The 114,706-nt window shown below is 71.6% G+C and carries 97 protein-coding genes, 1 pseudogene and 1 riboswitch (1 of these 99 cut by a window edge); of the genes and pseudogenes, 53 read left to right on the top strand and 45 right to left on the bottom strand.

Annotated features, from left to right (window positions below):
- Positions 1-127: 127 nt before the first annotated feature.
- Positions 128-1,447: an amidohydrolase gene (locus ABZ939_RS20090; RefSeq protein WP_361856593.1), complete on the top strand. Its 1,320-nt coding sequence runs from the start codon at positions 128-130 to the stop codon at positions 1,445-1,447.
- 4 nt (positions 1,448-1,451) lie between these two features.
- On the opposite strand, the gene ABZ939_RS20085 is transcribed toward ABZ939_RS20090, so the two are convergent.
- Together ABZ939_RS20085 and ABZ939_RS20080 are read right to left on the bottom strand one after the other, a co-directional pair.
- A complete protein-coding gene (locus ABZ939_RS20085) occupies positions 1,452-2,327 on the bottom strand; it encodes a DMT family transporter (RefSeq protein ID WP_361856590.1) in 876 nt (291 codons plus the stop codon).
- 63 nt (positions 2,328-2,390) lie between these two features.
- Complete coding sequence (locus ABZ939_RS20080; protein ID WP_361856588.1) at positions 2,391-3,275, bottom strand: LysR substrate-binding domain-containing protein; 885 nt, start codon at positions 3,273-3,275, stop codon at positions 2,391-2,393.
- Between the two features lie 89 nt (positions 3,276-3,364).
- On the opposite strand from ABZ939_RS20080, the gene ABZ939_RS20075 reads away from it, so the two are divergent.
- The 3 genes from ABZ939_RS20075 (at position 3,365) to ABZ939_RS20065 (ending at position 6,871) form a co-directional block, all read left to right on the top strand.
- Complete coding sequence (locus tag ABZ939_RS20075; RefSeq protein ID WP_361856585.1) at positions 3,365-4,660, top strand: MFS transporter; 1,296 nt, start codon at positions 3,365-3,367, stop codon at positions 4,658-4,660.
- Positions 4,653-4,970, top strand: a complete 318-nt coding sequence (locus ABZ939_RS20070; protein WP_361856582.1) for a cupin — start codon at positions 4,653-4,655, stop codon at positions 4,968-4,970. The genes ABZ939_RS20075 and ABZ939_RS20070 overlap by 8 nt, the downstream gene beginning before the upstream one ends.
- 110 nt (positions 4,971-5,080) lie before the next feature.
- Positions 5,081-6,871, top strand: a complete 1,791-nt coding sequence (locus tag ABZ939_RS20065) for a hypothetical protein (protein WP_361856579.1) — start codon at positions 5,081-5,083, stop codon at positions 6,869-6,871.
- A 42-nt stretch (positions 6,872-6,913) separates the two neighbouring features.
- On the opposite strand, the gene ABZ939_RS20060 is transcribed toward ABZ939_RS20065, so the two are convergent.
- Positions 6,914-7,477 carry a tetratricopeptide repeat protein gene (locus ABZ939_RS20060; RefSeq protein WP_361856577.1) on the bottom strand — a complete coding sequence of 188 codons (564 nt, stop codon included), beginning with the start codon at positions 7,475-7,477 and terminating at the stop codon, positions 6,914-6,916.
- A gap of 169 nt (positions 7,478-7,646) precedes the next feature.
- Here ABZ939_RS20060 and ABZ939_RS20055 point away from each other — a divergent pair, with 169 nt between their 5' ends.
- Positions 7,647-9,263, top strand: a complete 1,617-nt coding sequence (locus ABZ939_RS20055) for a PHB depolymerase family esterase (RefSeq protein WP_361856574.1) — start codon at positions 7,647-7,649, stop codon at positions 9,261-9,263.
- Positions 9,264-9,502: 239 nt separating this feature from the next.
- On the top strand, positions 9,503-11,986 hold the full coding sequence (locus ABZ939_RS20050) for an ATP-dependent Clp protease ATP-binding subunit (protein WP_361856571.1): 2,484 nt from the start codon (positions 9,503-9,505) through the stop codon (positions 11,984-11,986).
- A 103-nt stretch (positions 11,987-12,089) separates the two neighbouring features.
- On the opposite strand, the gene ABZ939_RS20045 is transcribed toward ABZ939_RS20050, so the two are convergent.
- Positions 12,090-14,441, bottom strand: coding sequence for an FtsX-like permease family protein (locus ABZ939_RS20045; protein WP_361856568.1), 2,352 nt, complete (start codon positions 14,439-14,441; stop codon positions 12,090-12,092).
- The gene (locus ABZ939_RS20040; protein ID WP_361856565.1) at positions 14,438-15,160 is read right to left on the bottom strand and encodes an ABC transporter ATP-binding protein; all 723 of its coding nucleotides are present in this window, start codon (positions 15,158-15,160) and stop codon (positions 14,438-14,440) included. Before ABZ939_RS20040 ends, ABZ939_RS20045 begins: the two co-directional genes overlap by 4 nt.
- A gap of 137 nt (positions 15,161-15,297) precedes the next feature.
- Between ABZ939_RS20040 and ABZ939_RS20035 the strand changes: the two genes are divergently transcribed.
- Both ABZ939_RS20035 and ABZ939_RS20030 read left to right on the top strand, forming a co-directional pair.
- Positions 15,298-16,149: a histidine kinase gene (locus ABZ939_RS20035; protein WP_361856562.1), complete on the top strand. Its 852-nt coding sequence runs from the start codon at positions 15,298-15,300 to the stop codon at positions 16,147-16,149.
- A complete protein-coding gene (locus ABZ939_RS20030; protein WP_361856560.1) occupies positions 16,146-16,862 on the top strand; it encodes a response regulator transcription factor in 717 nt (238 codons plus the stop codon). Before ABZ939_RS20035 ends, ABZ939_RS20030 begins: the two co-directional genes overlap by 4 nt.
- 171 nt (positions 16,863-17,033) lie before the next feature.
- Here the strand turns inward: ABZ939_RS20030 and ABZ939_RS20025 are convergent, their stop codons facing one another.
- The 3 genes from ABZ939_RS20025 to ABZ939_RS20015 form a co-directional block, all read right to left on the bottom strand.
- Positions 17,034-17,597 (bottom strand): MBL fold metallo-hydrolase, encoded by a 564-nt coding sequence (locus tag ABZ939_RS20025; protein WP_361856557.1) that lies wholly within the window; start codon positions 17,595-17,597, stop codon positions 17,034-17,036.
- Between the two features lie 176 nt (positions 17,598-17,773).
- Positions 17,774-18,568 (bottom strand): metalloregulator ArsR/SmtB family transcription factor, encoded by a 795-nt coding sequence (locus ABZ939_RS20020; RefSeq protein WP_361856554.1) that lies wholly within the window; start codon positions 18,566-18,568, stop codon positions 17,774-17,776.
- 62 nt (positions 18,569-18,630) lie between these two features.
- Entirely contained in the window at positions 18,631-19,209 is a 579-nt protein-coding gene (locus ABZ939_RS20015) for a TetR family transcriptional regulator C-terminal domain-containing protein (protein ID WP_361856551.1), read from the bottom strand.
- A gap of 97 nt (positions 19,210-19,306) precedes the next feature.
- Here ABZ939_RS20015 and ABZ939_RS20010 point away from each other — a divergent pair, with 97 nt between their 5' ends.
- The 7 genes from ABZ939_RS20010 to ABZ939_RS19980 all read left to right on the top strand — a co-directional run bounded on the left by ABZ939_RS20010 (position 19,307) and on the right by ABZ939_RS19980 (position 25,280).
- Positions 19,307-20,602 carry an FAD-dependent monooxygenase gene (locus ABZ939_RS20010; protein ID WP_361856548.1) on the top strand — a complete coding sequence of 432 codons (1,296 nt, stop codon included), beginning with the start codon at positions 19,307-19,309 and terminating at the stop codon, positions 20,600-20,602.
- Positions 20,603-20,643: 41 nt separating this feature from the next.
- Positions 20,644-21,213, top strand: a complete 570-nt coding sequence (locus ABZ939_RS20005; protein WP_361856545.1) for a PadR family transcriptional regulator — start codon at positions 20,644-20,646, stop codon at positions 21,211-21,213.
- A 154-nt stretch (positions 21,214-21,367) separates the two neighbouring features.
- Positions 21,368-21,823 (top strand): peroxiredoxin, encoded by a 456-nt coding sequence (locus ABZ939_RS20000; RefSeq protein ID WP_361856542.1) that lies wholly within the window; start codon positions 21,368-21,370, stop codon positions 21,821-21,823.
- A 146-nt stretch (positions 21,824-21,969) separates the two neighbouring features.
- Positions 21,970-22,374 carry an SHOCT domain-containing protein gene (locus tag ABZ939_RS19995; RefSeq protein ID WP_361856540.1) on the top strand — a complete coding sequence of 135 codons (405 nt, stop codon included), beginning with the start codon at positions 21,970-21,972 and terminating at the stop codon, positions 22,372-22,374.
- 281 nt (positions 22,375-22,655) lie between these two features.
- Positions 22,656-23,513, top strand: a complete 858-nt coding sequence (locus ABZ939_RS19990) for a hypothetical protein (protein ID WP_361856537.1) — start codon at positions 22,656-22,658, stop codon at positions 23,511-23,513.
- Positions 23,514-23,549: 36 nt separating this feature from the next.
- Positions 23,550-24,002 carry an Rrf2 family transcriptional regulator gene (locus tag ABZ939_RS19985; protein ID WP_361856534.1) on the top strand — a complete coding sequence of 151 codons (453 nt, stop codon included), beginning with the start codon at positions 23,550-23,552 and terminating at the stop codon, positions 24,000-24,002.
- Positions 24,003-24,089: 87 nt separating this feature from the next.
- A complete protein-coding gene (locus tag ABZ939_RS19980) occupies positions 24,090-25,280 on the top strand; it encodes a globin domain-containing protein (protein ID WP_361856531.1) in 1,191 nt (396 codons plus the stop codon).
- A gap of 144 nt (positions 25,281-25,424) precedes the next feature.
- Here the strand turns inward: ABZ939_RS19980 and ABZ939_RS19975 are convergent, their stop codons facing one another.
- From ABZ939_RS19975 to ABZ939_RS19960, 4 genes are all read right to left on the bottom strand, one after another.
- Positions 25,425-25,796: a peptidase inhibitor family I36 protein gene (locus ABZ939_RS19975; RefSeq protein WP_361856529.1), complete on the bottom strand. Its 372-nt coding sequence runs from the start codon at positions 25,794-25,796 to the stop codon at positions 25,425-25,427.
- Positions 25,796-26,494, bottom strand: coding sequence for a hypothetical protein (locus ABZ939_RS19970; protein ID WP_361856526.1), 699 nt, complete (start codon positions 26,492-26,494; stop codon positions 25,796-25,798). Before ABZ939_RS19970 ends, ABZ939_RS19975 begins: the two co-directional genes overlap by 1 nt.
- 388 nt (positions 26,495-26,882) lie before the next feature.
- Complete coding sequence (locus ABZ939_RS19965; RefSeq protein ID WP_361856523.1) at positions 26,883-27,677, bottom strand: polysaccharide deacetylase family protein; 795 nt, start codon at positions 27,675-27,677, stop codon at positions 26,883-26,885.
- Between the two features lie 233 nt (positions 27,678-27,910).
- Positions 27,911-28,288, bottom strand: a complete 378-nt coding sequence (locus ABZ939_RS19960; protein ID WP_361856520.1) for a hypothetical protein — start codon at positions 28,286-28,288, stop codon at positions 27,911-27,913.
- 188 nt (positions 28,289-28,476) lie between these two features.
- Between ABZ939_RS19960 and ABZ939_RS19955 the strand changes: the two genes are divergently transcribed.
- Positions 28,477-29,022 (top strand): DUF6328 family protein, encoded by a 546-nt coding sequence (locus ABZ939_RS19955; protein ID WP_361856517.1) that lies wholly within the window; start codon positions 28,477-28,479, stop codon positions 29,020-29,022.
- A 10-nt stretch (positions 29,023-29,032) separates the two neighbouring features.
- Here ABZ939_RS19955 and ABZ939_RS19950 read toward each other — a convergent pair whose 3' ends face one another.
- The 3 genes from ABZ939_RS19950 to ABZ939_RS19940 form a co-directional block, all read right to left on the bottom strand.
- The gene (locus ABZ939_RS19950; RefSeq protein WP_361856514.1) at positions 29,033-30,580 is read right to left on the bottom strand and encodes an ATP-dependent DNA ligase; all 1,548 of its coding nucleotides are present in this window, start codon (positions 30,578-30,580) and stop codon (positions 29,033-29,035) included.
- Positions 30,581-30,663: 83 nt separating this feature from the next.
- A complete protein-coding gene (locus ABZ939_RS19945; protein WP_361856511.1) occupies positions 30,664-31,626 on the bottom strand; it encodes a DUF6397 family protein in 963 nt (320 codons plus the stop codon).
- Positions 31,627-31,756: 130 nt separating this feature from the next.
- Positions 31,757-32,170, bottom strand: coding sequence for a roadblock/LC7 domain-containing protein (locus ABZ939_RS19940; RefSeq protein ID WP_361856508.1), 414 nt, complete (start codon positions 32,168-32,170; stop codon positions 31,757-31,759).
- A gap of 137 nt (positions 32,171-32,307) precedes the next feature.
- Between ABZ939_RS19940 and ABZ939_RS19935 the strand changes: the two genes are divergently transcribed.
- Positions 32,308-32,733, top strand: coding sequence for a PPOX class F420-dependent oxidoreductase (locus ABZ939_RS19935; RefSeq protein ID WP_361856505.1), 426 nt, complete (start codon positions 32,308-32,310; stop codon positions 32,731-32,733).
- A 20-nt stretch (positions 32,734-32,753) separates the two neighbouring features.
- Here the strand turns inward: ABZ939_RS19935 and ABZ939_RS19930 are convergent, their stop codons facing one another.
- The 5 genes from ABZ939_RS19930 to ABZ939_RS19910 all read right to left on the bottom strand — a co-directional run bounded on the left by ABZ939_RS19930 (position 32,754) and on the right by ABZ939_RS19910 (position 38,033).
- The gene (locus ABZ939_RS19930; protein ID WP_361856502.1) at positions 32,754-33,374 is read right to left on the bottom strand and encodes an ATP/GTP-binding protein; all 621 of its coding nucleotides are present in this window, start codon (positions 33,372-33,374) and stop codon (positions 32,754-32,756) included.
- The gene (locus ABZ939_RS19925; protein WP_361856500.1) at positions 33,355-33,771 is read right to left on the bottom strand and encodes a DUF742 domain-containing protein; all 417 of its coding nucleotides are present in this window, start codon (positions 33,769-33,771) and stop codon (positions 33,355-33,357) included. The genes ABZ939_RS19930 and ABZ939_RS19925 overlap by 20 nt, the downstream gene beginning before the upstream one ends.
- A 21-nt stretch (positions 33,772-33,792) precedes the next feature.
- On the bottom strand, positions 33,793-34,227 hold the full coding sequence (locus ABZ939_RS19920; protein WP_361856498.1) for a roadblock/LC7 domain-containing protein: 435 nt from the start codon (positions 34,225-34,227) through the stop codon (positions 33,793-33,795).
- On the bottom strand, positions 34,224-37,013 hold the full coding sequence (locus tag ABZ939_RS19915) for a nitrate- and nitrite sensing domain-containing protein (RefSeq protein ID WP_361856495.1): 2,790 nt from the start codon (positions 37,011-37,013) through the stop codon (positions 34,224-34,226). Before ABZ939_RS19915 ends, ABZ939_RS19920 begins: the two co-directional genes overlap by 4 nt.
- Positions 37,014-37,142: 129 nt before the next feature.
- Positions 37,143-38,033 carry an MHYT domain-containing protein gene (locus tag ABZ939_RS19910; protein ID WP_361856492.1) on the bottom strand — a complete coding sequence of 297 codons (891 nt, stop codon included), beginning with the start codon at positions 38,031-38,033 and terminating at the stop codon, positions 37,143-37,145.
- 151 nt (positions 38,034-38,184) lie between these two features.
- Between ABZ939_RS19910 and ABZ939_RS19905 the strand changes: the two genes are divergently transcribed.
- From ABZ939_RS19905 to ABZ939_RS19890, 4 genes are all read left to right on the top strand, one after another.
- Positions 38,185-38,787 (top strand): methyltransferase domain-containing protein, encoded by a 603-nt coding sequence (locus ABZ939_RS19905; protein WP_361856490.1) that lies wholly within the window; start codon positions 38,185-38,187, stop codon positions 38,785-38,787.
- Positions 38,788-38,897: 110 nt separating this feature from the next.
- The gene (locus ABZ939_RS19900; protein WP_361856487.1) at positions 38,898-39,194 is read left to right on the top strand and encodes a hypothetical protein; all 297 of its coding nucleotides are present in this window, start codon (positions 38,898-38,900) and stop codon (positions 39,192-39,194) included.
- A gap of 99 nt (positions 39,195-39,293) precedes the next feature.
- Positions 39,294-40,220 (top strand): hypothetical protein, encoded by a 927-nt coding sequence (locus ABZ939_RS19895; RefSeq protein WP_361856484.1) that lies wholly within the window; start codon positions 39,294-39,296, stop codon positions 40,218-40,220.
- Positions 40,221-40,376: 156 nt separating this feature from the next.
- Positions 40,377-41,756, top strand: a complete 1,380-nt coding sequence (locus ABZ939_RS19890; RefSeq protein WP_361856481.1) for a tannase/feruloyl esterase family alpha/beta hydrolase — start codon at positions 40,377-40,379, stop codon at positions 41,754-41,756.
- A gap of 9 nt (positions 41,757-41,765) precedes the next feature.
- On the opposite strand, the gene ABZ939_RS19885 is transcribed toward ABZ939_RS19890, so the two are convergent.
- The 3 genes from ABZ939_RS19885 to ABZ939_RS19875 all read right to left on the bottom strand — a co-directional run bounded on the left by ABZ939_RS19885 (position 41,766) and on the right by ABZ939_RS19875 (position 43,720).
- The gene (locus ABZ939_RS19885; RefSeq protein WP_361856479.1) at positions 41,766-42,311 is read right to left on the bottom strand and encodes an MOSC domain-containing protein; all 546 of its coding nucleotides are present in this window, start codon (positions 42,309-42,311) and stop codon (positions 41,766-41,768) included.
- A 130-nt stretch (positions 42,312-42,441) separates the two neighbouring features.
- Positions 42,442-42,624 (bottom strand): hypothetical protein, encoded by a 183-nt coding sequence (locus ABZ939_RS19880; protein WP_361856476.1) that lies wholly within the window; start codon positions 42,622-42,624, stop codon positions 42,442-42,444.
- Positions 42,625-42,640: 16 nt separating this feature from the next.
- Complete coding sequence (locus ABZ939_RS19875) at positions 42,641-43,720, bottom strand: acyl-CoA desaturase (RefSeq protein ID WP_361856474.1); 1,080 nt, start codon at positions 43,718-43,720, stop codon at positions 42,641-42,643.
- 279 nt (positions 43,721-43,999) lie between these two features.
- On the opposite strand from ABZ939_RS19875, the gene ABZ939_RS19870 reads away from it, so the two are divergent.
- Positions 44,000-46,963: a DEAD/DEAH box helicase gene (locus ABZ939_RS19870; protein ID WP_361856471.1), complete on the top strand. Its 2,964-nt coding sequence runs from the start codon at positions 44,000-44,002 to the stop codon at positions 46,961-46,963.
- Entirely contained in the window at positions 46,960-48,246 is a 1,287-nt protein-coding gene (locus ABZ939_RS19865; RefSeq protein ID WP_361856469.1) for an SWF or SNF family helicase, read from the top strand. Before ABZ939_RS19870 ends, ABZ939_RS19865 begins: the two co-directional genes overlap by 4 nt.
- A gap of 4 nt (positions 48,247-48,250) precedes the next feature.
- Here ABZ939_RS19865 and ABZ939_RS19860 read toward each other — a convergent pair whose 3' ends face one another.
- Both ABZ939_RS19860 and ABZ939_RS19855 read right to left on the bottom strand, forming a co-directional pair.
- A complete protein-coding gene (locus tag ABZ939_RS19860; RefSeq protein WP_361856466.1) occupies positions 48,251-48,901 on the bottom strand; it encodes a hypothetical protein in 651 nt (216 codons plus the stop codon).
- A 122-nt stretch (positions 48,902-49,023) separates the two neighbouring features.
- Complete coding sequence (locus ABZ939_RS19855; protein WP_361856463.1) at positions 49,024-49,878, bottom strand: tetrahydrofolate dehydrogenase/cyclohydrolase catalytic domain-containing protein; 855 nt, start codon at positions 49,876-49,878, stop codon at positions 49,024-49,026.
- A gap of 28 nt (positions 49,879-49,906) precedes the next feature.
- Positions 49,907-50,013: riboswitch (ZMP/ZTP riboswitch) on the bottom strand.
- A 92-nt stretch (positions 50,014-50,105) separates the two neighbouring features.
- Here ABZ939_RS19855 and ABZ939_RS19850 point away from each other — a divergent pair.
- Positions 50,106-51,428: a GAF domain-containing protein gene (locus ABZ939_RS19850; protein ID WP_361856654.1), complete on the top strand. Its 1,323-nt coding sequence runs from the start codon at positions 50,106-50,108 to the stop codon at positions 51,426-51,428.
- A gap of 44 nt (positions 51,429-51,472) precedes the next feature.
- The gene (locus ABZ939_RS19845) at positions 51,473-52,996 is read left to right on the top strand and encodes an aldehyde dehydrogenase family protein (protein WP_361856652.1); all 1,524 of its coding nucleotides are present in this window, start codon (positions 51,473-51,475) and stop codon (positions 52,994-52,996) included.
- A 212-nt stretch (positions 52,997-53,208) separates the two neighbouring features.
- Here ABZ939_RS19845 and ABZ939_RS19840 read toward each other — a convergent pair whose 3' ends face one another.
- The 5 genes from ABZ939_RS19840 to ABZ939_RS19820 all read right to left on the bottom strand — a co-directional run bounded on the left by ABZ939_RS19840 (position 53,209) and on the right by ABZ939_RS19820 (position 59,175).
- On the bottom strand, positions 53,209-54,735 hold the full coding sequence (locus ABZ939_RS19840) for an ATP-binding cassette domain-containing protein (RefSeq protein WP_361856460.1): 1,527 nt from the start codon (positions 54,733-54,735) through the stop codon (positions 53,209-53,211).
- Positions 54,732-55,517 (bottom strand): ABC transporter permease subunit, encoded by a 786-nt coding sequence (locus ABZ939_RS19835; RefSeq protein WP_361856458.1) that lies wholly within the window; start codon positions 55,515-55,517, stop codon positions 54,732-54,734. Before ABZ939_RS19835 ends, ABZ939_RS19840 begins: the two co-directional genes overlap by 4 nt.
- On the bottom strand, positions 55,514-56,467 hold the full coding sequence (locus ABZ939_RS19830) for an ABC transporter permease (RefSeq protein ID WP_361856456.1): 954 nt from the start codon (positions 56,465-56,467) through the stop codon (positions 55,514-55,516). The genes ABZ939_RS19835 and ABZ939_RS19830 overlap by 4 nt, the downstream gene beginning before the upstream one ends.
- Positions 56,464-58,071: an ABC transporter substrate-binding protein gene (locus ABZ939_RS19825; protein WP_361856453.1), complete on the bottom strand. Its 1,608-nt coding sequence runs from the start codon at positions 58,069-58,071 to the stop codon at positions 56,464-56,466. Before ABZ939_RS19825 ends, ABZ939_RS19830 begins: the two co-directional genes overlap by 4 nt.
- 180 nt (positions 58,072-58,251) lie before the next feature.
- Entirely contained in the window at positions 58,252-59,175 is a 924-nt protein-coding gene (locus ABZ939_RS19820) for an MFS transporter (RefSeq protein ID WP_361856451.1), read from the bottom strand.
- 253 nt (positions 59,176-59,428) lie between these two features.
- Between ABZ939_RS19820 and ABZ939_RS19815 the strand changes: the two genes are divergently transcribed.
- The 12 genes from ABZ939_RS19815 (at position 59,429) to ABZ939_RS19760 (ending at position 74,452) form a co-directional block, all read left to right on the top strand.
- Positions 59,429-60,031: a GNAT family N-acetyltransferase gene (locus tag ABZ939_RS19815; RefSeq protein WP_361856448.1), complete on the top strand. Its 603-nt coding sequence runs from the start codon at positions 59,429-59,431 to the stop codon at positions 60,029-60,031.
- Positions 60,032-60,110: 79 nt separating this feature from the next.
- On the top strand, positions 60,111-61,796 hold the full coding sequence (locus tag ABZ939_RS19810; RefSeq protein WP_361856445.1) for an ABC transporter family substrate-binding protein: 1,686 nt from the start codon (positions 60,111-60,113) through the stop codon (positions 61,794-61,796).
- Entirely contained in the window at positions 61,793-62,806 is a 1,014-nt protein-coding gene (locus ABZ939_RS19805) for an ABC transporter permease (RefSeq protein WP_361856442.1), read from the top strand. The genes ABZ939_RS19810 and ABZ939_RS19805 overlap by 4 nt, the downstream gene beginning before the upstream one ends.
- The gene (locus ABZ939_RS19800) at positions 62,803-63,663 is read left to right on the top strand and encodes an ABC transporter permease (RefSeq protein ID WP_361856439.1); all 861 of its coding nucleotides are present in this window, start codon (positions 62,803-62,805) and stop codon (positions 63,661-63,663) included. Before ABZ939_RS19805 ends, ABZ939_RS19800 begins: the two co-directional genes overlap by 4 nt.
- A complete protein-coding gene (locus tag ABZ939_RS19795) occupies positions 63,653-65,557 on the top strand; it encodes an ABC transporter ATP-binding protein (protein ID WP_361856436.1) in 1,905 nt (634 codons plus the stop codon). The genes ABZ939_RS19800 and ABZ939_RS19795 overlap by 11 nt, the downstream gene beginning before the upstream one ends.
- A gap of 101 nt (positions 65,558-65,658) precedes the next feature.
- Positions 65,659-67,149: an alanine racemase gene (locus tag ABZ939_RS19790; protein WP_361856434.1), complete on the top strand. Its 1,491-nt coding sequence runs from the start codon at positions 65,659-65,661 to the stop codon at positions 67,147-67,149.
- Positions 67,146-68,483 carry a pyridoxal-phosphate dependent enzyme gene (locus tag ABZ939_RS19785; RefSeq protein WP_361856431.1) on the top strand — a complete coding sequence of 446 codons (1,338 nt, stop codon included), beginning with the start codon at positions 67,146-67,148 and terminating at the stop codon, positions 68,481-68,483. The genes ABZ939_RS19790 and ABZ939_RS19785 overlap by 4 nt, the downstream gene beginning before the upstream one ends.
- Positions 68,484-68,486: 3 nt before the next feature.
- Positions 68,487-69,713: an aminotransferase class V-fold PLP-dependent enzyme gene (locus ABZ939_RS19780; RefSeq protein ID WP_361856429.1), complete on the top strand. Its 1,227-nt coding sequence runs from the start codon at positions 68,487-68,489 to the stop codon at positions 69,711-69,713.
- A gap of 5 nt (positions 69,714-69,718) precedes the next feature.
- Positions 69,719-71,029 (top strand): ATP-grasp domain-containing protein, encoded by a 1,311-nt coding sequence (locus ABZ939_RS19775; RefSeq protein ID WP_361856427.1) that lies wholly within the window; start codon positions 69,719-69,721, stop codon positions 71,027-71,029.
- Positions 71,026-72,276, top strand: a complete 1,251-nt coding sequence (locus tag ABZ939_RS19770; protein WP_361856424.1) for an ATP-grasp domain-containing protein — start codon at positions 71,026-71,028, stop codon at positions 72,274-72,276. Before ABZ939_RS19775 ends, ABZ939_RS19770 begins: the two co-directional genes overlap by 4 nt.
- Complete coding sequence (locus ABZ939_RS19765) at positions 72,273-73,568, top strand: MFS transporter (RefSeq protein ID WP_361856421.1); 1,296 nt, start codon at positions 72,273-72,275, stop codon at positions 73,566-73,568. Before ABZ939_RS19770 ends, ABZ939_RS19765 begins: the two co-directional genes overlap by 4 nt.
- Positions 73,569-73,663: 95 nt before the next feature.
- Positions 73,664-74,452, top strand: a complete 789-nt coding sequence (locus ABZ939_RS19760) for a class I SAM-dependent methyltransferase (protein WP_361856418.1) — start codon at positions 73,664-73,666, stop codon at positions 74,450-74,452.
- 107 nt (positions 74,453-74,559) lie between these two features.
- Here ABZ939_RS19760 and ABZ939_RS19755 read toward each other — a convergent pair whose 3' ends face one another.
- From ABZ939_RS19755 to ABZ939_RS19720, 8 genes and pseudogenes are all read right to left on the bottom strand, one after another.
- Positions 74,560-75,381 (bottom strand): TIGR03943 family protein, encoded by an 822-nt coding sequence (locus ABZ939_RS19755; protein ID WP_361856415.1) that lies wholly within the window; start codon positions 75,379-75,381, stop codon positions 74,560-74,562.
- Positions 75,378-76,322, bottom strand: a complete 945-nt coding sequence (locus tag ABZ939_RS19750) for a permease (RefSeq protein ID WP_361856650.1) — start codon at positions 76,320-76,322, stop codon at positions 75,378-75,380. Before ABZ939_RS19750 ends, ABZ939_RS19755 begins: the two co-directional genes overlap by 4 nt.
- A gap of 222 nt (positions 76,323-76,544) precedes the next feature.
- Positions 76,545-76,883: pseudogene (locus ABZ939_RS19745) on the bottom strand (metal ABC transporter permease); the annotation flags it as partial.
- Positions 76,884-77,074: 191 nt separating this feature from the next.
- On the bottom strand, positions 77,075-79,264 hold the full coding sequence (locus ABZ939_RS19740) for a cation-translocating P-type ATPase (protein ID WP_361856413.1): 2,190 nt from the start codon (positions 79,262-79,264) through the stop codon (positions 77,075-77,077).
- Positions 79,265-79,266: 2 nt separating this feature from the next.
- The gene (locus tag ABZ939_RS19735; protein WP_361856410.1) at positions 79,267-79,566 is read right to left on the bottom strand and encodes a DUF1490 family protein; all 300 of its coding nucleotides are present in this window, start codon (positions 79,564-79,566) and stop codon (positions 79,267-79,269) included.
- A gap of 101 nt (positions 79,567-79,667) precedes the next feature.
- Entirely contained in the window at positions 79,668-80,585 is a 918-nt protein-coding gene (locus tag ABZ939_RS19730) for a metal ABC transporter permease (protein ID WP_361856408.1), read from the bottom strand.
- A complete protein-coding gene (locus ABZ939_RS19725; RefSeq protein ID WP_361856405.1) occupies positions 80,582-81,463 on the bottom strand; it encodes an ATP-binding cassette domain-containing protein in 882 nt (293 codons plus the stop codon). The genes ABZ939_RS19730 and ABZ939_RS19725 overlap by 4 nt, the downstream gene beginning before the upstream one ends.
- Positions 81,463-82,350: a zinc ABC transporter substrate-binding protein gene (locus ABZ939_RS19720; RefSeq protein WP_361856402.1), complete on the bottom strand. Its 888-nt coding sequence runs from the start codon at positions 82,348-82,350 to the stop codon at positions 81,463-81,465. The genes ABZ939_RS19725 and ABZ939_RS19720 overlap by 1 nt, the downstream gene beginning before the upstream one ends.
- 295 nt (positions 82,351-82,645) lie before the next feature.
- Here ABZ939_RS19720 and rpmF point away from each other — a divergent pair, with 295 nt between their 5' ends.
- Positions 82,646-82,816, top strand: coding sequence for a 50S ribosomal protein L32 (gene rpmF, locus ABZ939_RS19715; protein WP_361856399.1), 171 nt, complete (start codon positions 82,646-82,648; stop codon positions 82,814-82,816).
- A 7-nt stretch (positions 82,817-82,823) separates the two neighbouring features.
- Entirely contained in the window at positions 82,824-83,996 is a 1,173-nt protein-coding gene (locus ABZ939_RS19710; RefSeq protein WP_361856397.1) for a GTP-binding protein, read from the top strand.
- Between the two features lie 472 nt (positions 83,997-84,468).
- Here ABZ939_RS19710 and ABZ939_RS19705 read toward each other — a convergent pair whose 3' ends face one another.
- A complete protein-coding gene (locus ABZ939_RS19705) occupies positions 84,469-84,882 on the bottom strand; it encodes a VOC family protein (protein ID WP_361856394.1) in 414 nt (137 codons plus the stop codon).
- A 264-nt stretch (positions 84,883-85,146) separates the two neighbouring features.
- On the opposite strand from ABZ939_RS19705, the gene puuE reads away from it, so the two are divergent.
- From puuE to ABZ939_RS19690, 3 genes are all read left to right on the top strand, one after another.
- Positions 85,147-86,055: an allantoinase PuuE gene (gene puuE / locus ABZ939_RS19700; RefSeq protein ID WP_361856391.1), complete on the top strand. Its 909-nt coding sequence runs from the start codon at positions 85,147-85,149 to the stop codon at positions 86,053-86,055.
- Between the two features lie 320 nt (positions 86,056-86,375).
- Positions 86,376-87,185, top strand: a complete 810-nt coding sequence (locus ABZ939_RS19695; RefSeq protein ID WP_361856388.1) for an alpha/beta hydrolase — start codon at positions 86,376-86,378, stop codon at positions 87,183-87,185.
- Positions 87,186-88,454, top strand: coding sequence for a SpoIIE family protein phosphatase (locus tag ABZ939_RS19690; protein WP_361856385.1), 1,269 nt, complete (start codon positions 87,186-87,188; stop codon positions 88,452-88,454).
- Between the two features lie 27 nt (positions 88,455-88,481).
- On the opposite strand, the gene ABZ939_RS19685 is transcribed toward ABZ939_RS19690, so the two are convergent.
- Positions 88,482-89,366: an SDR family oxidoreductase gene (locus ABZ939_RS19685; protein ID WP_361856648.1), complete on the bottom strand. Its 885-nt coding sequence runs from the start codon at positions 89,364-89,366 to the stop codon at positions 88,482-88,484.
- 369 nt (positions 89,367-89,735) lie between these two features.
- On the opposite strand from ABZ939_RS19685, the gene ABZ939_RS19680 reads away from it, so the two are divergent.
- Positions 89,736-90,188, top strand: a complete 453-nt coding sequence (locus tag ABZ939_RS19680; RefSeq protein WP_361856382.1) for an SRPBCC family protein — start codon at positions 89,736-89,738, stop codon at positions 90,186-90,188.
- Positions 90,181-91,770 (top strand): NAD(P)/FAD-dependent oxidoreductase, encoded by a 1,590-nt coding sequence (locus ABZ939_RS19675; protein ID WP_361856379.1) that lies wholly within the window; start codon positions 90,181-90,183, stop codon positions 91,768-91,770. Before ABZ939_RS19680 ends, ABZ939_RS19675 begins: the two co-directional genes overlap by 8 nt.
- A 21-nt stretch (positions 91,771-91,791) precedes the next feature.
- Here the strand turns inward: ABZ939_RS19675 and ABZ939_RS19670 are convergent, their stop codons facing one another.
- The 3 genes from ABZ939_RS19670 to ABZ939_RS19660 form a co-directional block, all read right to left on the bottom strand.
- Positions 91,792-92,790, bottom strand: coding sequence for a helix-turn-helix domain-containing protein (locus ABZ939_RS19670; RefSeq protein ID WP_361856376.1), 999 nt, complete (start codon positions 92,788-92,790; stop codon positions 91,792-91,794).
- A gap of 137 nt (positions 92,791-92,927) precedes the next feature.
- Positions 92,928-96,662, bottom strand: coding sequence for a S8 family serine peptidase (locus tag ABZ939_RS19665; protein ID WP_361856373.1), 3,735 nt, complete (start codon positions 96,660-96,662; stop codon positions 92,928-92,930).
- 167 nt (positions 96,663-96,829) lie between these two features.
- Positions 96,830-98,248, bottom strand: coding sequence for a DUF2252 domain-containing protein (locus ABZ939_RS19660; RefSeq protein WP_361856370.1), 1,419 nt, complete (start codon positions 98,246-98,248; stop codon positions 96,830-96,832).
- A gap of 451 nt (positions 98,249-98,699) precedes the next feature.
- Here ABZ939_RS19660 and ABZ939_RS19655 point away from each other — a divergent pair, with 451 nt between their 5' ends.
- The 7 genes from ABZ939_RS19655 to ABZ939_RS19625 all read left to right on the top strand — a co-directional run bounded on the left by ABZ939_RS19655 (position 98,700) and on the right by ABZ939_RS19625 (position 108,352).
- Positions 98,700-100,271, top strand: coding sequence for a gluconokinase, GntK/IdnK-type (locus ABZ939_RS19655; RefSeq protein ID WP_361856367.1), 1,572 nt, complete (start codon positions 98,700-98,702; stop codon positions 100,269-100,271).
- 23 nt (positions 100,272-100,294) lie between these two features.
- Complete coding sequence (locus ABZ939_RS19650; protein ID WP_361856365.1) at positions 100,295-101,212, top strand: cyclase family protein; 918 nt, start codon at positions 100,295-100,297, stop codon at positions 101,210-101,212.
- A gap of 123 nt (positions 101,213-101,335) precedes the next feature.
- Positions 101,336-102,940, top strand: coding sequence for a GMC family oxidoreductase (locus ABZ939_RS19645; protein WP_361856362.1), 1,605 nt, complete (start codon positions 101,336-101,338; stop codon positions 102,938-102,940).
- 162 nt (positions 102,941-103,102) lie between these two features.
- Positions 103,103-103,942, top strand: coding sequence for an SDR family oxidoreductase (locus tag ABZ939_RS19640; protein WP_361856360.1), 840 nt, complete (start codon positions 103,103-103,105; stop codon positions 103,940-103,942).
- A 35-nt stretch (positions 103,943-103,977) separates the two neighbouring features.
- The gene (locus ABZ939_RS19635) at positions 103,978-105,462 is read left to right on the top strand and encodes a cytochrome ubiquinol oxidase subunit I (protein WP_361856357.1); all 1,485 of its coding nucleotides are present in this window, start codon (positions 103,978-103,980) and stop codon (positions 105,460-105,462) included.
- A complete protein-coding gene (locus tag ABZ939_RS19630) occupies positions 105,459-106,517 on the top strand; it encodes a cytochrome d ubiquinol oxidase subunit II (protein ID WP_361856354.1) in 1,059 nt (352 codons plus the stop codon). The genes ABZ939_RS19635 and ABZ939_RS19630 overlap by 4 nt, the downstream gene beginning before the upstream one ends.
- 59 nt (positions 106,518-106,576) lie before the next feature.
- The gene (locus tag ABZ939_RS19625) at positions 106,577-108,352 is read left to right on the top strand and encodes a cation:proton antiporter (RefSeq protein ID WP_361856351.1); all 1,776 of its coding nucleotides are present in this window, start codon (positions 106,577-106,579) and stop codon (positions 108,350-108,352) included.
- 24 nt (positions 108,353-108,376) lie between these two features.
- Here ABZ939_RS19625 and ABZ939_RS19620 read toward each other — a convergent pair whose 3' ends face one another.
- Positions 108,377-110,224 carry a glycoside hydrolase family 15 protein gene (locus ABZ939_RS19620; RefSeq protein WP_361856348.1) on the bottom strand — a complete coding sequence of 616 codons (1,848 nt, stop codon included), beginning with the start codon at positions 110,222-110,224 and terminating at the stop codon, positions 108,377-108,379.
- A 264-nt stretch (positions 110,225-110,488) separates the two neighbouring features.
- Between ABZ939_RS19620 and ABZ939_RS19615 the strand changes: the two genes are divergently transcribed.
- Together ABZ939_RS19615 and ABZ939_RS19610 are read left to right on the top strand one after the other, a co-directional pair.
- Positions 110,489-111,775: a DUF2254 domain-containing protein gene (locus tag ABZ939_RS19615; protein WP_361856345.1), complete on the top strand. Its 1,287-nt coding sequence runs from the start codon at positions 110,489-110,491 to the stop codon at positions 111,773-111,775.
- Between the two features lie 115 nt (positions 111,776-111,890).
- The gene (locus ABZ939_RS19610; protein WP_361856343.1) at positions 111,891-114,017 is read left to right on the top strand and encodes a SpoIIE family protein phosphatase; all 2,127 of its coding nucleotides are present in this window, start codon (positions 111,891-111,893) and stop codon (positions 114,015-114,017) included.
- A 36-nt stretch (positions 114,018-114,053) separates the two neighbouring features.
- Here ABZ939_RS19610 and ABZ939_RS19605 read toward each other — a convergent pair whose 3' ends face one another.
- Positions 114,054-114,706, bottom strand: partial view of a SpvB/TcaC N-terminal domain-containing protein gene (locus tag ABZ939_RS19605; RefSeq protein ID WP_361856340.1) — the 3' portion only. Its footprint extends 7,993 nt past the window's final position; only the last 653 of its 8,646 coding nucleotides appear in the window; its start codon lies off the right edge, out of view; the stop codon is at positions 114,054-114,056.

Below are 114,706 nucleotides of genomic sequence, written 5' to 3'. Positions count from 1 at the left end.
GGCCAGTGGGCGTCGCGGATGCCCCCGGGCGGCACCGAGCGGGACCGTCGTGCGCCGTTTCGGCGAGCGCGGCGGGGACGGAGTGCCACTCTGGAGGGACGGTCCGGAACCGACAGGGAGTGGCCCCTTGAGCACCGATGCGATGCACGCGGAACTGGACCGGCGCGCCGAGCAGGTGTCCGCCCGGGTGGTCGCCTGGCGGCGGCACCTGCACCGGCACCCCGAGCTGTCCAACCGCGAGGTGGAGACGGCCCGCCTCGTCGCGGACCATCTGCGGTCCCTGGAGCTGGACGAGGTCCGCACCGGGATCGCCGGGCACGGTGTCGTCGGCGTCCTGCGGGGCGGCGGGGGCAGCAACCGTGGCACGGGCGGGGGCGGCACCCCCGGCGGACGGGTGGTGGCGCTGCGGGCGGACACGGACGCGCTGCCCGTCGAGGACCTGTGCGGCCAGGACTTCGCCTCGCGGGTCGTGGACACCGACTACCCCGGCCCCTTCCCCGTCTCGCACGCCTGCGGCCACGACTGCCACACCGCCATGCTCATGGGCGCGGCCACCGTGCTCTCCGGGGTGCGCGAACAGCTGCCGGGGACCGTGCTGTTCGTCTTCCAGCCCGCCGAGGAGGGGCCGCCGGTCACCGAGAAGGGCGGGGCCAGAGCCATGCTCGACGAGGGCGCGTTCGAGGACCCGGTGCCGACGATGGCGTTCGGGATGCATGTCACGCCCTACCCCAAGGGGTACGTGGGGTACCGGGTCGGCAACCAGTACGGCGCCTCCACCCTGGTGAAGATCGTGGTCACCGGCAAGCAGGTCCACGGGTCCACGCCCTGGCAGGGCATCGATCCGATGCCGGCCGTGGGCGCGGTCCTGACCGGCATCGGGCAGCTCTACCGGCAGGTCTCCGCGTTCGACCCGGTCACGGTGTCCATCGGGCATGTCGAGGATGTCGGGCGGTTCAACATCATCGGTCAGACCGTCACGCTGTGGGGCACCGTCCGCTGTGCGGTCGAGTCGGACATGGCCGAGGTCCAGCGGCGGCTGACCACGCTCGCCGAGCACTCGGCGGCCGCGTACAACGCCACGGCCACGGTCACGTACCTGCAGCCCGTTCCGCCGGTGCACAACAGCGCGGAGTGGGTCGCGGCCGGCCTGCCGACGATCCGTCGGGTGGTGGGCGAGGAACGGACGGTGGAGGCCGGCGCGACGCTCGGGTACGACGACGTCTCCGAGTTCGTGAACCGTTTCGGCGGGCTGTACGTGATGCTCGGCGTCCAGGACGCCGCGCTGGACGCGGAGGGTCACCCGGTCCCGCTGCCGGACGGGCGCGGTCTGGTCACCAACCACAATCCGCACTTCTACGCCGACGACGACACGCTCGTCACCGGCGTCCGGTTGCACGCGCACATCGCCTACGACCATCTCGCGGGCGCGCTGGTGGCTCGGCCGTGACGCCTCAGGCGGGCCGCTTCCGCAGGGCTCCCAGGTAGACCCCGATCAGGATGAGCGGGGTGCCGATGAGCAGCGAGGCCGTGAGGGGTTCGTCGTCCAGCCACGCCGACAGCACGATCGTGACGACCGGGACGATGACGAAGATGTACGCCGCCCTCGACGCGTCCCAGCGCTGGACCACGAACAGATAGAGGATGAAGGTGAGCACGGAGCCGACCACCACCAGGTAGCCCAGCGCCCACCAGGTCGCGGCGCGGTCCGGCAGCCGCCAGGTGTCGCCTGCCGCGAGCGACCCCGCGAAGAGCAGGACGGAGGCCGCCGTCATGCCCACCGCGTTCATCGTCACCGGATGCACCTTCGGCAGCCGCCGCACCAGTACGAGAGCCTGCGCGAACGCCAGCATGCTGCCCAGGATCGCCAGGAAGGACAGCACGGGCACGTCGCCCCCCAGCGGGTCGCGCGAGATGACGGCGACCCCGGCCGTGGCGAACACCGTGCCGACGGCCGCCATCAGCCGGAACCGTTCGAGCCCTTGTGCCACCGCGAGCAGGAGCGTCGCGAGCGGGACCAGGGAGAGGATGGTCTGGCCGAGCCCCGCGTGGATGCGGACCAGCGCGTAGTACGCGAGCGCGAACGTCACACCGAAGTTGAGGACCCCGAAGAGGATCGACCCGCCGAGCGCCCTGCCGCGCGGGAACTCCATTCTGCGCACGGTCATCACGGCCAGCAGAAGCAGCGAGGCGGCGCCGAACCTCAGTGCCGCGCCCCACAGCGGATCGAGTTCACGGTTGCTGAAGCGGACGCCGACCGCGTTCCCGCCCGCGAGGGCCGCGGCGGTGAGGAACGCGGCGAGCGTCGCGCGGTCTGCGGCAGGCTGCACCGATTCACCGTAGCCGCGGCGCTTCCCCGCCCCGTACGGGACACACCGCCCCCCGGGGGTCCGTCAGTGCTGCGCCGCGACGGCCTCGGCGAATGCTCTGATCAGCGCGTTCTCGGCGGCCGTCGGCCAGACGAGGCCGTACTCGACGGGAGGTGCGTCGCGCAGGGGTACGTAGGTGACGCCCGGGCGCGGGTGGTAGCGGGCACCGCGTGCGGCTCCCGGCGAGACTCCGCGGCCAGCGCTCACATGGGAGAGGACCTCCTGCCAGGAGGCGGCCACCGGGCCGCGGGGGATGATCGCGCCGGAGGGAGTACGGGCGGGGTAGTGGGCGTCCAGCCAGTAGCGGGGGTTGGCACCCTCCGTGGTGACCATCGGGACACCCGCGAGGTCGTCGAGCGCGAGGGATTCCCGGCGCGCCAGGGGGTGGGCGGACGGGACGAGGAGCACTCGGGGTTCCGCGGCCAGGACGGGTCCGGTCGTGAGCCCGGGTTCGCGGGCCGGGAAGGCCGTGAGCAGAAGGTCGAGTTCGGCTTCCTGGAGCGGCCGGAGGCCGCCGTCGAGCGGCACCTCCCGGATGGAGATCTCGCAGCCGGGGTGGCGCGCGAGGAAGGCGTCGGCGGCCGCGGTGAGCCGTTCGGCGCTCCAGGGGGCGGCGAAGCCGGCCCGCAGGGTGCCGTGCACGCCCCGGCCGGCCGCCGTGGCCCGCTCCAGGGCGGCGAGGATCTGCCGGTGGGCGGGGCGCAGGTCGTTCTGGAGGCGGCGGCCGACCGGGGTGAGGCGGACGCTGCGGCTGGTGCGCTCGAACAGGGGCGTGCCGACGCGGCGCTCCAGCTTCTTGACGGTCTGGCTGATGCGTCCGGTGGAGACGCCCAGGCGTTCGGCCGTGCGGCCGAAGTGCAGCTCTTCGGCGAGCGTCAGGAACGCCTCCAGTTCGTGCCGTTCGAGCATCTCCGCCTCCCCGATCGTTGAGTCTCGCTCAACGCCGCTTGCATTGTTGCACCTTGATCGGCCGGGTGGGCGGGCAGAAGTCTGGTTCCATGAATCCGCTGACCGACGCGGCGCCCCAGGCCGCCGCCGCCCGCCCGGGGACCCGCCCCGCCATCCGGCCGAACGTCCTGGTCATGGCGGTGGCCGGGGCGGTCACCGTCGCCAACATCTACTTCCCCCAGCCGCTGCTCGACGCCATCGCCCGGGGCCTGGGCGTCTCCCAGCACACCGCCGGTCTCGTCTCCTCGGCCGCCCAGCTCGGGTACGCGCTCGGCATCCTGTTCATCGTCCCGCTCGCGGACACCGCCCGGCTCCGCCGCCTCACCACGATTCTGCTCGCGCTGACCAGCGGCGGGCTGCTCGTGGCGGCGGCCGCGCCGAACGTCCTGACGCTCACGGTCGCGACCCTCGCGGTCTCCACGACCACCGTCCTGCCGCAGGTCCTCACCCCCGTGGCGGCCGCGCTCGCCGGGCCCGGGGACCGTGGCCGGGTCGTGGGGCTCATCGGCCTCGGGCTCACCCTGGGCTCGACCGTCTCCCGCACCGTCTCGGGCGCGGCCTCGGACGCCGGCGGGAGCTGGCGCACCGCCTATCTGCTGGCCGCGGCGGCGACGGCCGCCCTGCTGTTCGTCGTGCCCCGTGGCCTGCCGGAGCGCGCCGGGCCCGTCGGCGACCGTCTGCCGTACCCGCGTCTCCTTGCCAGCCTGCCCCGGCTCTTCGCCGAGCACCGGGAGGTACGGATCTCGGCGCTGACCGGCGCCGCGGTCTTCGCCTCGTACAGCGTCTTCTGGGCGACGCTCGCCTTCCATCTGGCGGCGCCGCCGCTGGGCCTCGGGCCGGGGGTGGCCGGGCTCTTCGGGCTCCTGAGCCTGCCAGGAGCGCTGCTCTCGGCGTACGCGGGACGGCTCACCGACCGGTACGGAGCGGGGGCGGTGAACGCCTGGTCGCTGCTCTGCGTGGCGGTCTCCCTCGCCGTCGTCGGCCTCGGGGCGCTCTCCCCCGTGGCGCTGGTGATCGGGGCGAATCTGCTGATCCTGGGGACCAGCGCCTCTCAGGTGGCGAACCAGGCGCGGATCTTCGACCTCGGCACCCGGGTCGCGGCCCGTGTCAACACCGTCTTCATGCTGTCCACCTTCGGTGGCGGCGCGATCGGCTCGCTCACGGCGGTGTGGCTGTACGGGGCGTACGGCTGGACGGCGACGATCGTGGCCGCGGCCGGATTCACGGCGCTGGGCATGCTCCTGGTCGCGGTGACGCGCCGTACCGCCCCGAGTTGCGCCCCGGGCGACAGGCGCGAGGCTGGGACTCACCACCCGCGCAGCCCCGCAGGGAGAGACGATGCATGACCTCGCGGCCCTCGCCGACGAACATCTGGCCAACGCACGCACCGCCCCGCACGGCCGGAGCGCCCATGTGGTGGTCCACGACGGGGTGCTCCGGCAGAGCGTGATCGCAATGGTGTCCGGCACCGCACTCGACGAGCACAACGCGCCTCCGGCCGCGAGTCTGCAGGTGCTGCGGGGGCGGGTGAGCCTGACGGCGGCGGGATGGTCCGAGGAACTGTCGGCGGGGGAACTCCAGATGATCCCGAAGGAGCGGCACGGCCTCACCGCCCTGGAGGACGCGGTCGTCCTGCTGACCGCCGTCAACGACTAGGGCCTGTCCTCGAACTGTCGCCGTCCGCCCGCAGGGCGGGGTCCGCGGCGTCCGGTGCTGCCTGACTCCTCGTGGCCTTCCGAGCGGATCCGTGTCGTAGGGTCACGCGCATGCTGGACGGGATCGACGACATCGACTGGGCTGCCCTGAGGCACGCGTACGGGCCGGCGGACGACGTGCCCGGCCTGCTGCGGGCGGCCGACTCGGTGGACGCGCGGGCCAGGGACGAGGCGTTGTGCGAGCTGGTCTCGTCGCTCTGCCACCAGGGGACGATCTACCCGGCGACGGCCGTGGCCGTGCCGTTCGTCGCCCGGCTCGCACTGGACGGGCCCGGTGACCGGCTGTCACTCCTGTGGCTGCTGCACAGCGCTGCCACCGGGAACGGCCGCGAGTACCGGGAGGTGCGCCGGGCGGTGGCCACCGCGCTTCCGGTCCTGCTGGGCCTGGCGGCGGACGAGGACCCGTGCGTTCGGCGCGCGATGGTGTGGCTCGTCGCCGCCTGCGAGGAGGCTTCCATGCCTCTGCTCCCCCTGCTGCGGGCACGACTCGAGTCGGAGGACGACGCCGACGTACGCGCGGATCTCGTCACCGCGCTCGGTCTTCTCGATGTGTCGCATGACGTCAGAGAGGCGCGCAACCAGGCACTGCTGTCCGCACCGGAGCCGGTGGTGCGCCGGGCCGCGGTGACGGATCTGCTGCGCACGGCCCCGCTGCCGCTGCCGGCCGCTCTGGTGGAGTCGGCGCTCGACGCACACGAGGCGGCCCCCGCCGACGAGACGGACCACCCGTGGCCCGAGCCCTATCTGCCGCTCACGGAGCGGCTGATGGACGACCCGGACGCGGTGCTGCGAGCGGTGGAGCGGGGGCTGCCGCTGGCCTGGGAGCTCACCGAGACATGGCGCGACCGCGAGCGGGACGTCCTGCCCTGGCTCGCTTCGGCAGCCGAGGACGCGGAGGACCTGTGCCGAGTGGCGCGGGTGGGCGCCGCGCTGGAGGGCGGTGAACCCACGCCGTGGCTGGCTCCGCACCTGCGGTCGGACGACCCCGCCGTTCGGGTGGCGGCGACACATGCCGCGGTGCGGCTGCGCGTGCCTGGTGCGCTCGGCCTCGTCCTGCGGCTGATGGACGGCATGCCGGAGGAGGCGGCAAGTCTGCAGCTGACGCCGTTCACCGCGCCCGGCACGGTGGTGTCCGCGGCGGTGGAGGTGTTCGGCACGGCTGCCGAGCCGGTGGCGCGGCGGGTGGCGGCTCGGCCGCGTGCCGAGTGGCTGGACGTGCTGCAGCACTTCCCCGCACTCGCGGCCGACCGCGTGGACGAACTGATCCGTCTTCTGCCCGCCTCGGCCGGGGCGCTGGCCGCGCTCGGTCCGTCGGCGGGACCCAGGGTCGCGCAGGCACTGCGCGCACGGGCGGGGGCGGGCGACCTGACGGCAGCGGTCGCGCTGGCGCGGGTCACGGGCGACGCGGGACCCGCGGTGGAACTGGTGCGGGCGGAGTCGGACTCCGTGGGACGACGTACGGAGGCCGTCCGGGTGGCGGCCGAACTCGGCCCGCCCGCGGTGGCGCTCCTGCCCCTCCTTGAGGAACGGCTGCACGCGCCGGCCCGCGAGAGCCGGGCGGACGCGGCCGCCGCGATCTGGCGCGTCACCGGCAGCTTGCACGACACGGTGCCGGTGATCGCGGACCAGCTCGCCCGCCACGGCGATCTGCACGAGCCGTACGTCGGCGCACTGCGCGCGCTGACGGCGATGCGCGTACTCCCGGCGTCGGCCCGCCCCGCGGTCGAGCGCGTCGCCGCCTCCCGGCGCCGCGTCGTGTCCGGCTTTCCGTGCGACGGAACACCGCACCCGGACCTGGAGGCGAGGAGTCTGGCACGGCGGCTGCTGGCTCTGACCGGCTGACGACGTCACGGCCGGCTCGTGCGGGACGGCAGTGGCGTGCACTCACACGGTCTCGTCCAGATCCCCCGCGTAGTACTCGATGGCCTTCCGGTACCGGATCACGTACGGGTCCTCGCTGGTGGCCGCGACCAGGCGCAGGAGCAGCTGCGCCGACTCGTGGTGCTCGCCCGTGTTGAACAGGGCCATCGCCAGGAAGGTCCGCAGCGCGCCGTCCTCCGGGAACTCCTCGACCGCGCCGCGCAGGGTGGCGACGGCCTCCTCGTACCGGCCGAGGACGCGGAAGGTGCTGCCGAGCCCGAGGAGCGCGCCCCTGCGGTCCTTCTCGGTGAGTTCGCCGGGCGTCTTCAGCGCCCGCTCGTAGAAGGGCACGGCCTCGGCCTCCAGGCCGAGGACGTCGTGGGCCCAGGCGGTCTGGTACGCCACCTCGGCGTCGTCGGGGTACCGCGCGGAGAGCTCCACCAGGCGGTCCCGCGCCTCTACCGGACGGCCCTGTTCACGCAGTCCGACCGCGTCGGCCAGCAGTCCGTCCCGCTCGTCGGCGTACGCGGTGTGATCGGCGTTCTCGGCGTTCTCGGCGTTCTCGGCGTTCTCGGTGGCATCGTCCATGGGGGAATCGTCGCAGGTCGCCCCTGAGTGCCGTACGACGGTTGCCAGATGACGGAGCGCCATACTCCGCCCCGATGGTTGTGGCGGCCGGGCCCATAGGAGGCCCGTGCGGCCCGCGCCTAACCTCCCGGCCAGCACCCTGACATGACCGAGCCGCCCGGGAGACCCCATGCGTCCATTCCGTTCCCCCCGTCCGCTCCGCCCCCGCGGGCCGCGCCGGCTGACGGCGCTGCTGCTGTTCGCCGCCGCGGCCCTGTTCCCGGTCGCGACCCCGGCGGCGGCCGCCGCCCCCGCCCCCGTGCCGGGCACCCTCCAGCCGTACACCATCGATGCCGTCCACAGCGCCGGGATCTCGTCGGGCGGCTATATGGCCACCCAGCTCCATGTGGCGTACTCCGGTACGTTCAGCGGCTCCGCCGTGTTCGCCTCCGGCCCGTACAACTGCGCCCAGAACACGCTCTCCACCGCCCTCAACGCCTGTATGAACACCACGCAGGACCTTCAGCTCGCAAAGCTGGAGCAGACCACACGGGACTGGTCGACGCAGGGGCTCGTCGACCCGGTGGCGAACCTCGCCGGCGACCCCGTGTACGTCTTCAGCGGCTCGGGCGACACGACCGTGAAGCGGCCGGTGGCCGATGCGCTGGCCGACTACTACGGCCGGTTCGGCGCGCGGGTGCAGTACAACCGGAGCACGGCGGCCGGGCACGCCTGGATCAGCCCGCTCGGCCCCAACTCCTGCACAGTGACGCAGAGTCCGTGGATCAACAACTGCGGCATCGACGCCGAGCGCGATCTGCTCGGTCATCTGCTGGGCTCCGTCACGGCGCCCAGCTCGTCCCCCGGCGGGACCCTGATCCAGTTCGACCAGAACACGTACGTGCCGGGCGGCGCGGCGGCGCCCCTGTCGCTGGACGACAAGGGATTCGTCTACGTGCCGACGTCATGCGCCGGCGGGGCCTCCTGCAGCCTGATGGTGGCGCTGCACGGCTGCAAGCAGGGGTACGGGTACCAGGGCTTCGGGACCCGGTTCATCGACAACGCGTACCTCAACGAGTACGCCGACACCAACGACATGATCGTCCTGTACCCGCAGGCCGTCGCGACGGCCACACTGGAGAACCCCAACGGCTGCTGGAACTGGTGGGGTTACCTCGGTGACTCCTCCTACGCACGGCACGGCGGCAAGCAGATCGAGGCGATCATGGGGATGGTCCGGGCGCTGCGCGGCGCCACTCCCCCGCCCGTGACCGGCCAGGTGACGCTGCCGAGCGTGGACGCGCAGGACGGCTATGTGAAGGCCGCCGCCGACGGATCGGGGCCGGCGGTGGGCACCCTGGAGGACACGTACGGTCTGGCGCTCGGCCGTGGCACCGACGCCAAGGTGAACCGGACGCTGCTCTCCTTCGACACCTCGAAGATCCCGGCGGGCAAGGAGATCACCCGCGCCTATCTGACGGTGAACCGCAGCAGCGGTTCGGGCGATCCCTGGGCGTCTCCGGCGGGCAACCGGCTTCTCGCGGACGTCACCACGGGCTGCTTCGGCGCGTGTGCCGTCGAGCCCTCGGACTGGTCGGCCGCGGCGAGCGTCGCGGGAGGGGCGCAGATCGCCTCGTTCTCCTCGGGCTCCGCCTCCTCCACGGATCTCTCGGCGCCTGCACTCGCGGCCCTCGACCGCGCCGGCACGACACAGGTGCGGCTCCGATTCGAGTCCGCCCCGGCCTCTACGGCGTATCTCTTCGTCAACCAAGCCACTCCGGTGACACTGACGGTCGAGTACCGCTGACCCCGACTCGCCGGACGGGTGGCCCGCCAGTCCTGCGTCCGGCGACGCCGCTCACCCGTCCGGAGGACAGGACGGCGGGGACTTCGTACGGGACGGGAACGGCCGAGCACCGCGTGACCGCGCGGGCGGCGTCCGTCACGGCGACGGTCCGTCACCGCGCTCCGCCGGGTGGGAAGCGGTCCCCGCTGTTCCAGTGGAGGGAGCACTGGCAGGAAGTCGACGCACCTGGACGGCACCACATGACGATGTCCTCCTTCGGTTCCTTCGGTGGACCGGACCCCTTCAACGAGCTGCTCAACCGCTTCTTCGGCATGTCTCCCGCGGCCTCTCCGCCTGCCGTCCAGCGGGTGCCGATCGGCAGGCTGCTGACGGACTCCGCGCGCCAGCTGCTCGACCGGGCCACCACCCGCGCCGCCGACGACGGCAGCGCCGACCTGGACACCGAGCACCTGCTCTGGGCCTGCACCCAGATCGACCCCACCCGCACCCAGCTCACCCAGTCGGGGGCCGACCCCGACGAGCTGGCCAAGGCGATGGCGGAGGTCCTGCCGGGTGAGAGCACCGTCCCGTCCGCGGAGCCGGGGCTCACCCCGGCGGCCAAGCGGGTCCTGTTGCGGGCGTACGAGCGCTCACAGGCGTCGGCGGTCTCGTACATCGGCCCCGAGCACATTCTCGGCGCGCTCCTCGACGACCCCGGCGGTGCGGCGGCGAAGCTGCTGAGCACGTACGGGACCGATGTCGACGGTCTGCGCTCCGCCCCCGACCGGACCGCGCGGGCGGAGGGTGCCCCGACGGCCAGGCCGGAGAGCAGGACGCCCACGCTCGACGAGTACGGCCGGGATCTGACCGAGGAGGCGCGGGCCGGCAAGCTCGACCCGGTGGTGGGGCGGGCCGAGGAGATCGAGCAGACCGTCGAGATCCTCTCCCGCCGTACGAAGAACAACCCGGTCCTCATCGGTGAGCCGGGTGTGGGCAAGACGGCGATCGTGGAGGGGTTCGCCCAGCGGATCGTGGCGGGTGAGGTGCCGAAGACGCTGGAGGGCAAGCGGGTCATCGCCCTCGACCTGTCCGGGCTCGTCGCCGGCGCGCAGTACCGCGGCCAGTTCGAGGAGCGGCTGAAGAACGTCATCGACGAGGTGAAGGCGGACGCGGACTCGACGGTGCTGTTCATCGACGAGCTGCACACGGTGGTGGGCGCCGGCGCGGCCGGAGAGGGCGCGATGGACGCGGGCAACATGCTCAAGCCGGCGCTGGCCCGCGGCGAGCTGCACGTGGTGGGCGCGACCACGATCGACGAGTACCGGCGGTACGTGGAGAAGGACGCCGCGCTGGAGCGGCGCTTCCAGCCCGTGATGATCCCCGAGCCCTCGGTGGAGGAGACGATCCTGATCCTGGAGGGGCTGCGGGACTCCTACGAGGCCCATCACCAGGTCCGCTACAGCGACGCCGCGCTGGTGGCGGCCGCCGAGCTCTCCGACCGCTATGTCTCCGACCGTTTCCTGCCCGACAAGGCCATCGACCTGCTGGACCAGACGGGCGCCCGCGTGCGGCTGCGCTCACTGGGCAAGTCGACCGAGGTGGTCGGCCGCGAGGACCGGCTGGCGAAGCTGCGCCGTGAGAAGGACGAGGCCGTCGCGGCCGAGGACTTCGAGAAGGCGAACGAGCTCAAGCAGGAGATCTCCCGTCTGGAGTGGGAGCTGGCGGGGATCGCGGAGCGGCGCGAGGGCGTGATGGAGGTGACGTCCGACGACGTCGCGGAGGTGCTGTCGCGGCGTACCGGCATCCCTGTCTCTCAGATGACGCAGAGCGAGAAGGACAAGCTCCTCAAGCTGGAGGACGCCCTGCACAGCCGGGTGGTGGGCCAGGACGAGGCGGTCACCGCCATCGCCCAGGCCGTGCGCCGCAACCGGGCCGGCATGGGAGACCCGAACCGTCCGGTGGGCTCCTTCCTCTTCCTCGGCCCGACCGGTGTCGGCAAGACCGAACTGGCCAAGACCCTCGCGGAGTTGCTGTTCGGCGACGAGAGCCGCATGGTCCGCTTCGACATGAGCGAGTTCCAGGAGAAGCACACGGTCTCCCGGCTCGTCGGCGCCCCGCCCGGATACGTGGGTCACGAGGAGGCGGGCCAGCTCACGGAGAAGGTGCGCCGGCTGCCGTACAGCGTCCTGCTCTTCGACGAGGTGGAGAAGGCGCACCCCGATGTCTTCAACACCCTGCTCCAGGTACTGGACGACGGCCGTCTGACGGACGCCCAGGGCCGGACCGTCGACTTCCGCAACTGCGTGGTCATCATGACGTCGAACATCGGCGCCCAGCGGATCCTGGCCCACCACGGCGACGTCTCGGAGATCCGCGACGACCTGAAGCAGGATCTGCGCGGCTACTTCGCGCCCGAGTTCCTCAACCGTATCGACGAGACGATCATCTTCCACGGTCTCGCCGAGGACGATCTCGGCCGGATCCTCGATCTGCTGCTGCGGCGGAGCGAGCACCGGGTCCGGGCGCAGGGTCTGGAGCTCGAGGTGACGGAGGCGGCGAAGAAGCTGCTCGTCGCCCACGGTCACCAGCCGGAGTTCGGCGCCCGGCCGCTGCGCCGCACGATCCAGGCGGAGCTGGACAACCGGATCGCGGACCTGCTCCTCGGCGGTGAGGCCGATCCAGGCGACTCGATCGTGGCGGACGTCCAGAACGACGCGCTGGTCTGCCGGGTGAAGAAGCCGTAGGCCGGCTCGCCCACGGTGTCCTCGGAGTGACACCCCTCAAGCCCGCGGGGCACGGAAGTGCCGTCTCCCCTTCCGGCCCCGCGGACCCATCCCGTCGCCGTGCTCACTCGCTGCGCAGCGCCTCCGAGATCGTCAGACGCGCGGCCCTCCGGGCGGGGAGCAGGGCGCCGAGGACGGCGAGCGTGACACCGGCCAGGGCGAGCAGGGCGAGCGTGGGGGCGGCCCAGACGTCGAGTACCGACCTCGGGAGCGTCACCAGCGCGGCCTCGGCCACCAGCGGTACGACCACCCGGTGCGCGACCATCCCGAGCGGTACGCCGATCAGACCGCCGATCGCCCCGAGCGCCGCCATCGAGGTCACCACCATGGCGATCACCTGACGTGGGGTCATCCCGATCGACTTGAGCATCCCCATGTCCCTGCGGCGCTCCCTGGTGTTGAGGACGACGGTGTTGAAGACGCCGAGCGCCGCGACCGTGCCGAGCATCAGGGACAGGGCGGTGGAGAGGCTGACGACGGCCACTGTGAAGGACGCGGTCGACCCATGGATGGGGTGGAGGCCAGGGCCGGCCGCACGGTCCACCGCCGCCGCGTACTGCTCCGGCGAGGTGTTCGCGTCGAGCTTGACGTGGTAGCGGTACTGGTGGGTCTCCGGCCGGTACGCCGGGTCGAGCCGGGTCAGCGTCCGCCGGTCGAACATCAGCCGGTCCGGTTCACCGGTCATCGTGGCGCCGACGACGGTCACCTCGGTCCGCTTCCCGGCCAGGTCCACGGTCAGGTGGTCGCCCACCTTCGTTCCGGTCCGGTTCAGGAACTCCGAGGCCACGACGGTCTCCCCGGCTCCCTCGAGCCAACGCCCCTCGACGAGCTGCTTCTCGTGTCCGAGCGCCGCGTGGTCGCCGCGCAGGAAGAACCCGTCGATGTCGTCCGCCCGACCGACGAGGGAGAGGCCGACGATGAGGTCCGAGGTCACCTCGACCGCGCCGGGCACGGACCGCAGCAGCGCCTCCATCTCGGCATCGCTGCGCTCCTTCGCCGTCGGCTCCCGGAAGAACGGGTTCGCCGGCCGCATGGTGACGTCGGTGTCCTCCTCGGAGGCCTCGGTCACCTTCACGACCGTGTCGGCGAGGCCGGTCGCGAACGTCACCGTCAGCACGCCGAGCACGATCGCAGAGAGGGTCAGGGCGGTACGGCCGGGCCGGGCCAACGGCATGCCGAGGCCCAGACTGACCGCTCGCGGCAGCCGCGTCCCGCTGAGCCGGCGCTGCATCCGCGCTCCGCGGCCGCTCCCGCGCGGTGCGATGCCCGCGCTGATCGCCTCGGTCGCCGAGAGCCCACGGGCCCGCAGGGCGGGGACGAGTGCCGCGAGGAGCACCACGAGCGGCATCCCGATCAGCGCGGCGAGTTCCACCCGGAGGCTGATCCCCTCGATGCGCAGGCCGCTCCCCTGGAAGGCGCCGGACAGCAGCGGGCGGGCGGCCAGGTCACCGAGGGCGGTGCCGATCACGCAGCCCACGACGGCCGGGACGGTCACCATCAGGAGGTAGACGGCCGTGACCTGACCGGGTGTGAAGCCCAGGGCCTTGAGCACCCCGATGTGCCGGAAGCCGGAGACCACGGCGCCGCTGACGACGTTCGCCACGATCAGGACGGCGACCGCGAGGCCCAGGAGGCCGAAGACCACGAGGAAGGGCACGTAGGAGCCGGGGCCGGAGGCCACGTCCCGCTTGATGGTGAGGTACGACTGCGAGGCGAGCAGGGAGTCGGACGGGAGCTCGGCGCCGACGGCCGCGAGCCCGGCCGCCACGTCGGCGTCCGTGGCGTGGTCGTCGAAGCGGTAGAGCATCTGCGTCATGGTCGGCCGGAGCGCGTCGATCTGGGTCGGAGAGACCCAGCCGTCGGCACTGTTGCTCAGACTGTGGGCGTAGCCGACGACGGTGAGGGTCGGCAGACCGGGCACCTTGATCGTGTCGCCGAGGGGAAAGCCGGGGCTCTCCGCCTGGAAGGGCAGCAGGGCGACCGCGGACCGCGGGTCGTTGATGACGATCTCACCTGGGGCGGTCGCCCAGCGCCCCTTCCACAGATCGACCCGGTCCACGTCCCCGTCCGGACCGGAGCGGCCGACCACGTGGAGGGGGCCGACGAACGGCGGCGGATTGCCCTCGGGGACGTTCAGGACCGCCAGCGGATACGGCCCCGCGGCCGCCGCCACGCCGCGCGTTCCGGCAGCCCCGGCCAGCTGATCGTCCGAGACCTTGGCCGCGTCGTAGGCGGCGACGGTGTGCGCCCCGCGCTGCTGGGCGAAGCCCTTGTCGAAGGGCCCGGAGGCCGCCTCCAGGAGGCCGAGGGCCACCACGGTGGTGGCGGTGGAGAAGAACACGACGAGGCCGATGACGAAGGTCTGGAGCCGGCGGCGTCGGACGGCCGCGCGCGAGGCGCGCCACACCGCGCTCATGCCGTGCGCTCCACGCTGCGCTCGCCGGCCACACGGCCGTCGAGCATGTCGACGATCCGGCCGGCGCAGCGCGCCGCCATCCGCTCGTCGTGGGTGACCAGGAGCAGGGTCTGCCCTATCTGGTTGAGGTCGAGGAGCAGGTCCATGATCTGTTCGCCTGCCCGGGTGTCGACGGCCCCGGTCGGCTCGTCGGCGAGGAGCAGCGCCGGGCGGTTCATCAGGGCGCGGGCGACCGCGACCCGTTGGCGCTCGCCGCCGCTGAGCACGGCCGGGTAGGCGTGACGGCGGTCGGCGATGCCGAGTTCGTCGAGGAGTTCCAGGGCGCGGCGGCGGGCCTGCGCGGCCGGGGTGCCGGTGAGCTGCGCGGCGAGGGCGACGTTGTCGAGCGCCGGCAGGTCGTCCAGCAGGTTGAAGAACTGGAAGACCATGCCGACGCGGCGCCGCCGGAAGAGGGCCAACTCCCTCTCGTTCATGCCGGTGAGCTCGTCGCCGTGGACGAGCACGCTCCCGGAGGTGGGCCGGTCGAGTCCGGCGACCATGTTCAGCAGGGTGGACTTGCCGCATCCGGAGGGTCCCATGACGGCAACGGCCTCGCCGCTGCGGATCTCCAGCGAGACCCCGTCCAGGGCGGTCGTCTCCCCGAACTCCTTGCGTATGCCGTCGAGGCGGACGACGATCTGGTCCGTCCGGTCCGTGGCCGTGTCGATTTCCGTGGTCATGGCAGGAACCTACGGAGCGGGCGCGGGTGGAGCATCACTCCACCGAGGTATTCGCCGGGCCGGGTCATCCCGGGGATGTATGCGGCTGCATCCCGGTGATGATGCGGATGACCTGGTGTTCTGCGAGGGTGAGCCCCGTGGGTGGATCGTGGGTGGGGTGGGTCGGGGCTCTGGTGGTGCTCGGAGCGGTGGCCGGATGGCTGGCGGTGGCGCTGGTACGGGCCCGGCGGCTGCAGCGCAGGACGCTGGAGGACCGGCGCCGGCTGCTCGAACGGGAGCGGGAGGGCGCGGCCCGGATCGCGGTCGAGGAGGAACGCGCCCGGATCGCCCGCGAGTTGCACGACATCGTCAGCCACAACGTGGCGCTGATGGTGGTGCAGGCCGGGGCGGCCCGTGAGGTGCTCGCCACGCTGCCGGAGGAGGCGGCGAAGGCCATCGAGGCCGTCGAGTCGGCGGGCCGGGACACGATGACCGAGCTGCGTCATCTGCTCGGACTGCTCGCGCCCTCGCCGAGCGGCGAGGACGAACCGTACAGCGAGCCGCACGCGGGGGAGCTCTCGTCGCTCGCCCCGCAGCCCGGTCTGGGCCGGCTCGGTCCGCTGGTCGACCGCATCGCCTTCGCAGGGCTTCCGGTGGAGGTACGGATCTCGGGCGAGCCGCGGTCGCTGCCGACCGGGGTGGACGTGACGGCGTACCGGATCGTGCAGGAGGCGCTGACGAACGCGCTCAGGCACGGCGACGGGGTGAAGGCGGAGGTGTCGGTGCGGTACGGGGAACGGTACGTGCGGGTGGAGGTGCTCAACAGCGGTCCGAGCGTGTTGTCCGGCGACGCCGCGCCGAGGCTGTCGCTCCGGGACCACGCGGGTGCGGGCCGCGGGTTGATCGGGCTGCGCGAGAGGGTCGCGGTGTACGGCGGGGAGTTGGACGCGCGACGGCGCCTCGGCGGCGGCTACCGCGTCCGGGCCCGGATCCCGCTGGACGGCGCATGACGGGCGCGGGGGCGGAGGATGTGGCCGCGCCGGCGCCTCGGGTGCTCATCGCCGACGACCAGGCTCTGATCCGTACGGGATTCCGGCTGATCCTGACCACGCGCGGCATCGAGGTCGTCGGGGAGGCGTGCGACGGGGCCGAGGCGGTCGCGGCGGTCCGGCGGCTGCGACCGGACGTGGTCCTGATGGACATCCGGATGCCGGGGATGGACGGCCTGGAGGCCGCCCGGAGGATTCTGGCCGAGGCGCCGCGGTGCAAGGTCCTGATGCTGACGACCTTCGACCTGGACCGCTATGTGTACGCGGCGCTGGCCCTGGGCGCGAGCGGCTTTCTGCTGAAGGACGTGACGCCGGAGCATCTGGCCGCGTCCGTACGGCTGGTGGACACGGGGGACGCGCTGCTGGCCCCGTCGATCACACGCCGTCTGGTGGAGCGCTTCGCGGGTGGCGACCGTGCTCCGGGTACGGGCGGCGACGCGCCGGCGGTCCACCGTGATCTGGCGGTGCTGACGCCTCGGGAGCGGGAGGTGCTCACCCTGATGGGACGCGGGCTCTCCAACACGGAACTGGCCGAGGTCCTGACGTTGAGCGAGGCGACCGTGAAGACCCATGTGGCCCGGATCTTCGCGAAGCTGGCGCTGCGCGACCGGGCGCAGGCGGTGGTGCTCGCGTACGAGACGGGTCTGGTCACGCCGGGCGGGGACGCCGGCTGACGGACGTCGGGGGTGGTCAGAGTGTGGGCAGGAGCGCTCCCGAGGCGTGGCGGGGGCGGCGTGCAGGTACTCGCCGCTCCAGGGGACCGGGTCGCCCACTGGACCTTGATGTCGAAGAAGTCCTTGCTGCCGCGGGCGATGCCGATGGTGGCGCCGCGCATCCGGGCGGCGCTATCGAGGGGTGTCGGCGGTGGGGACGAAGGCCTCGCCATGGCCGGGGACCACCAGGGCGGGGGCCAGGTCGAGGATCGCGCGGCGCGAGGCGTGCAGTGCGGCGGGGTCGGTGGCGTAGGGGTCCTCGACGGGACCGTCCGCCGACCACCACAGGTGGGTGAGCACGACCAGGCCGTCCGCGGTGTCGGCGAGGGTGCTGATGTCCTCCGGGGTGTGTCCCGGTGTGGCCGCGAGACGTATGGAGGGCGAGATCACGAAGCCGTCGGCGGGGCGGTCGATCCAGAGGTCGTCCTCGTAGATGGCCCAGTGGTCGTGGTAACGGGCAGCGGGGAAGAGCGCCGCGTTGAGGGTGTGGTCCGGGTGGTGGTGACTGAACACCACGTCGGTGACCTGCTCGGGCGCCACACCCGCGTCGGCCAGCGGGCCGAGGATCAGCTTGCGGTCGGCGACCATGCCCGGGTCGACGACGACCACGGTGTCCCCGTCACGGAGCAGGCTGACGGTGGACGCGGTGCGCGGGCCGACATAGCCCGCGGTCAGAATGGTCAAGGTGGCGGTCATGGGCGCACGTTAGCGTGACAGATCGCGCATGACGCACTGTTTCCGGCCAGGGCCGGGGGCCCTTTCTCGCCAGAGTTCGGGGACGCGGATGCCGGGCCCGCCCGGACGCGCCGGACGAGAGCAATCGGCGCGCGGCGCACGCCCGGGATCGCCCCCGCACCGCGCCCCCGGCCGAGTCACCGTGGCGGCTCGGGCAGCTCCTCGCCCGTCTCCAGAAGGGATTTGAGGCTGGAGATCAGGGCCGGCCACCCCTCGGCGATCATGCCGCGCATCGTGCTGTCGGGCTCCAGGTCGTCGTGCACGACGGTGAGCTTGACCATGTCCCCGGCCGGCTCGATCTCGAAGGTCACCTTGGAGCGGCGCTCCTTCGCGAGCTTCGCGTACACCTCGTCCCCGATGCCGACCGCCTCGGCCCAGGCCGGCGTGAAGGAGTGCCAGGTGTACGAGAGTCGTCGGCCGGGCTCGGCCGCGAGGACCACCTGTTCGGGGTCGCTGGTCTTGCGACCGCCCTCGTCCCAGACCATCGGCGAGCCGGCGGTCCACGTGGACTCGAAGGCGACACCCCAGTAGCGGCGGGTGAAGGTCGGGTCGGTGAGGGCCTGCCACAGCTCGTCGGGGGTGGTGCGGATGTAGGTGGTGTAGACGAACGCGTTGCTGTCCATCGGGCTCTGCTCCAATGCTGACTTCAGGTCGGCGAGCGCACGGACGCGCTCGCGGGCGTACTGGCTGATCCAGCGATCCGCGATGGCGTGGATCGGAGCGGCGTTCAGATAGTGCAGCTTCTCCCGTCCCCGCCGCACCGTGACCACCAGCCCCGCCGCCTCCAGAAGCGCCAGATGCTTGCTGACGGACTGCCGTGCCATGTCCAGACCCGCGCAGAGTTCACGCAGGGTCTGGCCGTTGCGGGCGTTCAGGCTGTCGAGCAGCCGTCGCCGGCTCGCATCCGCCAGTGCCTTGAACACCTCGTCCATCGCCCCACCTCAACATGCAGCCTTTTAGCTGCCTCTACGATAGGCAGCCGCCTGGTTGCATGTCAACGACCCTCCACCCCGGCGGGCCGGAGCGCAGCCGCCACCAGCCCTTCGACCTCCTCGACGGCGACGCTCCCGCCCGTCACGACCCGGTCGAACACGAGACCGTCCACACAGGCGAGCAACGTCAGTGTGCGCCCCTCGGGGTCCTCGACCCCCTGGGCGGCGAGGAAGTCGCGGACCGTGTCGCGCCCCGGGTTCTCGCGCGGGATCAGGATTTCGCGCAGCTCGGGGTCGCGCACGCTCTCGACGGCGCAGGCATAGCGGGCGAGTGAGCGCCGGCGCCCTTCGCCGGTGAGGCGCGCGGCGACGAGCGCGTCGATGGCGTGGGCGAGTTCGGCCGCCGAGCGCGGCCCGGGAGTGCGCTCCGCCGCCGCGGTCAGCTCGGCCTGGTCGAGCTCGACGAGGCGGCGCACCAGCGCGGTGAGCAGGGCCGAGCGCGTGCGGTAGTACGCCGAGGTGGTACCGGCCGGGAGCTTCGCGGCGGCGTCGACCGCTCGATGGGTCAGCCCGCGCATCCCGGCGTCGGCGAGGACACCGAGCGCGGCGTCGGCGAGGAGGGTACGTCGATCGGAGGTCACCCCCTCTTTCTACACCTGTAGAGATCGCGCGCTACGCTTTCTACAGATGTAGAAGAATGTGGGACATGGGTCGGTTCGACAGAGGGGCTGGGTCGTCATGGGGAACATCGCTGTCGTCGTCGGCGCGGGCATCGGTGGGCTCGCCGCCGCCATCGGGCTGCGGCACGTCGGCTGGGAGGTGCGGATCGTGGAGCGCGCACCCGTGCTCGACGATGCCGGAGCGGGGATCTCGCTCGCCGCCAACGGCATCCGCGCCCTCGACGCACTCGGTGTGGGCGCGGCCGTGCGGGCGGCGGCGCGCGGCCAGTACACGGGCGGCACCCGCACGCCGGACGGAGCCTGGCTCGCCCGGATGGACGGCGCCGCCCTCGAACGCGCCCTCGGCACACCCATCGTCGGCATCCCGCGCGCCACTCTGCACCGCCTGCTGCGTGCCGCGCTGCCGCCCGAGAGCGTGAGCGTCGGTGTGGAGGTGACCGGTGTCGACCAGTCCGCGCCGGACCGCGTCCGCGTCCGGACGCGACCCGTCGGCTCCCCGGACTCCCCGGCCTCTCCGTACTCCCCTGCCGCTCCGGCCTCTCCCGCCTCCCCGTCGTCCTCGACTCCCGGCGCGGAACCCGCCGCCGGCCTCGACGCCTACCTCGACGCCGACCTGGTCGTGGCCGCCGACGGCGTCAACAGCCGTACCCGGGCCGCCCTCTTCCCCGACCACCCGGGCCCGGCGTACAGCGGCTCGACCGTGCTCCGCGCCCTCACGGAACGGCCGCTGGACCTGCCCACGGACTTCGAGATCACCTGGGGGCACGGGGTCGAGTTCGGGCACATCGCGTTCGACGACGGCCGTGCGGAGTGGCACGCCGTCCTCAACTCCCCCGCCGGGGTGCGCCACGCCGATCCGCTCGGCGAGGTCCGCAGGCGGTTCGCCGGCTGGCACGACCCCGTCCCGCGACTGCTCGACGCGACCCGTCCCGAGGCCGTCCTCCACCACGACATCCACGAACTGGCCACCCCGCTCCCGTCCTTCCTGTCCGGGCGGGTCGCCCTGCTCGGCGACGCGGCCCACGCGATGACCCCGAACCTCGGCCAGGGCGCCTGTCAGGCGCTGGAGGACGCCGTCGTGCTCGCCGCCGCCCTCGCGCACGGCCCCGACACCACCGCGGCGCTCGCCGCCTACGACGCCGAGCGCCGCCCACGGGCCCAGTCGGTCACCGTCGCCGCCCGCAAGGCCGGCCGCATGGGGCAGCAGCTCTCCGGCCCGGCGACCGTCGCCCTGCGCAACGCGGCCCTGCGGCTGGCCCCCTCCGGCATGGCGGTACGCATGATCCTGCGGCACGCCGACTGGACCGCGCCCCGGCTCCCCGGAGCGCCCGCGGGAGCGCCCCTCGTTGAATAGGTGCGGACAAAACTACTCAACGAGGCTGCTAGCTTGTCCGGATGTCTCTCAAGCACGCGGTCCTGGCAGCCCTCCTGGAGGGCGAGGCATCCGGATACGACCTGGCCAAGATTTTCGACGTGTCCGTGGCCAACTTCTGGGCCGCCACGCCGCAGCAGCTCTACCGGGAGCTGGACCGGCTCTCCGACGACGGTCTGATCGCCGCCCGCGTCGTGCAACAGGAACGCCGCCCGAACAAGCGGATGTTCTCGCTCACCGACGCGGGACGCCAGGACCTCATGGCGTACACGGCCCGGCCGCCGCGTCCGACCGCCATCCGTGACGAGCTGATGGTCCAGGTCCAGGCATGCGACGAGGGCGACACCGACGCGGTGCGCGGTTTCGTCGAGGAGCGGATGGAGTGGGCGCGGGGCAAGCTGGCGCGGTGGGAGCGGCTGCGGGAGTGGATGCTCGCAGGCCGGGACGAGGCCACGTACCTCCGCGAGGCGGAGCGGATCGGCCCCTACCTCACGCTGATGCGGGGCCGCTCCCTCGAGGAGGAGAACCTGCGCTGGGGCGAGCAGGTGCTCGCGATCCTGGATCAGCGCCGAGCCGTACGGCAGCAGGCCTGAGGCACCGCCCGGCCGGCCCGACCGGCGACCCCTCCACCTGCCTGTACGACCGTCTGCCGGCCGTCGCCCGCGACTGGTGACGCACCTTCTTACCCTGCGGTAACGTCACGGGTCGTCGACCGGAGGTGCCGGTCGCGGACAAGGGGCGGACCGGATGAACGTCGGTGACATCGTCGAGGACTTCACTCTTCCGGACGAGACGGGGACACCTCGCTCGCTGGTCGACCTCCTCACGGACGGGCCGGTGGTGCTGTTCTTCTACCCGGCGGCCCTCACACCCGGCTGCACCGCCGAGGCCTGCCACTTCCGCGATCTGGCCGGCGAGTTCCGGGCGGCGGGAGCACTCCCGGTCGGCATCAGCTCCGACGTGGTGGAGCGCCAGCAGGAGTTCGCCGACCGCCACTCGCTCGGCTACCCGCTGCTGTCCGATCCGGAGGGAGCGATACGCGACCGGTTCGGGGTGACGCGCGGCTTCTCGCTCGCACCGACGAAGCGGGTCACGTTCGTCATCGACCAGGACCGCCGGATCCTGGAGGTGGTCCGCAGCGAGCTGCGGATGAGCGCGCACGCCGACCGCGCACTGGCGGCGCTGCGGAAGCGCACGGTCTGACGGTCACCTGCCGAGAAGCATCGCCTTGAGGGACCGCATGTGGGGTCCAGGGCGGGTCGGCCCCGACATGCGGGCGGACCGGGGTTGGGCAAAACTCACTCGTACGCGCGGTCCGACAGCGGCCGCGGCCGGAACGGAGTGCAGGAATGGACGACTACCCCCTCCTCAACGTCTTCTGGACCATGCTCTGGTTCTTCCTCTGGATCATGTGGCTGTTCCTCCTGTTCAAGGTGATCACGGACATCTTCCGCGACCACGAGATGAACGGCTGGGCCAAGGCAGGATGGCTGATCTTCTGCATCCTGCTCCCGTACCTCGGCGTGCTGGTCTATGTGATCGCTCGCGGCAAGGGCATGACCCGCCGGGATCTCGATCAGGCCAGGGAGAACGAGGCCGCGTTCCAGTCGTACATCCGCAAGGCGGCCGGAACGGCCCCCGGCGAGGGCAAGGGCAGCAGCGTCGACGAGCTGGCCCGGCTGGCCGAACTCAAGGACAAGGGCGCCATCACGAACGAGGAGTTCGAGAGGGCGAAGGCCAAGGTCCTGTCCTGACGAACCCGGACGCGGACTCGAACGCCGACGCCGACGCCGACGCGGCCTCGGGCTCGGGCTCGGGCTCGGGCTCGGGCTCGGGCTCGGGCTCGGGCTCGGGCTCGGGCTCGGGCTCGGGCTCGGGCTCGGGCTCGGGCTCGGGCTCAGGCTCGAACGCGGGCGGCGCCGCCGCCGAGGACGCGGACGCGCCGGCCGCCGAGCTCTCCCGCTCACTGCTGCGGGAGGCCCGGGCCGCACCGGGCCTGCTGCCGGAGCTGCTCGCGGAGTTCGCCCTTCGGCACATGGGCCCGGCGGCGGGCCGAAACGCACGGCGGCTGCGCGAGCAGCATCCGGAAGCGGCCCCCGCCGAGCTCCGTGCCAGGGTCGCGGCACGGGGCCGCCGCGCGGTCACCGCCGAAGGGGCGTTCGTGGGCGGTCCGTTCATGGTGCTCATTCCGTTCGCCTTCTGCGGTGCGCTGCTGCTGCAGGCACGGACCGTGCTCGAACTGGCCGGTATCGAGGGCCGCGACACCACCGCCCCCGAGCGCGCCGCCGAGCTGCTCGTTCTGCAAGGGGTGTACGAGGACACGGAGGCGGCCCGGGCCGTTCTGCGTGCCCGCACCGCGCCCGCACCCACCCCCACTGACAGGTCCCGGCCCGGCTCCGGCCGGATCGCCACGCTCTGGGCCCTGATCCTGCGGATGGCCCGTCTTCTCGGCATCCTCACGCCCGACGACGACAGCCGGAGCAAGCTCTCCCAGCTCGGCCAGTGGTCTCTCCTCGCCCTGGTCTTCCTGACCGGGCTCGTGGCACCGCTGGTCTGGCTCCCATACCTGGCCGTGTCGTACCACCGGGCCACCACCCGGCTGATGGAGCGGGCGACGCTCCACTACGTCGGCAGCCGCGACACACCTCCACCACGGGCCGCCCGCCTCCGGCCGGACATGGTGCCGGCCGCGCTGCGCGCACTGGCTTCGATCCTGGTACCGGTCTCAGGTGTGGCTCTGGTCGTCTTCACCGACCTGGAGCTCGCCGGCGCGCGGTGGCCACTGATCGCCCTGATCGTGGTCATCGCCCCCCTGGTCACGGGCGGCCTGTGGCTCTGGCGCCGCCACGCCGGTCGCTCCCGCCGACCTTCGCACCCCTCCCCAGGCCCTTAATAGGTGTCCAAAATACTTGTTTGATACGGCCACGACGTGCGGTTGACGAAATTCACCGACCTGGCGCTGCGTGCCGTGATGCGCCTGGCGGTCCCCGAAGCCCCCGGGCAGGACCCCTCCGCCACCACGCGCGAGGTGGCGGAGGTGATGGCCGTGCCCTACGCCCATATGGCGAAGGTGGTCACCCGACTCCAGCATCTCGGCGTCGTGGAGGCGCGGCGCGGTCGCGGCGGCGGCCTCGCCCTCACCGAGACAGGGCGGCGCGCCTCGGTGGGCTGGCTCGTACGGACGCTCGAGGGCGAGGAGGAGGTCGTCGCCTGCGAGGGCGACACCCCCTGTCCGCTGCGCGCGGCCTGTCGGCTGCGCGGAGCTCTCCGCGAGGCGCAGGAGGCTTTCTACCGCACACTCGATCCGCTCACCGTCGCGGATCTGGTCGAGTCCCCCACCGGGCCGGTGCTCGTCTCGCTGAGCGCGCGCCACGACGACTGAAACCCCTTCCCCTGCCACGCCCACCGGCCGTCGGCAGGTCACACCCCTCTTTAAATACGTAGATCATCTACCAGAATTGGAGTCTCGATGCTGTCCGAGCAGGCCGTCCCGGTCGTCCGAGCCACTCTTCCCGTCGTCGGAGCCGCGCTCGGCGACATCACCGATCGCTTCTACGCCGGGATGTTCGCGGCCCGCCCCGAGCTGCTGCGGGATCTGTTCAACCGCGGCAACCAGGCCAACGGCGACCAGCGGCGCGCACTCGCCGGCTCGATAGCCGCGTTCGCCGGGGCGCTCCTCGACAGCCCGGACGCCCGGCCGGACGTCATGCTTTCCCGGATCGCGCACAAGCACGCCTCCCTCGGCGTCACGTCGGAGCAGTACAAGGTCGTCCACGAGCACCTCTTCGCGGCGATCGCCGACGTGCTCGGCGAGGCCGTCACACCCGAGGTCGCACAGGCGTGGGACGAGGTCTACTGGCTGATGGCCAACGCCCTCATCGCGCTGGAGGCCCGCCTTTACCAGGAGACGGGCGTCGCGGAGGGCGAGGTCCGCCGCCCGATGGAGATCGTCGAGCGCCACCAGGAGACGGCCGACACCGTCTCCTTCGTCCTGCGGCACATCGACGGGCGGCCTGCGGGGTCGTTCCGGCCGGGACAGTACGTGAGCGTGCGGGTCGAACTGCCCGACGGTGCCCGGCAGATCCGCCAGTACAGCCTTTCCGCCGCGCCCGGAGGCCCTCAGTGGCGGATCACGGTGAAGCGCGTCGACGGCGACCCCGCCGGCGAGGTGTCGACCTGGCTGCACGAGCACGCGCGCGTTGGCGACTCCGTCGAGGTGTCCGCCCCGTTCGGGGACCTCGTCCTGCCCGAGGGCGAGGGCCCTCTGCTCCTCGCCTCCGCGGGGATCGGCAGCACGCCGATGCTGGCCATGCTCGACCGCCTCGCCGCCACCGGCTCGACCCGCCCGGTGACCGTCGTGCACGCCGACCGTTCCCCCGCGGACCACGCGCACCGCGAGGAGCTGCGCCGCCTGGTCGACGCGCTGCCGCAGGGCTCCCTCCACCTCTGGTACGAGGAGCCGGGCGACACCGCCGACGCCCGCTCCGGCCGCGCGGACGTCACCGCACTCGACGTCCCCGCCGACGTGACGGCGTACCTCTGCGGCCCCCTTCCCTTCATGCGACAGGTACGCGGCGACCTGCTGGCCGGCGGAGTGGCGGCGGCGGCCGTCCATTACGAGGTCTTCGGCCCCGACCTCTGGCTCGGCGCGGAAGGCTGACACACCGGGTCCTGGGCGACCAGGCCGGGAGTTCGTGGCGTACGCCCCGAGCCGCGGGGTCCTCGGGCGGTCAGGACCGCCCGAGGCCCGACCGGCCCCGCACCGTCGGTGGTGCGGGGCCGGTCGGGCGGCCCGGGGCTCGGTTCAGCAGCTCATCGCCCAGGTGTGGGAGTCCCCGCGGTCGTTGGCGGCGCCGTTGTAGCCGACCTCCTGGCCGGGCGTCAGGCAGATCGTCATGGCGCCGCCCTGCCAGGCGCTCTCGAACACCCGGACGTGGTCCTTGACCCCCGCTCCGGAGATGCCGTGGTTGGCCCAGGAGGAGTCGGTGTCGGCGATCCAGCTCTCCCACCAGCCGTCGTCGCCGCTCCAGTTGGCGCGCTGACCGCCGAAGTTGGCCTCCTGCCAGGTACAGAAGTGGCCGCTCGGGCAGTCGGCCGCCTGGACCGGCGTGGTCAGAGCGAGGCCGCCGGCGAGGGCGAGCAGAGCCGCGGCGGTGGTCGTGAGCATGCGCTTCATCAGGTGTGGGTGCCTTTCCCTGTGATGGTGCCTGCGGACAGTTCGGCTGCCCGCCGCAGTGCGCGGGTGCGCAACTGCCGGTAGGAGGTGAGCTGATCGGCGCGCAGGGCGCGCACCTCCGCCAGCTCGGCGGGTTCCAGCCGGGCGCGTACGTCGGCCAGGCCGCTCTCGCGCTCGCACCGGACGGCGACGGCGGGGTCCGGGCGTTCGGGGCGCGGGGCGCCGGGCGGGGCGGCGCACCGGATCCAGCGCTCCAGCGCCGATCGGTGGGCGGGATCGTCCTTCATCCGCGCCTGGGCTTCGGCGCGCAGGTTGTCGACGGTCACCTGGGCGCGGAACCAGCGGGTCTGGTCGCCGTAGAGGGTCTGCCGGGCGGCGGCGAGACAGCCGTCGGTGTGGGCGGTGACGGTGTGACCGGTGGCGAGTGTGAGGGACAGCTCGTGGGGGCCGGCGCCGAAGAGGGCTGCCTGCAGGCGCCGGTCGTCGTCGTCCGTGCGCGGCCGGACGGCGAGGGTGAGTCCTCGGGCGCCGAGACAGCTGTCGACGAGGGTGCGCTCGACGGTCCTGAGCAGTTCGTCCTGTGCCTGGGGCGTCGGCGGGACGGTCGGTCCGGGTGTGGCGGTGGAGCAGCCCACGAGAAGGAGCGCGGCGACCAGCGTCCCGACGGCGCGGCGGACGTGCGCGGTCCTGCGAAGCATGACGGTCCCCCTTGTGAAGCGCCTGGTCAGCGGGCCGTCGTCGTGATCGTCACGGCCCGGGGCGATCACTGCCCGGGCGGGAGCGGCCCATGCGGGAGGTCACTCGAAGGGGTCGAACGCGCCGGAGTGCGCGCCGTCGGAGGGCTGCCTGCGCCTGCGGAAGATGTCCGGATGTCCGGGAACGACACAGCCCCGGTTGGACGGGGGATTCCAACCGGGGCCGTTCGCCGTGACGGCGAGAGGCGGTCACCTCAAGGGGGGACTCGGGGACCAGGCCCCTTCGCAGTCACATATGCATGAACGATAAACCTTCATGCGGTGTTCCGCGGTGTCCGAGGTGACCGGTGTGAGACACCTCACCCCGTTTTCACCTATCTCACATCTCACGCTACGGACGGTAGACCTCGCCCGGCACGGCCTGGCCCGGCGCCAGCAACTGCGGCACGGTCACGAATGTGAAGCCCCGCCTCTTCAGCTCGTCGATGATCCCGGGGACGGCGGGAACGGTCCCGTCGTAGATGTCGTGCAGCAGGATGATCCCGTCACCCTGGGCGCCGTCGAGTATCCGCTGCCGTATGAGCGTGGAATCGGTCGTGGAGTAGTCCTTGGCCGTGACGCTCCACAGGATCTGCGCGAGCCCGAGTTCGCGGCTCACCTCGGAGACCGTGCCATCGGTGCGCCCCTGCGGCGGCCGCATCAGGGTGGGCCTGCGCCCGGTGATCTTCTCTATCGCCTCCTGGGTGCGGGAGAGTTCGTCCCGTACCTCCTCGGCCTCCAGATCGGTCAGGATGCGGTGGGTCCAGGTGTGATTGGCGACCTCGTGCCCCTCGTCGGCGATGCGCTTGACCACCTCGGGATGGCGGTCCACATGCTTCTTGCCGAGCAGGAAGAAGGTGGCCGGAACTTGCTTCTCCTTGAGGACGTCGAGGAGGTGCGGCGTGTCCTTCCCGGGTCCGGCGTCGAAGGTGAGCGCGATGCATTTCACCTTGCCGCAGTCGACCGCGCCGGTGCCCGCCCCAGCCTTGCCGTCCCCCGCCTTGTCGTCGGAGCCGGCGGCCTCGCCCCGCGCGTCGCCTGGGGTGATCGGGTCGACCCCGCAGCCACTGAGCGCCAGCATCAGAGAGGCCGCCGCCAGAAGGGCGACGGCCGATCCACGGCGCTTCCCCGGCCTGGTTCGGAACATGTGGCAACCCGCTTTCCCCGTCGACGACTTCGAAAAGCCACTCGTGCCTGGTCAGGGCGGTTGTCGAGTGGCACGCCGAGCACTCTACACACGGTGTATAGATGCCTTGCGCAGGGGGTGGGGCAGTGATCCGTTCCTGGGTTGCGGCTGTTCCGGGGCACACGTGTGCCCCGGGCGGGGCCCGTCCGCTCCGCCCGGGGCGTCCGTGAGCGCCTGCCGCGGGGGCCGGCCCGTCAGCGGGAGGCGAGCAGGAGCCGGGCCTCGGTCTCCTGGTCGCCGGAGACCGACTGGAGCGACTGGATGTCGAAGGTGGCGGCGAGCGTCTTCTCCATCTCGTCGACGGCGTGGTAGCCGCCGGTCAGCAGCGCTCCGACCATTCCGTTCAGATGAACGGGGGCGATCTCCTCGTGGCGGCCCGCGGCCGTGTCGAAAGTGGCCATCCAGACCGTGGCCTCGGGTGCCGTGGCCGCCCGCGGGCCGGGCGCCGTCATGTCCTCGAGCTCGTAGACGTGGTCCAGGACGTCGAACACGGCCTGGGCGTCCTCCCGGTTGCAGTCGCTCAGCTGCACGGTGACATCGGTGTCGATGTGCATGTCGTACACGTCGCTCATCTCCTCGCGGCCTGGCGGGCCGGTCGTCCTGCCGATTCCAGCATCCCTCGCACGCGGGCGTCCCGCGAGGTTCGGTCCGCCATACACGGGGCTGCCGCGGCGCGCACGGGAGCCGCTCTTCGGAGACCATCAGGTTGAGGTCACCGTGAGCGGTTACCCGCCAGGAGTGGGCGACATCGGGAGGCGTCATGACCAGTCGGCCCGGCAGGGAGCAGACGGACGACCGTGGTCTCTTCCGAGGCCGCCACGAGACGCCGGAGGAGAACGCGGACCGGCGGTGGAGCGAGCTGATGCAGGAGATCCGGGTCGCTCAGACGGGCGTCCAGATCCTCTTCGGCTTTCTGCTCACGGTCGTGTTCACGACTCGCTTCCCCGAGCTCCGGTCGGCCGACCGCACGATCTACGTCATCACGGTGTCACTGGGCGCGGCGGCCACGGGCGCCCTGATCGGACCGGTCTCCTTCCATCGGCTGGTGGCGGGACGGCGGATCAAACCGCATGCCGTGGTCTGGGCCTCCCGGCTGACGTTCATCGGGCTCCTGCTGCTGCTCGCGACGCTGGCGTCGGCGCTGCTGCTGGTCCTGCGCGTGGCGACCCAGGCCTCGTACGTGCCCTGGCTGGTGAGCGGACTCGTCGCCTGGTACCTGCTCTGCTGGTTCGTACTGCCGCTCTGGGTGCGGAGGCGCTACACGAACCCTCACGACGACGGCGACGAGGGCAAGGACGGAGGCTGACCGCCCCGGTTCAGGCCTGGCCGGTCACCTGCTCCACGGTGTCGGCCTCGGCGGCGGGCTTGTCGGGGCGGTGACGTACGACTCGGGCGAAGCGCAACGTGACGCCCGCCGGGTAGCGGGTGGAACGCTGGAGGCCGTCGTAGGCGATCTCGACGACGAGCTCGGGGCGCACGCGTACGGTGAATCCGTCGTCGTCCACGGCCAGTTCGCCCAGCTTCTCGGTCTGCCATCGCAGCATCTCGTCGGTGAGGCCCTTGAACGTCTTGCCCAGCATCACGAACGTGCCGTCGGCGGCGCGGGCGCCGAGGTGGAGGTTCGAGAGCAGTCCGGTGCGACGGCCGTGGCCCCACTCCGCGGCGAGGACGACGAGGTCGAGGGTGTGCACGGGTTTGACCTTGAGCCAGGTGCGGCCCCGCCGGCCTGCCACGTACGGCGCCTCCAGCGCCTTGACCAGCACTCCCTCGTGGCCCCGGGCCAGCGTGTCGGAGAAGAACCGCTCCGCAGCCTCGACCTGGGCGACCGAGCCGGGGTCGTCGACGACGAACCGACGCACCCGCAGGGGCTCGGGAAGCAGGCGGGCCAGGACAGCATGCCGCTCCTGGCCGGGGCGGTCGATGAGGGCCTCGCCGTCCGCTGCGAGCACGTCGAAGTAGACGGGCGCGAGCGGCAGCGCGGCGCTGGCCGTCTCGACGTCGACGCGTGAGCCGACCCGCGAGGCGATGTCCTGGAACGCCATCGGCCGACCGGTGGCCGGGTCCAGGGCGATGACCTCGCCGTCCAGGATGAACGAGTCGGCCGTCATCTCCCGAGCGCGGGCGACCACTTCGGGCAGCCGCCCGGTGATGTCGTCCAGGGAACGAGTGAACACCCGGACCTGGTCCCCTTCACGGTGCACCTGGATGCGGATGCCGTCCAGCTTCTCCTCGACGACGCAGGGGCCGAGCCCGGCGACGGCCTCGGTGACCGAGCCCGCGGTGTGGGCGAGCATGGGCAGGACGGGGGTGCCCACCCGCAGGGCGAAGGCGCCGAGGGCGGCCGGGCCGTCCGCGAGCACGGCCTGGGCGACGCGGGGCAGGGACCCCTCCAGCATCACGGCGCGGCGGAGCTCGGCGGAGGGAACCGTGGCGGCCCGCGCGACGCCCTCCAGGGCGATGGCGTCGAGAGCGCCCTGGCGCACGTCGCCGGAGAGCAGCCGCAGCAGGAACTCCTGCTCCGGCCGAGTGGCGGCCGCCATCAGCTCACGGACGAGCCGGGCCCGCTGCGCCTGCGAACCGGCACCGGACACTGCCGCGAGCGCGGTCATGGCGGCATCGGTGCCGGCGAGCGTGAGCGTGGGCTGCTCGGCGGGCGGCACGGCCGGCGGGATCGCCTCCTTGAGCACGCTCCAGCCGACGCCGATCCGCCCCTGCGGGAGGCGGCCGGAGAGGTACGCGATCACGAGCGGGCTCTCCTCCGGCGCGGCCTCCGAGAACAGCTCGGCCAGCACGGCGATCTTCCGCGAGCGGGCGGAGGTGGCGGCGACCTGCTGGGAAGCGTCCGCGACTCGGGCCAGAAGCATGGCCCCATCCTCCCCCGCGCGCACACAAAGCCGCACGTCGGCCCCAGCGCCCGCCCATCGGGACCCCCAGGACTGGACAGCCCCTAGCCCGGCACCACCGCCTCCTTGTCTCCGGCGGTCTCTGTCCTGCGGCGGCGGAGGCGGTCGAGGAGGCCGCGGCGGGTGCGGTGGGCGGAGGGCCGTGGCAGCGTCGCCGGGCGGGGCGGTCTGGCCACTGCCTGCCCGGCTCCCCCGTCCGGGCGCGGGGCCGGGCGGTCCGCGCGGGCCTCGTCCAGGGCGATGGCCAGGCTCATCCGGTGCCAGAGGATCTCGTCCGGGTCGTCCGCCAGCATCAGCCGGTCCGCGATCTCGCGGGAGGCCGCCGACTCCGGGCGCCCGGAGGGCGGTTCCGGGCGCAGCCGGTCCAGATGGGTGCGCTCGTAGGGGTCGTCGACGACCTCGGCCAGCTGGGCCGGGTCGAGGAGCGAGGCGATCGCCGCCGCCCGCACCCACGGGTCCTCGGTCGCGCGGAGCAGCAGCCCCAGCCGCCTGGCCCGCCAGTTACGGGGCCGCCGGTCCTCCCCTCCGTCGATCCGTTCGCGGATCTCCTGCGGCAGCCTTCCGGTCAGCAGGCTCTGCCGAGTCAGGGCGAACTCGGCCAGCTCACCCACGAGATAGAGCCAGACCACCGCGCGATAGCGGTTCAGATAGAACCGCACCGGGCTGAAGTGTCCTGTCCTGGCCAGCTTGGTGAAGCGGTCCGGCGTCACGGAGAGCAGCCCGGCCGCCTCCGTCGTGCCGACCGTGCGGACCCGCTCGCGCAGTCCGTCCGGGAAGTCCGGTGCCGCCCTGAGCCGGTCGATCTCGGCCTGCTCCACCCGGCGCCGCCCGCCCGGTGGGCCGAGGGGGCCGACGGCCCCCGGGCCCCTCGGCGCACCGGGCGCCACGCCCGGCACCGTCCTCACCAGCCCCAGCTGAACGGCGAGCTGGAACTCGTCGCGCCTCAGTTCCAGTTCCTGCGCTGCCCGCGTCGGTGCCAGTGCGCGCGTGCCTTCATCCACCGTCATGACGGTCTCCCCCGTGAGCGACGAATACTCTCGGTGACGACCGTAGCCCGCGGCGCTCCACTCCCGCTCGACCTGTGGACAACCGCACAAGGCGTCGTCGGACGACCCCGAGTCGCCCCTGTGGACAACCTCAGAGCCCGGCGATGCCCGCCCGGCCCGGCTGCCGTGCCTCCACTCCGAGATGCTCACCGACGCGGTTCACCAGCAGTGTCATCTCGTACGCGACCTGGCCGACGTCCGCCTCCGCTCCGCTCAGCACGCACAGGCAACTGCCCTCGCCCGCCGCCGTCACGAAGAGCAGGGCCTCGTCGAACTCGACCATCGTCTGTCGCGCGCGGCCGGCCTGGAAGTGCCGGCCCGAGCCACGGGCCAGGCTGTGCAGACCGGAGGAGACCGCGGCCAGGTGCTCGGCGTCCTCCCGCTCCAGACCACTGCTCGCGCCCGTCACCAGCCCGTCGTTCGACAGCACCAGCGCGTGCCGTATGTACTCGACCCGCTGGGTCAAGTCGTCCAGGAGCCAGTCCAGTCCCTTGTCCAGCGCCATGTGTCGGTCCTTCCCCCTGTGTGTGGCGTCCCCGTCGACCCGAAGTCCCCGCGGTCCGCGTGTCGCGGGCAAGCCTTACGCACTGTCGTGGACAGAGCAAGCACCCCTGGGCGCCGTGCGTGCCGCACCATGGACGCATGGCAAAGATGACCCAGGAGCAATGGCGGGCCTTCGTGTCCGCGGGAACCCGTACCGGCAAGTTGGCGACCGTGAGCGACGACGGCAGTCCGCACGTGGTCCCGATCTGGTTCGTGCTCGACGGCGACGACTTCGTCTTCAACACCGGCAAGGACACCGTGAAGGGCCGCAATCTGGCCCGCGACGGGCGGGTGGCGCTGTGCGTCGACGACGACCGGCCGCCGTTCGCCTTCGTCACCCTCCAGGGCCGCGCCGAGATCAGTGAGGACCCGCTCGAACTGCGCCGCTGGGCCGCCCGTATCGGCGGCCGCTACATGGGCGAGGACCGCGCCGAGGAGTTCGGCGAGCGCAACGGGGTGCCCGGCGAACTGCTCGTCCGCGTACGGATCGACAAGGTGGTCGCCCAGGGCGGAGTCTCCGACTGACCCCGGGCCTCCCGACTCCCTCACCCGACCGAGTCCAGCAGCCGGGCCGTGTGCACGCGCCCGGCGTACTCGACGAGGCGGATCAGCACCTCCTTGCCCGAGTCCCGGTCCCGCGCGTCGCACAGCACCACGGGCGTGCCGCGGTCCAGGTCCAGCGCGCGCGAGACCTCGTGCGCACCGTAGTTGCGGGCGCCGGCGAAGCAGTTGACCGCGACGACGAAGGGGATCTTGCGGTGCTCGAAGTAGTCCACCGCGGGGAAGCAGTCCTCGAGTCGTCGCGTGTCGGCGAGGACGACGGCACCGAGGGCGCCCTGGGACAGCTCGTCCCAGAGGAACCAGAACCGGTCCTGGCCCGGTGTGCCGAAGAGGTAGAGGGAGAGCCCGGACCGGATCGTGATGCGGCCGAAGTCCATCGCCACGGTGGTGGTGGTCTTCTGGTCGACGCCTCCGGTGTCGTCGACGGTCTCCCCGGCCCGGCTGAGCTGTTCCTCGGTGCGCAGCGGACGGATCTCGCTGACCGCGCCCACCAGGGTGGTCTTTCCGACGCCGAATCCGCCGGCGACCAGGATCTTCAGGGCGAGGGCCGTGGTGTCCACGCCGCCGCCCGCGCCGGTGCTGCTGTCAGAGCGCTCGTAGGCCATCGATGACTTCCCTCAGGATCCGTTCGTCGGGCAGCTGGGCGGGCGGTACGGGTCGGCTGACCTTGACGAAGCCCGCTTCGAGGAGGTCGCCGAGGAGAACACGGACGACCCCGACGGGCAGGTCGGCGTCGGCGGCGAGTTCGGCCACCGACTGCGTCTCGGCCCGGCACAGGGTGAGCAGGGCCCGGTGTTCCGGGCCGAGGAGCGACTCCTCGGCCGGGCCGGGCGGGTTGTCGTCGACGACGACAAGTGCGATGAGGTCGAACCGTACGTTGCTGGGTCCCGGCTTCGTACGGCCACCGGTCATCGCGTACGGCCGGACGAGCGGCCCCGCGTCCGCGTCGTACCACTGACTGCCCGGCACGGCCTGGCCGTCACCGACGCTGTCCTCGTTCATGGGCGTCTCCGGTGTCTCCGGTCAGCCTGCGGCCGGCGGGGTGCCGGTGAGCCGCGGTGGGGTGTGCAGGTGCTCGCCGACGCGCTTGACCAGGCGGGCCATCTCGTAGGCGATGAGCCCGATGTCGGCGCTCACCGAGCTGAGGACGGCGAGACACGAACCGTCTCCCGCGGCGGCGACGAACAGGAAGCCGTCGTCCATCTCCACCATCGTCTGGCGCACGCCCCCGGTGTGGAACTGGCGGCCCGCGCCCTTGGCGAGGCTGTGGAATCCGGAGGCGATGGCGGCCAGGTGCTCGGCGTCCTCCCGGCTGAGGCCGCTGGAGGAGCCGACGGCCAGCCCGTCGTTGGACAGGACGACCGTGTGACGGACTTCGCGGACCCGGGCGACGAGGTCGTCGAGGAGCCAGTCGAGTTCACCGGAACGGTGGTGGGACATCCTCTCGTGGTCGATCATGCGTGGTCTCCTTCACTGCCGAAGTCGCGGCCGTAGTCACGGTCGTGGTCACGGTCGAGGTCGCTGCCCGGGCCGGTGGCCGGGCCTGTGCCGGGGTCGTTGCCGAAGGCTCGGCCGGAGCCGGGGCCGAGGGGGCGCCGGGTGCCGGGGGCCGCGCCGCCGCCGCGCGTCCAGCCGTCGCGGTAGGCGGTCATGCGGTCCCTGACCTGTTCAGGGGTGCGTTCCTCCGCGCCCTGGACCGCCGGGGTGGCCGGGAGGTCGGCCGGCGGCGCCTCGCGCAGCTGCGGTACGAGGTTGGCCTGGCGCACGCGGCGGGGCAGATCGCCGGATTCGTCGACGGGGCCGGGGCCTGTCGGTGCCGACCGGGGCTGCGCGGCCTGCGAGGTGTGCGGGGGCTGCGGTGGCGGGGCCGAACGGCCGCGCTGGCGCAGGGTGGTGACCCCGGCCGGCGGCTGCTCGGGGGAGCCTGCCTCCGAGCCCTCCGGCTGCCCCGCCAGGGCCGGGATCCGTGGCGGGCGTGGCAGGGGCTGCGCCTGGGGCGGTGCGGGTGCCACGGGGGCGGGCTGCTGCCGGTGGCGCGGGGAGGATGTCTGCGGCCCGGCCTCGGCGCGCCCGCGCTCCCCGTGCGTGCCGGGCGGTGCGTAGCCGTGCGACGCGTCGGCGCGCATGTCCTCGGACGCCCGCGGGTTCGGTGTGCCCCGCCCGGGAGGGAGCGCGCCCTGCAGCACGTCGTTGGGGAGCAGGACGACCGCTGTCGTACCGCCGTACGGCGAGGTCCGCAGGTGGACCTTGATGTCGTGGCGGGAGGAGAGCCGGCTGACCACGAACAGGCCGAGCCGGTCGCTGTCGAACAGGTCGAGGGCCTCGGACTGCTCGATCCTGGTGTTGGCCTCGGCGAGACTCTCCTTGCCCATGCCGAGACCGCGGTCCTCGATCTCCAGGGCGTAGCCGTTGCCGACCGGTTCCCCGCTGATCCGCACCTTGGTGTGGGGTGGGGAGAACTGGGCGGCGTTCTCGATGAGTTCGGCCAGCAGGTGGGTGAGGTCGGCGACGGCGCCGCCGACGACGGCCGTCTCCGGGAGCCGGCGCACCTCCACGCGCGCGTAGTCCTCGATTTCGGAGACGGCGGCCCGTACGACGTTGGTCAGCGGGACGGGCATCCGCCACGCCCGGCCGGGGGCGGCGCCGGAGAGGATGATCAGGCTCTCGGCGTGCCGCCTCATCCGCGTCGTGAGGTGGTCGAGCCGGAAGAGGTCGCCGAGCTCGTTCGGGTCGTCGACCCGGCGCTCCATGCTGTCCAGCAGGTTGAGCTGACGGTGGACCAGGACCTGGCTGCGGCGGGCGAGGTTGACGAAGACGCCGGAGATGCCGCTGGCGAGTTCGGCGCGCTCCACGGCGGCGGAGAGAGCCGCCCGGTGGACGACGGTCAGCGCCTCCCCGACCTGCCCGATCTCGTCCCCCGGAGCGGGTCCCGGCGGGGCCTCGGCGTGCACGTCGAGCTCCTCGCCGGCTCGCAGCCGGCGCATGGCGGCCGGAAGTTTACGGCGGGCGATCTCCAGAGCGGTGTTGCGCAGGCTGACGAGTTCGATGACCAGGGCACGGCCGATGCGTACGGAGATGGCGAGGGAGGCGGCGACGGCGGCGAGGCCGAGCAGCACAGCGGCACCGCCGGCGGTCAGCGCGCCGCCCGCGAAGGGGTCCGCGCGGTCGGCCGCGGCACGCCGGGCGTCCGTCTCGATGTTGGTGAGCCCGCCGCGTACGACGGCCATGGCGTCGTCCCAGGTGGCGGCGGGCACGGCCTGGGCGGCCTTGCGGCCGGGGGCGGCGACGCGTACCCGGTCCTCCGCGGCGGTGAGCTGCTGGTAGCCGCGCTGGGCGACGAGCTTCTCCCAGGCGGCGCGCTCGGGGCCGCGCAGATCGGCGGTGGCGGACTCGGTGAGGGTGCGGCGGGTCTCGACGGCCCCGGTGAACTGCCGAAGCCTTTCGGCGCTGAACTCTCCGCCGAGGTGGGCCGAGCCGAGCAGGGCGTCCTCCCGGGCGAGCATCTCGCCCGCTCGCCCGAACTCGAGCAGCACGCGCGCGTCGGCCCCGATCTCCGCGTCCTGGATGCCGGTGAGTGCGCCGTCGACGGCGAAGGCGGCGGTGATCGCGGCCGTGTACTCGGTGAACACCTGGTCCCAGTCGGCCTTCCCGGCGGCCGCGGCGGTGCGGAGCCGGCCGAGGCCCTCCGCCTTGGTGACGAACCGGCCGATCCGGTCGGCGACGTCACGGGGCAGGTCTCCCGTGTCGCCGACGGTGTGCCGGGCGTCGAGGCGGAGCCGGGCGACGGCGGCGTCGGTGCGCAGCATCTGCTCCTTGAGCTCGGTGACGCGTCCGGCGCCTGGCACGGCGACCTGGCGTACGGCGGCGCGGCGTTCGGCCTGCAGCGCGGTGACGGCGGCGGCGACGGGTTCGCGGATCTCCGCGTCGACCCGCTGGAGCTGGCGGAGCCGGGAGATGTCCTGAGCGGTGGTGACGGTGGCGAAGCCCCACAGGGCGAGCAGCGACACGACGGGGACCATCAGGAGCGAGACGATCTTCGCGCGGACGGTGCGGGGGCGCAGGCCACGGCGTCGGGGCGGGGCGGGCGGCCCGGCCAGACCACCCGGCCCGGCCGGGTCGGCCTGGGCGTCGTGGGCGCGCTCCGGGGGTTCGTCGGCGGGCGGCCCTGCGTGCGCGCGCCGTCCGCGCGCCGCCTGCGGCGGTGCCGGGGTGTCGGCGTCCTGGGTCTTGCGGGGAGTTCGCATGGCCTCCTCGTTCCGGCTGCGTCTGTCCTGGTGCGGTGTGCGTCCCTCGCGCGGGCCGCGCTGCGGGCTGCGGCTGCGGCTGCGACCCGGGATGGCCCGGAGGTGGGCCAGATGCGGGCCAGGTGTGGGCTAGGTGCGGGCCCGCCCGCCGTCCACCGGGCCCACCGGGTAGGCGTAGGAGGCCGCGCCGCCCGCGCTGTCGGCGACGGCCGGTTCCGGGTGGTAGCCGGGCGGTGCCACGTCGACCGCGCGCTCGTCGGGCTCGGTGAGACGCTCGGCCGAGGCGTACGCGGCGCGTTCCCCGGCCGTCGGGGAGAGGGCGACGAAGGCCGACGTGATGAAGAGATAGGAGCCGAGACCCACCGCGAGGGGGAAGATGAACTGCATGGCCGTGGCCCCGGGAAGCGCCGACGCCGAGGGGGCGACCTCGACGCGGACGGCGAACATGCCGGTGTAGTGCATGCTGCTGACCGCAGCGCCCATGACCAGCGAGGCGACCGCCACGGCGGCCGGGGCGTGGATGTTGAGCGCCGCCCACAGTGCCGCCGTCGCGGCGACGACCGCGATGACGACGGAGAGCGCGACGAGCAGGGGGTCGTACATCACCCGCCCGTGCAGCCGCAGGGCGGCCATGCCCATGTAGTGCATGCTCGCGACGCCGACGCCGGTCGTGAGGCCGCCGATCAGGAGGGAGCGGGTCCGGTCGCGGCCGTACCCGACGGCGAAGACGCCGACTCCGACGACGGCCATGGCGATGATCAGGCTGAGAATGGTCAGCGGAACGTTGTAGCGGATGTCGGTCCCGGTCACGCCGAATCCGAGCATCGCGACGAAGTGCATCGTCCAGATGCCGGTGCCGATGGCGGACGCGGCGGTGAGCAGCCAGTTGCGTCGCGATCGGCCGGTCGCGTCGAGCGCTCGTACGGTGCAGCGCAGCCCGAGGGCGGCGCCTGTGCAGGCCATCGCGTACGACAGCACAGGTGTCAGCCAGCCGAAGGTGGCGTGGTCCAGGTGTCCCATGGCCCAGGGACGGTAGTCCGCACAGGGGGGCGCATCGGGGGCGCATTTCGAAACCTGATGGAATATGACACAGAGATGTTCCAGAACGATCGTGCCGCGCTCGAACGTGCGCGCAGGACGTTCACCCCTGAGGCTGAGGCATCATGCACGCATGAGCGATGACCCCACCCATGTCCAGGAGTTCTTCGGCTCCCGCGCCGCCGACTGGGACGCCCGCTTCCCCGACGACGGCCCCGCCTACGCCGCGGCCGTCGCCGATCTCGGGCTGCGCCCCGGTGACTCCGTCCTCGACGCGGGCTGCGGCACCGGCCGTGCCCTGCCCGCGCTGCGTGCGGCAGTGGGTCCGGCCGGGACCGTCATCGGCGCCGATCTGACACCCGAGATGCTCGCGGAGGCGGTACGCGCCGGCCGCGACGGGTCCGCCGACCTGCTGCTGACGGACGTCGCCCGGCTGCCGCTGCGCGACGGGGCGCTCGACGCTGTGTTCGGGGCCGGTCTCATCTCCCACCTGGCGGACCCCGCCGAGAACCTGCGCGAACTGGCCCGGGTGGTCCGCCCCGGCGGACAGCTGGCCCTCTTCCACCCGATCGGCCGAGCGGCCCTCGCCGCCCGCCACGGCCGGCAGATCACCGACGACGATCTGCGCGCCGAGCCCAATCTGCGCCCACTTCTCTCCGGTTCCGGATGGCGGATGGCCGAGTACGTGGACGAGAACGACCGTTACCTGGTGCTCGCCGTTCGCGAGGACCGCTGAGCCTGCTCGTCGTAGAGGGTCCCAACGCGCCCTTCTGTCCCGGCACTTCCCTGTCTACCGTGGAGGTGCCGGGCAGCCGTGTCCGGGGAAGGCGGCAGGCCATGGCCCGTATGCGAGCAATATTCAACGCTTTCCTTCCGACCGCGCGACGGACACCGGGCGAGCCGCCCGAGCCGCCCCGGGTACGACGGCAGCACAACCTCTTCGAAGCCGCCGCGGTCTACGTGGTCGGCAGCGTCGAGGACGACCAGGACCGGATGGACGAGGCGGCCACCTGGGTCTCCCCCGAAGCCCTCTCCTTCGGCATCAACGAGCTCGCCTGCCGCGCGGTGATCGCGCTCGCCCGTGAGCGCGACGAGTCGCCGCAGACGGTGGCCCGGTCGCTCCTCGGACTGCCGGGGGCCTGAGCCGTACGGAATCTGCCGTGTCACTTTCCTTCCGGGGACTCTCGACGCGCGGGTTACCCACTGGTTAAGGTGCGCCGACGACCAGATGGGGAGGCTGACGTGGCTACCGCCGACGACGATGCGCTGTACGTGCTGACCGCGGTGCTGCTCACGCCCGCGCAGTTCCCGAGCGTGCTGGGCGACGACTATCCGGCGGCCTGTGCGGCGCTGGAGCTCGAGCCGTACGCCGAGGGGTACGGGCTCGTCCTCGGCCAGGACGGCGAGGGCGCCCGGTGGACCGTGATCATCGACGACGTGTCGCTGGTCGCGGTGGCCATCGCCTCCTGGGACTGCGGGATGGAGTACGACCTCTCCCCCGACGAGCGCTCGGTCGTGGCCGCGCTGCCGGGCTGGCCGCTCGCCGTGGCCACGGCCGCCCCGGACCTTCCGGCCCCGCACGATCCGGAGCCGGAGGAGGGCGACCGCACGCCGCTGACTCCGCCGGACGGCGCCGCCTGGGGGCCGGCCCAGCGAAGGCTCGGCGCCGACGAGGTGGCGCTGCAATGGGCGTCCTGGCGGGCGCGGATGGATGATGACGCGGGCGGCGAAGACACCGGGGACGCGCCCGCGACGGCCGAAGGCTCTGGGACCGAGGCCCCCGCAGTGCCCGGGGTCCCCGCAGTGCCCGGGGCCCCCGCAGCACCCGAGGACGCCCCCGGCGACACGACCGAAAGCTCCGCTGCCGTATCCGGCCCCCGGGACGACCTCCCGCACGACCCCTACGACGGTGTCCGTCGCGCGCTCGCCGAGCTGCGCGGCTATCTGGAGGACGCACCGCCGGTGGGCCGTGTGCGGTCGAGCTTCGCCGCCGGCGGGGCGCGGATGCTGCGCGCCGACGGCCCCGGCTGGTCGCTGGTCGCGCGCACCGACGACATGGCCTTCGTCCTCCTGGACGACGAGCCCCGCGAGGTCCTCCCCGTGGCACGCGGCCCGAAGCTCCCGGATCTTCTGGAAGCCCTGGACGCGATGGCGGTACGTCCCTCCTGACTCCCAGGGCTTCCTGACCCTTGGAGCCCAGGGCCCCACATGGGCCGACGATCCGAGGTGTGGGCCCGGACCATGGTCGCGCAGGAAGGGCGCGCCGCACGATGTGGCGGCGCACCCCCCTTCCCGCCGTCCCACCGGAGGCCGTCCATGCCGTCCATGCGCCTGAACCGAGGCGTCCCCCTGCTCGCCGCGCTCCTGACCGGGCTGACCGTCGCCGGTCCCGCCGCGCCCGCCGGAGCCCGGTCCGGACCTCCGCCGGCCTGCGCGGAGCAGCACCGCATCCACGTCCCCGGCGCCGAGCACCAGGAGAGGGCCTGCCTCGGTGATCTGACGACGGCGGGGCTCGCCGGCACCCCGTACACCGACATGGCCGACCAGGCGGGTCTCTCCGCGAAGGGGACCAAGAACCCTTCCGGCGTCCCCGGCATCCAGATCGACGGGTACTTCCCCGACGACTCACGGCTCAACGCGACCCATGGGTGGGGCCACGACGCACAGTTCGTGATCAGGCTCCCCGAGAACTGGAACGGGGGCCTGGTCGTCACCGGCGCCCCCGGCACACGGCGCCAGTACTCCACCGACACCCTCATCTCGGACCATGTGCTGGCCCAGGGCTTCGCCTACGCCGCCACCGACAAGGGCAACACGGGGCCGGACTTCTTCACCGACGGGCGCGAGCCGGGCGACGCGGTCGCCGAGTGGAACCGCCGGGTGACCGAGCTGACGAAGGCCGCGAAGAAGGTCGTACGGCAGCGCTACGGCCGGGCGCCGCAGCGCACGTACATGACGGGCATCTCCAACGCCGGCTATCTGACCCGCTGGCAGCTGGAGAACCGTCCGGAGCTGTACGACGGCGGGGTCGACTGGGAGGGCGTGCTCTGGACGACCCGCGGACCCAACCTGCTGACGAGTCTCCCGGTCACCGTCGCCCGCTCCCTCGGCCGGGCCTCCGACGAGGACCTGATCGACGCCGGGTTCGCGCCCGGTTCGCGCTTCCTGTGGCCGTACCACGAGAAGGCGTACTGGGGGCTGACGCAGAAGATCTTCCGGGCGGAGTTCGACCCGTCGTACGACCCCGGGTGCCCGGGCTCCACGGCCGGTTCGACCATCGAGCAGATCCTCGCCCCGTGCGCCTCCGACGCCTCGTACGACTACGCCTCCCGCCCCGCGTCCGTGCGCCGCGCCGTCGCCCAGGTCGCGCTGACCGGGCGCATCGGCAAGCCTCTGATCACCCTGCACGGCGATCTCGACACGCTGCTGCCCATCGCGACCGACTCCGACGTGTACGCGGGGATGATCGACGCGCGGGGCCGGGCCGGGCTCCACCGGTACTACACGGTCCAGGACGGCACTCACACGGACGGTCTGTACGACACCTATCCGGACCGCTTGCGTCCGATCCTGCCCTGCTACCGCTCGGCGTTCGCGGCGCTCAGGGAGTGGGTCGAGGAGGGTACGGCTCCGCCCGCGGACCGTACGATCGCACGGCCGGCGGGCGGTGACCTGGTCAACTCCTGTGCGCTGAAGACCCCGTAGGGCCGTGGCTCAGACCATCTCCAGGGGGCGGTGCGGCTCGGCCGGCAGCTCGACCCGTATCGGGTCGCCGGGCCGCACCTCGCCACCGGTCAGCACGATGCTCATGATCCCGGCCTTGCGGACGATCTGACCGCTCTCGTCCCGGCCGAGGACCTGCTTGAGCAGTCCGTGCCGGTAGTTGTCGATCTGGGCACAGGGGTTGCGCAGGCCGGTGACCTCGACGACGGCTTCGGCACCGAGGTGCAGCAGGGTGCCGGTCGGCAGGCCGAGGAGGTCGATGCCCCGCGTGGTGATGTTCTCTCCGAGGGCGCCCGGGGTGACCTCGAACCCGGCCCCGGCGACCTCGTCGAAGAGTTCCGCGTGGATCAGGTGCACCTGCCGCAGGTTCGGCACGGTCGGGTCCTTGGCCACGCGGGAACGGTGCTTGACCGTGACGCCGGCGTGCACGTCCCCGTCCACGCCGAGGCCGGCGAGCAGTGTGATGCTGTCCCGGTTCGGCTTGGTGAACGAGTAGACGCCGTTGCTGCTGACCGTCGTGACGGTTCCGCTGCTCATGAGGTGGAGCTCCCCTTCTCCGATCCGATGATCACATGTGGGTGATCACCTCCGAGCCTACGTCAGACGCCTTCGAGGTCGGCCGCCGACGCCGGCGGCCGACTCCGGCGGCCGACTCCGGCGGCTGAGGTCAGCGGTTGATTTCCTTGCGGGAGATCCGGCGGAGCCGGCGCCGCTGGCTCGGGTCGAGGGCCAGGTAGGCGACGGCCGGTACCCCGAGCACCACCAGCAGGGACATCCAGAATCCGATGAGGGGCATCAGGAGGAGGCCGACGGCCACTCCCCCGATCACGATCTTCGTCCGTGTCGACATGTCCGACGCCTCCTTGTCACGCTGCCGAGCGCAGCGGCTCCCCGACCTCGTGCAGATGTCCGAGCGCCTGTCGGTAGGACTCGACGAAACCGGTCTCTGTGTAGGGGATACCCACCGTACGACAGTGCGCACGCACGGCGGGCTGGGCGAGTCGCAGATGCGGCCTCGGCATGCTCGGGAAGAGGTGGTGCTCGATCTGGTAGTTCAGCCCGCCGAGGAACCAGTCCGTCAGGATCCCGCCCCGGATGTTGCGCGAGGTGAGCACCTGTCGGCGCAGATGGCCCCAGCTGTCGCCGTCGGGGTGCGCGTCGGGCATCTCCATGCCCTTGTGGTTGGGGGCGAAGGCCATGCCCAGGTGCAGTCCGAGCAGCATCTGGTGGATCAGGGCGAAGACGAGGGCCTGCCCCACGGTGAGGGTGGTGAGCAGCAGGGCCGCGTAGCCGACGACGTGGGCGAGGAGCAGGGCGCCTTCGACGAGCCGCTCGCGCCGGGTCCGGTACGGGCCGTCCTTGGAGAACAGGGCCTGGAATCCGTACACCTTGAGCGCGATGCCCTCGAGCGTGGTCAGCGGGAAGAACAGCCAGGCCTGATGGCGGGTGAGCCAGCCGCGGAAGCCGGCGCGCCCGGTGGTCTGGTGCTGCGCGAAGACGAGGATGTCGGCCGCGACGTCCGGGTCCTTGTCGAGGTGGTTGGGGTTGGCGTGGTGGCGGTTGTGCTTGTCGTTCCACCACTCCTGGCTCATGCCGAGCAGGAGGCTGGCGTGGACGAGCTGGATGATCCGGTTGCGACGCCGGTCGGCGCTGATCTGGGCGTGCCCGGCGTCGTGTCCGACGAAGGCGACCCGGGCGGAGAGCAGGGCGAGCGGGACGGCGAGCAGCAGGGCCCACCAGGACGGACCGATCAGGGCCAGACCCGCGACGACGGCGGCGAGTCCGAGGAAGTTCACGGCGATGCCGCGGGCGTACCAGCCCGCCCTGCGTTCCAGCAGTCCCTGCTCCTTGACGGTGCGCAGCAACGGCGCGAACTCGCTGCCGCCGCCCCTTCTGGTGGCGGTACTCCGGTCCGGCGCCGTGAGCGTTGCTGTGGCCTGGGGCATGGCGGTCTCCGGTGTCCGTGGGCGGGTCCCGGGCGCGGGCCGCCCGGACTCCCTCGAACGTACGGATCGGTGATCGTCCGCAGCCATGGCGTCATCCCCCGGAATTCCGGGGGGATTCCCCGGGGGCGGGGGTGGGGCTGGCTGCACCCTCCAGGTCCGCCCGGGGTCGCCACGGAGGCGTGGGACGTGAGACAGATCACGGCGTTCGTGCTCACGGATGGAGGGGCGGTTGAAGTACCCTCGGCCGCTCGGCCCCAGTAGTCAAATTTGAGGAATGCGTTGTCGCCGTCCCAGGCTCTCGATGAACTCGCCCGCTGCTCCGCCGTTTTCCTGCCGTCCGATCCGCCCCGCGCCGGCCGCATCGCCTTCTGGTCCCCGGCCGGGACACTCCGGTCGGCCACCGACGAACTGACCGTCGTGACGGCGGTCGCCGACGACGTCCGTCCGCACACCGTTCCCGCGCTCCTGCTCCCCGTACGGGACGCCCTGCCGGTCCTCACCCGCGCCCGCTTCTCCGACGCGTCCTCGCCCGCGGCCGCCTTCTGGGGAGCCGCCGCCCTCCTGGCTCTGCAGCTCGCGGCCAAGGGACTCTTCCTGCCCGGTCTCACGGCCACCGACCGGGACGCCTGGCGGGCCGGGCCGCTCGGCCCCGAGGAGTTGGCCGAGCTGCGGGCGCTCGCCGCCTCGATGCCGCCAACCGCCCATGCCGTACCGCTGACCGGTTCAGGCGCGCCGTCCGGGACCGCACCCCTGCTGCTGCCCGAGCCCGAGGCGCTGCTGCGCGCCTTCGTGGACGCGGTCACGGACGGGCTGCCACGCACCCCCGCCGCCCCGCTCGCCGCCGGAGGGCCCGCGTTCGCGGTCGACGAACCGCAGGAGCTGCCCGCGCAGCGGGCCTGGGCGGCGGACGTGGCGGCCGGCCACGACGCGGGCGTACGCCTCTCACTGCGCCTCGAACTGCCGGGGCTCGGGGAGCGGGAGGCACCGGCATTCCGGGCCGTCCTGCAGATGCACAGCGTCGCCGACCCGACGCTGGTCGCGGACGCGGCGGAGGTCTGGGCCGGATCGGGCCCGGCCGGCGGGGCGTTCGGGCCCCGCGCCCGGATGGACGCCCTTCTCGCACTGCGCCGTGCCGCCCGCGCCTGGGCACCGCTGACCCCGCTGCTCTCGGCCGCCGTCCCGGACGCTGTCGAGCTGGCGGACGAGGAGGTCACCGACCTGCTCGGGCCTGCGGCGCGAGCCCTCACCGCGACCGGCGTCCAGATCCACTGGCCCCGCGACCTGGCCCACCGGCTCACGGTCCGCGCTGTGATCGGCCCGCCGGACGGCGATTCCGCAGCCACCGGACAGCCGGGCGCCGAGAACCCGCACACCGCCGACTCCCGGCACGAAGCGGAGGCCAATGACGCCGCGGGCTCCACGTACGCGGACTCCGCACTCGACTCCGGCAGCGGCACCGCGGGCCACCGCTCCTCCGCGCTGCCCTCCTTCCTCGCCGCCGACGCCCTCCTCGCCTTCAACTGGCGTTTCGCGATCGGCGGCCAGGAACTCACCCGCGCCGAACTCGACCAACTCGCCGAGGCCGGCCGACCGGTGGTCCGGCTGCGCGACCAGTGGGTGCTGGTCGACCCGGCCGAGGTCCGTCGCGCCCGCGCCTCGCACGACCGCAAGGTCACGCCCGTGGACGCGCTCGGCGCCGTCCTCACCGGCACGACCGAGGCCGACGGCCGACGGGTCGAGGTCCAGGCGACCGGCTGGCTGGAGCAGCTGCGTACCCGCCTCGCCGACCCGGAGGGCGGGCCGCAGGAGGTCGCCCAGCCCGCCGCGCTCGCCGCGACGCTCCGCGACTACCAGCTGCGCGGCCTCAACTGGCTGCACCGGATGACCTCTCTCGGCCTCGGCGGCTGTCTCGCCGACGACATGGGCCTGGGCAAGACGATCACGCTCATCGCGCTCCATCTGCACCGGCAGACCGAGCCCTCCGCTGCGGGTCCCACCCTCGTCGTGTGCCCGACCTCGCTCATGGGCAACTGGCAGCGCGAGATCGAGAAGTTCGCGCCCGGCACGCCCGTGCGACGCTTCCACGGACCCGCCCGAAGCCTGGAGGGCCTGGCCGACGGCGAGTTCGTCCTCACCACGTACGGCACCATGCGGCTCGACACCGAGCAGCTGTCCGGACAGCCGTGGGGCATGGTCGTCGCGGACGAGGCCCAGCACGTCAAGAACCCGTACTCGGCCACCGCCAAGCAGCTGCGCACCATCGGGGCCAAGGCGCGCGTCGCCCTGTCCGGCACTCCTGTCGAGAACAACCTCTCCGAGTTGTGGGCGATCCTCGACTGGACGACGCCCGGCCTCCTCGGCCGGCTCGGCACCTTCCGCTCACGCTATGCCTCGGCCGTCGAGGGCGGTGAGGACCCGGCCGCCGCCGAACGGCTCGCCGCGCTGGTCCGCCCGTTCCTGCTGCGCCGTCGCAAGTCGGACCCGGGCATCGCGCCCGAACTGCCACCGAAGACCGAGACCGACCGGGCCGTCTCCCTGACGAAGGAACAGGCGGGGCTCTACGAGGCGGTGGTGCGGGAGACCCTCGCGGCCATCGCCGAGGCCGACGGCATGGAGCGGCGCGGCCTGGTGGTGAAGCTGCTGACCGGGCTCAAACAGATCTGCAACCACCCCGCCCAGTATCTGAAGGAGGACCGGCCGCGCATCGACGGCCGTTCGGGCAAGCTGGAGCTGCTCGACGAGCTCCTCGACACGATCCTGGCGGAAGACGCGAGCGTCCTGGTCTTCACCCAGTACGTGCAGATGGCGCGGCTGCTCGAACAGCATCTGGCGGCGCGGGGGGTACGTACGCAGTTCCTGCACGGCGGCACACCCGTCGCCGAGCGCGAGGCGATGGTCGCGCGCTTCCAGGACGGCGAGGTGCCCGTCTTCCTCCTGTCGCTGAAGGCGGCGGGCACCGGGCTCAACCTCACCCGCGCCGGACATGTCGTGCACTACGACCGCTGGTGGAATCCGGCCGTGGAGGCCCAGGCCACCGACCGCGCGTACCGCATCGGCCAGACCCAGCCGGTGCAGGTCCACCGGCTGATCGCCGAGGGCACGATCGAGGACCGGATCGCGGACATGCTGCTGCGCAAGCGGGCGCTGGCCGACTCCGTGCTCGGCTCGGGCGAGGCGGCGCTGACCGAACTGACGGATGCCGAGCTGGCGGACCTGGTCCAGCTGCGAGGGGACGGACGATGAGCGGATACGCAGACGAGGACGAGCGGACCTTCGCGGCGTTTCCGCCGGCCCACGGTTCCGGTTTCGCCCGCACGTGGTGGGGCCGGGCCTGGCTGAAGGCGCTCGAGGACACGGCGCTCGACGGCCGGCAGCTGAAGCAGGGGCGCAAGCACGCCCGTGCGGGAGCGGTGGGCGCGGTCTCGGTGCGACCCGGGCGGATCACGGCGGTCGTACGGGACCGCGACGGATCCTCGTTCCGCAGCGACGTGCTCCTGCAGGAGCTGTCGGAGGACGAGTGGGACCGGCTGCTCGACCTGGCCGTGGAGAGCGCGGGCCACATCGCGGCCCTGCTCGACCACGAGATGCCGCCGCATCTGGTGGAGGACGCGGCGGCGGCCGGGCTCGAACTGCTGCCGGGCATCGGCGATCTGGACCCGGAGTGCGGCTGCGAGGCGTGGGACCACTGCCCGCACACGGCGGCCCTCTGCTACCAGGTGGCGCGGCTGCTCGACGAGGATCCGTTCGTGCTGCTGCTGATGCGGGGGCGCGGCGAGCGTGCGCTCCTGGACGAACTGCAGGAGCGCAGTGCGGCGCGGGCCGCTCCGGCCGCCACGGACTCGGCCGCGGAGGAGACGGCGGCAGAGGGCGTACCGGCCGAGGAGGCGTTCGCCGCGCGGGACATCCTGCCGCCGCTGCCGGCCCCGCCGGTGCTCCCCTCGGCTCCGGGCACACCACCGTCCCTGGACACCGATACGGACCCGGCGCCCGGCCTCGACCCGGCCGCGCTGGAGTTCCTGTCGGCGGACGCGGCAGGGCGGGCGCACCGGATGCTGGCCGAGGCGCTCGCCCAGGGACATGAACGGACTGCGGTGGAACCGCACCTGACGGCCGATCAGGACGCGGTGCGGCTGGCGGCAGGCGATGCCGTCCCGTCGGGGATCGCGGCCCGGCTCGCCACCGGGTCCGGGCGGCGGCGCGCGGAGCTGGACCTGGCCACGCGCGCGTGGCGGTTCGGTGGCGCGGCCGCCCTGTCCGTACTGGAGGAGGAGTGGACTCCGGGCCCCGAGGCGCTGGCACGGGCGAAGACGCTGCTCGCGGACGCCTGGGAGGACGCCGACCGTCCGGTGCTGCGTCCGGCGGGGTCGGCGCGCTGGACGGTGGTCGGCGCGGAGGCGCAGCTGCGGCTCGGCGAGGACGGCCGCTGGTGGCCCTACCGCAAGGAGCGCGGTCAGTGGGTCCCGGCCGGCCCCGCGGACCAGGATCCGGCTGCCGCGCTCGCGGGGCTGTCGGCGGGGGACGGCTGATCCGTCAGTGGAGCGGCGCGGTGAGTTTGCGGGCCGCGCCGCCCGCGGCGGCGTTCGGGGTGTGGGCGGCGAGGCTGCAGGCCACGGTGTCGGAGCCGAGGAGGTAGCCGCTGCGGTACGGGTACTGGACGAAGGTGGTCCAGCGCGTGCCGTGCGGCTGCTCCGCTGCCTTGCGGCGCAGCGGCTCGCGGCAGAGCGCCGCGGCCCCGTCGCGGATGTCCCGGTCGGTGCGGTGGTCGCCGGTCAGCCGGACCGTGGCGACGAGTTGAGCGTCGTGCGGCCGGTCGCAGCCGCGCCGCACGACGTTGCCCGGTGCCTTCCGGTCGATGTCGAAGCACTCCCCCGGCCCGAGCCGCTGGTAGGGGACGACCGCGGCGGGATCGGGCAAGGTGGAATCCGGCGATGTGAGCTCGGGCGATGTGGGCTCGGGCGAGGGCCGGTGCGGGGCGGCCCCGCCCTGAGGTGCGAGCTGTCGGCTCGCGGCCTGGGCGGTCCGCGTGGACCCCAGGTCCGCCGGACCCGCCGGGTTCGCCGAGAACCGGCCGACGCCCCCGCCTCCGTGGAAGCTCACGGCCACGAGACCCGCCACCACGAGAAGGACGGGCACGACGAAGCGCCGCATCGACGTCAACAGGCGGTCTGAGAACGGGGACATGATGACCAGATTCACTCACAGACCGTCAGATTCCCTGTCCTGGCGAGAAGTTGCAGCACACCTCGCACAGAACTGTGACAAATTCGGTTCACCCACGGCTCGTACGAGACACCACTCGCGTGCTAGAGGCCGAGCTGGCGCTCCGCCCCTTCGACGGTCTGCGCGAGGAGCACGGCGATGGTCATCGGGCCCACGCCACCGGGTACGGGCGTGATCAGCGACGCCCGCTCGGCGGCGGTCTCGAAGTCGACGTCGCCGATGTTGCCGGGGTTGTAGCCCGCGTCGATCACGACCGCGCCGAGCTTGATGTCGGCTCCCTTGATGAAGCGGGGCCTGCCTACGGCGGCCACGAGGATGTCGGCCTCGGCCACGATGGAGGAGAGCTCGGTGGTGCGCGAGTGGCAGTACGTGACGGTGGCGTCGCGACCGAGAAGCAGCAGGCCGGCCGGCTTGCCCAGGATCGCGGAGCGGCCGACGACGACGGCCCGCTTGCCGCTCAGCTCGACGTCGTACGCGTCGAGCAGGCGCATGATGCCGCCTGGCGTGCAGGAGACGAAGCCGGGAAGGCCGAAGCCCATGGCGGCGAAGGAGGCCATGGTGACACCGTCGACGTCCTTCTCCGGGGCGATCGCCTCGAAGGCGGCGCGCTCGTCGATGTGCGGTCCGACCGGGTGCTGGAGCAGGATGCCGTGGACCTCGGGGTCCTCGGAGAGCGCGGTGATCGCGGCGACGAGTTCCTCGGTCGTCGTCGAGGCGGGCAGCTCGACGTGCTTGGAACGGATTCCGGCCTTCGCGCAGCGGTTCTGCTTCATCTTCACGTACGTGACGGAGGCCGGGTCCGCGCCGACGAGCACCGTGGCGAGACAGGGCGTGACGCCGGTGCGGCGGGTGATCTCGGCGGCGCGGGCGGCGGTCTCCTCGACCGTGCGGCGGGCGAGCGCGGTGCCGTCCATGAGGGAAGCGGTGCTGGTGGACATGGGCCACTCCTGGGCGTCGTGAATGACAGGTGATCGCCCAGGCGCACGGCAGGGACGGGTCCGCGCGGGTGCCCGGAGTCCGTCGGGCCGCTCCCCGGTGGTGATCCACCTCAAGCGCCAGTCACGGCCCGGGCCACACTCTACGTGAGGGCCTGAGGGCGGTGTCCGGACAGGGTGCATATGCCGCGGTGTCCGGACGCTTGTGGGCGGCCTCCGCGCGCACGACGATGACCACGAACGGAACGGTGGACCTCGATGTGGAGGCCGAGTTGAGCGATGCGTGGGTGGCTGCGGAACCGGACGCCGGGGCGCTGCGGCGGGCGCACGAGGCCTTCACCAGCGGAGGCCGGGTGCAGCTCCCTCCGGTACGGCCGTTGGTCGCCGACTCCTGGCGGCGCTCGGCGCGGGCCCGGGTGAGCCCGGACGGCGCGGCCTGTGTGGAGCTGGCCGACGAGGAGCTCGCCGGGCACCGTGAGGAGCATCCGCTCTCCGCCGCTATGCCGGTGATCCGGGAGCTGATGGGCGCGTACGCGACGGACGGCGAACATCTGCTCGCCGTCTGCGACGCGGCCGGGCGGATGCTGTGGGTGGAGGGCCATCCGGGGACGCTGCGACGGGCCCGCGCGATGAACTTCGTCGCCGGGGCCCGCTGGTCGGAGTCGGTGGCGGGGACGAACGCGCCGGGGACCGCGATCGCCGTGGACCGGCCCGTGCAGGTCTTCAGCGCCGAGCACTTCCAGCGGCCGGTGCAGGCGTGGACCTGTGCCGCCGCTCCCGTGCACGATCCGCACACCGGACGGCTGCTCGGCGCGGTCGACATCACAGGCGGGGACCGGCTCGCCCATCCGCACAGCCTGGCGTTCGTGCAGGCGGTGGCGCGGGCGGCCGAGTCCCAGCTGGCCCTGCTCGCGCCCGCGCCGGCCGCGGACCGTGTGCGGCTCACCGCGCTGGGCCGGGACGAGTCGCTGCTGAGCGTGGCCGGGCGCCGGCTGCGGCTGAGCCGACGGCACAGCGAGATCCTGGTCGTCCTCGCCCATCGCCCGGACGGGGTGGGCGGCGACGAACTCCTGACGCTCCTGTACGAGGACGAGTCGGTCACCCCGGTCACGCTGCGGGCCGAGCTGTCCCGGCTGCGCGGGCTGCTCGGCGCGGAGCTGTTGCGCTCGCGCCCGTACCGGCTCGACGCGGTGGTGGACGCGGACTTCGGCACGGTGGACCGGAAGCTCGGCTCGGGCGCGCTGTCGGCGGCGCTCGGCGCGTACGCGGGTCCGCTCCTGCCCGGCTCCCGCGCGCCGGGGGTCGTACGGCTGCGCGAGCGGCTCGCCGACCGGCTGCGGGCGGCGCTGGTGGACCGGGGCGATCCGGGGCTGCTGGCCGACTGGACGTACAGCGCGTGGGGCGAGGACGACGTGGAGATGTGGCGGGCGCTGTCGGAGGTGGTGCCGGCTTCCGGGCGGGCCCCTGTGCTGGCCAGGTTGCGGGCCCTGGACGCGGAACTGTCGGCGGGCGCAACGGCGTTGCAACGTCGGTCCGGGCACTCTCGGCGGTAGCGCCGGCCAGGGACGGCCGGCGCGGTCCGAGGGAGGCCATGTCCATGACCCGTTACGCCGCACCCGGTACCGAGGGCGCGATCATGTCGTACCAGGCCCGCTACGACCACTGGATCGGCGGTGAGTACGTCGCCCCGGCCCGGGGGCAGTACTTCGAGAACCCCAGCCCGGTCGACGGCCGCCCCTTCACCGAGGTCGCCCGCGGCACGGCCGAGGACGTGGAGCGCGCGCTGGACGCGGCGCACGCGGCGGCCCCGGCGTGGGGCCGTACGGCGCCCACCGAGCGGTCGAACGTCCTGCTCCGGATCGCCGCCCGGATGGAAGAGCATCTGGAGGAGCTGGCGGTCGCGGAGAGCTGGGAGAACGGCAAGCCGGTCCGCGAGACCCTGGCCGCCGACATCCCGCTCGCGATCGACCACTTCCGCTACTTCGCGGGGGCGCTGCGCGGCCAGGAGGGCACGCTGAGCGAGATCGACGACGACACTGTCGCCTACCACTTCCACGAGCCGCTGGGCGTGGTCGCGCAGATCATCCCGTGGAACTTCCCGATCCTGATGGCGGTCTGGAAGCTGGCCCCGGCGTTGGCCGCCGGTAACGCGGTGGTTCTCAAGCCGGCCGAACAGACCCCGGCGTCCGTGCACTTCTGGATGAGCCTGATCGCGGACCTGCTGCCGCCGGGCGTGGTGAACATCGTGAACGGTTTCGGGGCCGAGGCGGGCAAACCCCTGGCCTCCTCCCCCCGGGTCGCGAAGATCGCCTTCACGGGCGAGACGACGACGGGCCGGCTGATCATGCAGTACGCCTCGGAGAACATCAAGCCGGTCACCCTGGAGCTGGGTGGCAAGTCGCCGAACATCTTCTTCGACGACGTGTGGGCGGCGGACGACGACTTCCGCGACAAGGCGCTCGAGGGCTTCACGATGTTCGCCCTCAACCAGGGCGAGGTCTGCACCTGCCCGTCGCGCGCCCTGATCCAGCGGGGCCACTACAGCGAGTTCCTGGAGGCGGCGGTCGCCCGCACGGAGAAGATCGTCCCGGGCCACCCCTTGGACACGGCCACGATGATCGGCGCCCAGGCGTCCAACGACCAGCTGCAGAAGATCCTTTCGTATCTGGACATCGGCCAGCAGGAGGGCGCGAAGATCCTGACGGGCGGTCAGCGGATCGAGTACGACGGGGAGCTGGCCGGCGGCTACTACGTCCAGCCGACGATCTTCGAGGGGGACAACCGCATGCGGATCTTCCAGGAGGAGATCTTCGGCCCGGTCGTCGCGGTCACTTCCTTCACCGACTTCGACGACGCGATCCGCACGGCGAACGACACCCTGTACGGCCTCGGCGCGGGCGTCTGGACCCGCGACGGCAGCACGGCCTACCGCGCGGGCCGCGCGATCCAGGCGGGCCGCGTCTGGACGAACTGCTACCACGCCTATCCGGCGCACGCGGCCTTCGGCGGCTACAAGCAGTCGGGCATCGGCCGCGAGACCCACAAGATGATGCTGGACCACTACCAGCAGACGAAGAACTTGCTCATCTCTTATTCAACGAAGAGTCTCGGCCTCTTCTAGGGAGAGCGACCACGTCACCTGACGTGGACAGGAGTGACGTCAGATACGCCCTCTGGATAGGCGAGGAGCGATCGAGGTCGGCAGACTCTCAGGTTCGATCTCTACCTCGCACCGCGCCCCATTATCAAGATCCGGGCCATACACGGGCCAGCCAGCTCGGCCTGGAGATCTCGCACCATGGAGGCCGGCGAGGCGCGCAGGACCCGAGCGACCTACGGCCGCGTCGCCGCTGTCATGCGCGCCGAAGTCTCTGTGAGAGAGACGGTGAACGGATGGCGTGGCGTTGTCAGCACCTCGTGCGTCGGTCCCTGTTCGACCAGTTCTCCGGCGTTCAGTACGGCGATTCGGTTGGCCAGGGCCGCGATGTCGAGGTCGTGGGTGATCAGCACGAGGGTCAGGTCCGGGCGGTCGTGCTGAAGTCCCGCGAGCAGGTTCAGCAGGGCGCGCCGGGTCACCGTGTCGAGGCCGGAGGTGATCTCGTCGCAGATCAGCACGCGCGGCAGGGCCAGCAGGGCCCGTGCCAGCGCGGCGCGTTGGAGCTCGCCGCCGGACAGCTGACCCGGCCGACGCCGCACGAGGCCGTCCGTGAGGCCGAGGGCGGCAAGGGTGGCCAATGCCTCGGCACTGGCCTCGGCCGGGTGAGCACCGCGCAGCCGGACCGCCGTACGTGCCACCTGGTCCAGGACCGGGCGGTGTTCGTCGAAGGCGGCTCGCGCGTCCTGGAAGACGTACTGCACCGCGGCCAGCTGTTCCCGGGTCCGGGCGCGCAGGCTGCGGGGCAGCGGCGTCCCGTCGAGCACGACCTCGCCCTCGTGGTCGCGGTGGAGCCCGGCCAGGCAGCGGGCGAGTGTGGTCTTGCCACTGCCGGAGCGGCCGACGACGGCCAGGCATTCGCCGGTGCCGAGGGTGAGCTTGTCGGTGCGGAGTACCGCGGTCCCCCCGTGCCGGGCAGTGAGGTCGCGGACCTCCAGCACGGCCGCACCCCGTCCAGCCCCCGGTGAGGGTTCGAGGGCCTCGGAATTCGCGAGGAGTTCTCGGGTCCACGGGTGTCGCGGTGCGCGCCACAGCCGCTCGGCCGGTCCCGATTCGACCACCTGGCCGGCACGCATGACCAGGACCTCGTCGGCCAGTGCCCGTACGACGTCCAGGTCGTGGCTGAGCAGCACCACCGCGATGCCTTCTCCGGCGACCTTCGCGAACTGGTCGACGATGCGCTGCTTCGTCAGTACGTCCTGTCCCGTGGTCGGCTCGTCGGCGACCACGACCCTGGCCCCGAGGAGCAACGCCTGGGCGAGGACGACGCGCTGTTGCTGGCCGCCCGACAGCTGATGGGGGTAGCGACGCAGCAGCGCCTCGCCCTCCTCGAGTTGGGCCAGGGAAAGGGCATGCGCCACGCGATCCCGTACGGCGGACCTGCGCGCGCGTCGGGGCAGGGTTCGCGCCTGGGCGCGGGCGACGTCCCACAGCAGCGCGCCGGCCCGGCGGGCCGGGTTGAGCACCGAGCCCGGGTGCTGCGGTACGTATCCGACGAGGCCGTCGGCGACGCGCACCTCACCGCTCACCCGTGCGCCCGAGGGGTACTCGCCGAGCAGCGCGAGTCCGGTGGTCGTCTTGCCGCTGCCGGACGCACCGACCAGCGCGGTGACCTTCCCGGGCAGGACCCGGAGGTGCACCCGGTCGACGATCGCCCGTCCGGCGATCGTGACCCGGAGATCCTTGATTTCGGCGACCGCGTTCACGTGCGTTTCCTCTTCTGCAGTACGGCGTCGAAGAGCAGGTTGCTCCCCATGGTCAGGGCGACGATCAGCAGCGCGGGCACGACCACGGCCCAGGGCTGCACGAACAGGCCCGTACGGTTGCGGTCCACCATCACGGCCCAGTCGGAGGCGTCCGGCGCGACGCCGACGCCGAGGAACGCCGCGGTCGCCACCAGGTAGAGCACCCCGGTCAGCCGTACGCCCGCGTCCGCGGCCAGCGTGCGCGCGACCGACCTGCCGACGTATCCGAAGGCCATGCGCCACCAGGTTTCCCCCTGCATGCGCAGCGCCTCGACCGCCGGACGGGCGGCCACCTCGGCCGCCGCGGCCCGCACGATCCTGGCCGCGTCCGGGATGTTGACGAGCGCGACGAGCAGCGCGAGGCCCACCGCACCCGGAGTGAAGACGGACGCCACCAGCAGGATCATCAGCAGCGACGGCACGGCCAGGAGCACGTCCAGCGGCCGCATCAGCAGCTCCTCCAGCCATGTCCGGTGGGTGAGCGCACTGATCAGTCCGAGGGGCAGCGCCACCAGGTAGGCGAGCGCCGTCGCGGCGAGCGCGACCAGCACCACGGACCGTCCGCCGAGCAAGACCTGGCGCCCTACGTCCCGGCCTGTGAAGTCGGTGCCGAGCAGGTGTCCGCCGCCAAGGGTGAAGGAGGCGGCGCGCGGTCCAGGCTCGCCCGCGAAAAGGGGGCCCAGCAGGGCCAGCGCGAGCGGCACTCCCACGATGGCCACGCCGAACGCGAAGCGCGACTTCATGCCGCCACCCCCGCCCGCGGGGCGAACCGGTGGGTGACCAGGTCGGCTCCGAGGTTGAGCACGACGGTGGTGAATCCGAAGACGACCGCGAGCCCCTGCACCACGGGCACGTCCCGCTCCGCGACGGCGTTCATCAAGACGGTGCCGAGCCCCGGGATGACGTACAGCGCCTCCACGACGACGACCCCGCACAGGAGCCAGTCGATCGTGCGCGCCAACTGCTGAGCGGCGGGTGCGACCGCGTTGGGCAGCGCGTGGGCGTACCGGACGCGGGCGCCCGGGATGCCATAGCGATGGGCGTGCGTGGCGTACGGTGCGGCCAGTGCGTCGATCATGCCCGCCCGGACCAGGCGTGCCAGGGAGCACACCGGCCGGGACAGCAGCACGAGGACGGGCAGCACCAGGGCTGCCGGGTGCGCGAGCAGATCCGTGCCGTAGCCGACGGCGGTGGGCGGCAGCCATCCCAGGCGTAGCGCGAAGACCGTGACGAGCAGCACCCCGAAGGCGAACTCCGGCACCGCGTACACGCCGAGCGTCACCGAACTGACGAGGCGATCCACGAGCCGCCCCTCGTGGCGGGCGGCCAGTACTCCGAGGCCGACCCCTACGGGCAGCAGGAGGACCACCGTCAGGGCCGCCAGGGTCAACGTCGGCCCGAAGCCGTCTGCGATGTACGACGTGACGGGCCGGCCGGAGACCAGTGAGGTGCCGAAATCACCATGTAGCAGTCCTGCCGCCCAGTCCGCGAGCCTCTCGTGAGCAGGCCGGTCGAGGTGCATCGCCTCGCGGATGGCGGCGATCCGCTCCGGGTCCGGCTGGTCGCCCGCGAGCGCCACGGCGGCGTCGCCCGGCAGCGCCTCGGTGAGGGCGAAGACGAGCAGCACGACGGCCGCCGTCTGTCCCAGGCCGATCAGCAGCCGCCGGGCGAACCAGGAGCGGAGTCCGCTCACGCCAGCCACACCTTGTCGAAGCGGGCCCAGTCCAGCGAGTTGGCCGGCGCCTTCTTCTCCACACCGTGGACGGTGCGGGCAGTGCCGATGATCCAGTCGGCGAAGCCCCAGATCAGGAAGCCGCCCTCGGCGTGCAGGCGGCGCTGCATGCGCTCGTAGACGGCGGCACGCGCCGTCTTGTCCTTGGTGGACTGCGCCTGCTGGTACAGGGCGTCGAAGTCCTTGTGGTGCCACTTGGTCGCATTGGTGGTGGAGCCGGTGAGCAGACGCTGGGAGATGTGTGCCTCGATGGGCATCGCTCCGGAGCGGTAGGAGGCGAGGACGCCGGAGTCGAGGATGTCCTTCCAGTAGCTGTCCTTGCTCCCCGTCTTGACGGTGACCGTCACCCCGGCCTTGGCGGCCTGGTCACGGAAGATGGTCGCGGCCTCGGTGAATCCGGCGGCGACGGGCGAGGTGTCGAGCGTGACCTTGAGCCCTTGGGCGCCCGCCTGCTTGAGGAGGGCCTTGGCCCGGTCGATGTCCTGTTCCCGCTGGGGCAGGCTGGCGGGGTAGTACTCGTAACCCTTGCCGAAGAGGTCGTTGCCGATCTCGCCGGCACCGGAGAGAGCGCCGTCGACCAGTTCCTTGCGGTCGGCGATCAGGAAGAACGCCTCGCGGACACGCTTGTCGTCGAACGGTGGCCGGTCGGTCTTCATGACGAAGCCCTGCATGGCGCTGTTCCGCAGCCGGACGATCTGGATCTGCCCGTTCTTCTCGTGGGCGCGAGCGGTGGTGGGGTTGAGCTCGTGCGCGTACTCGATCTGGCCGCCGAGGAGGGCGTTGACGCGTGCGGACTCCTCGTTGGCGACGAGGAACTCGATTTCGTCGAGGTGCGGCGCGCCGTCCCAGTAGGCGTCATTGCGCTTGAAGACGGCGGACTTTCCGGGGGCGAAGGAGACGAAGCGGAACGGACCGCTGCCGATCGGGTTCTTGTCGAAGTCCTGCGCGCCGTCGGGGACGATGTACGCGCCGAAGGCGGCGAGCACGTTTGGGAATTCGGCGGTCGGCCGCTTGAGCACGAACTCGACGGTCCGCGCGTCGAGGGCACGGCTGGCTTTGAGGTCGATGGGCTCCAACGACGCCTTGGCGCGGAACGCCTTCGCGGGCTCGGCTATGCGCCGGTAGCTGTAGAGGACGTCCTGGGCGGTGACCGGCTTCCCGTCGTGGAAGGTCGCCTCGCGCAGCCTGACCTTCCAGCGCGCCAGGCCGGCATCGGGCTCCCATGCCGAGGCGAGACGGGGCTGGGCGGAGAGGTCAGGTCCGTAGTCGGCGAGCTTGTCGAAGAGTGCCTTGGCGCGGGCGACGTCGGCGAACAGGTTGCTCAGGTGCGGGTCCAGGGTCTCGCTGGCGCCGCCGCCGGCGAAGGCTGCGCGCAGTCGGCCGCCGCGCTGCGGCTTGCCGTCCCTCTTGCCGGAGTCGGCTGCGTCGGCGGGACCGGAGCCGGCGCATCCGGTGAGGGCGAGGGCGCCGAGGCCGGCCATTCCGCCGGCGGCGGCGAGGAAGCCCCGGCGACGCAGGCCCGGGCAGCGGGATTCGTCGACGGAGGAGACGGGGTTTTCGCGCATGGCATGTCCTTGATGTACGAGTGGATATGGCCGTGGGGGGCGGAAGTGAAGGGGGCAGTGGGGACGGGTGGGCGACGGCGCGTCAGGCGGGTGACCGGAAACGGATGTTCGACGCCTGGGGACGGCGGCCGCCCTGCGGAACACGTCACATCCGGTGCCGTGACCGTTGTCCTTGGGTCCTCACGCGGCGGCCCGTAAGCCGGCGGGAACGGCGGGAAGCGTCCGAAGCCGATGGAGCCGGGCGATGGCGGCGGCCGAGGTGAGTCCGAAGGCCAGGCAGCACGCCCAGGGCAGCCAGTGCGTCCCCGTGCGTATGCGAAGTTGCAGCCAGAGATGGGCGAGGGTGCCGACGAAGAAGACCATGCCTGCCGCACCGTCCCAGCCAGTGGCCCTGCGGGCCCCGTCGGGCAGGAGCAGGTACAGCTGGCTCTCGATGGCGAACAGGCCGGCCACGGCGAGGGAGAAGGTCAGGAAGTGACGGTTCGCGGCGACCTCCCGCCAATCGGCGAGGACGCTGCTCTCGCTCGAAGCGGCTTCACGTGCGGGCAGCACCAGCGCCTGGGCGACGGTGAGCACCGCGAAGATCCCGGCGGCGGTGAGCGCGGAGGCGCGGAAGTCGACCAGGAGCAGGACGCTGCCGAGCAGCGGGCCGAGCAGGGCACCGGTGGTGGCGAAGACATTGAACAGAGCGAACGTCTCGGCCTTGCGCTCCCCCGCTTCCAGGGCGAGGTAGGCGCGCACGGCGGGGTTGAACAGCGCCCCGGCCAGTCCGCTGAGCACCGAGGCGGCGAGCAGTACCGCAACTCCGTCGCCGAGCGCGAAGAGCCCGAAGCCGACGGCGCGCAGAGCACATCCGGCGATGATGACGCCGCGCGCGCCGAGCCTGTCGGATGCCGAGCCTCCGATGAGGAACAGGCCCTGCTGACTGAGGTTGCGCAGGCCGAGGACGATGCCGACGATCGCCGCCGACATTCCCAGGTCCTCGGTCAGGTGCACAGCGAGGTACGGGATGAGCAGATAGAAGCCGGTATTGACGCCGAGCTGGTTGAACAGCAGAAGCCGGATGGCAAGCGGGAAGCCCCGCATCTCGTGCCATGTCTTCACGAGCGCCGCTCCACGGATCCGCCCCGGCTCCGGCCCATCGGCAGATGAGACACGACTCCCCCTTCACTGGTGAGGCTGAGGTTTCCGGACACAGGGGCGACGAAGCCCGCGCTGGGCAGACCCGCTTTGACGAGGCCCTACGTTATCGACAATAGTTTTCATTGTCATCTGACCGGCCATCGCCGGTCGATTTGTCGGCATGAGTGACAGGAGGGGCCCGACAACTGGGCGTCCCCCGCAAAGGAGACCCGCAATGACCGACGCCACACCTGACCCCCGTTACACCCTGAGGCCGGCCGTGGCCGCCGACGTCGAGGGGGCGCGGCGCCTCATGCTCGACACCTTCTACCGAGATTTCGACTACGGGTACGTCCCGGCATGGCACGGCGACGTCATGGACATCCGGGGGACATACCTGGACGACCCACGGCACGTGCTCCTGGTGGCCACACTCAACGGCGAGGTGGTGGCCACGACCGGCATTCGGTCGGGAGGGCCCCACCATCCGCCGCATCCGCGCCGGCTCGCCGACCGCTACCCGCCGGTGACCACCGCTCAGCTGGTCCGGGTCTACGTCCATCCCGACCACCGCCGCCACGGCCTGGCGCGGGCCCTTGTGCGGAAGGCGTGCGACTTCGCCGCCGCGACACCCGGCTACGACAGCATCTACCTGCACACCAACGTCAAGGTGCCCGGCGCCGAAGCCTTCTGGCAGAGCATGGCCAAGGAGGTGTTCGACGCCCGCACGACCGGCGAGCACGGCCCCGGCGTCGACACCGTCCACTTCGAGATCCCCATGCCCCACGGACGAGCAGCGGCGCAGGAGTCCAGGCAGCCAATACACGCGAACAACTGAAAACGATTACCAATATCGATAGGGTGGGCGACACACATCCCGGCCGGAGGTGCCGGATGGTGGGAGGGGACGCTCAGCCATGCCCAGAACGCGGATACGAAGCGGGGCCGTCGCCACAGCGGCGGCCTGCCTTCTGCTCCTGTCGAGCGCCTGCAGCTCGCCGGGCGGCGCGGACGGTGCGCCGCCCCGGTCAGCGGCGCGCGGCGCGCAGGACATCAACGCCAGGCCGCTCAGCGCCCTGCGGGACGGTGGCGAACTACGCCTGCCCGTGGACGCGTTGCCGACCAACTACAACCCGATCCAGGTCAACGGCGCACGGGTGGTCACCTGGCAGCTCGCCGAGGCGATCCTGCCCCGGACCTTCAATGACGGACCGGACGGCGAACCCGCCCTGAACCGCGCCTTCTTCGCCTCGGCCGAACTGACCTCGACGTCCCCACAGGTGATCACGTACACGATCGCCGAGGGCGCCGCCTGGAGCAACGGCCGCCCGCTGTCCTGGGAGGACCTGCGCGGCCAGTGGCGGGCGCTGAGCGGGGGCGACCCCGCGTACGAGGGCTACAACCACGTCGGCTACGCGGACATCTCCTCGGTGCGGCGCGGCCGTTCGGACCGCGAGACCGTGGTGACCCTGCGCAGGCCGTTCGCCGAGTGGCATGGGCTGTTCACTCCGTTGCTGCCCAAGGAGGTCACCGCCACGCCGGAGTCCTTCAACACCGGGTGGCTGGAGTCGCCCGCGATCACGGCCGGGCCGTTCGCGGTCGAGCGGATCGACAAGAACGGGAAGGTCGTCACGCTCCGGCGCAATCCGTCCTGGTGGGCGGAGAAGCCACCGCTGGACCGGGTCGTGCTGCGGGTGCTCGATCCGGCCGCACGCGCCGACGAGCTCGCCAACCACGGCATCGACGTCTATCCGATAGGCGCGGACCTGGACCTGCACACCCGGGCCCGGTCCATGCCCGGCGTGGAGATCCGGCAGGCCCCTGAGCGGCTCGCCGGCCAGGTCACCTTCAACGGGGCCGCGGGCGCACCGCTCGCCGACGCTCGCCTCCGCCGGGCCGTCGCGCAGGCGATCGACCCGAAGGCCATCACAAGTGCCCTCCTCGGAAGGATCGTGCCGGGCGCGAAGCCGGTCGGCAACCACATCCTGCCGCCCGGCGACCCGGGCTACCGGGACAACTCCGCGACGCTGCCGTACGACGCCGACGCCGCCGGAAAGGCGCTCGACGCGCTCGGCTGGCGGCGCTCCGGCGACCTTCGGGAGCGGGACGGCCGGAAGCTCTCCCTGCGTCTCGTCGTCCAGGCCACCCCGGTCGGCCGTGCGCTCGGCAGCCTGCTGCGGGAGCAGCTGCGGGCCGCCGGCATCGAGGCACACACCGAGTCCGTGCCGCTGGAGAAGTTCTACGACGGGTACCTGCTGCCGGGGAACTTCGACCTCATCGCCTTCGAGTGGACGAAGTCGGCGTCCCCGTTCGCGCACGACCGGCCGGTGTTCCAGAAGCCGCGCGGCGACGACTACGGCAGCAACTTCGGCCGCATCCACATCCCGGAGATCGACGCGCTGTACGACCAGGGTCTGGCCGAACTCGACCCGGTCAAGCGGCGCGCAATCGCCGACCGGATCGACGTACTGGCCTGGAAGCACGCACACCATCTCCCCCTGTACGCGGGCTCGGGGGCGTACGCGGTGCGGTCCGATCTGGCCAACTACGGGGCTCGGGGCCTGGGTTCGTACGGGTTCGAGCGCGCCGGGTACGCGAAGTGAGCCGTCCTCGGGAGACCGGCGCGGTTGTCTTACGCCTGCTGCGACAGCTCGCCTGGCGGCTGGGGCTGTGCCTCGCGGCGACGCTCGTGGCGTACGTGCTCGCCTCCCTCAGCTTCGACCCGCTCGCCGAGCTGCGGGGGCAGCAACCTCGGCCGTCCCAGGCGGTCATCGACGCACAGGCGCACCGGCTCGGGCTCGACACGCCTCTGCCCGCCCGCTTCCTGCACTGGCTCGCGGGGCTTCCCCAGGGCGACTTCGGCGAGACGGTCGGCGGGCAGCCGGTCGCCGACGAGCTGTGGCGGCGCTGCGGCACCAGCCTGCGGCTGTTCCTCGCGGGCAGCCTGCTGGCGATCGTGGCCGGGGTGCTGTGGGGCGTGTGGAACGCGCTGCGCGACGGACGAGCGAGCGACCGGCTGTCGCTGCTCGGCTCGCTGTTCCTGCTCGCCGTGCCGGTGTTCGTCCTCGGGACCGTGCTCAAGATGGCCTGGCTGCCCCTCAACGAGGCTGCCGGAACGCAGCTGTTGTACTTCTCCGCCGAGACGACACCCGGCTCCACGCTGTCCGGCTGGGCGGACGTGTCGGACCGGCTGCGGCATCTGGCGCTGCCGACCCTGGCCATCGCCCTGCCCCAGGCCGCCTTCTACAGCCGCTACCAGCGCGCGGCGATGCTCGACGTGCTCGGCAGCGACTTCCTGCGGGCCGCCCGAGCCAAGGGGCTGCGCCGACACACGGCGGTGCTGCGGCATGGGCTGCGCACGGCCCTGATCCCGATGGTCACCCTGTTCGCGTTCACCTTCGGCCTGCATCTGACGGGCGGAGTGTTCACAGAGCGGATCTTCGGCTGGAACGGGATGGGCGACTGGCTGCTCAGCGGCATCCAGCACGAGGACGCCGCGATCGTCGCCTCCGTCACGCTGTTCATCGCCGTCCTTGTGGTACTGGCCGGCTGGCTCGGCGACGCGCTGCTCACGCTGCTCGATCCCCGGGTGCGCAGGGCGGAGGCGTGGTGAGCGCGACCGAGGCCGTGTCGCCGCCGCCTATGGGACGGCTGGTGCGCAATCCGCTCGCGGTGTGCGGGGCCGGACTGCTGGCGCTTCTGGCCGTAGCGGCCGTCGCCGGACCGTTCCTGTGGCCCTACGACCACATCGCCCAGGATGCGGGAGCGGCACTCGTCCCGCCGTCCGAGGACCACTGGCTCGGCACCTCGCGGCTGGGCGAGGACCTGTTCGCACAGTGCGTCAGGGGACTGCAGAAGTCCCTGGTCGTCGGACTCTCGGTGGCGGTGCTCTCGACGCTGCTCGCGGCCGCGGTCGGTCTGACGGCGGGCTACGTCGGGCGGCTCGTCGACCGGGCGCTGATGTGGGGCGTGGACATGATGCTGATCCTGCCGTCGTTCCTCCTGGTCGCCGTGCTCTCGCCGGTGCTGCAGGAGCGGTCCTGGCTGTGGATGGTGCTGGTGCTCGCGCTGACGCAGTGGATGCTGACGGCCCGGGTGATCCGGGCCCGGGCGGTGAGCCTGCGGCGGCGGGAGTTCGTGCGGGCGGCGCAGTACTCGGGAGCGCCGACGGGGTGGATCCTGCGCCGTCACCTGCTCCCCCACCTGGTGCCGCTGCTGGTGATCGACTGCACGCTGCATGTGGGGGCGGCGATCCTCGCCGAGGCGGGGCTGAGCTACTTCGGCTTCGGGATCCAGCCGCCCGACGTGTCCCTGGGGTCCCTGGTGGCGGCGGGGAGCGGTTCGGCGCTGACGTATCCGTGGGTGTTCCTCGCCCCGGTGGGGTTCCTGGTGGCGACGGTGACGGCGGTCGGACTGCTCGGCGAGGCGCTGCGCCGCGTACTGGACGAGGGAGACACCGATGGGGACTGAACTGACGGCGCCGGAGCGGGACAGGCCGCTCCTGGAGGTCCGCGGGCTGTCGGTCGTCTTCGCCTCCGGCACGCAGGCGGTCCGCGAGGTGGACCTGACGATGGGGCGCGGCGAGGCGCTGGCGGTGGTGGGCCGCTCGGGCTCGGGAAAGTCTGTCACGGCGGCCTCACTGATCGGGCTGCTGCCGGGGGCGGCGGAGGTGCGCGGATCGGTGCGTTTCGACGGGCAGGAACTCCTTGGGCTCTCCGACCGGGAGTTGTCGCGGATCCGGGGGGACCGGATCGGGACGGTGTTCCAGGACCCGCTGGCGGCGCTGAACCCGGTGATGACGGTGGGCCGGCAGATCGCGGAGGCGGTCCGGGTACACCGGCGGGTCCACCGCGCGGCAGCTCACGAGCGGGCGGTACGGCTCCTGGACCGGGTCGGCATTCCGGACGCGGCACGCCGGTCGCGGGGGTTCCCGCACGAGTTCTCCGGCGGGATGCGGCAGCGGGCGGCGATCGCGATGGCCCTCGCCAACGATCCGGAGCTGCTGATCGCGGACGAGCCGACCAGCGCCCTCGACATGACCGTGCAGGCGCAGATCCTGGACCTGTTGGACGAGGTGCGGCGGGACAGCGGCTGCGCGCTGCTGCTGATCACGCACGATCTGGGGGTGGTGGCGCGGTCCTGCGATCGGCTCGCGGTGATGCGGGACGGCGTGCTCACCGAGGAGGGCGAGGTGGTGCCGCTGTTCTCGGGGCGCCGGCCGGTCGGCGGGCATCTGGGCGAGCTGCTCGCTGCCACCCGGCGGATGACGGAGTCCGCTGCGGCGCAAGGCCCGGCGGCCCCGGAAGCGGAACCGCAAACGGAACAGGAAGGGCCGTACGTGCTGCGCGTCGAGGGACTGCGGCGCGACTACCGCGCCGCCCGCGCGAGCCGCCTGCTCGGGCGCGGCGCACCGGTTCGCGCGGTCGACGGCGTGAGCCTGGCGCTGCGCGAGGGTGAGGCGGTGGCACTGCTCGGCGAGTCCGGCTGCGGGAAGACCACGACGCTGAACGAGATCCTGCGTCTGAGGCCACCCGAAGCGGGCCGGATCGAGGTGCTGGGGCACGACACGGCGCGACTCTCCGCCGCTGCCCGCCGGGAGGTGCGGCACGACGTGGGCGTGGTGTTCCAGGACCCCGCGGCCTCTCTCGACCCGCGGATGCGGGTGGCCGAGATCGTCGCGGAGCCCCTCGCGGTACAGGGCGTCCGGGCCCCCGAACGGGCTGCCCGGGCAGCGCAGTCGCTCCGTCTGGTGGGACTGCCCCCGGAGGTCGCGGGAGTACGGCCCACCCGGCTGTCCGGCGGGCAGCGCCAGCGGGTGGCGATCGCCCGCGCGCTGTCGACAAGGCCCCGGCTGGTCCTGCTCGACGAGCCGGTGTCGGCGCTCGACGTCGCCCTGCGGGCCGACGTGATGGACCTCCTCGACGGACTGCGTGCCTCGCTGGGGCTGTCGTACGTGCTCGTGTCGCACGACATCGACGTGGTGCGGCGCTCAGCCGACCGGGTGGCGGTGCTGTACCTGGGGCGGGTGGTGGAGAGCGGCCGGACCCGCGACGTACTGGAGCGGCCCCGTCACCCGTACACCCGCGCCCTGATCGACGCCTCCCCCACGCTCGATCCGGTACGGGAGCGGAGCCGGGAGCGGATCGTGCTTCGCGGCGATCCGGTGGGGCCGGCCGGTACGGACGAGGGCTGCGCGTTCCGGCACAGGTGCCCGCTGCTGCCCTCGCTCGACGCCGCCGTACGGGTGCTGTGCGACGGCGTGCGACCCGGTCTTGCCCAGGTCGGCCCGGATGGTGAGGGACACGGTCAACTCGTGGCCTGCCACGCAGACATGCAGAAGCGGCGGGTCGCGTTCCACAGTTGAAAACGATTCTCGTTGCGGATTACGCTCACGGTGTTTCTTCCGGCGCTCTTCATCCCTGCCGGGAAACACCGATGACGAGAAGACCAGGAGTTCGCACGTCCATGAGCACTCCGCTATATCTCGCACCACGACTCGAACCCAGGCTCGCCTCCCTGCTCGACGAGGCGGGGTTCCTGCACGAGCTCTTGCATGCGCTGGGCTCACCGCTCAACGTCGTCCTGCCGGACGGCATCGCCGACAACGTCGAACGCTTCAAGGAGGTCTACGACCGGCACCGGCTCGCCGGGAACATCTACTTCGCCCACAAGGCCAACCGCTCCAGCGCCCTCGTCCGGCGCCTTGCCGCCACCCGAGCCCACATCGACATCGCCTCCCTCGGCGAGCTTCAGCACGCCATGGGCTGCGGCTTCGCCCCGGACCGGATCATGGCGACGGGACCCAAGAACCCCGAGTTCCTGTGGCTCTGCGCCCGGAGCGGCGTCACCGTCAACGTCGACTCGGCCGACGAACTCGCCCAGCTCGCCGCGCTGGTGGAGAAGCACCGGCTGCCGCAGGCCCGTGTGCTGCTGAGGCTGTCGGACTTCGACAGCACCGGCGTCACCGTGCTCAGCCGGCGCAGCCGGTTCGGCACCCCGGCCACTGCGGCCACCGGGCTGCTCGACCTGCTGGACAAGCACCGGGAGTCGCTGGACCTGGTCGGGGTGGCGTACCACCTCGACACCATCGGCCCCGCCGAGAAGGCGACCGCCTTCGAGGGCTGCATCCGGGTGCTGAACGAGTGCGCGGCCCGTGGCTTCCGGCCCCGCGCGGTCGACATCGGCGGCGGTTTCGGCGTGGACTACCTCGCCGAGGGCGCGCAGTGGGAGGCGTACACCTCAGAGCTGACCAGTGCCGTGCTCGGTCGGCGGACCCCGCTGACCTGGCAGGGGCACGGATACGGGCTCCGCAACGACGCCGGCACCGTGCGCGGCGCGCTCGGGCTCTACCCGGCCCACCGGCCGGTGTCCGGGCCGCGCTACTTCGACGAACTGCTGGCCGCCCAAGGGCAGTCGCTCGGGCGACCACTGGCCACCCTGCTGCTCGAGAACCTGTACGACCTGCACGTCGAACCGGGGCGCGCCCTCGTCGACCAGTGCGGTGTCGCGCTCGCCCGAGTCCTCGAGGTCCGTGACACGCCGTCCGGGGAGACGTTCGTCCGGCTGGAGATGAACGCCTCGGACGTCAGCCTCGAGGAGCACGGCGTCCTGATGGACCCGGTGCTGGTCCGGCGCCCCGGGAACGGGGGCGGAAGCGGGAACGACGTCGGCACGGCTGTCGGCACGGGCGGTCCGGTCGGGGTGTACCTGATCGGCAACCTGTGCCTGGAGGCCGACTTCATCACCCGGCGCATGGTCTATCTGCCGGAGCGACCACAGGCAGGGGACCTGCTCGCCTTCGCCAACACGGCGGGCTACTTCATGGACTTCAGCGCCGACCACGCACTGCACCAGCCCGTGGCCCGCAAGGTCGCGGCGTACCAGGACGGCGCCGACTGGCGCTGGTGCCTGGACGAGAACTACTGGCCGAACCACTGTACGGGGGAAGACTGTTGAGGTACGAATCGATCACCGACGTCATCGGTGACACACCGCTTGTGCGCATAGCACCGGAGATACACGGCCTGCGGAACATCGATCTGTACGCCAAGCTCGAAATGCTCAACCCCTTCGGCTCCGTGAAGGACCGTGCCGCCTGGAACATGGCGCAGCCTCTGCTGGCCGAGGACGCCGGCGACGCGGACGGGGGCGCCGCGCGGCGCACGGTCGTCGAGCTCTCCAGCGGCAACACCGCCAAGGCCCTGGCTGTGATCGCCGGTATGCACGGGCTGCCGTTCAAGAGCGTCACCAACCGGATGAAGGTCCCGGAGATCAAGGACCTGCTGCTCCTCCTCGGCGCGGAGATCGAGGAACTGCCGGGACAGGCGGAATGTCTGGACCCGACGAATACCGAGGACCCGCTCACCAAGATCCACCACATGCTGTCGGCCGAGGCGGGCACGTACATCCACACGGATCAGTACTACAACCCGCTGAACGTCGAGGCGCACCGCACCGCGACCGGACCGGAGATCGTCAAGGATCTCGGCGGCACCGCCCCGGACTACTTCGTCGCCGCCGTCGGCACCGCGGGCTCCTCGACCGGCACCGCCCGCGCCCTGCGCGACCACGACCCGAACGTCGGCGTGATCGGTCTGGTCGCCCACAAGTCGGACTTCATCCCCGGCATCCGCAACATCGACGAGGTCCACGAGGTGGGCCTGTTCGACCCCGCCACCTACGACACCATCGAGTCGGTGTCGGCCGACGAGGCGATCGACGGAATGCTCACCCTGGTCCGCCGCTGCGGGATGCTCGCCGGACCGACCGGAGGCGCCGCCTACTTCGGCGCCGTCCGCCACCTGCAGGGCATCGACGCCGAGTTGACCGAGCGCAAGACGGCCGTGTTCATCGTCTGCGACCGGGTCGAGAGCTATATGAGCTACGTGCGGCAGCGCCGGCCGGAGCTGCTGCGGCAGCCGGCTCGCCGCAACTCCGTCGCCACCCTGACCGAGGCCGAGCTCGCGGCCGCCCGCGTCGTCCCGACCGGAGAGGCCCGTCGGTGGATCGACGACGCGCGGCCCCTGGTCGTCGACCTGCGGGGCGCGTTCGCCTTCGACGCGCTGCACATCCCCGGCTCGGTCAACATCGTCGACGAGATCTTCGGGGAACTCCTGCACGGCGGGCTGCCGTTCGGGCGCACCCAGCCGGTGCTCCTCGCCTGCCCGGTCGGCGAGCAGTCGGCGCGGTACGCGGCGCTGCTCACCCGGATGGGACACACCGACGTGCGCAGCCTGGAGGGCGGGATCATCGCCTGGCGCGACGCCGGCGGCCCGCTGGTGAGGGACTGAGCCATGAGCATCGACACCACGGCGACGACCACCGCTCCCCTGTCCGCCGAACTTATCGACTGGCAGCGGGAGTTGCGCGAGCAGTTCCCCATCATCACCGCGCACCCGGACGTGCGCTACCTGGACAGCTCCGCCACCGCGCAGAAGCCGCAGTCGGTCCTCGACGCCGTCCACCACTACCTGACCACTACCAACGCCAACGCGGGCCGTGGCACCTACCCGTGGGCGAACCGCACCACCGAGCTGATCGAGCAGGCCCGGGACCGGGTGAAGGCGTTCTTCAACGACCCGAGCCCGGAGCGCTCCCGGGTGCACTTCACCAGCGGCACCAGCGAAGGTCTGCGGACCGTCGCCCGGGACTGGCTGACCGGTTTTCTGCGCGACGGCGACGAGATCGTCGTCCCGTTCGCCGACCACCAGGCCAACGCGCTGCCGTGGCTGGAGGCACAGCGGCTGCTCGCCGAGCGCGGCGTGCGGATCACCGTGCGGGAGATGCCGTACGAGGACGCCTCCCGCGACTACGACCAGACGGCGCTGGCCGAACTGATCACCCCCCGGACCCGGTTCGTCGCCGCCACGCATGTGCACCATGTGTACGGCGCGGACATGAACGTCCACCGCATCCGCGCCACGGCCGGCCCGGATGTCGTCATCTGCCTGGACGCGGCGCAGAGCGTCGGCCACAAGCCGGTGGACCTGACGGTCCTGGACGTCGACTTCGCGGTGTTCTCCGGGCACAAGGCGATGGCACTGCCCGGAATCGGAGCGATCTGGTCGCGCGGCGAGCGCGGACCTGCGTTCGAGCCAGGAGGCTGGAGCGGCAGCCCCAACACCAGCGGCGTCGTGAGTCTGCATGCGGCGCTCGACTGGCTGGACGCGGCGGGCGTGGACCAGATCGAGCGGTGGACCGTCGGCCTGGGCGCGCGGCTCACCGACGGCCTCTCCCGGCTCGGCTCGTACGAGATCCTCGGCTGCCCGCTGAGCCTGGACGCCGCGTCCACCGTGCAGCGGCGGCAGGGCATCGTCACGTTCCGGCACCGGGACATCGGCTCCAACGACCTGGGGTTCATCCTCGCCAGCCACGGGCTGATGGTGCGGGCCGACGGCCACTGCCAGGGCCACGCGGGCGAGAAGGAATCCTCCGTCCGGGTGAGCCTGCACGTCCACAACACCCCTGACGACATCGACCGCCTGCTGGACGTCCTGGCCGGCCTCAACCGGGAGAACTAGAAGCGATGCACGACGTGCGCGACACGCGCGACGACAGGGGCGGCGACGCCGCCCACGGCAAGGGCACGGTCGTCATGGTCGACGTCTACGCGCCGACCCTGCGGCTGTCCCGCGCCTTCCAGGAGGCGGGCCATCCGGTGGTGCGGGTGCAGAGCACCCCCGGTGTACCGCCCGTCTACCAGGGCAGCTTCGACACCGCCGAGTTCGCCGACAACATCGTCCACACCGGCGACCTCGACGCCACCGTCCGCGCGGTCGCCGCACACCGGCCCGTGGCCGTGCTGACCGGCGGCGAGCTGGGCGTCGAGCTCGCCGACCGGCTGGCGGCCGCGCTGGGCCTGGCCGGGAACGGCACCAGGCTCAGCGCGGCCCGCCGTCACAAGCACCTCCAGATCGAGACGATCAAGGCGGCGGGGCTGCCCGGCACCGCGCAGCACCTGGCGGAGTCCGCCCAGGACGCGGCGCGGTGGCACGCGGAGCGGGGCGGCCGAGTGGTCGTCAAGCCGGTGCGCAGCGCGGGCAACGACCACGTCACCTTCTCCACGACGCCGGAGGAGACCGCGGCCGCCTACGACAAGATCATGGCCGCGACGAACATCTTCGACATCCGAAACGAGGGGGTGGTGGTCCAGGAGCACCTGGACGGCACCGAGTTCGTTGTCAACACGGTCAGCTGCGAGGGCCGGCACCGGGCCACCGACATGTGGCGCTACATGAAGATCTCCGCCAACGGGGTCACCGACCGGATCAGCGCCGCGGTCTCGGTCCACCCGGGCACGGCGGAGCGCAACCGCCTGGTGGAGTACGCCTTCGAAGTACTGGATGCGCTCGAAGTCGGTTACGGACCCGCTCACTTGGAGATCATGCTGACGCCGGACGGACCTCGGCTGGTGGAGGCCGGCATCCGGCTGTGCGGTGCGGACGCCGCGTACTTCGCCCGGCTCGCGGCCGGCGAGTCGCAGATCGAGCGGACCGTGGACGCCTATCTGCGCCCGGAGCGGTTCGTGGCCTCTGTCGGCGACGCCCACCGGGTCGAGCAGCACGTCGCCATGGCGTACCTGACGTCGCCGGTCAGCGGCACGCTCGCCGCGTATCCGCTGCTGCCGCAGGTGGAAGCGCTGGAAAGCTTCCACAACGTGCACATCGCGGTACCCGAGGGCGGACAGCTGCCGTTGACCGTCGACGACACCTCCGAGCCGATGATGATCGGCCTCGCGCATACCTCGGAGAGCGTCCTCACGCGGGATCTGAACACCGTCCACTACCTGGACGGGGCCGGGTTCTACGTGCTGAAGGACCCGGGAGGGGCAGCGTGAGCAGCGCCTGGGCGACCCGGCCGCACATCGTCGTGCTGCACCGATGGCGGGCCCGCTACGCGCACTACGAGCGGTACGTCGACCATCGCGTCCACGCCGTCACCTACGTCACCACCGAGGTCGGGGCCGCGGCCGTGCCTGACGAGGCGGCCGAGGTGGTCCTGGTCCCCGCCACGGACGACCTCGCCCGGGTACGCAAGGAAGTCGACGGGCTCGTGGCCCGGCACGGCGCGCCGCGTGCGGTCGTCGCGCTGAAGGAGGACGACCTGCTGGTCGCCGCCGAGCTGGCCCAGGAGTGGGGCTGCGCCGCCAGACGCCCGGACGAGCTGCTGCCGTTCCGGGACAAGTACCTGATGACGGCGAGGGTCGCCAGAGCCGGGCTCACCGTGCCGCCGACGACTCGGGTCGCCGGCCCGGAGCAGGTGCGCGCCCTCGCGGACTCGCACGAGCGCCCGGTCGTCGTCAAGCCCGTGATCGGCAGCAGCAGCGAGGGCGTGGTGGTCGTCGACGGCGAACAGGACCTGGACGAGGTGTCGTTCGCGGCCGACCGGCCGCTGATCGCGCAGGTGCACATCCCGCACCCGGTGTTCCACGTCGACGGGATCTTCGACGGGGAGCGGCTGCTGTGCTGGAGGGCCTCGCGCTATCTCAACACCTGTCTCGGCTTCCGGCAGGGCACCGCGCTCGGCTCCGTCGAGGAGGACCGGCCGGACGTCACGGACGCGATCGGCGCGTTCGCCGAGCGGGCTCTCAAGGCGCTGACCGGCGCGGCGACGCCTTTCCATCTGGAGGTGTTCGTCGACGCCGACGCACCCGGCGGCCCAGCCGTCACGTTCCTGGAGGTGGGGGCCCGGGTGGGCGGCGCGGAGATCCCTTACGTGTGGCGGGAGGTGCACGGCTACGACCTGATGGAGGCGGCCTTCCGTATCGCCTTGGGGCAACCGCCCCAGCGGTGGGAGCCGCCGCCCGGGCCGCAGGAGAGCGCCGGCTGGCTGCTCGCCCCGGCCCCGGCGGCGCGCCCGTGCGTGATCACCGACGTCACGCCGATGACCGGCCGCTCCCCCGGTCCGTACGCGGAGGAACTGCTGCGCCCGGGCGAGGTGCTGCCGGACGCCGACGCGTACTACGAGCACGTGGGAGGCCGGTTCCGGTTCCGGGGCCCGGACAGCACCACTGTGGCGGCGGCCGTCGAGGCGACCGCCCGCGACTTCCGGGTGACCGGCGAGAGCTGTGGAGGAGACCGATGACCGCGACCGGCATGGCGCAGTACGCCCGGCTGTGGCGGGTGCCCGGGGCCCCGCTGCTGCTGACGGGCGGGGTGGTGGCCCGGCTCGGCCAGGGCGTCACCGTGCTGGCCTGGCTGCTCCTGGTGAAGGAGACCACCGGCGGCTTCAGCGAGGCCGGACTGGTCGGCGCGAGCATCTCGCTGGCCACCGCGGCGACCGCCCCGGTGGCCGGCCGGCTCGCCGACCGGTTCGGCCCGGGCCGGGTGCTGCCCCTGTACGCGACGGCCTACGCGGCCCTGCAACTGCTGCTGCTCGCCGCGGTCCTGGCCAGAATGCCACTGGTGCTGCTGTGCGTGCTCGGGGCGTTGTCCGGAGCGGCGTTCCCGGCAGTCAGCCCGGCCCTGCGGGCCGCTTGGACCAAGTTGACGAACGAGGAGAGCGGGCGGGCGGGGCTGCGGCAGACCGCCATGGCCGCCGAGTCCACGCTGTTCGAGCTAGTCTTCGTGGTCGGGCCGTTGATCTTCTCGGCGTTCATGCTGCTCGGCCCGCCGCTCGGCGACGTGTTCGGAGCCGGGGCCGCCACGGCGGGCCCGGCGACGGCGCTGGTCTTCGCCTCTCTGTGCACCGGCATCGGCACGTACGGGGTGGCGCGCGGCCGGGCCATGCGCGCGCTGCCGTCGGGCGGGAAGACTCCGACCCGCGGCATCGGCCCGCTGCGGGAGCCGGCGCTGCGGATGCTGCTGCTGTGCGCGGCGGGCATCGCGTTCTCGTTCGGCGGGGCGCCGGTGGCGATCGCCGCGTACGCCAAGGCGCACGACGGCGCGTCGGCGGAGAGCGTCACCGGCGTCCTCATCGCCGTGTGGAGCGTCGGCAGCGCGGCGGCCGGACTCTGGTACGGCAGCCGCACCTTCGAGGGGCTGCTCGCGCGGCGCTTCCTGGTGCTGCTCACCGCGCTGGCCGCCGGGTACGCGGCTTGGGCGCTGATGCCGAACTCGTACGCGCTCGGGGCGCTGCTGCTCGTGTCGGGCGCGGTGATCGCCCCGGCGCTGACCGTGGAGGCGGAGCTGGTGTCGAAGACGGTGCCGGAGCCGATGCTGAACGAGGCGTACACCTGGCTCACCACCGTCAACCTGTCGATGGCGGCGCTGGGTTCGGCGGTCACCGGGGTCGTGGTCGACCGGCCCGGCGGGCACATGTGGGGCTTCCTCGCCGCGGCGGCGGCGACGGCGGTCGCGGCGGCGGTGGCGGCCGTGGGCCGGCTGGAGAGCAGCGTGCCGGCGGGCGGGGCGATACCGGAGAAGGCCGCGAGCTGACCGGTCCCGCCCGGCCTTCCTCTCACCCGCACCGACCCGTTCCGACCGTTCGACGCACGAGCTCGACGCACGACCACAGCAAGGAATCACGCACCATGGCACGACCCCTGACGACCGCCGAGGCCACCCCATGGGTGGAGCGCTGGGAGATCCAGCAGCAGCGCTACGCGACCGCCCGTACCGAACGCTTCCACGTCGTCGCCGACGTGGTCGCGCACGCCTGCCGCCGCAGCCGGCGGCCCGTGATCGCGGACCTCGGCTGCGGCCCCGGCTCACTCGCCGCCCGGCTCGCGGACCGGCTGCCGCACGCCCGCGTTCTCGGGGTCGACCAGGATCCGTTCTTGCTGGCGCTCGGGCGGGCGGTGCACGGCGGGACCGTCGCCTTCGTCGACGCATGGATCGGGCAGGGACCGTGGACCGCGGCGGTGTCCGGGGACGGCCCGCTGGACGCGGTGGTGTCCACCACCGCCCTGCACTACCTGCCGACCGGCGAACTCGCCGCCGTGTACCAGCAGGTCCACGACCTGCTGCGGCCCGGCGGCGTGCTCGTCAACGCCGACCACCTCTTCCAGGACGACGCACCGTTGCGCGAACTGGCCGCCGCCGTAGGGCGCGGACACACGGCACGGCACACCGAGCGGCCCGCGGAGGACTGGGCCGCCTGGTGGGCGGCGGCCTCCGCCCACGACGGCTTCGCAGAACTCCTCGCGGAACGGTCCCGCCGCGGCCCCGGCCCCGGCGGCGACAACGGTCTCGGCGCCCGGGAACACGCGGAGCTGATGCGCAAGGCCGGATTCGCCGCGGTGGGCACGGTCTGGCAGTGTGGCCACAGCGTGGTCCTCGCGGCGGTACGGGGAGGGGGCACGGGACCTGACGTGATGTGAGGCCGCCCCGGAAGTCCCTCGGGACACGGCCGCCCCGCCCGGATCGATGCCTGCGAGGCCGTTGCGGACGGGGCGGGGCCGAGGGGCGGGACGCCCCTCGGGCGGACTCAACCGTCCGCGGGCGCCGCGTCCTGGTAGGGATTACGGGGCTGGGCGACGGGCTTCAGGGCGCCGACGTCCATGGCCGGGACCGGGTTCTCGGCGGTGACGTCGCCGGCCCGCCAGACGCCCGTGACCTCGACCCAGGTGTCGTTGCCGGGTGCCTTCACGCCGTGCACCTCCACCTTCAGCGTCCGCGCGTCGCCCGCGCAGCAGCCGACCTTCAGGCGGTTGAGGTACCAGCTGTCCGGGCTCTTGCCGGCGGTCACGAACCCGAGCAGCCGGATCTTGCGGCCCCGCAGGCTCGTCGAGTCGTACACGGAGCGCCCGATGAACTCCTCCAGCGCCATGGGCGTGGTCGGCGCATCCGCCAGCTCCTCGTAGGCGGTCCGCTCGACGCGGGCCGCCGCGCCGTCCCGTGAGGCCGTGTACGAGCCGAGCGCCGGCGGCGCGACGAACAGGAGGGTGAGGGCCGGTACGGCGAGGAGCCAGGCGACGCGCGTGGCACCACCGTGCCCGTGCCCGTCGTGCGCTTCCGCGTGGTCGTCCGACGGATCGTGCCAGTACCTGCGCCCGGACGCGTCGCGCCGCAGCACCGGCTGGCGCAGGCGTCGCGCCACCTCGGCACCCAGGCCCGCGAGGCCGAGGACGACCAGCAGGGTGCCGGACGCGACGAGGTAGGGCCACAGCCCTTCCTTCACGTACCGGAGGTACATGTCACTGCGCACGGTGGCGCGCAGCAGGCCAGCTCCGGTCAGCACCAGCAGTAGGGGCAGGCCGAGTTCGCTCAGCGGGCGAGGGTGGCCCGCGTGGGTGGGTCGTCCGGTCACAGCAGTACGCCTCCGACGAGTACGCAGCACAGGACGGCCACGACGAACGTGGCGGCGCAGAAGCGCACCGCGAACGCCCGCCCGAAGGCCCCCGACTGCAGGGCGATCAGCTTCATGTCGACCATCGGCCCCACCACCATGAAGGCGAGGCGGGCGGTGGGCGAGAAGCCCGTGAACGAGGCCGCGACGAACGCGTCCGCCTCCGAGCACACCGACAGCAGCACGGCGAGCACTGCCGCCACGAGGACGCCCAGCCAAGGTGAATCAGAGAACACCTCCAGGACGGAGGGCGGTACGAGGACGTTGAAGGTCGCCGCGGCCATGGCGCCGACCACCAGGAATCCGCCCGCGTGCAGGAAGTCGTGCTGCAGCCCGCGCCGGAAAGCCGCCAACCGGCCGGCCCCCTGCACGTGTTCCGCGTGCCCCGTCGGCAGACGCAGCCACTCCTCGCGCCCCCAGCGGATCCACAGCCAGCCCATGACGACCGCCGTGACGAGCGAGGCGCCAAACCGGGCGGCCACCATCTCCGGGCTGCCAGGAAACGCGATGGCCGTCGAGACGAGCACCACCGGATTGACGGCGGGCGCGGCAAGCAGGAAGGTCAAGGCCGCCGCGGGCGCCACACCCCGGCGCATCAGGCTGCCAGCGACCGGCACCGAGGCGCATTCGCACCCCGGCAGCACCACGCCGGCGGCACCGGCCACCGGAACAGCGAGCACGGGGTTGCGGGGCAGCACTTTGGAGAAGACCCGGGCGGGGACGAAGGCGCCGATGGCCGCCGACACGACGGTGCCGAGAAGCAGAAACGGTACGCCTTGGACGACGATGGCCACGAGCAGCGTCCGCCAGGCCCCGAACGCCGCCAGTCCGAACAGCCGCTCCAGCCATGGCCCGACAGGCACCATGACCAACGCGGCCCCGACCAGCACGGAACCCACCATGCCGTTCCGCGCCGCGCGCGGCTCCTGGGCGCCGATGCCGCCACCCGGAGACCCGAGGTGATGCGGTGGTGATTGTGGCGGTGATGCCGTCGTCGTACTCGCCGAAACCTCGGCCATGCCGCGCCCCCTCGCTCTGGTCCGCCGTGGTAAGGCGGAACGCGTCCAGCCCGCCCGGAGGTCGCCCGGCACGAGCGGGCACACAATAGCCGACGACAATCATGTTCATCTACGCCTTGAGGGGCCGCCATTTCTGCTCCGAGGCACCAGAACTCGCGGAGAACCGCGGGGACTTCTCACTCCCCAGCGCCGTGCATTGGCACCGCAGCCCTGACGGCAGGCCGCATGGACGGCGAACGAGATCGTCGTGACATACGGTCTGGCCGGGATGCTGCTGCCCAGGGCCAGGAGGATGCCGCCCTCGATCGAGACCGCGGCGAAGAGCACGCCGAGCAGCGGCACCGGCGACGCGGTGACGCGGGCGGCTGCCACTGCGGGCGTGACGACGAGGCTGAGGACCAGGAGTGCGCCGACGACCTGGACCGACAGCGCGAGCACGAGCCCCGAGCACGATCAGGCAGTGGCGGCGCCCTTCGGCTTGCCGCATCCGGAACCGGGTTTCCCCAACCCGGACTTGGGCGATCTGACGCCGCCGGTGGCGTCAAGGCGGCACAGCGCCCTGTGGACGCGAATCCCTGGCGGCCCGCGAGGACTTCCAGGACGTCCGACCGCTGCCGGGTCACCCTCGCGGGGCGTCAGCGCAGTCGGCGATCCTCAAGCGGCGCCGCTTGCAGTGTCTCCCCCGCCGGCCCTGGCAGGTGCGGGGTGTGGTTCACCAGGCGCGCCGAGTTCCCGACGACCGCGATACTGCTGGTGTTGTGCAGCAGGGCGGCGATCACGGGGTTCATCGACCCGCCGGCACCTGCCAGCAGCCCGACGAGGTTCACGCCGATCGCGAGGCCGTAGTTCTGCCGCACGACGCGCAGCGTGTGACGGCTGAGTTCCACGACGGCGGCGACCTGGCGCAGGTCGTTGCCGGCCAGCGCGATGTCAGCGGTCTCCAGGGCCACGTGCGAGGAGTGCTCGCCCATGGTGATGCCAACGTCGGCCAGGGCGAGGGCGGGTGCGTCGTTGGTGCCGTCGCCGACCATGGCCACGGTGTGGCCCTCGGCCTGGAGGTCGCGGATCAGCTGGAGCTTGGCTTCCGGCAAAGCGTGCGCGTGGACTTCGGTGATGCCCAGCGCGTCGGCCACGACCTGGGCGGTCTCCGGCGCGTCGCCTGTCAGCAGCATGAGGCGCGAGACACCCAGGTCGCGCAGCTGCTGGACTACGGTCGAGGCTCCGGCACGGACGGCGTCGGACACGCCGAGCATGCCGATGAGATCCTGGTCGTGGGCCAGGCAGATGACGGTCTCGCCGCCGCTCCTCAGGCGGTCGGTCCAGCCCCGGGCGCCCTCGGTGAGTTCCACGCCGTGCTGGCGCAGCAGGGCAGGGCTGCCGACGAGCAGCTGGGTGCCGTCGAGTTCCGCGCGCATGCCCATGCCCAGGACGACCTCGCACGCCTGGTGGATGGGCACGTGCAGGTGCTGCTCCTCGGTACGGGCCACGATGGCCTGGGCAAGCGGGTGGCGGGCGTGGAGTTCGCCGGAGGCGGCCAGGCTGAGCACCTCGTCGGCCGTGACGTCCTCGCTGAGGGTGACGACGCTGGTGACCAGGGGCTTGCCGAAGGTGAGGGTGCCGGTCTTGTCGAAGACCACGGCGGTGACCCGGCCGATGCCCTCCAGGTGGGTGCCGCCCTTGATGAGGGTGCCGCGGCGGGCGCCGTTGCCGATGGCGGCGCTGATGGCCGTGGGCGTGGCCAGGCCCGCGGCGCAGGGGCAGGCGATCAGGAGCATGGTCATCGCCCGGCGGGCGTCGCGCGTGACCGCGAACGTCACGGCAGCCAGGGCGAAGGAGACAGGGACGAAGCGCTGAGTGAAGCGCGCGGCCACGGTCTGGATCGGGGCCCTGTCCGACTGGGCCTCCTCGACCCGGCTGATGATCCGGCCCACCGTGGTGTCCCCGCCGACGAAGTCCGCGCGGACGGTGAGCGAGCCGGATGTGACGATGGTGCCGGCGTACACATGGGCACCCTCGCGGGCGTAGACGGGCAGGGCCTCGCCGGTGACGGCGGCCTGGTCGACCAGGGCCTCGCCGGAGACCACGTGGCCGTCGACCGGGATGCGGTGGTGCTCGTACACGGCGACGACATCGCCGGGCTCCAAGCCCTCCAGCGCCACCTCGACCTCGACTCCCTCCCGCACGAGCCAGACCCGTTCCTCGCCGATGGTGAGCAGGTCCTCGATGGCGCGGCGGGTGCGGCGCAGGGTGAGGGTCTGAAGGAATTCACCGATGTTCAGCAGCCACAGGACGGTCAGGGCGACCACGTTCTCGCGCAGTACGAGCGAGATGACGGTGGCAGCGGTGACCAGGGTGTCCGTTCCAGGGCTGCTGCGGCCGCGCAGCGAGCGTAGAGCGCCGCGGAAGAAGGGCAGGCCCGTGAAGATCGTGATGACCCCGAGGAAGCCCGAGGAGCCGAGGGTGATCCGGGGTCGACCGAGAAGGCGACGCAGCGCCACGAGGGCCAGGACGGCTGCGCCGACCACCAGGCGGGCGACCTCCCCGGTGGAGGAGTCGGGCAGGGACCTGGAGGGCTTGGCAGCGACCACGGAGGCGGGTGGGGCCTCCTCCAGGGCTGCGATCAGGCGGTCGACGTCCAGCTCGTCCGGGGCCACCCAGATCACGACGCTCCCGGTGCGCGGGAAGATCCGCAGCGCCCGGAAGCCGCTGATCCCGGTGAGACGGTCGTCGACAAGCCCCGCGCAGCCGGGGCGGTCACGCAGCCACGGAACGGTCAGGCGCGCCCGGCCCGAGGCCACGGAGCGCACCAGCACGGTCGACGCCATGATCAGTGCTCGTGTCCGTGATCGTCGCTCCCCACCTTGACCGCGGAGGGCGGCGGCACCTCCTCGCCGAGCGAGGTGCGGGCCTCGGCCATCACGTCACCGGCCTTGAGACGGGCCTCTTCGGCGGCCTCGGCGAGCCATCGGCTCGCGACGATCCCGCCGGCCAGACCGCCGACGACCGCCTTGCGCGCAGCCGGCTTGGCAGCGGGAAGGTTCTTGATGATCAGGCCGCCCACCACACCGGATATTGCGTAGTGAGCCAGCTTGCCGGCGGTGGCACCGACGATGGCGAGGGGATGCATCGACAGCTCCTTCCGTACGCGCCGGGCAGACGCGACGGGGCCTCCATTCCAGTGTGACCCTCGGGGGCTCGGATGGTCGACCCAAGTGTGGGGCGCTGTCCTCAGACGCGTGCGGCAGGCCGCGGGCCGGCCGGGAGCGAGGTCCGGGACCCTTTGGCGGCGCGCCGGGAGCCGGCGAACCGACAGACGAGGTAGATCAGGAACGAGAGGGTGGTGACGTAGGGGCTGATGGGGATGGTGCTGCCGAGGGCGAGCAGGATCCCGCCCTCCATCGACACCAGGGCGAAGACGACGCTCAGCACCGGCAGCAGTACTGGGGAAGCCGTGATCCGGGCGGCAGCGGCGGCCGGCGTGACGAGGAGCGCCAGGACCAGCAGGGCGCCGACGATCTGTACGCAGAGGGCGACAGCGAGCCCTAGGACCAGCATGAAGGACAGGGACAGCCCGCGGACGGGGACGCCTCTGGCTTCGGCCACCTCCGGATCCGCGCTGGTGAAGGTCAGCGGCCGCCAGACGATCGCGAGGGCGATCAGCACCACCGCGGACGTGCCGACGAGCCACGCCATCTGCGGGGTGTCGACGGCGATGATCTGGCCGGTGAGGATCCCGAACTTGTTGGCGGCCCGCCCCTGGTAGAGGGACAGGAAGAGCACGCCCAGGCCCAGGCCGAACGGCATGATGATGCCGATGACCGAGTTGCGGTCACGGGCACGGACACCCAGGATCCCGATCGCGGCCGCCGCCACCAGAGAACCCACGATGGACCCGGCGACGATGTTCACCCCCATCAGCAGCGCCGCCGACGCACCGGCGAAGGACAGCTCACTGATCCCGTGCACCGCGAACGGCAGATCGCGCATGATGACGAACACCCCGACCAGGCCACCCACCAGGCCCAAGAGGGCGCCGGCGAGGAGCGAGTTGTGGACGAGGGCCAGCAGTTCGCCGTAGTTGTCGAAGTTGAAGATCTGCTGCCAGAGGCCACCTTCCCCGTCGGCAATCGGCAGGCGTCCGGTCACCGCCGTTCGCCTCCGTTCGCCCCGTCGGCGTGGTGGTGAACGGTGGCCGCGTCAGGTGCGCCCACCACGACGATCCGGCCACGGACGCGGAGGACGTCGACGTCGGTCCCGTAGAGATCCGACAGGGCGGCGGTGGTCATCACCTCGTCCGGCGGTCCGATCCGGAAACCGCCCGGGGCCAGATACAGCACCCGGTCCACCATGCCCAGGACCGGGTTGATCTCGTGTGTCACGAAGACCACGGCGGTACCGGCGGAGCGGCGTCGTTGGTCGACCAGCGTGGTGACGATGCGCTGGTGCTGCAGGTCGAGGGAGAGCAGGGGCTCGTCGCAGAGCAGGATCCGCGGGTCGGTGGCCAGGGCCTGCGCGATACGGACCCGCTGCTGTTCGCCGCCCGACAGCCTCCCCACGGGGACATCCCCGAAGGCCGCCGCCCCGACCGACTCCAGGATCTCGTCCACCCGGCGGCGGATCCCGCCAGGGGCGAGCGACGGCCCCCACCGATGCCCGTCCACCCCGAGCCGGACGAGGTCCCGGGCACGGAGCATCGTGTGGGCGGGCAGGGACTTGTGCTGCGGCACGTACCCGACGTGCCTGCTGCCGCGGTGTGGGGGGCGGCCAAGGACCGTCAGTGACCCTGAGGTGAGCGGCTGCCGTCCGAGCAGCACACGCAGCAGGCTGGTCTTGCCCGACCCGTTGGGTCCCAGCACCGCCAGGAACTCCCCGGGCCGCACGTCCAGGTCCAGGTCGCGCCACAGCACGCGGTCGCCGTAGGCGAGTGAGGCTGCCCGCAGGCTGATCACCGGTGCCGCCGGACCCGCACCACGGTCTGCCGCAACAGCCGGGGAAAGTGGCGTAACAGCCTCAGTGCGGTCCATCACCGGTCCAGGGCGTCGTTGAGCGCGTCGACGTTGGACGACATCCAGCTGATGTAGTCCTCCCCCTCGGGAAGAGTCTCGGTCACCGGGACCACGGGGATGCTGTTGTCCTCGGCGGCCTGCTTGACCTTCTCCGTCTGAGGGCCGGCGGTCTGCTCGTTGTACACCAGCGCGTCGACCTGCTTGCGGGTGAAGAGCGCCAGCGTGTCCCGCAGACTCTGCGGGGAGACCTCTTCGCCCTCCTCGATGGCTTCGCTGAAGTCGACGGGGGTCTTGTTCACCAGGCCACTCGCCTCGGTCAGATAGAGCGGCACGGGCTCGGTGACGGCCACAGCGGTGCCCGCGTGGCGGGCGTTGATCTGTTCCGTCCGCTCCTCGAGAGTCGCCAGCTCGCCCTTGAACGTAGCGGCGTTCTGCTGGAAGACGGCACCGTCTTCCGGCGCGACCTTCGTCAGCGCGGCGGCGATCCGGTCGGCAAGCTTGCCCATGGTGGGGAAGTCGTACCAGACGTGCTCGTTGAACTCCCCTGCGGCGTCAGGAGCCTTCCCGGAGACCTCCACGGCATTCACCACCTGGGCCAAGGAGTTGTCGGCACCACGAAGCATGCGGCGGACGAAGTCGTCGTAGCCGCCGCCGTTCTCGACCACGACCTTCGCCTTGGCCAGCTCCAACTGGTTGCGGGTACTGGCCTCGTACGAGTGGGGGTCCTGCGCCGGGTCGCTGATGATCGACACGACATCGACCTTGTCGGCGCCGATCTGCCGCACGAGGTCCCCGTACACGTTGGTCGACGCGACGACGGGAATCGGCGGCTCCGCAGCCCCGAGCCGGGAGCGGGAGTCAGGGGCAGCGCAGGCCGAGCCTCCCCCGCTGAGAGCCAGAACCATCGCGCATCCGATGACCGCAGTCGGACCCCGTGCCGAGATCGCTTTCATACCGCCCTCCCTGCCGCACGGAATCCCGAAACGGTAATCACTTGAATTGTCTCTCTGTGGCCTCAGCCCCTCCACCCGGACACCGAGCCTTTTCCAACCTCAGCTCAAGCAGGTCACGTGGAGGGAGAGGACGGCCCGATCGAGAAACGACCTGACGCTCTCCGAGCACTGTGGCCATAGTTGGTAATGGAATCCATTTCCATATACTGTGGCCAGCGACGCCTCCCGACTCACCCAGGAGATCTCCATGGCCGTCCCCAAGCGGAAGATGTCCCGCAGCAACACCCGCCACCGCAGGGCCCAGTGGAAGGCCACCACCCCGCAGCTCGTCCCGGTCAGGGTCGACGGCTCGGTGTACCAGGTGCCGCAGCGCCTGGTGAAGGCGTACGAGCGCGGCCTGCTCCACCCCGAGGGCTGAGCACCTGATGACGGCGTACGACCGACTGCCCGTGACCGTCCTGTCCGGGTTCCTCGGCGCAGGAAAGACCACCCTGCTCAACCACATCCTCGGCAACCGCGAGGGCCTGCGGGTCGCGGTCATCGTCAACGACATGAGCGAGGTCAACATCGACGCCGCGCTCGTCCGAGGCGGCGAGGCCGCGTTGTCGCGCACTGAGGAACGCCTGGTCGAGATGACCAACGGCTGCATCTGCTGCACCCTGCGCGACGACCTGCTCGAAGAGGTCGACCGCCTCGCCCGCGAGGGACGCTTCGACTACCTGCTCATCGAGTCCAGCGGCATCTCCGAGCCCATGCCGGTCGCCGCGACGTTCTCCTTCCCCCGCGACGACGGCGCGACCCTCGGCGATCTCGCCCGCCTCGACACCATGGTCACCGTCGTCGACGCGGCGAACTTCCTGCCGGAACTCGCGGGCGGCGACGAACTCGCCGCACGCGGTCTCGACCAGTACGAGGACGACGAACGCACCGTCAGCGACCTCCTCATGGACCAGATCGAATTCGCGGACGTCATCGTCCTCAACAAGCTCGACCTGGTCGGACCGAACCAGGCAGCACGGCTGCGCGCCGCGCTCACCCGTCTCAACCCCGAGGCCCGGATCGTGCCCGCAGTGCGCGGACACGTGGCGCTCCAGCAGGTCCTGGGCACCGGCCTGTTCGACGTCGAACGCGCCCAGCAGGCCCCCGGCTGGGTCAAGGAGCTCAACGGCGACCACGTTCCGGAGACCGAGGAGTACGGCATTTCCTCCCTCGTCTTCCGTTCCGATCACCTCTTCCACCCCGGCCGCCTGTGGGCCTTCGTCACCAAGGGCCTCGACAGCGGCACTTTCGGCCAGATCCTGCGCTCCAAGGGCTTCTTCCGGCTCGCAAGCCGCCCTCGGGTCACCGGGCTGTGGTCGCAAGCCGGCGCGGTGGCCCGCTTCGAACCCTCGGGCGCCCTCGGCCCGGACACCGCCCAGGGCCAGGAGCTCGTCTTCATCGGCACCGCACTGCGCCCCGACGCACTCCGGGCAGCCCTCGAAGCCTGCCTGCTGAGCCCGGGCGAACCTGCACCCACTGAGGACGACTTCCCGGCGTGGGAGACCTACGGGATCGACGACGCGTGCGAGCACGAGCACGCTGCCTCAGAGGTGGCCTGAAACTCCGGGCTGGGCAGTGGTCGCAGCCACGGCACCGCCCAGCCCGGTCCGCACCTCCCTCAGAAGAAATACCGGCACGGTTGACGGGACACCAAGATCCGGGACACCAAGATCCGGGCCATTGACGGGCCAGCGCTCGTCCGACGGCCAGCATCGGCACGGTTTTCGCTGGTCAACCGGGTTCTGGTCGTGTACCACCAGCACTCGAAGAAATTGCTCATCTCTTATTCAACGAAGAGTCTCGGCCTCTTCCAGGGAGAGCGACCACGTCACCTGAGGCGGACGGGAGTGACGTCAGGTGCCCCCTCTGGCAAAGGATCTCGGACTGGAGCGGCGGCGCAGGCGCCGGGACACGGCGGGGATGGCAGCGCGGGATCGTCCGGCTCGCGCAGCAGGTGGCGCACCACCGGATCGGCCGCCTCACAGGTGACTGGGGCGGCCGTGTCCTCCGTTCTCTCCGGGCCGGGCTCGGTCAGGCCTGCTCGCTGATGTTGACCATCCACGTGATGCCGAACTTGTCCGTGCACATTCCGAACACGTCGCCCCACATCTGCTTCTCCAGGGGTACGGAGACGATGCCTTCGGCGGACAGCTTCTCCCAGTAGCCTCTGAGCTCGTCCGCGTCGTCGCCGCTCAGGCTCACCGCGAAGTTGGTCCCGGCCTTGTGCTCCATGCCCGGCGGCACGTCGGCGCCCATGAGCGTCATTCCGCCGGAGGTCTCGAGCATGGCGTGCATGATCTTGTCGTCGTATCCAGGCGGCACCTCGGAGCCGAACTCGCCGTAACCGCTGAGCCTGAGATCGCCGCCAAGGACACTCTTGTAGAACTCCATGGCCTGCCGCGCGTCGCCGGCGAAGCTGATGTACGGGTTGAGACGAGATGCCACGAGATCCTCCTTCAGGACAATGGGGTGGTACGGGCATCATAAGGGTGTAAGGGTTGAAATCGGACGGTCCGTGAGTGCCGGTGGCTCGTCCGGTCGGCAAACGGCGTTGCGCCCGACCAAGCAAGGTCCTGCCGGCACGCCATGGACAGCGCACCGGAGCCTGGCTGCCCATGGCCGCCCGTGCTGCGACAGACGCGTGGGTCCCCAGAGTGGCGTCGCAGCGCGTCGCCCGGACGGTCGTCGATCACCGGTAGGGTGCCGCCCGTGTCCGAGCACCAGCGCGACCTCGTCGGCTACGGCGCCGAGCCGCCGCATGCCGCCTGGCCCGGTGGCGCTCGAGTCGCCGTCAGTCTTGTTCTCAACTACGAGGAGGGCGGCGAGCGTAACGTCCTTGACGGCGACCGCGCCTCGGAGGGGTTCCTGCACGAGGTCGTCGGCGCGCCGCCGGTGGTCGGCGAACGTGATCTGAACGTCGAGGCGATGTTCGCCTACGGCGCTCGCTCCGGGTTCTGGCGCATTCATCGCACGCTCGGTGCCTACCGTGTGCCACTCACCGTCCACGCCGTCGGACAGGCCCTGGAGCGCAACCCGGATGCCGCGCGGGCGATGGGCGTCGCCGGCTGGGAGGTGGCAGGGCACGGCTGGCGCTGGATCGACTACCGCACCGTGCCCGAGGACGTCGAGCGCTCCGATATCGCGCGCACGACCGCCACGATCGAGCGACTCGTCGGACGCAGGCCCGTCGGCTGGTACACCGGCCGGACAAGTTCCGCGACACGGCGCCTCGTCGTCGAGGAAGGCGGTTTCCTCTACGACTCCGACGACTACTCGGACGATCTGCCCTTCTACGTGGAGGCAGCCGGCCGGCCGCACCTCGTGGTGCCGTACAGCCTCGACGCGAACGACTTCAAGTTCTTGATCGTCCATGGGTTCACGACCGCGGACGACATGCTCACGTACCTCGTCGACACCTTCGACGTTCTGCACGCGGAGGGCGCCGAACGCCCCCGCATGATGAGTGTCGGCCTTCACTGCCGCATCATCGGCCGACCCGGCCGCATTCGCGCGCTTGACGGCTTCTTGCGGCACGTTACGCAACGCGGCGGAGCGTGGATCGCGACGCGGGAACAGATCGCCCGGCACTGGCTGACCACACACCCTCCGCAGCCCTGAGTCCGCGCCGCCATGAGCCGGGCACCTGGTGGTGCCGCGCAGCAGTGATTCGTGCCGGTCCTCGCGGATCTGTCGCGCCGTCAGGCGGGGGACGTCCGGGTAGGCGAGGGTGATCGCGGCGGATCTCGGCTCGGCGTCCGCGGGCAGCCATTCCCCCGGGCTTCCGTGCGCTGCCGCGCAGGAACACCTTCGGGCGGTGCCGGCAGACGTCCACCGGCCGCTCCGGGACGTTGCCCCCTCCCTCCTGCGCTTCGCCCGCGGCACATTCGTGAAGGGCTCGACGGTGCGGGTGGTCGGGAACCGGTGCGAGGATGGGCCGCATGGACGTGCGGAGCAGGAACCATGTGACGGTGACCGGGCGTACCGGTGGGCCGGTGGTAATGCTGGCGCATGGCTTCGGGTGCGATCAGAACATGTGGCGTCTGGTGGTGCCCGCGTTGGAGCGCGACTTCACCGTGGTCCTCTTCGATCATGTGGGCTCGGGGAACTCGGCGCTGTCGGCGTGGAGCCGGGAGCGGTATTCGTCAATGGACGGGTACGTCGACGACGTGCTGGAGCTGTGCCGGGAAATCGCGCTGGGCCCGGTCACTTTTGTGGGGCATTCGGTGAGCGGGATGATGGGCGTGCTGGCCGCCGCCCGGGAGCCCGCGGCGTTCGCCGGCCTGATACTGCTCGCGCCCTCGCCCTGTTTCATCGACGACCCGGACACCGGATACCGGGGCGGGTTCAGCGCCGAGGACATCGACGAGCTCCTGGAGTCGCTGGACGCGAACTATCTGGGCTGGTCGGGCGCGATGGCCCCGGTGATCATGGGTAACCCGGAGCGGCCGGAGTTGGGTGAGGAGCTGACCAACAGCTTCTGCCGCACCGACCCGGACATCGCCCGGGTGTTCGCCCGGGTGACGTTCCTGTCCGACAACCGCGCCGATCTCGCATCGGTGGGTGTGCCCACCCTGGTCGCTCAGTGTTCGAGCGACGCGATCGCTCCCCCGGAGGTGGGCGCGTTCGTCCACGCACGGATTCCGGGAAGCCGGCTCGTCACGCTGAACGCGACGGGCCACTGCCCCCAGCTCTCCGCCCCGGAGGAGACCGCCGCGGCGATCGCCGCGTTCATGGAAACCGTCGGATAGATGGGCAAGACAGGCGACGCGGCAGAGAGCGGAGACCTGGGCGAGGACCGGAGTCCGACGGATGAGGAGGCTCGGTTCTCCGCCCTGCCGGAGGACAGCGCCGAAGACCTCTATGAGCACGCGCCCTGCGGATACCTGACCACACTGCCGGACGGGCAGATCGCCAAGGTCAACCGGACGCTGCTGGACTGGCTCGGTTACGAGCGCGGCGACCTGGTGGGGCGCAAGCGCTTCTCCGATCTGCTGACCGTCGGCGGGCGGCTCTACCACGAGACCCACTTCGCACCGCTCTTGCGGATGCAGGGCGAGATCAGTGGCATCGCCCTGGAGCTGAAGGCCGCCGACGGGTCCCGCCTGCCCGTGATGGTCACCTCGACGGTCAAGACGGGCAGCGACGGTCAGCCACTGCTGATCCGCACCACCATCTTCGACGCGCGCGACCGCCGCGCCTACGAGACCGAGCTGCTGCGCGCCCGCCAGGAAGCCGACCGGGAACGCGACCGCCTGAAGCTCCTGAACACCACCCTGCAGAAGACCCTGCTGCCCCCGGCGCTGGCGAACGTGCCCGGCCTGGACGTTGCCGCGTACTACCACATCGCCTCCGTCGAAGAGGTCGGCGGCGACTTCTACGACCTCTTCCCCCTGGCCGCCGGCACCTGGGGCCTGTTCCTGGGCGACGTCTGCGGCAAGGGCGCCGCCGCCGCGGCCGTCACCTCGCTGGCCCGCTACACCCTACGCGCCGCGGCCGTCTACGACCCCGACCCGGCCGCCGTCCTCGCCAACCTGAACACGGTCCTCAACCACGAGTACAACGGCACCGACCCGCGCTTCTGCACCGTCATCTTCGGCCTGCTCACCCCCGACGCCGACCGCGGCGGCTTCCGCATCACCCTGGCCAGCGGCGGCCACCCACCAGCCCTGCTGATGCGCGCGGACGGCACCGCGGACTACCTGCCCACGCCCGGCGGGCAACTCATCGGCGTCCTGCCGGACGCCGACATCGTCACCACCACCGTCCACCTGGCGCCCGGCGACACCCTGCTCCTGCACACCGACGGCCTGACCGAGGCGCACACCGACGCCGGCACCGACGGCCGCTACGGCGACGACGCCCTCCTCGCCTTCGGCCGTGCCCTCGCCCCCACCACCGCGTCGGCCACCATCGACGCTGTCCGCGACCTGCTCGACACCTTCGGCAGCGGCGTGGACGACGACACCGCCGTCCTGGCCGTCCACGTGCCCCGGCCCACCAGTGAAGAGCAGCCATGACCAGGCGCCCAGGCGGTGGGCCAGCCTTCAGGAGGCGCGCCGGGCTCGGTCGTCGGCCCGGCCTCCGGCGCCCAGCAGGCCGGTCGCCTCGAACGGTTCCGTGCGTTCCAGGCGAGGCAGCTCCGTGCGGGCGACGTGTGTGACGAGGGGTGGCAGGAGAGCGCGCACCGGCTGGACGGCACGGAGCCAGGCGGGCACGTACACCGATGCGCTGCGCCGTCCCACGGCGGTGGCCAGACGCTCCGCGACCAGGTCCGCCGGATAGACCTTGCGTGCGGGCCGCGGCATGTGGGCGCGCAGTTCACGCAGGACGGCGTGCCGGTCGGCGTCCCGGACCATGTCGGTGTCGATCCAGTTGAGGTAGGCGATGCCGACCGCGACCCCCTGGTGCGCGACCTCGGCGCGCAGGGCGTGGGTGAAGGACTCGGCGCCGGCCTTGGACGCGCAGTAGGCGCTCATCAGGGGTGATGTCCCCATCGCAGCCAAGGACGTGACCTGGAGGTAGTAGCCGTGGGTGGCGAAGAGGTCGGGCAGGAAGGAGCGTGCCGTCACCGCGCTGCCGATGAGATTGACCTCGATGACGCGGCGCCAGACGTCCGGATCGGAGTCGGCGAACGGGCCCCCTTCGGCGACCCCTGCGTTGGCCACCACCGCGGACACGGGCCCGAGGCGAGCACGGACCTGCCGGGCGGTGTCAGCCATGGCCGCGTCGTCGGTCACGTCGGTCTCCCAGCACAGCGCCTCGTGACGCAAGGAGGCGGCCACCTCCGCCAGACGCGGCCCCTCCAGGCCCAGCAGGGCGATCCGCGCACCCCGGTCGTCCAGCGCGCGGGACAGAGCCGCGCCCAGCCCCCGCGCCGCTCCCGTCACCACCACTGTGCGGCCCTGCAGAGGCCGGGTGCGCGTACGAATCCTCACGGCTTCCTCCGTCCGTCCGAATACCGTCCGTCGGCCGGGCCTCCGCCCAGGACCGTCGTCCGGTCCCCCTTTGCTCCAGGATGCGCCCGCCGGGCGCTCGGCCGCTGGCGGGGAGACCGGCAGCGGGCCGATGCCCGGGGTTGTCGTCGGCGCGCGCCGAGGCCGGCGGACCCCGGCGGGAAGTGCGTGCTCGAAACGCGTGAGATGCGGCGCGATCGGGGCACGCGCAGCATGACCGTGACGCCGTCCGTCGAGGGAGGTCGCCGTTGCCCCAGGAGCCGCGGGACCGTCCGGTTCGCCCGCCCAGGGCCCTGCCGAGCGGGTTCGCCGCGTCCGGACCGTCCCGGTAGAAGGAGCATCCTCATGGCTGTCCGTCATCAGCTGATCCACCGTCCCCCGCATGCCGTGTGGGCCGTTCTCGCCGATCCGACCCGCTACGGCGAGTGGGTGGTGGGCACGTCCGACTCCACGCCGCTCGACCAATCCTGGCCGAAGGTAGGCTCCCGGCTTCGCTACACCGTCCGTCTCGGCCCCTGGTCGACCGACGGAACCACCACGGTCCGGCACACCGTTTCCGGCCGGGAGCTGGAACTGGAGGCGGCGTTCAAGGCCCTCGGCACGGCGAGGATCTTCCTCCAGCTCAGGCCGTGGGGCGAGGAGACCCTGGTCGTCTGCGACGAGCACCCGCTGCGGGGTCTGGGCGGGACTCTGCACAACTCCGTCAGCGAAACAGCCGTCCAGCTCCGGCACCGTGGCATGCTGGCCCGCCTGGCCAAGGTCGTGGAGCAGGACCGCTCCGGGAGCAGGAATGCCTGACGCGGTGGTGATCGGCGCGGGCCCGAACGGCCTGGTGGCGGCGAATCTGCTGGTCGACGCGGGGTGGACGGTGGAGGTCCTGGAGGCGCAGGAGGAGCCCGGAGGGGCCGTGCGCAGCGACCGCGGGGTCCACCCGGACTACGTCTCGGACGTCTTCAGCGCCTTCTACCCGCTCGCGGCGGCCTCCCCGGTCCTCGCCCGCCTCGATCTGGCCGCCGAGGGCCTGCGCTGGAGCCACGCTCCGCGCGTGCTGGCGCACCCCCTGCTGGACGGCCGGTGCGCGGTCCTCGAACGCCGGGTGCAGGACACCTCGGCCGGACTGGCGGAGTTCGCGACCGCAGACGCCGACGCCTGGGAGAGCATGTACCGGACGTGGGGCAGGATCGGGCCGGACCTCGTGAACGCCCTGTTCACTCCCTTCCCGCCGGTCCGCGCCGGGCTCCGTCTGGCCGCGCGACTCCGGGCCGCGGGCGGGCTCCGCCTGGCGCGGAAGCTGGCCCTGCCCGTGCGGCGCCTGGGCGAGGAGGAGTTCGCGGGGGAAGGCGGGAGGCTCCTGCTGACCGGGAACGCCCTGCACGCCGACCTCACCCCGGAGGCAGCGGGCAGCGGCGGCTTCGGGTGGCTGATGTCGATGCTCGGTCAGAGCCACGGCTTCCCGGTCCCCGTCGGGGGCGCCGGCGCCCTGACCGAGGCGCTCGTGAGCCGGCTCCGGCGTCACGGCGGTGTCCTGCGCTGCGCGGAGCGCGTCACCTCCGTCCTTGTGCGCGGTGGCACGGCGGTCGGGGTCAGGACCGCGGACGGGGAAACGGTCGACGCGCGCAGAGCCGTACTGGCCGACACCTCGGCTCCGTCCCTGTACCGCGACCTCGTCGGCGAAGAACACCTCCCGCCCCGGCTCGTACGGGATCTGGAGCGCTTCCACTGGGATTTCGCGACCTTCAAGGTCGACTGGGCGCTGAGCGGCCCGGCGCCGTGGACGGCGCGGGGAGCGGTCGGCGCGGGTACGGTCCACGTGGCCGACGGCGTGGACGGCCTGACCCGGTTCGCCGCGCAACTGGCAACGGGGCACGTCCCCGACGAGCCGTTCGCCCTCGTCGGCCAGATGACGACCGCCGACGCCCGTCGCTCACCCGCCGGTACGGAATCGGCGTGGGCCTACACCCACCTCCCCCAGCACATCACCGCCGACGCGGGCCCCGACGGCATCACCGGCCGGTGGGACGACGGCGAGCAGGAAGTCATGGCCGATCGCATCGAAGCTCAGGTGGAACGCTACGCGCCCGGCTTCCGGACGCTGATCCGCGCACGCCGCATCCTGGCCCCGACCACCCTCCAGGCCCTGAACGAGAATCTGCACAACGGCGCCATCAACAACGGAACCACCGCCCTGCACCAGCAGGCGATCTTCCGCCCGACACCCGGCACAGGCCGCCCCGAGACCCCCGTCAAGGGCCTCTACCTGGCGTCTGCGGCCGCCCACCCGGGCGGCGGTGTCCACGGCGCGCCGGGCGCGAACGCCGCCCGCGCGGCCCTGCGCCGGCATGGGCTGCACGCCCTCCTCCACCGCGCCCAACACGTCTGAGGGCCCGGAGACACTTGCCGGTCACGTCCGAACGGGCTCCGCCCAGCCGTTTCGCACCGCGCAGGCGCCGAGCTGCATCCGGGTCCGGACTCCGGCCATGTCCATGAGATGACGCAGGCGCCGGTGCAGCGTGCGCGGTGACAGACCGAGTTGTGTCGCGGCCGCCGAGTCCGTCAGCCCGGCCAGGAGCAGCGCGAGGATCCTGCGGTCGAGCTCGGTCGGGCCTTGCGGACCGACCTCGACGGTGGTGTCGGATTCTCCGGCCGTGGCCGACAGCGCGAGCGGGTGGGCGGAGCGCCATACCGTCTCGAACAGAGCGTCCAGCGCGTCCAGCAGGCCGCTGCGGTGCAGCAGCACGGCGCCGGGCTCCCCGTCCGGTGTGACCGCGAGCGGGACAAGGCCGAGGTCGGCGTCGGCCAGCACGAGTTTCATCGGCAGCTGGTCGGCGACACGGAGTTGTACGCCCTTGCGCAGCGAATCGATCGCGTCGTCGATGATGCCCGGCTCTGCCAGCACGGCCTGGTCCAGTACCGCCCGGAACTGCACGCCGCGGCCGATGGCCACGGGTTCGGCCGTGTTCTCGTCGGGCGGCAGCGCGACGAACGGCGCGGTGATGAACGACCGGACCTGCGTACGAGCCGCCTGCTGCACCTGGAGGAAGCGATGGCGGATGGCGTCGACGCCCGTGACGACCTCGATCAGATCATTGATGCTGCTCCCGGTCATCGCCGCTCGGTGTTCCTCGGCGAAGGTCACCAGGGCGTGCTCGGCCATACGCAGCCCGTCCCGGCGCTGGCTGATGAGAGCGCCGAGCGCCATGGCCGGCGGCGCGGCGGTGAACCGGTCGTCCGCCGACCTCGTCACCAGTCCCCACCCGACCAGACGGGACAGGGCCTTGTCGACGTGGGTATGCGAGAGGACGAGCTCGTCGGAAAGCAGGATCGCGGTGGAGTTCGGCCGTCCGAGCAACGCCCGGTAGACACGCTCGTCATCGGGTTCGAGGCCCAGAACATCCAACATCGGCGACCGACTCTCCTCCGCTTGCCGCAGCGGGGAGAGTATGCGCCATGGCGGCAGACCGTGAATAGTCCCTGATGGGAGCGGGTGCGAGGGGAAGGGCCCCGGGGAGTCACCTCCCCGGGGCCCGACAGTGTGGTTCATCGCAGGCCGTACGCCCGGATGATCTCGTTCTTGACGCTGAAGCCGCTGTCCGTCTCGGCGCTCGCGCGGACCGAGATGAAGCCGCCGGGCTTCTTGGCCGTCCTGAACGAACCCGTCCAGTAGCCGTCGGCGCCCTTGGTCACGGTCACCTTCTGCCAGGTGGCGCCGTCGTCGTACGAGACGTCCAGCTTCACCGTGGTGACGGTGCCCGGCACGGTGCCGCGCCCCATCGACACCGGCTTGAGCGCGATCTCCTGGGTCGCGTTGGCCCTGACGTCGCCGTGCAGGTCCGACTCCAGCTTGTAGTCCAGATTCAACACCGGGAACGGCTCGAAGAAGTCCGAGTCGATGGTGTCGGACATGAACGTCCACTCGGTGTGGGTGCGCGTCGACAGCCGGAAGAGGTCGCCGGGCCGCTCCGCGTCGAGGACGGCGCGGTAGGGCAGGTTGCCCGCCGGCACCTCCACCCACTGCATGTCCGTGCTGGACGGGTTGTCGTGGATCAGCGTGTCGCCCTGGAAGACCTGGAGGTGGGTCGGCGTCTCACCCCACCCCAGGAAGCCGCCCAGCCGCATGTTGTCGCTGGCGGAGGCCCAGGCCTGCACGTTCCAGGTCATGTAGTTCTGCCAACGGGAGTTGTACACGCCGAAGGACTCGCTCTGGCCGGGTCGGGTCGCCGGAGCGAACCAGTCCAGCCGGGAGGTGCTGCCCTTGGCGTACGTGTTGTCGCCCGACACCATCACCCACGGCAGGGTGGTGTCGACGCCCTGCGCGTGGAACTCCCTCCAGACCTGGCCCGGACTCACCCATTCGGTGCGGGTGCCCGGGTGCCACTCGCCCTCGGGGAAGTTGAACGACGGGCTGAGGGTGAAGTCGGACCGGTATCCCTCCGCCGCCCGGCCGCCCGTGGCCGAGTAGTAGCGGGCATCGATCCGGGCGAGGTCACCCTTGGTCGGCTTGTAGACCAGGGCCCGGTCCGGAACCTGGCCGGGGTACTCCCGGGTGAGGTCGTAGACGAACGGTGTGTACTCGGTCTGCTTCACGGTCAGCTTGAAGATGCCGGCCTTGGCCATCGAGATGAGGGCCTCGCCCGCGTCGCGGTGCACGGTGGCGACCGGGATGGCCGACTCTCCGACGTACTCCATCAGGGGACCGACACCGTCGTTGACCACGATCAGCGCCTTCGCACCGGCCGCGACCGCAGCCTCGGTGCGCTCTTGGGGCGAGACCTCGTCGCTGCGCTCGATGACGACGACCTTGCCCTTGGCCTTGACCTTCTCGTATGCGGCCGCCGCGCCGTTGCCCGCGTGGACGGCGTCCAGCGTGTCCGTGACGGTGTCCAGGGCACTACCTGCCTGCACCAGCGCATCGAACCGGAGCCGGCCGCCCGGTGTGCTCAGGCTGAGCTGCGGCTCGCCCTTGCGCCAGCGGGTGGTCAGCATGAACTCGCCTTGCTTCATCGGCTCCGTCGGCGCGACGTAGACGTCGTCGTACGTCGGCGGCAGCACGTACGCGCTGCGGTAGTCCATGAACGGGTCGAGGCCCTTGTAGTGGACGTTGAAATCGACCTTGCGCTGGCGGTCCTCGGTGCGCTGTGGCGCCTCGGTCTGCAGCAGGCGTGCCTTGCTCGCGTCGAGCACCACGTCCGCGGAGCCGTCCTTGAGCACGGTCTCCGGGTCGACCAGCACGGCCAGACCCGAGCGGTCCGCCTTCTCGCCGGCCACGTCGAGGTACGCCGCGACGGTGTAGTGGCCGGGTGCCATGCGCAGGGTGGTCGAGCCGTGGACGTAGACCTGCCACGGCCAGAAGTCGCCGGCCAGGTTGATCGTGACCGAGCCGGTGGCGGGCTTGCCGTTCCGGTCGACCAGCTTGATGTTCAGGTCGTACCGCTCCTCCTCCTTGAGCAGCGCCACGGATGTGCGGGTCACCGGCTGCCCGGTGGCGGCGTCGGTGGCTGTCACGTAGCCGGCGTGCCGGCCGGCCGAGACGGCTCGCGGGTCACCGGTCACCGGGACGGCGGCGGTGCCGCCCGCCGGGACGGTGACCGTAGTGGCTCCCAGTGTGAACGGGCCGCCCTCGTCGCTCAGCGCCAGGTTGAGCGTGACGTCGGCGGAACCGGAGTTGGTGAAGGTCAGGTCCTTGGTGACGGCGCCGTCGCTCGGCTCGTGCGGCCAGGTGTAGTTGCCGAAGAAGAGCGATCCGGTGCCGCGGACCGTGGTGCGCACGGCGGCGGCAACGTCGAGCCGGCCGGTGCCGACCTCGTACGGCGAGTACCCGCCGTCCAGGCCCTTCGCGGTGCTCATCAGGTGTTCCTTGAGCTGCGCGCCGGACCAGTCGGGGTGCTGCTGGGCCAGGATCGTCGCCGCGCCGGCCACGTGCGGGGTGGCCATCGAGGTGCCGCTGATGGTGCGGTAGAGGCCCTCACCTCCGCCGGTCATCTCCTGCGACCGGGCCGCGGTGATGTCCACGCCGGGCGCCGCGATGTCCGGCTTCATGCCACCGGAGTAGGCCAGTGGGCCGGTGCTTGAGAAGGACGCGAGCCGGTCCTGCTTGTCCGTGGCGGCCACGGTCAGCGCCGAGGCGGCAGCGCCCGGGGCGGAGATGCTCTCCGGGCCCGAGTTGCCGGCGGCTATGACGAAGAGAGTGCCGTACTGCGCGGACAACGCGTCGACCGTCTGCGACATCGGGTCGCTGCCGTCCGTCGGGTAGGAGTCACCGAGACTCATGTTGACGACGTCCGCACCGGATTCGGCGGCCCACTGCATGCCGGCCATGACCCAGGAGTCCTGACCGTAGCCCTCGGCGCCGCCGAGCACCTTGCCGACGAACAGGTCGGCACCGGGGGCGACGCCCTTGTTGTCGCCCCCGGAGGCGGCGCCCGAACCGACGATCGTGCCGGCCACATGCGTGCCGTGCCCGTTGACGTCGGTGATGGCCTCACCGGGCACGAAGCTCGCCGTGCCGTCGATCAGGCCGGCGAAGTCGGGGTGGTTGACGTAGATGCCGGTGTCGAGCACCGCGACCTTGACGCCCTTGCCGGTGTACCCGGCCGCCCAGGCCCCGGGCGCACCGATCAGCGGCACGCTCTCCTTCAGACTGGCCTTCACGCGACCGTCGAGCCACAGCTTTTCGACACCCGCGCCCAACGTGGCACTGCCCTGCGGCGCGACGGAGGTCCAGAAGGTGCGGGCCTGCCGCTTCTCGGTGCTGAGCGCGGCACCGCGGACGCCCTTGAACTTACGGGTCAGCTTGCTGCCCCGGGGGGCCACCGGGTCGACGGCAGCGCGGGACTTCGGCTGGGTGTACGTCGCGATCAGCGGTACTGCGGCCGACTTCGCGTCGTCGTAGCCCATCTCGATCAGGTCGGTGACGTTGAACAGCCGTCGGTCCAGCTTGTCCGTGCCCAGCAGCGGCGCAGCCTCGTCCGGGATGACGAACAAGTCACCTTTGATCTCCTGGAACTTCACGCCGCCGACGGCGCTGTCCGGCCGGTCGACGTCGGCGATCTGCTTGCCGTCGGACGTCGTGGTGACCGTGACGACGTCGCCGGTGACCAGGGTGACCTTGTGTGTCGCCGAGGGCTTGGCGGGAACGGTGGGCTCGCTCGGAGCGGCTTGTGCGGGTGCCTGCAGAACTGCGAGGCCCGACGCCAGCAGGGGCACCGCGGTGGCTGCCGCGATCAGCCGCCAGCGCCTGCGCCAGAAGGCGGAAGCATGAGAGGGGGAGTACATGCCATGGGTCTATCGACCCGTGAACGCCGTCGTGAAGGCCTGACGACGGCAAGTCCTCGCCATGGCAAAGGCTTGTCAGCCGTGAATCGTGGGATTCCGGACGGAACACGACGACCCCGGTGATGCCGGCAGCGGTCGCGTCCTTCGTCCGGGGGAGGCGGTCCCCTTCAGGCCGCCTCTGCGGGTACCCGTCCCGCCTTGATGGCATCGACCAGGGCTTGGTGGTCCTTCTCGTTCTGGTCCGCGTACAGCTCGGCGAACGTCGCCAGCGCGCGCTCGAAGGCGTCGCCGCTGCCCAGGTAGGCGGCGATCGCGATTCGGTCGCCGGACCGGGCGTGGGCGCGGGCCAGCGTGGCGCCGCACAGCTGACCGAACAGGGCCATCCGTGTCGGGTTCATGTTTTCGGCCACGGCGATGCCCTTCCAGTCCCGCAGTTGGCGTACGTAGAAGTCCCGGCGCCGGCCGTCGATGCCCTGGGCACGTTCCCAGCCGAGGAAGATGTCGCTGGTCGCCTGCATCAGCCGCTGGCCGGCGACGACTCGCTCGCCCTGGGTGCGGAACGCGGAGGCGCCGGCGTAGGGCGCCAGCACCGACTCGTCGGCCTCCTTGGCCTGCAGGAACAGTGGGTCCTCGTCGTCCTTGCCGAGCAGGAGAACGATCCAGCAGCGGGTTCCCACGCTGCCGACCCCGACGACCTTGCGCGCGATGTCGGCGACGGCGTAACTCTCCAGGAGGAACCGGCGGTCGGACTGCAGGGACCGGCCGTAACGCTTGATGAGCCGGCCGATCTCCTTCTCCAGCGCGCCCGGTTCGCCTTGCGGGCGCAGGTCCTCCAGCCGTACCAGGAGTGGCGGGTCCGGAGTGATCAAGCGCTTTCCGTCGACGACGCGGGTAAGTTTGTCGAAGGCCTGCAGTGTGTCGTGCGCGTGGGCCTTCTTCCGGGTCTGCGCCCAACGCAAGCGGTCCTTGTCACTGAGCTCCGGCGCGAACTCCTTCTGCATCTTGTCGGCTTCGAAGCGCGTGTACCAGACCTCAAGGTTGCCGAGCCCGGCGAAGGCCCGCATCCGCTCGCGGTAGGACCGCACGGCTGCCTGCACCACTGACGCCCGCTCCTTGGAGTTGAAGCCGTTCGCCCGGCCCGCGATGACCAGGCTGGCCGACAGACGCTTGACGTCCCACTCCCACGGGCCGGGCAATGTCTCGTCGAAGTCGTTGATGTCGAACATCAGACGGCGCTCCGGAGAGGCCAACAGCCGGAAGTTGAGCATGTGCGCGTCACCGCACAACTGCGCCCTGATACCACTGCATGGCGTGTCGGCGAGGTCCGCGGCCATGATGGCGGCGGCTCCGCGATAGAAGCGGAACGGTGACTCGCTCATCCTCCCGTAGCGGATCGGTACGAGTTCCCGGACCCGCTTCGCCGACTGCGCCTCGATGACCTCCACCGGATCCTGGCGTTTCGGCGACGGCGTGAACTCCGCGTGCGCGGAACGGGGTGCGGCAGAACGGGCGGCCTTGCCGAGCGCGACCCGCTCCTTCGGGGTGCGGTGCCGCACGTCGTGGCCGGTCGGCTTGTTCTCGCTCATTGCAGGCGCTCCACGATGTGGTCGCCGACGCGCTGGTGCGACGGCGACGCGAGGATGAGGTGAAGGTGCGGCGGCTTCATCGCCGGCCACGGCTCCCCGCGTTCCTGCACCCTGCGTGGCGATGAAGGATCCTCCTGCCCGTATGTCCAGCGTGCCACACGTACCATCGACCGGCAGTTCGAAGTGAAACCACTTCGGGCCGTTGGTACTGGTTCTGAGCTGTACCACCAGCGGGCCGGTGACACCGTCGACGTGCGCAGGGGGCCGCGCGGGGTCAGATTTGAGGTATTCGACTCGCCGTGTCGAAACGCGCCGGCGGGCGGGCCCAAGGGCAGGGAGGAACCACCTGTCATGACAACACACGTGAGCGAACCCGGCTGGAGAGAGGCAGCGCACGTCAGCGGCCGGCTGATGTCCGCCGCCGGGGCTGGGTCCTGGTCATCCGGGCGCTGTGCGTCGCCCCCCGGCCGCTGAGGGCCTGACGTCCGGGACCGCCGCGGCCGCGGCACGCGAGACAGCCACCGGGCGACTGCCGGACCTGGTACTCGTCGTCGGCGTCGCCGGGTCGGGCAAAACGACAGTGGGGCGTCTCCTCGCAGAGCGGCTCGGCTGGCCGTACCGGGACGCGGACGAATTCCATTCCGAGGCGAACCGCGCCAAGATGGCCGCCGGTCACGCTCTCACGGACAGCGACCGGCGGCCCTGGCTCGACGCCATCGGGGAGTGGATGGACCGTGAGATCGCGGGCCGTCGTCCGGCCGTCGTGACCTGCTCCGCGCTCAAGCGTGACTACCGGGACAGGCTGCTGGCGGGGCGCCCCGGAGTCCGTCTGGTGTACCTGCGCGGATCGCGCGCGCTGATTCACTCCCGGCTGGCCGCCCGACACGGCCACTTCTTTCCGGCGGAGCTGCTGGAGAGCCAGTTCGCGGACCTGGAGGAGCCGGAGCCTGACGAGCACCCGTTGGTGGTGGAGATCGACCAGCCTCCGGAGGCCGTCGTCGCAGCGGTGCTGTCGTTGATGCCCCGGGAATCCGCCGCAGGCCGTCTGCCGCCCGGGGCCGTCGCGGAGCAGGCTGTCGTGAGTGAGGAGCCTTCCGTGTCCCACAGCCCCACAGGCGTGCAGTGGCAATTGACCCGTGGCGGCCAGAGTGCCGTGGTCGTCCAGTTGGGCGGCGCTCTGCGCGACTACGCCGTGAACGGCCGACCGCTGCTCGACGGGTTCTCCGCCGGATCCGCCATCACGGGCGGTCGGGGGCAACTGCTCGCCCCCTGGCCCAACCGCGTGGGCGGCGGACGCTACCGTTTCGGCGGCGAGGATCAGCAACTCCCTCTGACGGAACCGGAGAAGAACAACGCGATCCATGGCCTGCTTCGCTGGACCCTGTGGAAGCTGCTCGCCCGCACCGACGAGGCGGTGCGAATCGGCACGACGCTCTGCCCGCAGCCCGGATATCCCTTCCTCCTCGAGGTCTGCGCAGAGTACCGGCTGGGACCCGACGGGCTCGAGACCGCCGTCTTCGCCATGAACTCCGGTACGACGGCGGCCCCTTACGGAGTGGGACAGCACCCCTATCTGACGGTCGGTACCGACCTCGTCGACGCCGCGCTCCTGACCGTTCCCGCCCGTTACCTGCTGCGAACCGACGACCAGGGGCTGCCGACAGGCCGGGAGCCGGTCGACGGCACCACGTACGACTTCCGCACCGCCCGCCCCATCGGCGATCTGCGGCTGGACACGGCCTTCACCGGACTCGACCGCGGCCCCGACGGCCGGGCCGTCGTGCGGCTGGCACACCCTTCCGGGCTGCGGGGTGTCGATCTGTGGCTTGGCGAAGGCACCCGGTACGTACAGGTCTACACGGGCGACACCCTGGCCGAACCCGAACGGCGGCGTCGCGGTGTCGCCGTGGAGGCCATGTCCTGTCCGCCGGACGCCTTTCGGAGCGGCACCGATCTCACGGTGCTCGAGCCGGGCGCCACGCATGTGCTCCGGTGGGGCCTCAGCCCATGGGGACCGCCGTGACCCCGCCCGCGCCCGATCCCCGTATGAGCGCGCACGACTTCCGGGCGCTCTACGAGCGCCTGCGGCGCGAGTCTGCGCGGTCGACGGTGGACGGTCGACGTGGCGCGCTCTGCCATGTGACACCCGAGCGGGTCGTGGCCGCCGTCGCGGAGGTCCGCCTCGGACGTACGGTGTCGCTGGCCGCTCCGATCGAGACCGTGCGGGGCCCCGACAACCCCGAGCCCGCGGTGCACCGGATGACCGGGCCTGCTCCGGACGACCTGGGCGCGGACGGACTGCACTTCGCCACCGATCGCTTTGCCATGAACGTGCACGGGGACGCGGACAGCCATCTCGACGCGCTCTGCCACGTGGTGCTCGACGGTGAGCTGTACGGCGGGGTGGCCGCGAGCAGCATGAGCGCCCAGGGGGCCCGTGCGCTCTCCGTGGAGCTGGTCGCGGACGGCATCGTCGGTCGGGGCGTACTGCTGGACATCCCCCGGCTGCGTGGCGTGCCGTGGCTGGAGCCGGGCGACCATGTGACATCGGACGATCTGACGGCCGCCGAGGCCGCGCAAGGGGTCCGTGTCGGACCGGGGGACCTGCTGTTCGTCCGGGTGGGCCATCGCCTCCGCCGTACGGAACTCGGACCGTGGAACGCGGCGACGGCTCGGGCCGGCCTCCACGCGACCGCCCTGGAGTTTCTGGCCGAGCGGCAGGTCGCGGTCCTGGGCGGAGACGGAAACAACGACACCGCGCCCAGCGCGGTGGAGGACGTCGCCTTCCCCGTCCATGTCCTGGCCATGCAGGCCATGGGCATCCAACTGATGGACTACCTGCAGTTCGAGGACCTGGCCCCACTGTGCGCGCAGGCCGGACGCTGGAGTTTCCTGTGCGTGGTCGCCCCGCTACGGCTGCCCGGAGGCACGGGCTCGCCCGTGAACCCGATCGCGGTGCTGTGAACGCCGTACAGGCAAGGGGTCTCCTCCGGTCGCCGTTCGTCAGGAGGGCGGATACGTTCGTCTGGGTGGGAACGCAGGGTCTCCGCAGCGCGGAGTGACAGGTCCTGGCGCCAGGGCAGGGCCATGAGCGCAAGGACGGTGGTCGTCGTGGGCGACGCCCCTCACTACGACGTCATCATCATCGGCACCGGCGCCGGCGGAGGCACCCTCGCCCACCGGCTCGCCCCGTCCGGCAAACGCGTCCTCCTCGTCGAACGCGGCGACTACCTGCCGCGCGAGCGGGACAACTGGGACTCGACGGCCGTGTTCGTGAAGGGCAAGTACCGGGCACCGGAGTTCTGGCTGGACAAGGACGGCAGCGAGTTCCCGCCCGAGGTCAACTACTACGTCGGCGGGAACACCAAGTTCTACGGCGCCGCCCTCTTCCGGTTGCGGCCCGAGGACTTCGGTGAGCTCCGGCACCACGGTGGTCTCTCTCCCGCCTGGCCGATCCGGTACGAGGATCTGGAGCCGTACTACACGCAGGCCGAGCACCTCTACCTCGTGCACGGACGGCACGGCGAGGATCCGACCGAGGGTGCGGTGAGCGCCCAGTACGCCCATCCTCCCGTGGAGCACGAGCCGCGCATCCAGCAGCTGAGCGACGACCTCGAGAAGCGCGGTCTGCGCCCCTTCCACCTGCCGATCGGTGTCAATCTCAGCCAGGAGGACGGGGGCCGGGCCACACACTCCAGTGTCTGTATCCGCTGCAACCGGGTGGACGGCTTTCCGTGTCTGGTGCGCGGCAAGTCCGACGCCGAAGTGATCTGCGTGGAGCCTGCTCTGCGGCATCCCAACGTCGAGATGGTCACGAACACGCAGGTGGTCCGCTTGGAGACCGATGCGAGTGGACGCACTGTCAGCGCGGTCGTCGGCCGGTCGGCCGACGGCTCGGAGGTCCGGTTCACGGCCGACGTGGTGGTCGTCTCCTGCGGCGCGGTCAACTCAGCGGCGCTGCTGCTGACCTCGGCGAACGAGCACCATCCCCGCGGTCTCGCGAACAGCTCCGACGTGGTCGGCCGGTTCTACATGCGGCACAACAACCTGGCCCTGATGGCGGTGTCGAAGGAGCCCAACGACACCCAGTTTCAGAAGACGCTGGCGCTGCACGACTGGTACCTCGGTGCGGACGACTGGGAGTTCCCGCTGGGCGGCATCCAGATGCTCGGCAAGTCGGACGCCGAGCAGATCCACGGCGAGGCCCCGCGATGGGCCGGTGCGGTCGCACCGGACATGCCGTTCGAGGTGCTGGCGCACCATGCCGTCGACTTCTGGCTGTGCGGTGAGGACCTGCCGCTCGCCGACAACCGGGTCACCCTCGACGGCGACGGCCGCATCCGTCTCGCTCTCGACGAGAAGAACAACATCGAGGGCCTGAAGCGGCTCAGGCACAAACTGCAGGGAATGCTCGGCCACCTGGGCATGCACGAGCACCACCTGCTGTCCCACAGCATCTACCTGCACAAGGGCATGCCCATCGGCGCGACGGCGCACCAGGCCGGCACCGTACGCTTCGGCACCGACCCCGCCGCCTCGGCGCTGGACGTCAACTGCAAGGCCCACGACCTCGACAACCTCTACGTCGTCGACACCAGCTTCTTCCCGAGCATCGGCGCGGTCAACCCGTCCTTGACGGCCATCGCCAATGCCCTGCGGGTCGGCGACCACCTCCTGGCCCGTCTTGGCTGAGACCAGGGCAGACCGCTGGACCGATCGGACGAAGATGCTCGGCCCAACGGCCCAACGGCGGTGCCCAGGGCATGCCGACGGCCGCAGCCGGTGATTGCGTGGCCCCCGTGTCCGCCCGGCCGGAGCCGGGCGGAGCGCGGCCGGGCGAGGAGGCAGGGCATCGTGGAATCCACCGTGGGAGCACCGCAGGGTGTGATCCCCGCACGTCTGTTGCAGGGCCAGAAGGCGCTGGTCACCGGAGCCAATTCGGGCATCGGCAAGGCCACGGCCATCGGCTTGGGCCGAGCCGGCGCCGATGTGGTCGTGAACTACGTGGCGGGCCGTGAGACCGCGGAGGAAGTGGTCGAGGAGATCGCTTCGTTCGGAGTGCGGGCGGCGGCCTACGAGGCGGACGTGTCCCAGGAGGACCAGGTCACGGCCATGATGGACCGGATGGTCAAGGAGTTCGGGACCATCGACGTGCTCGTCGCCAACGCAGGGCTGCAGCGGGACGCGCGGCTCACCGACATGACTCTCGCCCAGTGGCAGAAGGTCCTCGACGTCAACCTGACCGGTCAGTTCCTGTGCGCCCGGGAGGCCGTCAAAGAGTTCCGGCGCCGTGGCGTCGTCCCCGAGGTGTCCCGCGCCGCCGGGAAGATCATCTGCATGAGTTCGGTGCACCAGATCATCCCCTGGTCGGGCCACGTCAACTACGCCTCCTCCAAGGGCGGTGTGCAGATGATGATGCAGACCCTGGCCCAGGAGCTCGCACCGGAGAAGATCCGGGTGAACGCGGTCGCCCCGGGGGCGATCAAGACGCCGATCAACCGCGATGCCTGGGAGACGGCCGAGGCTCGGGAGGACCTCCTGAGGCTGATCCCGTACGACCGGATCGGCGACCCCGAGGACATCGCCCACGCCGTGGTCGCGCTTGCCTCCGACCTCATGGACTACGTGGTGGGGACCACCCTGTACGTCGACGGCGGGATGACTCTGTTCCCGGGCTTCGCCACCGGCGGCTGACCCTCTCCCGGACTGTCACGAACGCGAAGGCGGCTATGCCCACCTCGTTCCACCTGCTGGCAGATGCCCCGGCCCAACTCCTGCCGGCCCGGGAACTCATGGCCTTCACCCTTGCGTCCCACATCATCCTGGTGCCCCTGGGCGTGGCCTTCCCCTTCATCACCCTGGTGATGCACTACCGCGGACTGCGCCGCAAGGACGCCGCGGCACTGCTCCTCGCGCGCCGCTGGTCGGCCGTCATGGCGGTGCAGTTCGCGCTCGGCATCGTCACCGGCACCGTGCTCTCCTTCGAGTTCGGCCTGCTCTGGCCCGGCCTGATGGGCAGGTGGGGTGATGTCTTCGGCATCGGATTCGGTGTCGAGGCATGGGCGTTCTTCCTCGAGGCCGTGCTCATCGCCATCTACCTGTACGGATGGCGGCGGCTGAAGCCCCGTACGCACTTCCTGCTCGGGCTGCCTCTCCCGGCCGCCGCGCTGCTCGGGGCGTTCGGCATCCTGGCCGCCAACTCCTGGATGAACACGCCCCAGGGCTTCTCGCTCGACGCCCATGGCAACCCCGTCGACGTGAACGTCTGGAAGGCGATCTTCACCCCGATGTTCGGGCCGCAGTACTGGCACTTCGTCGTGGCGATGATCCTCACCGCGGGCTTCATGGTGTCCGGTGTCTACGCCATGGGCTGGCTGCGCGGCCGTCGGGACCACTACCACCGGCTCGGTTTCGCCGTTCCGTTCACCATCGCCGCGGTGGCCACTCCGGTGCAGTTCGTCCTGGGCGACGCGATCGCCCGGTCGGTGTTCCACAAGCAGCCGGTGAAGTTCGCCGCGATGGAGATCGTCTGGGAGACCGACACGAGGGTGCCGGAGTACCTCTTCGGGCGCCTGCAGGAGGACGGGAGCGTCAAGGGCGGCATCAAGATCCCGCTGCTCGACTCCTTCCTGGCCGGATTCAGTGCGGACACCAGGGTGGTGGGCCTGACCTCCGTACCGGCGGACCAGCGTCCCACGGCCACTCAGGCGACCATCGCCCACTGGGCCTTCGACATCATGGTCCTCATCGGCTCCGTCCTGGTGCTGCTCGCCCTCTGGTACGGCCTGGTCTGGCTGCGGCACCGGCGGCTTCCCGCCTCGAAGTGGTTCTACCGCTCCGCGGCCTGTGCGGGCGTCGCCTCCGTCGTGGCAGTCGAGTGCGGCTGGATCGCCACCGAGGTGGGTCGCCAGCCCTGGATCGTCTACCAGGACATGCGGGTCGCCGAGGCGGTGACCTCGACCCGCTCCACCAGCCTCTGGATCATGCTCGGCGTGGTGATGGTGGTGTACGTGTTCCTCTTCGGCTCGTTCCTCGTCATCCTGCTCAAGATGCGCACGCGCTGGCGGCTCGCCGACGAGCAGCAGACGGCAGGAGGTCCGCCCCACGTGCCGGAGGCGGACACCCCCTACGGGCCGCGGGCGCCTCTCCCCGCGGGTGACGCCCCCGCCGCCGGCGGCGGAGGAGCCGCCCGGGCCGAGGACGGCCGCCCATGACCGCCGACCTCATCGCCGTCGTGCTGCTCCTCGCCGTGGCCGCGTACGCCGGCGCCGGCGGCACGGACTACGGCGCCGGCTTCTGGGATCTGACTGCCGGAGGCACGGAACGCGGAAAACGTCCAAGATGGCTCATCGACCATGCCATGGCTCCCGTGTGGGAGGTCAACAACGTCTGGCTGATCTTCGTTCTCGTCATCATGTGGACCGGTTTCCCCATCCTGTTCCAGACCGTGTTCTCGGCGATGTGGCTCCCCTTGGCCCTGGCCGCCGTGGGCCTGGTGCTGCGCGGCGCCGGCTTCGCGTTCCGCAAGCCCTCCCGGCGGCTCGCAGGCCGCCGGCTGTACGGTGCCGTGTTCGCCGTGGCCTCGGTCGTCACACCGTTCTTCCTCGGTGCCGCCGTCGGCGGGGTCGCGTCGGGACGGGTGGCGCCCGGTACCGCGGCCTCGGCGGAGACCTGGTCCAACCCCACCTCCCTCATGTTCGGGTTCGTCGCCATCGCGACCACCGCCTTCCTCGGCGCGGTCTTCCTCACGGGTGATGCCCGCCGCTTCGACGCGCCCGATCTGGTCGGCTACTTCAGGTGGCGGGCGCTGAGCACTCTCGGCGCGCTCACCGTCCTGGCAGTGATCACCGGCTTCGTCACTCATGAGGACTCCCCCTATGTCTGGCACGGACTCACCCACGGCCTGGGGCTGCTCTTCGTCGTCGTGGCCGGGGTGGCCGCACTCGCGACGGTCTGGCTGCTCCTGCGGACGCCGAGCGTGTGGATGCGCGTCACGGCGGTCGGGGTCGTCGCCTGCGCCGTCATCGCCTGGGGCATGGCCCAGCGCCCCTACCTCATCCCCACCTCGCTGACCGTGACCGACGCCGCGGGCGCACCCGCCACGCTGACGTGGCTGGCGATCGTCACCCTGGTGGCCCTCGTGCTCGTCATGCCGGCCGTCGTCCTCCTCTACTGGCTGGACACCCACGGTGAGCTCGAAGAGCTCTCCGACGCCGAGCTGCGAAGCGGAAGCGGCTCGGACGGTGACGGTGCGACGCCCGGCGGCTGACCGCCCGGCCCCACGCCGGCCATCCCCCTCGCACCCGGACTCCGACGAAGGAAGCCGCTGTGACCGACGACGAGATCTTTCTCGGACTCGCCCTGACGGTGGTGCTCGCCACCGGCTCGCAGATCCTGGCGAGCAAGCTGCGCGTCCCGGCCCTGATCATCCTGCTGCCGGTCGGGTTCGCCGCCGGTGCGCTCACGGATGTCATCCATCCGGACAAGTTGCTGGGGCCGGCCTTCTCCGACCTGGTGTCGCTGTCCGTCGCGGTGATCCTCTACGACGCCGGCCTCGGGCTCGACCTGCGAAAGCTCACGGGCCACACCCGGGGGATCGTGGGACGACTGCTGGTGTACGGGGTGCTGCTCACGTTTCTGGTCATCGCGGCGGTCTCACCGGCGATGTTCGACATGCCGCTGCGCGTGGCCGCGATGCTGGGCGTGATCCTCGTCGTCTCGGGTCCCACCGTCGTGGGTCCGCTGCTCGACTTCGTGCGGCCGACCGACAAGGTGCGCCGCATCCTGATCTGGGAGGGGACGCTGACCGACCCCATCGGCGGCATCCTCGGCGCGCTCACCTTCCACGCCATCGCCACGACGCACCAGGTCGACATCGGCCGGGGATACCAGCTGGGCCAGTTCGGCATCAGCCTGGCCGTGGGGCTGGTCGGCGGAATCGTGGGAACCGCGCTGCTGTGGTTCACTCTGCGGACCCTTCGGCTCGGCGAGACCCTCGGTACGCTGGCTCAACTCGCCACGGTGATCGCCGTATCGGCAGGCTGCGACATCGTACGGGACGATACGGGGCTCATCGCCGCGATCGTCACGGGACTGGCCGTCGCCAACATCCGCGGCTTCGACATGCCTGCTCGGCGTCCCTTCTTCGAGACCCTGGTACAGCTGATCATCGGGCTGCTGTTCGTCTCCATCTCCTCCACCGTCACCCCGGCATCGCTCGTGCCGGTACTCCTTCCCGCGCTCGCGCTCATCGCGATCCTCGTCCTGGTGGTGCGGCCGCTCGTGGCCTTCGTCGCCACGGCGCGCTCGGGTCTGGCCCGGGGGGAGCGGGCCTTCATCGGATGGATGGACCCGCGCGGCATCGTCGCGGCGGCCACGGCATCGGCCTTCTCCGCCAGCCTGGTCGACCGGGGGGTGAGCGGGGCCGCGATGATCCTTCCCGTCACATTTCTGGTGATTGTGGGAACCGTTCTGCTCTACTCGCTGACGGCGGCGCCCATGGCCAGACGGCTGGGCGTCGTCAAACCGGCGGGTACGCGCATTCTCCTGGTGGGCGGGGAGCCGTGGGTGGTCGACCTGGGAAGGGCCCTGCGGTCCGCCGGGCTGGACGTGCTGATGTGGGCGGGGCTCGACGCGGAGCGGGAGCTGATCAAGGAGGCGGGGATCGACCTGGCCAAGGGCGATCTGCTGGCCACGGCCATCAACCCCGGGGCGCGCCTGGAGGGAGTGACGGCCGTGTTCCTGGCCACCGACGACGACGACTTCAACGCGCTCGCCTCGGTCGTGATGCAGGACAACGTCGAGGGGCCCGTCTACCGGGTCGGACCACCGCACGACAGCCATGGCGTGGTCGCTCCCTACACCGGCGGCGACATCCTCTTCGGCCGTTCCCTCGTCCGGCACGTCCTGGCGGAGCGCTACGAGCGAGGTGCGCGGTTCGTGGTGCAGCCCGCCTCCGCCCCGCTGCCACCGGAGCACGAAACTCTCTTCGTGGTGCGGGCCGACCACCGGCTGGACCCGGTCACCGAGCGGGAGCAGACCGTCCCTCAGCAGGGGGACACCGTCATCCTCCTCGGTTCCGTCCCGACGGAGGCCGGACAGTGAACCTCGCACGCAGGTTCCGTGCGACTACCTCCCGCCCCCGGGCGGCCCATTGAGCTTCGCGTTCAGGGTGATCGCCGCGTCGATCAGGGCCAAGTGCGTGAAAGCCTGCGGGAAGTTGCCCAGCTGTCGCCCCGTCAGGCCGATCTCCTCGGAGAACAGGCCCAGGTGGTTGGCGTAGGTGAGCATCTTCTCCAGCACCAGTCTGGCCATGTCGGTGCGTCCGGCCCGCGCCAGGGCGTCGACGTACATGAACGTACAGAGAGAGAAGGTGCCTTCGGAACCGCGCAGTCCGTCGGGTGACGCCTCGGGGTTGTAGCGGTAGACCAGGCTGTCGCTGACCAGCTCACGGTCCATCGCGTCCAGGGTGGACTTCCACATCGGATCGTCCGGCGTGATGAAACCGACCGTCGGCATGCGCAGCAACGACGAGTCGAGTACGTCGTCGCCGTAATGCTGAACGAAGGCCTGCTTGTTCGGGTCCCATCCCTTGCTGAGCACCTGAGCGTAGATCTCGTCACGCGCGTCCACCCAGCGGCCACCGGCCGCGGGACGGCCGTCGTCGGAGGCGATCCGCAGGGCGCGGTCGAAGGCCACCCAGGACATCACGCGGCCGTACGTGAAGTCCTTCCGGCCGCCACGGGTCTCCCACAGCCCTTCTCCGGGCTGATCCCAATGGTCGACCAGCCAGTCGAGCAGAGTGTGCAGCGCTTTCCAGCCCCCGTTGTCGAGATGCATGCCGTGCTGGTGCGCGAAGTAGATGCTGTCGAGCGCTTCACCGTAGATGTCCAGTTGCAGCTGGCTCGCCGCGCCGTTGCCGATGCGGACCGGGGCGGAACCGCAGTACCCCTCCCAATGCTCCAGGGTCTCCTCGACCAGGTCGGAGGAGCCGTCGACGCGATACATGATGTTCAGTGGCCCGGTGCCGTTTCCTTCGCCGGCCTTCTCCTTGACGCGGTCGTGCAGCCAGCTGATGAACGCCCTCGCCTCTTCCCTGAAACCCAGGCCCAGCAAGGCGTACACCGAGAACGAGGCGTCACGGATCCAGGTGAACCGGTAGTCCCAGTTGCGCTCGCCGCCCAACTGCTCGGGCAGACCCGTCGTGGGGGCGGCGACCAGAGCGCCGGTCGGCGCGAAGGTCATGAGCTTCAGCGTTACCGCCGAGCGTTCCACCGCCTCCCGCCAACGGCCCGAGTACGTGGACTGGCCCAGCCACGAGCGCCAGAATCGGACCGTCTCGTGGAAGAGCCGCTCGAACTCCGACACCCGGACCTCGTGCGGCGGCCCGCCGGGGGACGACTCGATGACCATGCCGCGCTGCTGCCCCGCCTGGAGGGTCAGGGTGAAGCGCAGGTCCTTGTCACCCGAGAGGATGTTCAGCAGCCGGTCGTCCTGCGGCTCACGGACGGCGTGGACGGCGAGGTCCATGTCCTCCGAGGTGAACAAGGCCCCGTGCTCCGTGAGGTGCAGCTCGTGCGGCTTGCGGCCGTAGTCGAAGCGCGGAGCGATCTCCCCCTCGAACGTCATGCTGCCGCGGACGCAGCGCAGCATGCGGACCAGACGGTGCCGATCCGTCGCCGTCGTGCCGGTCACCGGCATGAAGTCGACCACCTCGCCCGCCCCGGCCTCGGTCATGAAGCGCGTCACCAGAACGGCGGTGTCCGGGTGGTAGAGCTGCTTGGTGGTGTAGCTTTCCGCGGCCGGCCTGACGGTGAAATGGCCGCCCTTCCGCCGGTCGAGCAGAGCACCGAAGACGCTGGGCGAATCGAAGCGCGGACAGCAGAACCAGTCGATCGTCGCATCGGTCGTCACGAGGGCCGCGGTCTGCAGATCGCCGATCAGGCCATGGTTCTCGATCAGGGGGTAGTCGTCCATCTTGAGCCCCTTTCGGCCCCCGGTAGACAACGATCGGGCGCCGTCGCACGGCACCCGAGGTGGTGCGTGCGCCATTCGGCCAGCTTAGGCCGACGGGTGTCGTCCCGTCCTGACGAGCGAGTCGCACCGGGCGAGGACGGGAGCTCTGCCGCTGCGCCGCTCCGAGAAGGGCTCTACCGTGGGGTGGCAGCGCTCCCGCCGAGGGAGCCCGCGGTCTCGTGTGCCTCATGAGCACCGGACTCCTCCCGGTGAAGGAGGCGCGACGTGGGTGTCCTGACGTCCTGGGCAGCCAGGTTCGGGCTGCGGCAATACGTCAAGGCAAGCCTGTGGATCGTGCCGTTGTTCGGTCTCGTCCTCGGCGTACTTCTCGCTGAGCTCGCGCTCACCGCCGACAGCGCCGACTGGCCGCCGAGCGGCTGGCACTACTCCGCGACGACAGCGAGTGGCGTGCTCTCCGCCATCGTGGGGGCGATGGTGGCGTTGCTCGGATTCGTCGTCACCATCGGCGTACTCGTCGTGCAGCAGGCGACGGGAACCCTCTCCCCTCGCTATATGCGCCTGTGGTACCGGGACCGGCTGCAGAAGGCTGTGCTGGCGACCTTCACGGGGACGTTCGCGTTCGCGTTCTCCTTGCTGCGCAGCGTCGAGACCGACTCCGTCCCCGACCTCGGGGTCACGCTGGCCGGCGTGGCGGTGGCCGTCAGCCTCGTGCTCCTGCTCGTCTACCTCAACAGGTTCACCCACAGCCTCCGACCGGTGGCCATCGCCAAGCTGGTCACGCGCATGGGAGAGGCCGTCTTCACCAGCGGGGCCGCGGCGATCCGGGACGCGGCGCCACGCGGAGACGACACCGTGCCGTCCGGCGGTCCGGTGATGCGCCTGCGTACGGCACGTGGTGGAGCCATCCAGGCGTTCAACGTGGCCGGGCTGGTCTCGGAGGCGGCGCGCCACGACTGCGTCTTCGTCGTGACCCGGCTGATCGGCGACTTCGTACCGCCCGGCACTGTCCTCATCGAGGTCCACGGGGGCACATCGAAACCGGACCCGGACCGGGTGACCGGGCTCGTCGCCCTCGGGGCCGAGCGCACCATCGAACAGGACCCCGCCTTCGCCCTGAGGGTCCTCGTCGACATCGCCATCAGGGCCCTCTCCCCAGCGGTGAACGACCCGACGACCGCGGTGCAGGTGGTCAACTACATCGAGTCCTTCCTGCACACGGTCGGCAGCACACACCTCCCCGGTCGATACGTCATCGCCGATCGCCACGAGCACGCCCGGCTCGTGCTGCCGGGGCGTGACTGGGAGAACTTCCTTCAGCTCGCCGTATGCGAGATCCGCGACTACGGATCCTCGTCCGTGCAGATCTGCCGACGGCTCCACGCCATGCTCGAGGGCCTGCTCGACACCCTGCCGCCGTCTCAGCACGCCGCCGTGCGAGCGGAGATCAGCCTGCTGCAGGAGTCGATCGAGCGAGAGTTCACCGACCCGGCCCGCCGGGCCATCGCACAACAGCCCGACCACCAGGGCATCGGTGGGCAGTACCCCTCGTAGGGGGATCGCACGGGTCGCCCGGATCGTGCCGCACGGGCTCGGGGAGCAGCATGGAGGGGAAGCCCTCTACCGGCCCGCGCCGCGAGCGGGCTCCGCCGAGGAGGGAGCCTTCAGGATGGGTACCCAGGAGTCGCACCAGGGCGAGGAGCAGGACCGTCGGGCGACGAGGCCGCCAGGAGGGCTGCTCGACGTGCTCAGCGTCGCGGCGGTCGTCCTGGACGACCAAGGCCGGATCGTCTTCTGGAGTCCGCAGGCCGATGAGGTGTTCGGCTACAGCGCCGAGGAGGCGCTTGGCCGGAGAGCGGCTGACCTGCTGGTCCGTGAAGAGCACCGCGACCTGGTCGTCAAGCTGTTCGCCGAGGTGTTGGGCACAGGTGCGAGCTGGGCGGGCGCGTTTCCGATCCGATACAAGAACGGCAGCACGCGTCTGGTGGAGTTCCGGGCCATGCGGCTGCTGGACGACCTCGGCGACGTCTACGCGCTGGGCATCGCCGCCGACCAGACGACGCTCCAGACGGTGGAGAGGGACCTGGCCCTCTCCCAGCGACTGGTGTCGCAGTCCCCGATCGGCATCGCTCTGCTGGACACCGATCTGCGGTACATGCTGGTCAATCCTGCCCTGGAGCGCATCAACGGCATGCCTGCCGCCGATCATTTCGGGCGCCGCCCCCGCGAGATCCTGCCGTCCATCGACGTCGACACCATCGAGTCGGCGCTGCGGCAGGTCCTGGTCACCGGCACGCCGCTGATCGATCAGTACACCGTCGGCCGCACGCCGGCGGACCCTGACCGTGATCACGCGTGGTCCGTGTCGAACTACCGGATCGAGACCTCGCGCGGACGGATCCTCGGCGTCGCAACCTCCGTCGTCGACGTCACCGAACGCCATCGGGCGGCGACGGAGGCGGACCGGGCCCGGCGACGCCTGGCCCTGATCGCCGACGCCTCCGCCCGCGTCGGCACCACCCTCGGGGTGGAGCAGACCGCCCACGAACTGGCCCAGATCGCGGTCCCCGATCTGGCCGATGTGGCGGCGGTCGATGTCCTCGACGCCGTACTGGCCTTCCGCCGCACCGGCGAGTCCCATGAGGGGCCGGAACTCTTCCGTGCACTCGCCGTGGCCAGTGCCTACCCCACCGAGATCACCGCTGCCGCCGACAAGGTCGGGGATCTGGCCTCCTACGGCGCCGACCGCCTGGTCACTCAGTGTGTCCACACAGGGCAGCCCGTCCTCGTGGCCAAGGTCGACAGCAAGGATCTCCTGCGCATCGCCCAGAGTCCCGAATCGGCGGCCGTCCTCGCGCGTGCAGGCGCACACTCCTACCTCGCCGTGCCGCTGATCGCCCGCGGCGAGGTCCTCGGCGCCTTCGACATTCTGCGCGCCCGCAACCCGCTCCCCTTCGACGAGGACGACGTACTTCTCGCCGGCGAACTGGCCGCACGGGCGGCCGTCTGCATCGACAACGCCCGCTGGCACGAGAGCGTGCGCAATACCGCCGAGACCCTGCAACGTAGTCTGCTGCCCGGCACGCCGCCCCGACTGACAGGGCTGGAGGTCGCCTCCCTCTACCAGCCCGCCCAGGCATCCAACGAGGTCGGCGGCGACTGGTACGACGTCATCCCGCTGGACGGCGACAAGACGGCCCTTGTGGTCGGCGACGTCATGGGCAACGGCATCGACGCCGCCGCCACCATGGGACGCCTACGCACCGCCACATGCGCCTTCGCCGACCTCGACCTGAACCCCGACCAGGTCCTCCAGCACCTGGACAAGCTCACCCGCGGGCTCGAGCACTACATCGCCACCTGCGTCTACGCCGTCTACGACCCCCACGACCACCGGTGCCGCATCGCCAATGCCGGACACCTCCCGGCCGTCCTCGCCGCGGCCGGCCAACACCCCCGGCTGCTCGACCTGCCCACAGGAGCGCCCCTCGGCGTCGGCGGCGTCCCCTTCCAGACCACGGCCTTCGACCTGAACCCGGGCGACCGGCTCATCCTTTACACCGACGGCCTCATCGAGACCCGCCACCACCCCATCGACGATCGTCTCGACACGCTGCTGCGGACCCTCGATGAACCGCGCCGGCCCCTGGATGACACCTGCCAGTGGCTCCTGCACGCCCTGCGACACCCCGACGACCACGACGATGTCGCCATCCTCATCGCACAGGCGGCCCTCACGCATGGCAAGACCGATCAGGTCGAGCACGAACCAATTCGGTACCGTGGAGGCGCCTGACCTGAGCTTTCGCCCGTCAGGCGCCTCTCACCCGCTCTACGGGACCAGCGCCCAGCCTGTTCTCGCCATGGCGGCGGCCGCGCCGAAGGAGGCCGGGTCGTCGGCGATTCCGGCGCCGCCGGTGGCGACGTCCTCGGCGAGGGTGCCGACGATGAGCACGCCTGCGCCGATGATGAGCACGCCGGCGCCCACGTATTTCGCCGCCGTCTGGAGACGTGAGCGTTGCGGTTGCGGTGCGGTCACGGGAACCGGGACCGTTTGCGGGGCGCGCTGGGAGGCGGAGTAGGTGATGACTCCCTTCCCGGGGTACTTCGTCGACGACTCGACCTGCAGCACCGTGTTGGGCTGGTGCGCCGACGGGGCCTGCATGGGTACCAGATCGAAGCCGGCCGCGACCCGGCGCATGTCGCCCTGGGCCCTGAGCTGCGCCGTGATGCCGGCGACGTACCACTGCACATCGCCGGGGCCGTTGGCCTCGGCCTGGCCACCCTTGTTCTTGGCATCCCAGACGTAGACCGTGGAGTCCGTCCACAGCAGCAGGTCGGCCCGGCCGCCGGTGGCGATCACCCTGTTCCGCGGATCGCCCCCGCCCTTGACCGACTGGAGGTCCATGGACACCTGCCAGGTGCCCCCGGGCCGTGCCGTGCCCATCGCCTGGAGCTGTGCCGCGGCCATCACGATCGCCTGGT

Source organism: Streptomyces sp. NPDC046712 (genome assembly GCF_040645695.1).
In the GTDB taxonomy this organism is placed as follows: Bacteria; Actinomycetota; Actinomycetes; order Streptomycetales; family Streptomycetaceae; genus Streptomyces.
The sequence above is the reverse complement of the archived record's forward strand: the minus strand, read 5'-3'. Positions and strand labels throughout refer to the sequence as shown.

Excerpts from the sequence above, each read along its gene's own strand:
- ABZ939_RS20080 (WP_361856588.1), bottom strand. The coding sequence starts at position 3,275 with ATGCTCGAACGGCACGAACTGGAGGCGTTCCTGACGCTCGCCGAAGAG.
- ABZ939_RS20075 (WP_361856585.1), top strand. The coding sequence starts at position 3,365 with ATGAATCCGCTGACCGACGCGGCGCCCCAGGCCGCCGCCGCCCGCCCG.
- ABZ939_RS20070 (WP_361856582.1), top strand. The coding sequence starts at position 4,653 with ATGCATGACCTCGCGGCCCTCGCCGACGAACATCTGGCCAACGCACGC.
- ABZ939_RS20065 (WP_361856579.1), top strand. The coding sequence starts at position 5,081 with ATGCTGGACGGGATCGACGACATCGACTGGGCTGCCCTGAGGCACGCG.
- ABZ939_RS20060 (WP_361856577.1), bottom strand. The coding sequence starts at position 7,477 with ATGGACGATGCCACCGAGAACGCCGAGAACGCCGAGAACGCCGAGAAC.
- ABZ939_RS20055 (WP_361856574.1), top strand. The coding sequence starts at position 7,647 with ATGCGTCCATTCCGTTCCCCCCGTCCGCTCCGCCCCCGCGGGCCGCGC.
- ABZ939_RS20050 (WP_361856571.1), top strand. The coding sequence starts at position 9,503 with ATGACGATGTCCTCCTTCGGTTCCTTCGGTGGACCGGACCCCTTCAAC.
- ABZ939_RS20045 (WP_361856568.1), bottom strand. The coding sequence starts at position 14,441 with ATGAGCGCGGTGTGGCGCGCCTCGCGCGCGGCCGTCCGACGCCGCCGG.
- ABZ939_RS20040 (WP_361856565.1), bottom strand. The coding sequence starts at position 15,160 with ATGACCACGGAAATCGACACGGCCACGGACCGGACGGACCAGATCGTC.
- ABZ939_RS20030 (WP_361856560.1), top strand. The coding sequence starts at position 16,146 with ATGACGGGCGCGGGGGCGGAGGATGTGGCCGCGCCGGCGCCTCGGGTG.
- ABZ939_RS20025 (WP_361856557.1), bottom strand. The coding sequence starts at position 17,597 with ATGACCGCCACCTTGACCATTCTGACCGCGGGCTATGTCGGCCCGCGC.
- ABZ939_RS20020 (WP_361856554.1), bottom strand. The coding sequence starts at position 18,568 with ATGGACGAGGTGTTCAAGGCACTGGCGGATGCGAGCCGGCGACGGCTG.
- ABZ939_RS20010 (WP_361856548.1), top strand. The coding sequence starts at position 19,307 with ATGGGGAACATCGCTGTCGTCGTCGGCGCGGGCATCGGTGGGCTCGCC.
- ABZ939_RS20005 (WP_361856545.1), top strand. The coding sequence starts at position 20,644 with ATGTCTCTCAAGCACGCGGTCCTGGCAGCCCTCCTGGAGGGCGAGGCA.
- ABZ939_RS20000 (WP_361856542.1), top strand. The coding sequence starts at position 21,368 with ATGAACGTCGGTGACATCGTCGAGGACTTCACTCTTCCGGACGAGACG.
- ABZ939_RS19995 (WP_361856540.1), top strand. The coding sequence starts at position 21,970 with ATGGACGACTACCCCCTCCTCAACGTCTTCTGGACCATGCTCTGGTTC.
- ABZ939_RS19990 (WP_361856537.1), top strand. The coding sequence starts at position 22,656 with ATGGGCCCGGCGGCGGGCCGAAACGCACGGCGGCTGCGCGAGCAGCAT.
- ABZ939_RS19980 (WP_361856531.1), top strand. The coding sequence starts at position 24,090 with ATGCTGTCCGAGCAGGCCGTCCCGGTCGTCCGAGCCACTCTTCCCGTC.
- ABZ939_RS19975 (WP_361856529.1), bottom strand. The coding sequence starts at position 25,796 with ATGAAGCGCATGCTCACGACCACCGCCGCGGCTCTGCTCGCCCTCGCC.
- ABZ939_RS19970 (WP_361856526.1), bottom strand. The coding sequence starts at position 26,494 with ATGCTTCGCAGGACCGCGCACGTCCGCCGCGCCGTCGGGACGCTGGTC.
- ABZ939_RS19965 (WP_361856523.1), bottom strand. The coding sequence starts at position 27,677 with ATGTTCCGAACCAGGCCGGGGAAGCGCCGTGGATCGGCCGTCGCCCTT.
- ABZ939_RS19960 (WP_361856520.1), bottom strand. The coding sequence starts at position 28,288 with ATGAGCGACGTGTACGACATGCACATCGACACCGATGTCACCGTGCAG.
- ABZ939_RS19955 (WP_361856517.1), top strand. The coding sequence starts at position 28,477 with ATGACCAGTCGGCCCGGCAGGGAGCAGACGGACGACCGTGGTCTCTTC.
- ABZ939_RS19950 (WP_361856514.1), bottom strand. The coding sequence starts at position 30,580 with ATGCTTCTGGCCCGAGTCGCGGACGCTTCCCAGCAGGTCGCCGCCACC.
- ABZ939_RS19945 (WP_361856511.1), bottom strand. The coding sequence starts at position 31,626 with ATGACGGTGGATGAAGGCACGCGCGCACTGGCACCGACGCGGGCAGCG.
- ABZ939_RS19940 (WP_361856508.1), bottom strand. The coding sequence starts at position 32,170 with ATGGCGCTGGACAAGGGACTGGACTGGCTCCTGGACGACTTGACCCAG.
- ABZ939_RS19935 (WP_361856505.1), top strand. The coding sequence starts at position 32,308 with ATGGCAAAGATGACCCAGGAGCAATGGCGGGCCTTCGTGTCCGCGGGA.
- ABZ939_RS19930 (WP_361856502.1), bottom strand. The coding sequence starts at position 33,374 with ATGGCCTACGAGCGCTCTGACAGCAGCACCGGCGCGGGCGGCGGCGTG.
- ABZ939_RS19925 (WP_361856500.1), bottom strand. The coding sequence starts at position 33,771 with ATGAACGAGGACAGCGTCGGTGACGGCCAGGCCGTGCCGGGCAGTCAG.
- ABZ939_RS19920 (WP_361856498.1), bottom strand. The coding sequence starts at position 34,227 with ATGATCGACCACGAGAGGATGTCCCACCACCGTTCCGGTGAACTCGAC.
- ABZ939_RS19915 (WP_361856495.1), bottom strand. The coding sequence starts at position 37,013 with ATGCGAACTCCCCGCAAGACCCAGGACGCCGACACCCCGGCACCGCCG.
- ABZ939_RS19910 (WP_361856492.1), bottom strand. The coding sequence starts at position 38,033 with ATGGGACACCTGGACCACGCCACCTTCGGCTGGCTGACACCTGTGCTG.
- ABZ939_RS19905 (WP_361856490.1), top strand. The coding sequence starts at position 38,185 with ATGAGCGATGACCCCACCCATGTCCAGGAGTTCTTCGGCTCCCGCGCC.
- ABZ939_RS19900 (WP_361856487.1), top strand. The coding sequence starts at position 38,898 with ATGCGAGCAATATTCAACGCTTTCCTTCCGACCGCGCGACGGACACCG.
- ABZ939_RS19890 (WP_361856481.1), top strand. The coding sequence starts at position 40,377 with ATGCGCCTGAACCGAGGCGTCCCCCTGCTCGCCGCGCTCCTGACCGGG.
- ABZ939_RS19885 (WP_361856479.1), bottom strand. The coding sequence starts at position 42,311 with ATGAGCAGCGGAACCGTCACGACGGTCAGCAGCAACGGCGTCTACTCG.
- ABZ939_RS19880 (WP_361856476.1), bottom strand. The coding sequence starts at position 42,624 with ATGTCGACACGGACGAAGATCGTGATCGGGGGAGTGGCCGTCGGCCTC.
- ABZ939_RS19875 (WP_361856474.1), bottom strand. The coding sequence starts at position 43,720 with ATGCCCCAGGCCACAGCAACGCTCACGGCGCCGGACCGGAGTACCGCC.
- ABZ939_RS19865 (WP_361856469.1), top strand. The coding sequence starts at position 46,960 with ATGAGCGGATACGCAGACGAGGACGAGCGGACCTTCGCGGCGTTTCCG.
- ABZ939_RS19860 (WP_361856466.1), bottom strand. The coding sequence starts at position 48,901 with ATGTCCCCGTTCTCAGACCGCCTGTTGACGTCGATGCGGCGCTTCGTC.
- ABZ939_RS19855 (WP_361856463.1), bottom strand. The coding sequence starts at position 49,878 with ATGTCCACCAGCACCGCTTCCCTCATGGACGGCACCGCGCTCGCCCGC.
- ABZ939_RS19850 (WP_361856654.1), top strand. The coding sequence starts at position 50,106 with ATGACCACGAACGGAACGGTGGACCTCGATGTGGAGGCCGAGTTGAGC.
- ABZ939_RS19845 (WP_361856652.1), top strand. The coding sequence starts at position 51,473 with ATGACCCGTTACGCCGCACCCGGTACCGAGGGCGCGATCATGTCGTAC.
- ABZ939_RS19835 (WP_361856458.1), bottom strand. The coding sequence starts at position 55,517 with ATGAAGTCGCGCTTCGCGTTCGGCGTGGCCATCGTGGGAGTGCCGCTC.
- ABZ939_RS19825 (WP_361856453.1), bottom strand. The coding sequence starts at position 58,071 with ATGCGCGAAAACCCCGTCTCCTCCGTCGACGAATCCCGCTGCCCGGGC.
- ABZ939_RS19815 (WP_361856448.1), top strand. The coding sequence starts at position 59,429 with ATGACCGACGCCACACCTGACCCCCGTTACACCCTGAGGCCGGCCGTG.
- ABZ939_RS19810 (WP_361856445.1), top strand. The coding sequence starts at position 60,111 with ATGCCCAGAACGCGGATACGAAGCGGGGCCGTCGCCACAGCGGCGGCC.
- ABZ939_RS19795 (WP_361856436.1), top strand. The coding sequence starts at position 63,653 with ATGGGGACTGAACTGACGGCGCCGGAGCGGGACAGGCCGCTCCTGGAG.
- ABZ939_RS19790 (WP_361856434.1), top strand. The coding sequence starts at position 65,659 with ATGAGCACTCCGCTATATCTCGCACCACGACTCGAACCCAGGCTCGCC.
- ABZ939_RS19780 (WP_361856429.1), top strand. The coding sequence starts at position 68,487 with ATGAGCATCGACACCACGGCGACGACCACCGCTCCCCTGTCCGCCGAA.
- ABZ939_RS19775 (WP_361856427.1), top strand. The coding sequence starts at position 69,719 with ATGCACGACGTGCGCGACACGCGCGACGACAGGGGCGGCGACGCCGCC.
- ABZ939_RS19765 (WP_361856421.1), top strand. The coding sequence starts at position 72,273 with ATGACCGCGACCGGCATGGCGCAGTACGCCCGGCTGTGGCGGGTGCCC.
- ABZ939_RS19760 (WP_361856418.1), top strand. The coding sequence starts at position 73,664 with ATGGCACGACCCCTGACGACCGCCGAGGCCACCCCATGGGTGGAGCGC.
- ABZ939_RS19750 (WP_361856650.1), bottom strand. The coding sequence starts at position 76,322 with ATGGTGGGTTCCGTGCTGGTCGGGGCCGCGTTGGTCATGGTGCCTGTC.
- ABZ939_RS19740 (WP_361856413.1), bottom strand. The coding sequence starts at position 79,264 with ATGGCGTCGACCGTGCTGGTGCGCTCCGTGGCCTCGGGCCGGGCGCGC.
- ABZ939_RS19735 (WP_361856410.1), bottom strand. The coding sequence starts at position 79,566 with ATGCATCCCCTCGCCATCGTCGGTGCCACCGCCGGCAAGCTGGCTCAC.
- ABZ939_RS19725 (WP_361856405.1), bottom strand. The coding sequence starts at position 81,463 with ATGGACCGCACTGAGGCTGTTACGCCACTTTCCCCGGCTGTTGCGGCA.
- ABZ939_RS19720 (WP_361856402.1), bottom strand. The coding sequence starts at position 82,350 with ATGGTTCTGGCTCTCAGCGGGGGAGGCTCGGCCTGCGCTGCCCCTGAC.
- rpmF (WP_361856399.1), top strand. The coding sequence starts at position 82,646 with ATGGCCGTCCCCAAGCGGAAGATGTCCCGCAGCAACACCCGCCACCGC.
- ABZ939_RS19710 (WP_361856397.1), top strand. The coding sequence starts at position 82,824 with ATGACGGCGTACGACCGACTGCCCGTGACCGTCCTGTCCGGGTTCCTC.
- ABZ939_RS19695 (WP_361856388.1), top strand. The coding sequence starts at position 86,376 with ATGGACGTGCGGAGCAGGAACCATGTGACGGTGACCGGGCGTACCGGT.
- ABZ939_RS19690 (WP_361856385.1), top strand. The coding sequence starts at position 87,186 with ATGGGCAAGACAGGCGACGCGGCAGAGAGCGGAGACCTGGGCGAGGAC.
- ABZ939_RS19680 (WP_361856382.1), top strand. The coding sequence starts at position 89,736 with ATGGCTGTCCGTCATCAGCTGATCCACCGTCCCCCGCATGCCGTGTGG.
- ABZ939_RS19675 (WP_361856379.1), top strand. The coding sequence starts at position 90,181 with ATGCCTGACGCGGTGGTGATCGGCGCGGGCCCGAACGGCCTGGTGGCG.
- ABZ939_RS19670 (WP_361856376.1), bottom strand. The coding sequence starts at position 92,790 with ATGTTGGATGTTCTGGGCCTCGAACCCGATGACGAGCGTGTCTACCGG.
- ABZ939_RS19665 (WP_361856373.1), bottom strand. The coding sequence starts at position 96,662 with ATGTACTCCCCCTCTCATGCTTCCGCCTTCTGGCGCAGGCGCTGGCGG.
- ABZ939_RS19660 (WP_361856370.1), bottom strand. The coding sequence starts at position 98,248 with ATGAGCGAGAACAAGCCGACCGGCCACGACGTGCGGCACCGCACCCCG.
- ABZ939_RS19650 (WP_361856365.1), top strand. The coding sequence starts at position 100,295 with ATGAGCGCGCACGACTTCCGGGCGCTCTACGAGCGCCTGCGGCGCGAG.
- ABZ939_RS19645 (WP_361856362.1), top strand. The coding sequence starts at position 101,336 with ATGAGCGCAAGGACGGTGGTCGTCGTGGGCGACGCCCCTCACTACGAC.
- ABZ939_RS19635 (WP_361856357.1), top strand. The coding sequence starts at position 103,978 with ATGCCCACCTCGTTCCACCTGCTGGCAGATGCCCCGGCCCAACTCCTG.
- ABZ939_RS19630 (WP_361856354.1), top strand. The coding sequence starts at position 105,459 with ATGACCGCCGACCTCATCGCCGTCGTGCTGCTCCTCGCCGTGGCCGCG.
- ABZ939_RS19620 (WP_361856348.1), bottom strand. The coding sequence starts at position 110,224 with ATGGACGACTACCCCCTGATCGAGAACCATGGCCTGATCGGCGATCTG.
- ABZ939_RS19610 (WP_361856343.1), top strand. The coding sequence starts at position 111,891 with ATGGGTACCCAGGAGTCGCACCAGGGCGAGGAGCAGGACCGTCGGGCG.